The sequence below is a fragment of the Nocardia sp. NBC_01730 genome (assembly GCF_035920445.1).
In the GTDB taxonomy this organism is placed as follows: domain Bacteria; phylum Actinomycetota; class Actinomycetes; order Mycobacteriales; family Mycobacteriaceae; genus Nocardia.
In genome coordinates this window covers 2,651,625-2,766,967 of sequence record NZ_CP109162.1, presented here as the reverse complement: position 1 = coordinate 2,766,967, position 115,343 = coordinate 2,651,625, and the positions used below count along the sequence as shown (strand labels likewise).

Genomic DNA, 115,343 nt, shown 5'->3' with positions numbered 1-115,343 from the left:
GCGCGACATCGCTGCCTTGACTTCTTCGGAGCCCGACCGCATCTTCTCGCCGATGATGTAGTGGTGATCGCCCGAGCGCAGGTAGCGGCGGTTTTCCGCGGAGGAGAAGCCGCGGTCGGTGACCCACACGATCTTGGCCAGTGTCCAGTCCCGCATGTCGTCTTTGACCTGCCGGATCAGCGCCTGATCCGACGCGTTGCCCGGCCAGCACCAGGCGCGCACCGGGATCCCGTCACGGGTCACGGCCATGCCGATCACGATCTGCGGCAGGTCGTCACGGGAGTCCTTGCTCTTGCCGTAGGTACGGAACCCGCCCTCGGCCGCATCGGTGGTCTCGCTGCCGGGGATCGGGGTGCCGCGCTCATCACGGGCGATCGGGTCGTCGGCGTCGGCGAGCTCGAAATATGTTGAGGTGGTATCGAAAAACAGCAGGTCTACCTCCAGGTTGAGCAGGGTCGCGACCCGGTCGAACACCTGCTTCTCCAACTCCTCGCGCACCGAGTGCAGCCAGTCCATCGCCCGATAACAGGCATCGTCGCTGGTCTGTGCCAGTCTGTCGATGTGCACGTCGTGGTTGATCCAGTCCGCGGCAGCCAGTTTCGACGACGGCGCCAGCGCCCGGTTGGCGACCAGCCCGAACAAAACCCTCTCGGTCGCGCTCACGTCCCGGGGCCGGCCGCGGCGCGGCTGCCCGAGCCGGGACACGATGGTATCTATGCCCAGCCGCCGCCATAGATGATCGAGCACATACGCCCCGCCGAACGCCCTGGAGGACACGAACTCCAACCCCGCACCCTCCGCTGTGGCGGCCAGGCCCTCGCCCGGCTCGAGCAGCCGCGACAACGACCCGACCAGCCGTTTCACCGCGTCACGGTCAAGTTCGTCCTCACGGCCGAAGGTAAACAGCACCTTCGGAGTCGCCCGCCCCTTCACCGGATCCCACACGTTGTGGGCCAGATGCAGATACCTGACCGTGCCGGACTTGTTGTCCCGCTTGGTCGTCTTCACGTACATGACTCCAGACGCTACGACAAAACAGCAGAACAATCCACTGAAACAACAAGAATCGCGTCTCTAGGCAGAATCAGGGAATCCTCTCCACTCCGACCCGCCGACCAGCTGATACGCCAAGCCACTACCTCCACAACCCCCGAATTACGCGGAACGCGGGTGTCCAGGTCGAGACGTAGGTGAAATCGGCCACCCATACCTGGTTCGGCGCGGTAGCGGTGAAGTCGCGGTTGAGCCTGTCACGGGCGCGTATCCCGTCTTTGGCGGGGATCGTGGTCCGATGTCGCCGGCCTCTGACAACACCGTTGAGCCCCAGTTCGCGCATGATTCGGTCCACGGTGCAGAACGCCACGTCATGGCCCTGACGACGCAGCCAGCGCGTCATCTTCCGGCGTCCGTAGAGCTGCTCGGGTGCGCCGTCGAGCCCACGTAACGTGTTCTCGACGGCGGCGTCGGCGATGTCACGCGCCGACGCGGGTCGGCGGCGGGCCTTACGGTAGGTCCTGGGCGCGATCTGAACTCCGTGCACCGACAGTGCATGGCAGATCGACTCGACGCCGTAGACCTGGCGATATTCGTCGATGAATCCGACGATCAGCGGTGTCGCGGGTCGAGCTCCCGCGCGAAAAAAGCCGACGCCAGCTTCAGGATCTCGTTGGTCTGCTTGAGATCTCGGACCCCGACGACCGGAGTTGATTCTGTCAAGATAATGGTGCCCTTTCCGCTGCGACGGATCGCGACACCCGGGCAGGGCAGGCAGACAAGACATTAACGAGGAACTGCCAGGCTCCTGATTAAGCCATGCCAGCCCTGTCCAGGGCGATGCTGCAAACGCGCGCCCCGCCACCAGCCGGACAGAGCAGGTCGAAGACAACCCAGCAGGGCGTCAGTCAGGGGCACAGTCACGACCAGCGACGGGACGCAAGATCATCATCAATGTCGGGGGTTTGGGTTCGGGCACTCCCGCACGGGCCGGACCCATGGTCCCGTCTTACCCCCACACCCGCCCCTTTTCGCGGGCCCGGCCCGACCAGGCGAAACCAACACACCGCGTCAATCAGCACTGCCCTACAAACACGTCGGCCGGATTCTTGACGACTAGATGACAATTGGCCACAGAACACACGGTACTGTCGGCCCCGTGACCGGCGGATATGCTTTTAGGGGGCACATTGGTAACTCACCGGGAACGCCCAAAACCCGAGCGGCACCCAACGCAGGACCTGAACGCGAATCCGGCGGCTCCTACTTGTACGGTCTGAAGATCCGGAGAGGCGGGGGAGTTCAGTGCTTGCGCCGGACCGAGGCCTCGACGAGATCCAGCACGGCGGTGAGGTTCTCGTTGGTGTGGCCGGAGGCAATCCGGGCGATCAGGCCGTCCAGGACGAGATCGAGGTAGCCGAGCAGGACGTCGGTGGGGACGTCGTCGCGCAGTGCCCCCGCGGCCTTGCGGCGCTCCAAACGGGCCAGCGTAGCGGTGGTGAGTTCGGCGGAGCGCTGGGTCCAGCCCGCGCGGAACTCCGCATCGGTGCGCAGCCGCCGTGCGATCTCCAAACGTGTTCCGAGCCAGTTGAACTGCTCGGGATGGGCGAGCATATCGCGCATCACCTGCACGATGCCCTGGTTGGCTGCGACATCGGCCATGCGTTCGGCGTCCTCTTGGGCGAGGGCGAGGAACAACGCGTCCTTGTCGCGGAAATGGTGGAAGATGGCGCCCCGCGATAGCCCGATCTCCTCCTCCAGACGGCGCACGGTGGCGCCCTCGTAGCCGTATTCGGCGAAGCATCGGCGTGCTCCGTCCAGAATCTGGCTGCGCCGGGCGGCGAGGTGATCGTCACTGACCTTGGGCATGAGGGCTCCTCCGAACGAAGCGGGGCGGCGCGAAGCGGAATGTGGAGAGGTCCGCGCACCACGGAAGCGGTGCGCGGACCCTCTACGGCGGCTTCTGCCGTCCGCCCTCGGCGCGAACCGACGGCGGACGGTCAGCGAAACAGCTCAGCCGCGGATCATATTGCGCAGTACGTACTGCAGAATGCCGCCGTTGCGGTAGTAATCGGCCTCACCAGGGGTGTCGATCCGGACCACCGCGTCGAAGATGATCTTGTCACCGTTCTCCTTGGTAGCGGTGACCTTCATGGTCTTCGGGGTGACGCCCTCGTTCAGCCGGGTGATGCCCTCGATGTCGAAGGTCTCGGTACCGTCGAGCTTCAGCGACGCGGCCGACTCGCCCGCGGGGAATTGCAGCGGGACGACGCCCATGCCGATGAGGTTGGAGCGGTGGATGCGCTCGAAGGACTCCGTGATGACGGCCTTCACACCGAGCAAGCGTGTGCCTTTGGCGGCCCAGTCACGCGAGGATCCCGAGCCGTACTCCTTGCCGCCGAGCACGACCAGCGGGATGCCCGCGGCCTGGTAGTTCTGCGCGGCGTCGTAGATGAACGCCTGCGGGCCGCCCTCCTGGGTGAAGTCACGGGTGTAGCCACCCGAGACGTCGTCGAGCAACTGGTTGCGCAGCCGAATGTTGGCGAAGGTGCCGCGGATCATCACCTCATGGTTACCGCGCCGGGAACCGTAGGAGTTGTAGTCCTTGCGGTCGACGCCGTTGGCCTCCAGGTACTGCGCGGCCGGGGTGCCCGGCTTGATGTTGCCCGCGGGGGAGATGTGGTCGGTGGTGACCGAGTCCCCCAGCAGCGCGAGCACGCGGGCACCCTTGATGTCGGTAACCTGCTCCGGGGTCTGCGGCATGCCCTCGAAGTACGGGGGCTTACGCACGTAGGTGGACTCCTCGGCCCACTCGAAGGTCTTACCTTCCGGGGTGGGCAGGCTGCGCCAGCGCTCGTCGCCCTTGAAGACGTCCTTGTAGTCCTCGAGGAACATGTCGCGGCTGATGACCCGGTCGATGGTGTCCTGGATCTCCTGCGGTGACGGCCAGAGGTCCTTCAGGAAGACGTCGTTGCCGTCCTTGTCTTGGCCGAGGGCATCGTGGTCGAAGTCGAAGTCCATGGTGCCCGCGAGCGCGTAGGCGATCACCAGCGGTGGGGAGGCCAGGTAGTTCATCTTCACATCGGGGGAGATGCGGCCTTCGAAATTGCGGTTGCCGGACAGCACCGCGGTAACCGTGAGGTCGTTGTCGTTGACCGCCTTGGAGATCTCCTCCGGCAGCGGGCCGGTGTTGCCGATGCAGGTGGCGCAGCCGAAGGCGACCAGGTTGAAGCCGAGCTTGTCCAGGTAGGGCCAGAGGCCCGCCTTCTCGTAGTAGCCGTTGACGACCTGCGAACCCGGCGCCATGGAGGTCTTGACCCACGGCTTACGGGTGAGGCCCTTGTCCACCGCGTTGCGGGCGAGCAGGGCGGCGCCGAGCATGACCGACGGGTTGGAGGTGTTGGTGCAGGAGGTGATCGAGGCGACCACGACCGCGCCGTGGTCGAGCACGAAGTCGCCGTACTCCTCGGTCTGCACCTTGACGGGCTTGGACGGACGGCCCTCGGCGCCGTTCGCGGCCGACGCCAGCACGGCGTCGTCGTCGGCGAAGGACAGCACTGCCGGATCGCTGGCCGGGAAAGACTCCTCGATGGCCTCGTCCAGGTGCGTGTGCGGTGTGGCGGCGGCCGGGCCGGTGACCGCGTCGTCGGTGTAGTTGTGGATGTCCTTGCGGAAGGCGGTCTTGGATTCCGACAACAGGATTCGGTCCTGCGGGCGCTTCGGACCCGCGATGGACGGCACCACGGTGCTCAGGTCCAGCTCCAGGTACTCGGAGTAGGCGGGCTCCTTGTCGGCGTCGTGCCAGAGGCCCTGCTCCTTGGCGTAGGCCTCGACCAGCGCGACCTGCTCGTCGGAGCGACCGGTCAGGCGCAGGTACTCGACGGTGACCTCATCGATCGGGAAGATCGCCGCGGTGGAACCGAACTCGGGACTCATATTGCCCAGAGTGGCGCGGTTGGCCAGCGGCACCTCGGCGACGCCCTTGCCGTAGAACTCGACGAACTTGCCGACCACGCCGTGCTTGCGCAGCATGTCCGTGACGGTGAGCACGACGTCGGTCGCGGTCACGCCCGGGTTGATCTCACCGGTCAGCTTGAAGCCGACCACGCGCGGGATCAGCATCGAGACGGGCTGGCCGAGCATGGCCGCCTCGGCCTCGATGCCGCCGACACCCCAACCCAGGACGCCGAGGCCGTTGACCATCGTGGTGTGCGAGTCGGTGCCGACGCAGGTGTCGGGGTAGGCCTGGCGGATGACATTGCCACCCGAGCGGGGGCCCTGCGTGGTTACACCCGCGGCCGCCTTCTCCGGGCGGTCGCGGACCATGACGACACGGGCCAGGTGCTCGATGTTGACCTGGTGCACGATGCCGGTGCTCGGCGGAACGACCTTGAAGTCGTCGAACGCGGTCTGGCCCCAGCGCAGGAACTGGTAGCGCTCACCGTTGCGCTGGTATTCGATGTCGACGTTGCGCTCGAAGGCGTCGGCGCGACCGAATACGTCGATGATGACCGAGTGGTCGATGACCATCTCGGCGGGGGCGAGCGGGTTCACCTTGTCCGGGTCGCCGCCGAGGGTGGCGACGGCCTCGCGCATGGTCGCCAGGTCGACGATGCACGGCACGCCGGTGAAGTCCTGCATGATGACGCGTGCGGGGGTGAACTGGATCTCGGTGTTCGGCTCGGCCGACGGATCCCACTGCGCGATGGCGCGAATGTGATCGGCGGTGATGTTGGCGCCGTCCTCGGTGCGGAGCAGGTTTTCCGCGAGGACCTTCAGTGCGTAGGGGAGTTTCTCGGTGCCGGGCACGGCGGAGAGGCGGAAGATCTCGTAGGAGTTGCTTCCGACCTCGAGGGTGCCCTTGGCGCCGAAAGTATCGATACTTGTCGTCACGTCAGCTCCACTCGTCTGTGCGGGTGGCCGCCGGCGGGGCTGTGCCGGCGACCGAGTCTTCGGAGGTGTTCCCGCGCCGGAGGCGCCGGGTTCCTCGCGCTACGACCTTAACAGTACGCTTGTCCTGTGAAGCACCTGGGGGCCGCTGGGCGTGCCGCACGTGGGTGCTGCGACACTCCGTCGCGTACTGTGCTTTCGAGCCAGCAAGGGGGACCTCGCTCGACCCTGCAGTGTTGGATGCCCGTCGCTTCGGATGCCGATGCGGCTCGACAAACCGGATGGAAGATGACCGCCCCGCACACCTCGGTTTTCACCCCTGTGGCCGCCGAACTGCCGCCGAATATCAGCGCCGATACCGTGAGCTCGCTCAACGTCGATCTGGCTGACGACCACGTCGCGACCCTCACCGGCAAGGACAAGTCGGAGTTGGCGGCCATCGCCGCGGATGCGCGATCTCACGGAATCCCGCTGAGCATCGTGGTAGTTCCCGGCAATCCAGGCCACGACTCGAGCCTACGTGACCTGGCCACCGAGGTGGGCAAGACACAGCACGGCACCGTCGTCGTTTTGAGCGACGACTGGGTCGGCACGTACAGCGACTCGGTGAGTCGTGTGCGGCTGGAATGGGCCGAGGACGCCTCGAAGGAGACGCACGGTAAGAGTTCGGAGGCTGCCACTATCTTCGTCGGCCGTCTGGAGGCCCCGGAATCCGTGTCGTGGACCGCCATCACCTCCGTGCTGCTGGTCGGGACACTGGCCGCCATCGGCGCGCTGTACGGGATCAAGGCCAGGCGGGCGCGGCGGAGCGAGGGCACGCTCGTGCGGAGTTCCAGCGACCTGCGGCTGCGGGAGGACGCGGCGCCCGACATTCAGGCGATCTAGCGCGGAGGCCGTTCGTGTGTCGGTGTTCAGCCGACTGATTACCGTCGCCGGACGACGACCGTCGACGGGTCCGGTTCTGTAGCCGATCCGACCTTTGTCGTGCGGTATGTCCCCGATCGGTAGCGGTCCTGCGCGTCCGGCTGAATGGCCGTCCGCGAGCGCCCGCCCTCATCGGTTGCACCGGAATCGCACAGGTACCGCCGATCGCTTCGGCGGGCCGGCTCCGGCAGCGCCGGATCGTGCGATGGCAGCCGGGTGCCCCCTATCGATCCTGCCGGTGCGACTCGGCGCCTACCCAGACGCTGGTTTCCTGTCAGTTAATTTTCTGAACGTCTGGTTTGTCCTACCTCGAGAAGCCTAAGCGCCATGTGGCAAATTCTTGGCAAAGATAAAATTACGCGTATGTAGTTCTGTTGCGGGAGTTTTCTCAGTGACTCGAGTGTCGTACGGTTCGAATGGTTACTGCTGGGGAATAAGTGTTTCCAGAGGCCATCTGTCGGCCACCGTGCGTCATGGTTCCGCTGATGCTCATGAGGCATTGCTGGAATCCGGTCCTTGGGAGGTGCGATGCACAATAACGGCGAGTTCGCCCAACGGCGCCCGTTGTGGGTCGCCATTGGATTGCTGGCCGCGGTTTCCGTGCTGGTCGCCACAGGGCCGGCCGCCGCAGTGCCGCCACCGCCGCCGAATCCAAGCGACAGCCAGATCGCCGAGGCCGGAGCGCGGGTCGACGCGGGGATCACCGAGGTGAGCACTTTGATCAACCAGGTCGCCGCAGTCGACCAGGAGCTGCGGCAACTCGACGACGCGGTCGCGCGAAAGCGCGAAGATGTCAACAAGGCACTGGTCGACTTGCAGACCGCGCGCACCGCGGCCGACGCGGCCGCCGTTGTGGTCGCCGACACCCAGCGCGAATTGGCTACCGCAGGAACGCGAGTCGGTCAGGCGCGGCGCAACTTCGACCAGTTCGCCGCCCAGGCGTACACCCGGCCGGCCTCCGAGTCGATGGTCACCTACCTCGCGGCCGCCACCCCGGCACGCGCGCTCGATCAAGCCGAGCTGCTGAACTTGGTCTCGAAGAACCAGCGGCAGGTGCTCGACAGCCTGCGCCGCGCGCAGATCGATCAGGGCAACAAGAACTCCGGCGCGCGCCAGGCGAAGTCCGCCGCCGACGCGGCCGCGGCTACCGCCGAGGCGAGGAAGACCGACGCGCAGAACGCGGTCGCCGCCGCCAAGGCGGAGCTCGACCAACAGGCCGCGCAGCGCGACGACCTGCTCCGCCGGCGCCAGGACGCGCAGGGACGGCTCGGTCTGGCGCGGCAGAACGTGGCGGGTCTGCGGGACCAGCGCGACGCGTTCCTGGCCTGGGACGCGCAGCGCACGGCGGAGGAATCCGCGGTGCGTGCGGCCGCCGCCGCTGCCGCCGCTCGCGCCGCTGCCGACCAGGCCGCCCGCGACCGCGCCGCCCAGCTCGGTGCAGGCAAGCGTCCGCACACCCAGATCGAGGACACGCCGCCGCGGCGGAGTTCCCCGCGGGCGACCATGCCCTCGGTCGGCGGTTCCGCGGCGATCGAGATCGTGGTCGATCGGGCCATGTCGCAGCTGGGCGTCACCTACGCCTGGGGCGGCGGCGACGAGGACGGACCGACACTGGGTATCCGCGACGGCGGCGTCGCCGACAATCACGGCGACTACAACAAGGTGGGCTTCGACTGCTCGGGGCTGATGGTCTACGCCTTCGCGGGCATCGGGGTCTCGTTGCCGCACTACAGCGGCTATCAGTACAACGCGGGCACGCGGGTGCCGGTGGGGCAGCGCGAACGTGGGGACATGCTGTTCTGGGGGCCGAACGGCAGCCAGCACGTGGCTCTATATCTCGGTAACGGGAAAATGGTCGAGGCGCCGCAGTCCGGCGACGTGGTCAAGGTGTCCGCGGTCCGCGAAGGCGGCATCATGCCGTACGCGGTCCGTGTCGCCTCCTGACATATCAGACATTCCGGGTGTCGAGCGGGCTGGCGGAAATCGTCGAATTCCGTTCATGTCGGGTCCGGGTGCGGCACAGGCGGCCATTACCTGGAATAGTTGTGGCAGCACGCACAGGACCAAGGCGAAAGCGGGGATGTTGGTGACTTCGACGGACGGTGTGAGTGGGGCGAATTTGGCGAAAGACGCGCCTGCCTCCGCGCCCAGCACCCTCGAGCGTGACGTCCAGACCCTGGAGAAGGCGATCTACGAGGTCAAGCGGGTGATCGTGGGCCAGGATCGTCTGGTCGAGCGGTTGCTCGTCGGCGTGCTCGCGCGTGGCCACGTCCTGCTCGAGGGCGTGCCGGGTATCGCGAAGACGCTTGCGGTGGAAACGTTCGCGAAGGTGGTCGGCGGTTCGTTCGCCCGCGTGCAGTTCACGCCCGACCTGGTGCCCACCGACCTCATCGGTACCCGTATCTACCGGCAGGGCCGCGAGGAATTCGATACCGAGCTCGGCCCGGTCGTCGCGAACTTCGTACTCGCCGACGAGATCAACCGCGCACCCGCCAAGGTGCAGTCGGCGCTGCTCGAGGTGATGGCAGAACGGCACTTGTCGATCGGCGGCAAGACCTACCCGATGCCTGATCCGTTCCTGGTGATGGCGACCCAGAACCCGATCGAGAGCGAGGGCGTGTATCCGCTGCCGGAGGCGCAGCGCGACCGCTTCCTGTTCAAGGTCGTCGTCGACTACCCCTCCGTGGAGGAGGAGCGCGAGATCATCTACCGGATGGGCGTCACCCCACCGGAGGCAGGCCGGATCCTGCAGCCGGAGGACCTGATCCGCCTGCAGAAGGTCGCGGCCAACACCTTCGTGCACCACGCGCTGGTCGACTACGTGGTCCGGGTGATCGCGGCGACCCGCAAGCCCGCCGACTTCGGCATGCAGGACGTGGCCAACTGGATCTCCTACGGCGCCTCACCGCGCGCCAGCCTCGGCATCATCGCCGCGGCCCGCGCCGTCGCGCTGATCCGCGGCCGCGATTACGTCGTGCCGCAAGATGTCGTCGAAGTGATCCCGGACGTGCTGCGCCACCGGCTTGTGCTGTCCTACGACGCGCTCGCCGACGAGATCAGCCCGGAGGACGTCATCAAGCGTGTGCTGCAGACCGTCGGCCTGCCGCAGGTCGCGCCGCAGGCCGTCGCTCCGGGTGCGCCGGCCGCGCCGCTGGCTCCGGCCGCTCCGTCGCAGCAGCCTCCGCAGCAGCAGATCCCACCGTCGCCCTCGCCGCAGCAGCAGGCCGTGCCGCACCCGCCGAACGGGCAGCAGTCCCAGCCCGCCGGCAACTTCCCGTCGAAGTGACGTCGGCATCGGATCCGGTTGCCCCAGTGCCGATGTCGTCGCACGCACCGCCATCGTTTCGATCGGGGGAGCTGACCGATCCGCGGCTGTCGGTCGCGCTGAAGACCCTTGAGCTCACCGTGCGCCGCAGACTCGACGGCGTGCTGCACGGCGACCACCTCGGTCTCATCCCGGGGCCCGGCTCCGAGCCGGGAGAGGCGCGTACCTACCAGCCGGGTGACGATGTGCGCCAGATGGATTGGTCGGTCACCGCCCGCACCACCCATCCGCACGTGCGGCAGATGATCGCCGACCGGGAGCTGGAAACCTGGATGGTGGTCGACCTGTCGGCCAGCCTCGACTTCGGTACCGCCGCCTGCCAGAAGCGTGATCTCGCGATCGCCGCCGCGGCCGCCATCACCTATCTGACCAGCGGCGGCGGCAACCGGATCGGTGCGGTCGTCGCGACGGGCGAGCAGTTGGTCCGCATTCCCGCGCGCAGCGGGCGGGTCCATGCCCAGTCGATGCTGCGCAGCATCGCGACCACGCGGCACGCGCGTGACGGCGTGCGCGGTGACCTGCGCGGCGGCATCGAGTCGCTGCGCCGCCCGCAGCGCAAACGCGGGCTCGCGGTGATCGTCAGCGACTTTCTCGGTGACATCGACTGGCAGCGCTCGCTGCGCGCCATCTCCGCCAGGCACGATCTGCTCGCGGTCGAGGTGCTCGACCCGCGCGACCTGTCACTGCCCGATATGGGCGATGTCGTGCTGCACGATCCGGAGACCGGGCGCACCCGCGAGTTCAGCGTGACCCCCACGCTGCGCGCCGATTTCGCGGCTGCCGCCCAGCGCCACCGCCAGCAGGTCGAACAGGCCCTGCGCGGCTGTGGCGCCCCGGTGCTCACCCTGCAAACCGATCGGGACTGGATCGCCGACGTGGTCCGGTTCGTGTCCACCCGGCGCCACAGCTTCGGCGCCCCGACCGGGCGGGTGCCACGCCAGTGAGTATTTCGCATTTCACCGCACAGCTCTGGCTCGGATTCCTGGCAGTCGTCGCACTGATCGCGCTCGGCTACATCCTGGTGCAGCGAAGCAGGCACAAGCACATGTTGAAGTTCACCAACATGGAGCTGCTGGAGAAGGTCGCGCCCTCGCGGCCGAGCCCATTTCGGCACGTGGCTGTCGCGCTCATGCTGGTCGGCCTGGTGTTCCTCACCGTCGCCGCGGCCGGGCCTACGGCGGTGAAGAAGGTGCCGCGCAACCGCGCGACCGTCATGTTGGTGATGGACGTCTCGCTGTCCATGGAGGCCACCGACGTGCCGCCGAGCAGGCTGCAGGTGGCGCAGAAGGCGGGCAAGGAGTTCGTCGACGGCCTGACCCCCGGTATCAACCTCGGCTTCGTCACCTTCGCGGGCACCGCGTCGGTGATGGTGCCGCCGACCGTGAACCGGGAATCGGTCAAGGCGGCCATCGACAACATCAAGCTCGCCGAGCGCACCGCCACCGGTGAGGGCATTCTCACCGCTCTGCAGTCGATCGAGACACTGGCCACCGTGCTCGGCGGCGCGGAGACGCCGCCGCCGGCGCGGATCGTGCTGATGTCCGACGGCAAGCAGACTGTGCCCGACGACAAAGACGTCGACAACCCCCGCCACGGTTTCACCGCCGCGCGGCTGGCCAAGAGCAAAGGCGTTCCGGTGTCGACCATTTCGTTCGGCACCGAGTGGGGATCGGTGGAGATCCCCGACCAGGACGGCAAGGGGACGCAGCGGGTGAAGGTGCCCGTCGACAATGATTCGCTGCGTGAGATCGCCAAGCTCTCCGGCGGCGACTTCTACACCGCCTCCAGCCTCGCCGAGCTGACCGCCGTGTACGACACCCTCGAACAGCAGATCGGCTATGAGATGACCAGGGGCGACGCCAGCAGGCCCTGGCTGCTGCTCGGCATGTTGCTCGTCTCCGCCGGTGTTGTGACCGGCTTGCTCTATCGTCAACGCCTGCCGTAGCGCGGACGCGACTGTGGCAGCACACGAAGGTGTGGAGCCCGGGCGCGGCGCACGAACCCGAACAGATAGGTTGGTCTTCATGTCGAACATCACGTCCCGGTCGGTCCTGGTGACCGGTGGTAACCGCGGCATCGGTCTCGCGGTCGCGCAGCGTCTGCTTGCCGACGGTCACAAGGTGGCCGTCACGCATCGTGGTTCGGGGGTGCCGGACGGGCTGTTCGGTGTGAAATGCGATGTGACCGACAGTGAGTCGGTGGATCGTGCGTTCACCGAGGTGGAGCAGCACCAAGGCCCGGTCGAGGTGCTGGTGGCCAACGCGGGCATCACCGACGACACCCTGCTCATGCGGATGACCGAGGAGCAGTTCACCCGGGTTATCGACGCCAATCTGACCGGTGCGTTCCGGGTAGCCAAGCGGGCCAACCGAGCGATGTTGCGGGCGCGCTGGGGCCGTCTGATCTTCCTGGGCTCGGTGGTCGGTATGGGTGGCGGGCCAGGCCAGATCAACTACGCCGCCTCCAAGGCGGGCGTGATCGGTATGGCGCGCTCGATCACCCGTGAACTCGGCTCGCGGTCGATCACCGCCAACGTCGTCGCGCCGGGGTTCATCGAGACGGACATGACTGCGGAACTGGACGAGAAGTACCGCGATATGGCGAAGCAGTTCATTCCCCTGCAGCGGCTCGGTCAGCCGGAAGACGTTGCGGCCGTGGTGAGCTTCCTGGCCTCCGAGGACTCGGCCTATGTCTCCGGCGCCGTGATTCCGGTCGACGGCGGTATGGGCATGGGCCACTGAGCTGACCGAAGGCCACGCGGTGCCGACATCTTCGGGCCGCAAGTAACTCAGACATTCGACTTCAGGAGAACCGAGAACTCATGGGCGGACTGCTCGAAGGCAAGACCATTCTGGTCACCGGCATCATCACCGATTCGTCGATCGCGTTCCACGCGGCGGCGGTGGCGCAGGAGCAGGGCGCGAAGGTGATCATCACCGGTATCCCGGAGCGGCTGCGGCTGATCGACCGGATTGCCAAGCGACTGCCGCAGGAGGTTCCGCCTGCGATCGGGCTCGACGTCACCAGCGAGGAGGACCTCGCCGCGCTCGCCGACAAGGTGCGTGAGCTGGCGCCGGAAGGGCTCGACGGGCTGCTGCACTCGATCGCGTTCGCGCCGCGAACCCTGATGGGGCCGGAGGCGCGTCCGTTCCTCGATGGCCCCGGCCCGGACGCCGCCAAGGCGTTCGAGATCTCGGCATGGAGCTACGCGTCGCTGTCGCGCGCGGTGCTCCCGGTGATGAACGAGGGCGGCTCGATCGTCGGCATGGACTTCGATCCGCGCACCGCGATGCCGTTCTACAACTGGATGGGCGTGGCGAAGGCGGCGCTGGAGTCGGTGAACCGGTACGTGGCACGGGAAGTGGGCACGGCCAAGAAGATCCGCTCGAACCTGATCGCCGCGGGCCCGATCAAGACACTGGCCGCCAAGGCGATCGCGGGCACCGCGACCGACGACGCCGCCAAGCTGAACCAGCTCAACACCTACTGGGACGGCGCGTCGCCGATCGGCTGGGACGTCGACGACCCGACGGTGGTGGCGAAGTCGATCGTCGCGCTGCTGTCGGACTGGCTGCCCGGCACCACGGGCTCGATCATCTACGTCGACGGCGGCGCCAGCCACAACACCTGGTTCCCGGAGAACATGTCGATCAACTGAGCCGGATTCGGGAGGAGGCGCTGTGGTTCGTGCTGCCGACGCGCTGCTGCTGCTGTCCTTCGGCGGCCCGGAGCGCCCCGAGGACGTGATGCCGTTCCTGGAGAACGTCACCCGGGGTAGGGGAGTGCCGCGCGAACGCCTCGAAGAGGTCGCCGAACACTACCGGCATTTCGGCGGCGTCTCGCCGATCAACGCGCTCAACCGCGACATCATCGCTGCGGTCGAGACCGAATTATCCACGGCGGGTATCGATCTGCCGGTCTACTTCGGTAACCGGAACTGGGATCCCATGGTGGAGGACACCGTCGCGCGGATGGCCGCCGACGGTGTCGGCTCGGCGCTGGTGTTCCCGACCTCGGCGTGGGGCGGTTACTCCGGCTGCCTGCAGTACCACGAGGACATCGCAAGGGCACGTACGGCTTTCGGCGCGGGCGCGCCGGAACTGGTGAAACTGCGCCAGTATTTCGACCATCCACTGCTGATCGAGGCATTCGCCGACGCGATTCGCGCGGCGTGCGATCGCCTTCCGGTCGAGCGCCGTGCGGGCGCGCGACTGGTGTTCACCGCGCACTCCATTCCGGTGTCGGCCGACGCCACCGCGGGCCCGCCCGCCGACGGTGGCCGCCTGTACAGCCGTCAGGTCGCCGACGCCGCGCGATTGTGCGCCGCCGCAACCGGTTTCACCGACTACGACCTAGTGTGGCAGTCCAGGTCCGGCCCACCGCAGGTGCCGTGGCTGGAGCCTGACATCGTCGACCACCTCGACGACCTTGCGGCCAAGGATGTCGAGGCGGTCGTCGTCTGCCCGGTCGGCTTCGTCTCCGACCACCTCGAGGTCATCTGGGATCTCGACAACGAGGCCGCGCAGAAGGCAGCCGAACTCGGCATGGCGTTCGCCCGCGCCGCCACGCCGGGCACCGATCGCCGTTTCGCGAAGCTGGTCGTCGAACTGATCTCCGAGTACCTGGGCGAGGCCGAACCCCGAGGGCTAGGCGAGGTCCCGGGTTACGGCTGCACCTCCGACGGCACCCCGTGCGCCATCGGTTGCTGCACCCCACCGCGCCGTCCCACAACTGGGAAGTGACGTGAATCAGGCGAGATAGCATCGACTGCGCCTGAGACCGATCGCTGAATCCACTTCCTAGGGGGTAACTCTCGATGACCTATGCCGACGTGCTGACCAATGCCGCGGTGCTCGATCCACATGCCTGGTCCGACACGAGTGTGTGGACCGTGGCACTGGATTCGACCGAGGCCAGGCGGCGCGGTCGCAGCAGCGGCAGCGGCGGTTCGATCTGGGTCGGCGTCCTCTGCATCGGAGTCGTGGTCGTCGGCATCGGGCTCGCGATCTGGTTGAGCAAGAGGAACAACTCGAATCGGCCGCAGCCATATGCGCCACAGCAGTACCCGCAATCGCAGCCGCCGCAGTATCAGCAGCCGTATCCACCTCAGCAGGATCAGCAGGCCCAGCAGGGTTTCGGGGCGCCACCGCAGTATCAGCAGCCCTACCCGCCGCAGCCGCAGCAGTACCAACCGCAGCAGCAGCAGTACCAGCACCAGCAGCAGCAGCAGTACCAACCGCCCTACCCGCCGCAGCAGTAGCTCATCCTGTGTGCGGCGCCGCTCGGTCAGAAGCCCGCGCTAGGTAGCCGGATGTAGACGCCGGGAAAGTCGGGGCGGGCGGTGCCCTTGCCTCAGGATGTGAGGGCCGCGAGGCGGCCATCGACGGGAAGAGGCCCACCACTGTCGTATCGAGCGGTGTCGGCGTCGGGGGAGCCCGCGCAGAGCATCGTCCGTGGGTCGAAGGCCGATGGCGGCAAGCCGCGGGTAATCCACCGTCGCCGCCTCGGTGCCGCCCACGATCGCGGAGGCCGGGGCGAACGGGCCGAGACCGATCAGTACGGCGATGAGGGCCGCAGCGCGCCACGACGGGAAATGCGCATGTCACACCGCCCGCTGGGAAGATCGCCGTTCGGCCTGTTCAACCAGATCGGCGCGGGTTCAGTGGTTGCTGCGTGCCGACGCGTGCACCGCGACCAGCCGCGCCGCGCGGATCGCGTCCCAGAGCGGGCGCAGTAGCGATTCTTGCGCGCCGATCGCGCTGGCGGAGGTGGGTGAGGCGGCCGGCTCCCGCTGCGCCACCGTGAGGATGGCCGCGACATGGTCGGCGGTATCCAGAATCCGCCTGGCGCGCAAGGGGATCGAGCCCGGGTAGTCGTGTCGGGAGTAGTCGGCGAGTTCGGCCTCGATGAGCTCGCGCGGATCGGAGTCGGCCGCGCCGACGGAGGTGGTGTGGAGTTTCATCAGCGCGTCGGCGGCGTCGCGGACCGCTTCGCGCATCGCGTATTCGGCCTCGCCGAGCGACATGTCGGAGCCCGGTGTCGAGGGGATGGGCGTGCTGTAGACGGTCCACTGCAGGGTGTCGTCGTCGGCCCACTGTGGGATGAGGCCGGTGCCGTCGGCGCCGGGGACGCCGATCAGCATGCCCTCCTCCGCGTCGATCGCATCGGCGGCGAACGCTGTACCCCCGGGCAGGCCGCGTACGTCGCCGGGGACCGGAAGCACCAGCCGCACCTGTGCGCCGGGCCGCGCCATGGTCTCGCGAATCACTTTGAGCAGCGCCATGACCCCGCTCCCCGGCAGATTGCCGTGTGAAGACCAAGGCAGGTCGGTGCGGCCGCCGGTGACCGGGTCACCCGCCGCGATGGTGTGCCTCGGCGCCCATGCATGCAGGGCAGCCAAGACGTCGTCGGGCGCACTGCAGCCGGCCAGCCAAGAGCCGGCCCACACCGTCAGCGTCGCACTTGGAGAGCACATAATTATCGAGCATAAAGGTTCGCGCTACTCCCGGGCATCCGTGCGGCGAGCATTCGTGAGCTGCGCGCGGTGACGGGCGGACCATCCGCGGCCGCCGCGTCGTCCGCACCGGCATCTCCTGGCGTGGCTGCCGCACCTGCCTTCTGGGATTCGGCCTAATCCGGTGCGGTGACGAAGTCGATCAGGCGTTCCACCGCGCCGAGCAAGGGCGCTTCCAGATCGCGGAAGGACGTTACGGCGTCGTACACCCGCCGCCAGCCGTCCTGCGGGGTGCCCCAGCCGAGGCGCGTGCAGATGCCGGTCTTCCAATCCTCGCCGCGGGGCACCTGCGGCCATTGCGCGATTCCGACGGCCGCGGGCAGCACCGCCTGCCACACATCGATGAACGGATGTCCGGTCACCAGCACGTGCGGCCCGAGGCCGGTGGTCAGCTGTGTCTCCTTGGACCCGGTGACCAGGTGGTCGACCAGTACACCGACCCGGCGTCCCGGACCTGGTTCGAACTCCGTCAGCCGCTCGGCCAGGTTGTCCAAGCCCTCCAGATGCTCGACCACCACACCCTCGACTCGCAGATCGTGGCCCCACACCCGCTCCACCAGCGCGGCGTCGTGCACGCCCTCCACCCAGATCCGGCTACCGCGGGCCACCCTGGCCCGCAGGCCGTCCACCCTGGTCGAACCGGAGGCGGATCGGGTCGGCTTGCTCGACGGCGCGGCGGAGGGCCGGACCAGCGTCACGGGCTCGCCATCGATGAGGAACGCGGCCGTACGCAGCGCGAACAGGCGAACCACGCCGCGGGCGTCCTCCAGCTTCACGAACTCGCCGTCGTAGCTGCGGTCGAAACCGACCACGGCGCCGCAGAATCCGGTGGCGGCGTCCTCGACGACCAAGTCGCGTTCCGCAGTCACCGTCGGCACCGCCCGCTTTTTCGATCGAGGATGTCCGGAGAAGATGTCGCCATATCCGTCGCGCGCGCTCACCCGCCTCAAGCTAGCACCGCCGCTGTAAGTTTCGGTGTCACGGCCCGCGCGTCCCCGCGGCGAATTGATGCCGCGCGCTCGGGTCCTTCCTCACCCGAGATCATGATCGGCGCACTACAGTGGGTGGTGTGGCCGCAATCTTTTGGCTGGTCGCGGGCATCCTGCTCGCGGCGGCGGAAATGCTCACCGGGGACTTCACGCTGCTGATGCTCGGCGTCGCTGCGCTCGGCACCGCGGGCGTCAGCGCGGCGGCGGACACCTCGCTGGTGGTGGATGCCATTGTGTTCGCCGTGATCTCGGCGGTGCTGTTCCTCGGTGTCCGCCCGTACATCCGTCGGCGCTTCGGTACTCCGCCGCCGATTCCGACGAATGTGGACGCCTTGCCTGGTAAGACGGCGCTTGTGCTCGAACAGGTCGCGGCGCATTCCGGTCAGGTGAAGCTGGGCGGCGAGGTGTGGACCGCCCGGCCGATGGACACGAACGAGGTCTACGAGCCGGGTACGACCGTGTATGTCATGAAGATCGACGGCGCGACCGCCGTCGTCTGGAAGGGGCCGTAATGGCTGTACTGATCGTTGCCGCCGTTCTCATCCTTTTGGTCGTGGTGGTGGTCTTCAAGTCGATCGCGCTGGTGCCGCAGGCCGAAGCCGCGGTCATCGAGCGTCTCGGCCGTTATTCGCGCACCGTATCCGGCCAGCTCACGTTCCTCGTTCCGTTCGCCGATCGGATCCGGGCCAAGGTGGACCTGCGCGAGCGGGTGGTGTCCTTTCCGCCGCAGCCGGTGATCACCGAGGACAACCTGACCCTGCACATCGACACCGTGGTCTATTTCCAGGTGACCAGCCCCCAGGCGGCGGTGTACGAGATCAGCAACTACATCGCCGCGGTCGAGCAGCTGACCGTCACCACGCTGCGCAACGTGGTCGGCGGTATGACGCTCGAGCAGACGCTGACCTCCCGCGACTCGATCAACGGCCAGCTGCGCGGCGTGCTCGACGAGGCGACCGGCCGCTGGGGCCTGCGCGTCGCGCGGGTTGAGCTCAAGAGCATAGATCCGCCGCCGTCGATCCAGGAGTCGATGGAGAAGCAGATGAAGGCCGACCGCGAGAAGCGCGCCATGATCCTCACCGCGGAGGGCACGCGCGAATCGCAGATCAAGACGGCGGAGGGTTCCAAGCAAGCGCAGATCCTGTCCGCGGAAGGCGCCAAGCAGTCGGCGATCCTGGCCGCCGAAGGTGAACGGCAGAGCCGGATCCTGCGCGCGCAGGGTGAGCGAGCCGCCTCCTACCTGCAGGCGCAGGGCCAGGCCAAGGCCATCGAAAAGGTCTTCGCCGCCATCAAATCCGGCAAGCCCACGCCGGAACTGCTTGCCTACCAATACATGCAGACGCTGCCGATGGTCGCCCGCGGTGACGCCAACAAGGTGTGGCTGGTGCCCAGCGACTTCGGTAAGGCGCTCGAAGGGTTCGCCAAGAGTTTCGGCACCCAGGGTGAGGACGGTGTCTTCCGCTATGAACCGCGCGCGACCGACGGCTCGGAAGTCAAGCCCGAGGACGACTCCGACGTCGCGGACTGGTTCGACACCGCGCCCGACCCGACCATCGAGCGCGCCGTCCGTGCCGCCGAGGCCACGGCACGTACTCCGGTCGAGGGCATGACGCCGACACCACCGACGCCGGGTTACCAGCCCTCCCCGCATCAGCCGGTCATCCCCCCGCAGGAAGCCTTCCCGCCACAACAGCCGTCGCAACAGCAGCCTCCTGCTCATCGCCCCGACGATCCGCACGGCCGCCCCTGGCAGCCCCCGGAGAACTTGTCGAAGTAGTGCACCCACATCGCCCCGGATTCCGCTGGAGTCCGGGGCGATGTCGTCGGCTGTCGCGAAATTCGCTAGCCGAGTTTTCCGGAGGCGCGGACCGCCGCAACGATCACGTCGGCGACGCCGCGCATGCCCTGTGGGGTGGGGTGATAGGGAAGGAGGGTTTCGGTGGCGAGGACGGGGTCGAACCAGCGGACGCCGACGGGGGCGCACATGTCGTGGCCCTCCGAGGCGGTGCGGGTGTCGACGTAGGTGGCGCCGTTGGCGGCGGCGCCGCGGGCCACCACAGTGTTGAGGCGGTCGAATGCGGCCTGCACATGGACGGCGTCGGACGGGCGCAAGCCGACCACCTCGGGGCAACCGCCGTCACGGATGTAGAGCGGCCAGCCGTCGACGAAGACCTTCGCATTCGGGGCGAGGGTCGAGATCTGCCGCAATGCAGTCGAATACGACGCCGCGATACCGTCGATGTCGGCGTCCCAGCTGGGACCGGCACACGCACGGCCGAGGACTCCGGTCGCGTGGCAGGCGATGATGTGCTCCGCCATCAGGGCGTCGTTCGCCCCGATGTGCACCGTCACCAGTCGCGTGTTCGGGCCGAGGGCGTCGAACTGGGGCGCGATGCCCGGCCCCTGCGAGGTGGTGAGGTCCGGGATGCGGGCAGAGCTACAGGTGCGGTCGTCCAGCCGCAGGCCCAGATCCTGGGCGACCAGCTTCGGCGTGTCGGCAGTCGAGCGGATGCACCGCAGCGGGGCCGATGCGTCGAAATTGCGTACGCCGGTGGTGGCCGCGCCGGAATCGCCGAGCGCGACGTACTCGGCCCCTTCGGTGGGCACCGCACTGGTCGGGGCGGCGACGGCGACGGCGACCAAGGCGAGCAGGCTGGCGGTGATGGTTGTGACGCGCCGAAGATTCGCCATCTCGTGTTCCTGTCCGTTCGTCGGCTCGATGGTGCGACACGTACGTCCTGTGATCGGCAGGTTACCCGGGAAGCTGATCCCCGGCGGGCGGAATCGAGTGGCAGACTTCCAGGTATGACGACACCCGGATGGGCCGACGTGGACCGCTACATCGTGGACACACTGGTGGTGGATGAGGACTCCGAAGCGGCGTTGGGGGCGAACAAGGCGGCGGGGCTGCCTCCGATCGACGTGTCACCGGCGCAGGGGAAGTTCCTGCATCTGCTCGCCAGGACGGTCCGGGCGCGGCAGGTGCTGGAAATCGGCACGCTCGGTGGATACAGCACGATCTGGTTCGCCCGAGCGGTCGGCCCGAAAGGGCGGGTGGTCACCCTCGAGTTCGCGGCCCAGCACGCCGAGGTCGCTCGCGCGAACCTCGATCGGGCCGGTGTCGGCGACCGGGTGGAGATTCGCGTCGGCGCAGCGCTCGACAACCTGCCGGTGCTCGCGGAGGAGGACCCGGAGCCGTTCGACCTGGTGTTCATCGATGCGGACAAGGTGAACAACTCGAACTATGTGCTGTGGGCGCTGCGCCTGACCCGGCCCGGTTCGGTGATCGTCGTCGACAACGTGGTGCGCGGCGGCGCGCTCGCCGAGGAGCAGTCCGATGACCCGAACGCCCAGGCCGGCCGTGACCTGCTCGACCTGCTCGCCGCCGAACCGAGCCTGGACGCGACCGTGGTTCAGACCGTCGGCAGCAAGGGCTGGGATGGTTTCGCCTACGCCGTCGTGAACGGCGAGATCGGCGACTGAGCAGAACCTGCGGCGGAGATCCGGCCACTTCGCGGGCCCTGTCGGGCCGGTTGCCGGTGCCGTGCAGGTCGTCGGCCGGCTCGACAAGTCGACGCGGGCGGATTCGGCTATGGGATCAGGACCACCTTGCCGGTTGTCGCGCGCGTCTCCAGCGCGTGGTGGGCGGCGGCGGCCTTGTCGAGCGGAAAGCGGTGCACCGCTGGGCGCAGGCGACCGGCAGCCGCCTCGGCCATCGCGCGCTCCTCCAGTACGCGCAGATCCCCGCCGGCGCGCGCGAGCATCGGCGGGCCGATCACCACGTCGGAGGTGATGCCTCGCGCGGCCAGTTCGTCGGCCGAGAGCGACTGCGGCACTTGTTCATTCGATGTCCGGCCGGACCAGCCGTAGATCAGGTGCTGCCCGCCCTTGCCGAGCAGATCGACGGCGGCGCGGGCGATCTCGCCGCCCACCGAGTCGAACAGCACGCTCGCGCCGCGGTCGCCGATGCGCTCCCGAACCCGCTCCGGCCAGTCCGGTCGCAGGTAGTCCACGGCGAGATCGGCGCCGTTGCGCCGGACCTGATCGACTTTCGCTGGCCCACCGGCGAGCCCGATCACCGTCGCACCGGCATTCTTGCCGTACTGCACCAGCAGCGTGCCGATTCCGCCCGCGGCCGCGGTCACCACCGCGACGCTGTCGGGGCCCAGTTCGGTGAACTGGAGGATGCCCGCGGTGGTACGGCCGGTGCCGATCATCGCCACCGCCTCGGCCGGATCGAGGTTCCCCGGAATCTCGTGTAGCCGAGCGACTTCTGTCACGGCGAGCTCCGCGTAACCACCGGGCACCGCGCCGAGATGAGCAACTACCTGTGCACCGAGGTAACCCGGGTCGACATCGGCGCCGACATGGTCGACGGTGCCCGCGACCTCGCGGCCGGGGATGGTCGGCAGCTCCGGCAGGGGGAACGGTCCGGACTGGCCCTTCCGCAGCGTGGTGTCGACCAGGTGGACTCCAGCGGCGGCCACCGCGATGCGTACCTGCCCAGGGCCGGGCGCGGGGTCAGGGAGGGTTTCGTACCGGAGGTTCTCCGCTGGGCCGAAGGTATGGAGGCGAATGGCGTACACGGTGGCTCCTGTTCGTGATGCAGTTGCCGACCACCCTTCAACATCAAGTCAGGTTGGGGTCAAGGGCTTTCGGCGCGCCGCTCGTGCGGCGAACCCGTCGCAGAGTGCGTCGAGCCCGACGTAGAGCAGTTCCTCCTGGGTCAGATCGCTGGCGCCGCTGCCCTCGAGATCTACCAGCGCGGGCGGGACCGGCATCTGTGCTGCCCCTTTCAGCAGCGTCCGCAGCCCGTTGTCGCCCTCGGGATTCATGCCCTTGCGCGCCATCAGCGCGGCGCTGATCTCCGGCAGGGTGGCGCCGGAGATGTAGTTCCACACGGTGAAGGCCATGGTCGTCGCCTCGCGGGTGGAGACATCGAGTTCCAGAAACCCTTCGACCAGCCAGGCCAGGCAGGCCAGACTCTGCGGCCCGAAGCTGTAGCGTGGGGTGGCGAAGGTGAGCAGCACCCACGGATGTTGCCGATAGAGCGCCCAATCGATCTCGGCGGCGATACGTACCCGGTCACGCCAGGTCCACTGCCGACCCTCCGGCGAAGGGTACGGGTTACGCCGGGCTACCTCGTCGGTCATCGACGCCAGCAGCTCGTCCTTGTTGGCCACGTGGCGGTAGAGCGACATGGCGCCCACGCCCATCCGCTCGGCTATGCGCCGCATGGACAACGCGTCCAGGCCCTCGGTGTCGGCGAGCGCGATCGCGGTGTCGACGATGGCGGCGCGATTCAGCTTGGGTTCGGTCATCCCACGACTCGCTTTCGGTTCCGTGGCGGGTTGCGTACACTGTACCCGGACTCATGCGTACGGCGTACGCGGCACGGGAGAGGAAGTTCGGAATGACGGACCTCGAGGCGGTGCGGACCGCACCGGGCACGGTGGCCTCGCGGCGCGCCTGGCTGGGCCTTGCGGTATTGCTGCTGCCGGTGCTGCTGGTGTCGATGGACATCTCGGTGCTGTTCCTCGCGCTGCCGACCCTCACCGTCGACCTGGACCCGTCGGCGGACCAGCAACTGTGGATTCTCGATATCTATGGGTTCCTGATCGCGGGCCTGCTGATCACCATGGGCAACCTCGGTGACCGAATCGGCCGGCGCAACATCCTGCTGGCGGGCGCTACCGTCTTCGGGATAGCGTCGGTGATCGCGGCGTTCGCGCCGAGCGCGGGTGTACTCATCGCGGCGCGGGCACTGATGGGCGTCGGCGGCGCGACCCTTCTGCCGTCCAGCCTGGCGCTGATCTCCAGCCTTTTTTCCGACGCCCGCGAGCGGGCCGCCGCGATCGGCGTCTGGACGGCGTTCTTCGCGGGCGGCTCGGCCGTCGGGCCGATCATCGGTGGCGTGCTGCTGCACCAGTTCTGGTGGGGTTCGGTGTTTCTCATCAACATTCCGGTGCTGCTGATCCTGCTCGCGTTCGGTCCGTTCGTGTTGCCGGAACATCGGGCAGGCGTGCTCGGTCCGCTGGACCTGCCGAGCGTCATGCTGTCCATCGGCGGCATTCTGCCGATGGTGTACGGCATCAAGCACGCGGCGACCGAGGGGATCGATGCGCAGGCGACCGTCATCGCGCTGATCGGTGCGGTGATCCTGGCCGTGTTCGTCCGCAGGCAGCGCCATCTCGACGAACCGCTGCTGGACCTGGGGCTGTTCGGCAGGGCCCAGTTCTCGGTGGCCATCGGTTCCAGCCTCGCCGGCATGATGTCGCTGGCGGGCATGAGCTACCTCACCAGCATCTACCTGCAATCGGTGACCGGACGCGAGCCGCTGGCCGCGGCGTTGCTCGGCATTCCGATGGCGATCGCGGTGTTCGTCTGTTCGATGAGCGGCGCGCGGGTCGGCCACCGGCTCGGCGTGCGCACCACGTTCGTGTTCGCGCTGCTCGCCTCGGCGGTCGGCAACCTGATGCTGCTCGGCGTCGGCGTGCACGGCGGTCTCTGGTGGTATCTGACCGGGTCCACCGTGGCCGGAATCGGTTACGGCCTCGCCTTCACGCTGGTGTCGGACGTCGCGGTGTCGTCGGTGCCGCCAGAACGGGCCGGGTCGGCCGTCGGTATTTCCGAGACCAGCTTCGAGCTGGGCAACGCGCTGGGGCTCGCGCTGCTCGGTTCGCTTGCGGCGCTGATCTTCCGGTCCGGGGGCGACTACGCGGCCACACTCGGCGAGACCATCCAGAATGCCGACGGCAATGCGGCTTTGATCGAGTCGGCGCGCGAATCATTTGTCAGCGGAATGCATATCGCGGTGGCGGTCGGCGCGACGGTGCTCGTGGCGATGGCGCTGATCGCATGGTTCGCCTCGCCCGCGAAGCGGTGAGCGGGCCCACCGGAACACCGCGGTCACGAAAACACCGCGGTCACGAACACTGTCGGTGCCTGCCTGATGTGCGGCGGTTGACCGGATCACCTCTCTCGTCCGATCGGGAGAAATGATCAAGGTTGTTCGACGAGGTGGACCGGGACATCCGGGCGATCCGATTGCCGAAGTGGGGCACGTCGTGGAAGCCGAGGAACCTGTTCCTTGGCTGGTTGTCGACGAAGACGCACGCTGGCACTGCGTAACCGGTGGCGCGGCTTGCTCGCGGTGTCGGGTTCGGTCGTGGTCGGGGCGGCGAACGGGTTTCGCTGCTCGCCGAGAAGGCGGGGCTGCTCTTCGGCGACCTGGCTGTCCTACGGCAGACACTGATTGCGGCGCTCGATACCCTGCCGCCACGCGAACGTGAGATAGTCGTCGTGCGCGCTCTCAACAGGTGAGCCCTTTGGCCGACAACGGCATTCGCCGACCGCCACTACCCGCGGATCGGCTGCACATGTCGCAGCTCGTGCGCGATACCGTGGGCATGCGGTGAGCATGTCTGCACCTTGGTGCGGCTGCAGGCGCGAAGCGGCCTGACACGCGCGCCCGCAGTGATCGGACCCACCTTCCGCCGCTGACCCGCTGGAACGTCCACGAAACTCCCGCGACATCCGCACGACACGTCGGGACATAGGATCGACGAGTGCGGGAATCCGGAGCGACAAGTCTGGCGACATTGCTCGCGCTCGCCGACTCGAGGCTGCCGATCGGCGGGCACGTGCACTCCGGCGGCGTCGAGGAGGCCGTAGCGTCCGGTCTGGTCCGCGATGTTGCGTCGGTCGAGCTGTATCTGCGCCGCAGGATCCGGACCTCCGGGTTGGTCGCCGCGTCGCTGGCCGCGGCGGTGTGCGCGGGCGAACTCGATCCGGTGCGCGCCGAAACCGAAGCCGACGCGCGGACACCCGCGCCGGGCGCGCGGACCGCGTCCCGCGCGCAAGGCCGCGGCCTGCTGCGCCTCGCGAAACAGCTGTGGTCCCGACAGGATTGGTCGGCGCTGGGCGCCACACCACACCTGTCCACCGTCTTCGGCGTGGTCGGCGCGACCTGTGCGGTGACGCCGCGGGAAACGGCGGGCGTCGTCGTCTACACCACGCTCACCGGAGCGGCGACCGCCGCTCAGCGACTGCTTGCCTTGGATCCCGCCGCGGTCGCCGCATGCACGATTCGTCTCGCCGACCTGTGCGACCGCACCGCCGCGGAGGCGGTGACCGGTCTCGCCGCGGTATCCGATCCGCTGCAGGACGCGCTCGCCCAGCGCCACCTGCAACGCAGCATGCCGTTGTTCGCCAGCTGAAGCCCCGAGAGAAGGAGATCGCGCAATGCCCCCGCACCTGATCGACGGTGAGCCGCACGACCACATCCACGATCGGCCCAAGCGGGCACGCACACCCGGCGAGGCGCTGCGCATCGGCATCGGTGGCCCGGTCGGGTCGGGCAAGACCGCGCTGGTGGCCGCGCTGTGCAGGCAGCTGCGCGACGAGCTGTCGCTGGCGGTGCTGACCAATGACATCTACACCACCGAGGACGCCGACTTCCTTCGCCGCCACGCGGTGCTGCCGGACGAACGCATCACCGCCGTGCAGACCGGCGGCTGCCCGCACACCGCCATTCGCGACGACATCACCGCGAACCTGGACGCCATCGACGACCTGGTCGCGGCCAACCCCCCGTTGGATCTGATCCTGGTCGAATCCGGCGGCGACAACCTCACCGCGACCTTCTCCTCCGGCCTGATCGACGTGCAGATCTTCGTCGTCGACGTGGCGGGCGGTGACAAGGTCCCGCGCAAAGGCGGTCCCGGCGTGACATTCTCGGATCTGCTGGTGGTCAACAAGACCGACCTGGCCCCGCTCGTCGGCGCGGATCTCGACGTGATGGAGCGGGACGCGGCGCGGGTGCGCGATGGCCGCCCGACCGAGCTGATCTCGCTCACCGAAGACCCGGCCGCCACCCCGGTGCTTTCCTGGGTGCGCGAGCAGTTGCGCACGGCAGCCGAGCAGGACCGCGCGGCAGGCGCCGAATCCTCAGTTGCGCACTGAATTACGGATAGTCGCGGCCGCAGCGACTCTCCCGGAGATCCATGCGAGCGGCGGACTGTCGGCTCGCCGTACCGGCCCGCACACGGTGCATCTGATCGGCACCGCCGCCACGCCGCTGGGTGGTGACGAGCTCGATATCGTCATTGTGGTCGGCCCGGGCGCCGAGCTGGTGGTGCGTTCGGTCGCGGCGACCATCGCGCTGCCGGGCGTGGCGACTCCGCTGTCGATCGGTCGCTGGCACCTCGAGATCGGCAGCGGGGGAACGCTGGATTTCGATCCCGAGCCGATGATCGTCGCGGGCGGTGCGCGGCACCACATCATCACCATGATCCGGCTGGCCTCCGATGCCCGGTTGCGGATGCGCGAACGAATCCAGATCGGCCGCACTGGTGAGGACGATGGTTGGTGGCAGGGAGAGCTGATCGCCGACGTCGACGCCACGCCGCTGCTGCGCCATCGTCTGGAACTTGGTGCTGGTACGCCGGCCGACGATGCGCTGGCGGCGCCGCGCGCACTGGAGAGCGAACTCGTCTACCCCGACGAGCGTCCGGTGGCGACAACAGGATTGGCGCAGACTCGGCTGCCGCTCGCGGCCGGTGGCAGCCTGTTCACTCGCACCGGGTCACGGCTCACCGCCTCCGGATGATGGGGAGGGTCGGCGTGGAGCCGCCGTTGGCGCCGTGTTCCGACGGCGTGGCGATGAGCACGCCTGATGCACTGAATTCCGGCGGAACACCCAGCAGCAGAACCACCCGATCGCCGGTCTGCGCACGCGCCCCTCTTCGACATTCCGGAGTCGGCCTCGGGAGTCGTCGTCAGCGGCCGGGTGCTTCGTGCCGAATTCGTCCAGTTCAGGTGTAATCCGGCCGAGGACGGGAAAGAAAGGGTGGGAACCCGACAGCGTCGTCTGGTTCCCACCCTTCCCATTCGTCCCTCGAACGGACCGTCCGATTATTCGCTGACGGCCCGCGGGGGCGCGCTGAGAGAGTGCACCGCGCCGACGGCCGCGCCGACGGCCGCGCCGATAGCCGCAATGGGGACGGCGATGATGGCCGCGCCGTAAGCGATACTCAGGGGAATTGCGGCGAGGCCGATCGGCGCGAACGGCAGGCCGATGGCTGTGCCGATGATGCCGCCGACGGTGGCCGAGGTCAGCGCGAAGGGGCTCGCTATCGCCGCGCCCGTCGCCGCACCTACCGCCGCAGCGCCGATGGTCTCGCTTGCGATACGGTCAGACCTGCTGCGTTCCATTCCGATCGAGTCCAGGAATGTCGCCATATTGGCCTCGGCCATCGCTGCGCCATCGTTGATCTGGATGGCTTGCTCGCGGTAGAGCTGCGAGTCCGGCGCGTCGACCACCACATCACCGAAGCGGAACTTGCCGGGCGGCGGCGCGATCGGCGGAACCGGGGCGACCGGAACGGGCCCGTGCAGGGGGCCGAGCGGCGCCAGGTACTTTCTGTCCGGCAACGGCCGCGCCCACTGCAGTGAACTCAGCGTGCCGTCCGGGATCCGCAGCCCCTTGTACGGATGCACATTGGGCTCGTCGGCCCCGGGCCACCGCGCCGACTCGTCGGTCTGCGGGTCGGTCTGGTTCGGCTGCTGGTTGGTTTGTGGGTCGGTCTGGTTGGTTTGTGGGTCGGTCTGGTTGGTTTGTGGGTCGGTCTGGTTGGTTTGTGGGTCGGTCTGGTTGGTTTGTGGGTCGGTCTGGTTGGTTTGTGGGTCGGTCTGGTTGGTTTGTGGGTCGGTCTGGTTGGTTTGTGGGTCGGTCTGGTTGGTTTGTGGGTCGGTCTGGTCGGTCTGTGGGTCGGTCTGGTCGGTCTGTGGGTCGGTCTGGTCGGTCTGTGGGTCGGTCTGGTCGGGCTGGGTCACCGGCGGGGTGGACCGAGCGGGCTCGGCGATCGCGGTGCCGGTTCCCACCAGCAGCGCCAGCGGAACCGCTACCGCCATGACCATCAAGCCCATTTTCTGCCGTTGCGGCTCGGGAGCTCTGTGCTTGCCTGTGCCCATCGATCACCTTTCATACGGAAAGAGACTTTCGACGTCGACATTCGTATCTGCTGGCCACACGGATTGGTTGCATCTCGGTGACATACAGCGCGAGCATAGCTGAAGAGTTGCTAATCGTTGGCTGCTTGGGCAGGCCTCCGCGTCGACGGCGAGCTGGCCGTCCGGATCGGCCCGCTCGACGGGCCGGAATGCGACCCGTGGCGCGGAGGCCGGAAAGGGAGTGTCATCGGCGCGCTGCTCGCCGGGCGGCGGTGTCACCGGATCGGCGGTCGCAGAACGGCGTCGACCGGTACGATCCGACCGCCGCCAAAAGGCGGCCGATGCTCCCACTCGGTGAGAGTTGCGCGTGACCTAGGGCCGACCAGACCATGAAGGTCTGCCGAATTGGTGCAAACGGGCGTCAGCCTGCCTTCGCATCCCTGATGGCTTTGTCCACCGCCACCCGGCTGTTGCTGGCGGCACCGAGCGTGGCGGCGAGTTTTTCGGCATCCTCGTCGTCGCCGGTGCTGATGGCTTCCAAGGCGAGCCGCGCGAATACCCACTGCTCGGTGGAGGCCATCTGCCCGCGAGTGCGCCCGAGGAAGGTGACGAACCACTGGATGACGGTGATGATCCGGCTGCGGTAGCCGACCAGGTAGTACAGGTGCAGCCCCAGCCAGGCCAGCCACGCGAGGAACCCGCCGAACTCCAGCTTGCCCACCTGGCACACGGCGCTGAACCGCGAGACGGTGGCCATGCTGCCCTTGTTGAAGTACTTGAACGGCTTACGCTCCGCCTTGCCGTTCAGCCCCGCTTTGATCTGCTTGGCGGCGTAGGTCGCGCCCTGAATGGCGCCCTGCGCCTGGCCCGGCACGTTCGGCACCGACATCAGGTCGCCGACCACAAAGACGTTCGGGTGGCCCTTGACGGTCAGATCCGGCTCGACCACGACCCGGCCCGCCCGGTCGACCTCGGTGCCATTGGACTGTTCCGCGATCATCTTGCCCAGCGGGCTGGCCTGCACGCCGGCCGACCACACCTTGCACGCCGACTCGATGCGGCGCACCGTGCCGTCGGAGTCCTTGACCGTGACGCCGAACGCGTCGACATCGATCACCATGGCGTTGAGCTGGATCTCGACGCCCATCTTCGCCAGCCGCCGTTCGGCCTTGCCGCCGAGCTTGGGCCCCATCGGTCCGAGTACGGCGCCCGCGCCCTCGAGCAGCACGACGCGCGCATCGCGCGGATCGATATTGTGGAAAGTGCCCTCCAGCGTGCGGTCGGCGAGTTCGGCGATCTGCCCGGCCAGCTCGACGCCCGTGGGGCCGGCCCCGACGATGACGAAGGTCAGCAGCCGGTCGCGCTGCTCCTGGGTGGTGGCCAGCTCGGCCTGTTCGAACGCGCCGAGAATGCGTCCGCGTAGCTCGAGCGCGTCGTCGATGGTCTTCATGCCGGGGGCGTAGGTGGCGAACCGGTCGTTGCCGAAGTAGGACTGTTGCGCGCCGGTCGCCACGATCAGGCTGTCGAACGGGGTGACGGTGTCCTGGTCCAGCAGGCGCGAGGTAACGGTCTTGTTCTGCAGATCGAGGCGGGTGACCTCGCCGAGCAGCACCTGCGCGTTCTTCTGCTTGCGCAGGACGAGCCGGGTGGCGGGCGCGATCTCGCCGGTCGAAAGGATGCCGGTGGCGACCTGGTAGAGCAGCGGCTGGAACAGGTGGGTGGAGGTCTTGGAGATCAGGGTGACATCGACGTCGGCGCGCTCGAGGTGCTTGGTGCCGAACAGGCCGCCGAAGCCCGAACCGATCACCACCACCCGGTGACGGTTCTCGACAGTCTGAGTGCTCATCGTCCTGCTCCTCGATGGACCGGGGGGTTCGTCCCCGGCGACGGTTCCTGACACGCCCAACCGTAGTCGGCGCGCCCGCCACCGTCACGACGAGATCCCGGTCCTGGCATGTCGCAGTGCGACATCTCACCGCCGCCTGGCGATTGCGGGGAGGCTCGTTGCGCGAACCGACCGAGCGAATGCGCGAAGAAGAATACGATGGGAACTGTCGCTCAGGAGGTTTGCCATGGTCGCCGGGGACCGTGTGGTCGGCCGAAAGCCCAGCGTGCGGGCCGAATCCGAGAATCAAGCGCTGATCGAGGTCCCGCATGGGCATCTGATCGACCGCGCCCTAGGGTTGCTCCCGGAGCGGCATCAGGTGCTGGCCACTCCGCCGCAGGGCAGCGCGACCGCCCCGGTGCAGGGCGACGCCGGGTTGCCGTATCTCGGCCGGGCGTTGCACTACATGCGCTGGGGTCCGGCCGAGATGATGGAGCGCTATCGCCGATACGGTCCGGTCTCGTTGAACACCTCGCTCGGTGTCGACCGGGTGCTGGTCGCCGGTCCGGACGCGATCGACGAGGTGCTCGGCCGCAGGCGCCGCGATTTCGGGCAGGGCTGGGACTACTTCATCGGCCCGTTCTTCCGCCGCGGATTGCTGTTGCTGGAATTCGACGAACACAAATTCCACCGCAGGATCATGCAGCAGGCCTTCACCAGAGATCGGCTGGAGGCGCATCTCGCGGCGCTGACCCCGGTGGTGCGCGCGAGCATCGGACAGTGGGTTCCACCGGGGCGCAACGCCGAACGCACCGTGGGTCTGTATCCCATGATCAAGGAGCTGGCCCTCGATATTGCGGGAGAGAGCTTCATGGGCGTCGACGTCGGTGCACGGCGTAAACAGCTCATCGGTGCTTTCGTCGACTGCACCCACGCCGGGCTTGCCATCATCCGGCACTCGGTGCCGGGCGGCAACTGGCGGGCCGGGCTGCGCGGTCGAAAGATACTCGAGGAGTACTTCACCGCGATGCTGCCGGAGAAGCGCCGCACCGTATCGCCGGACTTCTTCTCCGGGCTGTGTCACGCGCGTAGCGAGGACGGCGGTGTCTTCGGTGACGCCGACGTGGTGAACCACATGATCTTCCTGATCATGGCCGCGCATGACACCACGACGACGACTGCCACCGCGGTCGCCTACTACCTGGGCAAACATCCGGAATGGCAGGAACGGGTGCGCGCCGAGGTGCGCGCCCTGGACGACCGGGTCGGCAACGCGCCGCCTACCATCGCGGACCTGGAGGGGCTGCGCGATCTGGATCTGGTGGTCAAGGAGAGCCTGCGGCTGATGCCGCCGGTTCCCGGGTTCTCGCGCCGCGCCGTGCGCGACACCGAGATCGCGGGCCACTACATTCCGGCGGGTGCCCCGGTCGATGTGGCCTACCAGGTCAATCACCTGCTACCTGAGCTGTGGACGCAGCCGGAGGTGTTCGACCCAGAACGGTTCGGCGAGCAGCGGCGTGAGGACACGTCACACCGTCTGGCCTGGCTACCGTTCGGCGCGGGCGCGCACAAGTGCATCGGCATGCACTTCGGCACATTCGAGGTGAAGACGGTGACCGCCGCACTGGTGCGAGAGTATGAGTGGTACATCCCGGAGAAATATCGAATGCCATGGGGATTCACCACGATCCCGTTCCCGAGGGACGGTGCGCCGATGACGCTGCGGAGGTGCTCGGCCGCCTGACGGGGGAGCGCGCCCCCGCCGGGCACCGCGCGTCAGCGTTCGGAGAAGAGCAGCTGGGCGACCTTGGTGTCGGTGTCGGCACCCTCTGCGTAGCCGCCCCCGTCACCCAGCGAACTCATGATGGCCAGGGTATAGCGCTCGCCCGGCCCTGCGAAGCCGACCGAGTTCACGACCCAGCCACCCTGTTCGGCGGACCAGCCGTTCTTCAGGCCGGGACGCATCTTCTCGCCGGCGCCCCACACGCCCCAGTGCTGATTGGAGTCCACCGCACGCATCCGGTCGACCAGGTAGTTCCGGTCGTCGGGGTGCATCTGGTTGAGGATGTGGTCCATCAGCCGATCCAGGTCGGCGGCGGTGCACTTCTGGAACGACCAGTCCGGGAACAGCGCGGTGTCGGTCGGCTGCGGCTCCAGTGTGGACATCCCGTTGGCGCGGAACGCGTTGTTGAACGCCATACGGTCGATGCCCGCGTACTTGACCCACAGCCGGTCCGCGGCGCCGTCGTTGGAGGTGGCCAGCATCGATTCCATCAGCCCGCGATCGTCCGGCGACAGGGTGATCGCTCCGACGCGTGCGCGGTTCAGCAGATCCGCGGCGATCGCGAGTTTGATCGTGGACGCGGTCCAGACCACATTCTCCGCATTGCCGTTGGCATAGACCCCGCCGGAGACCCGGTCGCGCACGACGTAGCCGGTGATGCCGGGACGGCTGTTCAGGTAGGCGTCGACACTGGCGATGCGGCTGCTCATATCGCAGTCGAAACCAGGCAGGCACGCCTGCGTATGCGCGAGCGGCGCCGCGTCCGCGGTCGGGAGCATGGCGGGCACGCTCGGAACAAGGATCGCGGCGGCGGCGAGGACATAGGCTGAGGCGGCCACGCGGGGAATGGCCCCGGTGGCGGGCGACGGGTAACGCACGAGGGACCACGATCGCACATCCCGGCCCTGGACGCACGTCTTGAGCTCGGCCGCGGGTTGTGCTAGCGCTGGTTGCATAGTTGCGCCGCAGCGAGATTCGGCCATAGACGTGGTCAGCGGAAAGCGGCGCGCAGCTCTTCGACGGTGCGTCCGTTGAGGCGGTAGCAGTGCTCGAACGCCTCGGTGTGCCGGTCGCGGGGCCAGGAATGTAGGACGACGGTGCGACCATAGTGGCGCGAGTTGACGAGCTCCCAGCGGTCACCGACCCGGCGGACCGTGAACCCGCCTCTCGGAACCAGGGGAATCACCATCGCATCCATGAACGCGAACCAGCCTTTCGGTGCAGCTCTCTCGTTCCTCCCCGGTCCAGCACTGTCGCACATCAGGCGCGCGGATCCTGCGTGACACGGCGAAGGAATCCGTTCTCGTGTGGTTTATTTCACTTCTGTCCGGCCGGGGGCGGTGCAGTTGCGCATAGGTCGCTGGGCGTATAAACGTGCACGAAGCCCGAGGCGCCGTGCCCATCCCCGAGCAACCAGGGAGCCGCGAACTTCCAGCCCAGTCCGACACATCGACCGAGAGGGCGCAGATGCCGCTGCACATCCACCGTGCCGAGCGCGCCGACGTTCTTGCCGAGGCGCTCGCCGGTGCGTTGGCGACACGGCAGGCGGACCCGTTCGCGGCCGAGGTGGTGGCAGTGCCCGCCAAAGGCGTGGAGCGATGGCTGACGCAGACGCTGTCGGCGGTACTCGGGGCGGGCCGCGCGGCGGACGGTATCTGTGCGAATATCGCCTTCCCGTCCCCGGCCGCGCTGGTCGCGGAAGTGCTTGCCGCTGCGAGCGGGGTGCGCCCCGCGGATGATCCGTGGGTGCAGGAGCGGGTGGTGTGGAGCCTGCTGCGGGTGATCGATGCTTCGCTGTCCGAACCGTGGTGCGCGGTGCTGGCCAGGCATCTCGGCGCGCAGGATGCCTCGGCTCGCGAGCACCGCGTCGGCAGGCGGTACGCCACCGCGGCACACCTTGCCGCGCTGTTCGACAGCTACGGGTCGCAGCGTCCAGAGCTGCTCACCGCATGGGCGGCGGGCCTGGATGGCGATGGTGCGGGCGGTCAGGTGCCCGATGACCTGCGCTGGCAGCCGATGCTGTGGCGCGGGCTGCGCGCCGAGGTCGGGGCGCCTAGTCCGGCCGAGCGGCTGGATGCCGCTTGCGCGCGGCTGCGCGCGGAACCGGATCTGGTGACGCTGCCGCCACGGCTGTCGCTGTTCGGCGTGACCCGGCTTCCCAGCGACCAGCTCGCGGTGCTGTCGGCGCTGGCCGCTGGCCGCGAGATCCACCTGTGGCTGTCCCATCCGAGCCCGGCCATGTGGTCGCTCCTGGACCGGGCGCCCGCGGTGCGGAGGCGCGCCGACGATCGCACCACGACAGCGGTGGCGCATCCGCTGCTCGCAGGACTGGCCCGCGACGTCCGGGAACTCCAGCAGCGGTTGGCCGAACCCGCCGCAACGGGCAGCGACACTTACCATCCCTCGAAGGGAGCCACTTTTTTCCCTGCGGAAGTCGGTGCGCTGGAAGGGGATTCGCAGAACATGACACTGCTGCGCGCGTTGCAGGCAGGGATCCGAAACGATCGCTGGCCGCCGAGGACCGGCGAGGTCGGCGCCGACGGCACCGTGCGGGTGCACGCTTGTCACGGTCCCGCGCGGCAGGTCGAGGTGTTGCGGGACTGCCTGCTCGGGCTGTTCGCGGCCGACGAGACTCTGGAGGCGCGGGATGTGCTCGTCATGTGTCCCGAGGTGGAGGCGTACGCGCCACTGGTGCGGGCCGCGTTCGGTCAGCGCATGCCGGGATCGCCTGAGCCGCAGGGCGATTCGGAGCATCCGGCGCATCGCCTGCGGGTGCGCCTCGCCGATCGGGGACGCGGCGTGACCAACCCGCTGCTCGCGGTGATCGGCGTCCTGCTCGAGCTGGCCGACGGCCGGGTGACCGTCACCCAGGTGCTCGACCTCGCCGCAGCCGAAACGGTCCGGCGCCGTTGCGGATTCGATGACGAGGACATCGAGCGGCTGCGCGAGTGGGCGGCCGAATCGGGCGCGCGGTGGGGGATCGGGCAGCGCCAGCGGCAGGCGTTCGGTCTGGCCGACTTCGCTCAGAACACGCTCAACAGCGCGGTGGACCGGATCCTGCTCGGCGTCACAGCGGGCGAAACCTCCGACGACTGGCTGGATCTCGCGCTCCCGCTGGACGACGTGGACAGCAACGACGTCGACCTGGCCGGACGCTTCGCCGAGTTCATCGATCGGCTCGCCGTGTGCCTGCGCGACCTGCGTGGTCCCCGCCCGGCGCACGAGTGGGCCGCGGTGCTCGGCCGCGCGCTCGACCTGCTGACGGACGTGGCGGACGCCCAGGCATGGATGCGTATCGAGGCCAGGCAGGAGATCGCCGCCGCCACCGACCACGCGGGCGAGGTGCCGTTGCGGCTGGCCGATGTCGCGGTGCTGCTGCGCTCGCGGCTGGCGGCGCGGCCGACCCGGGCCAACTTCCGCACCGGCGAGCTGACCGTGTGCACGATGGTGCCGATGCGGTCGGTGCCGCACCGGGTGGTGGTGCTGCTCGGACTGGACGACGACGTGTTCCCGCGCGCGGGTGGTGTCGACGGCGACGACGTGCTCGCCAGGGAACCGCTGCTCGGGGAACGGGATCCGCGCAGCGAGGACCGGCAACTGCTGCTCGACGCGGTGCTCGCGGCGCGTGACACGCTGCTGGTGCTCCACACCGGCGCGGACCCGGTCAGCGGTGCGCACCGCCCGCCCGCGATCCCGGTCGCCGAGCTGCTGGACGCGCTGCGGGCCCATGTCGGCGCCGCCGCGATGGACGTGGTGGTCACCCGGCATCCGTTGCAGCCCTTCGACCTTCGCAATTTCCGTGCCGAGCGGCCGTTCAGCTTCGACACCGTGGCGTTGGCCGGTGCGCACGCGGCCGGCCGGCCCGCGCAAGCGCGCCCTCCGTTCCTCGCGGCGCCGCTGCCCGCGCCGGAGGCCGCGGATGTGGCACTGGCCGATCTGATCTCGTTCGTCGAGCATCCGGTGCGCGCGTTCCTCTGGCAGCGGCTCGGCCTGCGGGTCCCCGAGCACGAGGAGGACATCGCCGACCGGCTGCCCATCGAACTCGACGGCTTGGCGAAGTGGGAGCTCGGCGAGCGTCTCCTGGCGGCCCGCCTGACCGGCGCCGACCCGGCGGGGTTGCGCGCGGCCGAGTGGCGGCGCGGTACGCTGCCGCCCTTCGGTTTCGGCGCCGCCGTGCTCGACGAGGTCGAGCACACCGTGGACCGGCTGGTCCGCGCCTCGCAGGCCGACTACGCGGGTACTCCGCGGGCCGTGGACGTGGTGGTGGATCTGGGCAACGGCCGCAGGCTGACCGGCACTGTGCCCGAGGTTCGCGGTGACACCCTGGTTCGCACCACCTTCTCCCGGCTGGCCCCGAAACATCGCATCGGTGCGTGGGTTTCGCTTCTCGCCCTCACCGTCACCGAGGATCGGTCGTGGCGTGCGGTGAGCACCGGCCGCGGCCGATTCGGCCGCCCCGCGTGGCGTTGCGAGCTCACCGCACCCGATGCGCCCGTGGCCAGGGAGATCCTGCGGGAGCTCGTCGCCGTGCGCGATCTGGGACTGACCGAGCCGCTGCCCATCGCGCCGACCGCGACCGCGGTCTACGCGGAACGCCGTTTCCGCGGCGCGAGCATCGACGACGCCGTCGCCGCGGCCGAACGCGAATTCGACGGCGGCCCCAACGGTCCCGGCCCGTTCGGCGATCACACCGACCGCCACCTGCGCTACGTGTGGGGTCCGGCGCCGCGCCTCGACGACCTGATGTCCGCGCCCGCTCCCGCGGGCGAGCGCGGCGAGGCCACCCGATTCGGCGCGCTGGCGCGACGGATGTGGGCTCCGCTGCTCGGCGCGGAAAGCCAGGGTCAGCCGTGAGCGGCCACGGCGCGGTCCGTGACCATCCGTTCGGCACGGCCCGGCGCGCGGAGCCCGGCCCACCCACGTCGCGTGGCGGTCGCCAGGTCGTCGTCGCCCACCCGGCAGAATGGCAGCTCGGGCGTCCGCGTCCGGCCCGAACGCGGGGGATCGTCCCCACGGCCCGCGGCGCCGGCCGGCCGAAAACCTTCGTGGCGCCCGCGGAGCGTGCGATATCGGGCGCAGGAGGGAGGCACGCGTGACTGTGCAGGAGACCTCGTTCGCCGCGCCCGGATTCGATGCCACCGACCCGTTCCAGCTGTATGGTCCGCTGCCGACGGGGACGACCGTGCTGGAGGCCAGCGCCGGCACCGGCAAGACGCACGCGATCGTCGGTCTCGCCGTACGGTACGTCGCCGAAGCCGGCATCGAGGTGTCGCAGCTGCTGCTCGTGACGTTCAGCCGGGCGGCGACACAGGAGCTGCGGGAACGCACGCGCGACCGGTTCGTCGCCGTCGCGGCGGGGCTGGTGGATCCGGACTCGGCGCGGGCGCACGCCGACGACCTGGTCCGATATCTGGCGCGGGCCGACGACGATGAGGTGCGGCTGCGGCGGCGCCGATTGCTGACAGCGCTGTCGGATTTCGACGCGGGCACCATCGCCACCACCCACAGCTTCTGCCAGCGCATGCTCGACGAACTCGGTCTCGCGGGAGAACACGATCCCGGCACCCGGCTGGTGGAGACCGTGGACGATCTCGTGGGCACTGTCGCCGACGATTTGTACCTCGACCGCTACGCCCGCGCCGAACCGCGGTTCTCTCTGAAGGAGGCGCGCACCCTGGCCCTGGCCGCGGTGCGGGACCGGCACGCGGTGCTCGTTCCGGACGACGAGTCCGCGGCAGGTGAGCGGGTGGCGTTCGCGCGCGCGGCGCGCGCGGAGACCGAGCGCCGCAAACGGCTTGCCGGGCTGCGCGACTTCGACGACCTGCTGGTCTTGTTGCACGATGTGCTCGCCGATCCCGAGCACGGCCCGCGCGCTTGCCGCCGCATTCGCGCGCGGTACCGCGTCGCCCTCGTCGACGAGTTCCAAGACACCGACCCGCTGCAGTGGGACATCCTGCGCAGGTCATTCCACGGGCACGCCACCTTGGTGCTGGTCGGCGACCCGAAGCAGGCGATCTACGCCTTCCGCGGCGCCGAGGTGCTCAGCTACCTGGACGCGGTCGCACACGCCGACACGCGCACGGAACTCACCACCAACTGGCGCAGTGACGCGGGGCTGCTCGCCGCGCTGGACCACCTGCAAGGCGGTGCGGCGTTGGGGCACCCGGAGATCAGCGTGCATCCGGTCGCCGCGACCAGGCCGTGGTCGCGTCTGTCCGGCCCCGGTGAGCTGACCACCCCGATGCGGATGCGGTGCCTGCCGCGGACCGGCGCGGGTCCGCTGAACAAGTCCGGCTTCCCGACAGTCGGCCGGATGCGCGCCGAGGTCGCCGCTGATCTGGCCGCCGATGTCGTCCGCCTGCTCGAATCCGGCGTCCTGCTCGACGCGAAGGTCGAACCTGTTGTCGCCGCCGATGTCGGCGGGCTCCCGACGCCCGGCGGTGCGGTGCGCACGTCGGTAGGGCCCGGCGATATCGCGGTCCTGGTGCGGACCCGGTCGCAGATCGACGTGGTGCGCGCCGCGCTGGACCGCGTCGGTGTCGCCTCCGTGCTCGCCGGCGGCACCAGCGTCTTCGCGACGAGCAGCGCGACGGACTGGCTGTGGCTGCTGCGGGCGCTGGAACAGCCGCACCGCGGCGACCGGGTGCGACTTGCCGCGTGCACGTCGCTGCTCGGCGTCACGGCGGCCGAGATCGACAGCGGCGGCGCCGACCTGGTCGGTCGGATCAGCGCGCAACTGCGCGACGCGGCGCGGTTGTTCGCCCGTGCGGGTTTCGCTGCCGTCTTCGAGAAGATCTCCGCCGAAGCGCGTCTCGCGCAGCGGCTGCTCGCTATCGAGAACGGCGAACGTCAGCTCACCGACCTGCGCCACCTCGCGCAGCTGCTCGATCAGGTCGCGCTCACCGAGGGACTCGGGCTGACCGCGCTCGCCAGGTGGCTGGCCGACCGGGTGCGTGATCCCACCTCCGGCGCCATGGCCGATCGCGCTCGCAGGCTCGATCGCGACGCCGCCGCCGTGCAGATCGCGACAGTGCACGCCAGTAAGGGGCTCGAATTCCCCATCGTCTATGTGCCTTTCGCGTGGGATAGCGCGAAGAATCCGTATCCGGCAACGCTGCTTTTCCACGCCGACGATGGTGCGCGCGTACTCGACGTGGGTGGTCCGGACGCCCCGGGATACGCCGAACGCAAGGGGCGCTGCGAAACCGAGGAGGCGGGGGAGGAGCTTCGGCTGCTGTATGTCGCGCTGACCAGGGCCATGTGCCAGATCGTCGCTTGGTGGGCACCCGCGATCAGCACGGCGGCCTCTCCGCTGCACCGGATGGTGTTCGGGCGGCCGGAGGGTGGTGCCGCGGTGCCTGCCCGCGCCGCGGTTCCGGCGGATACCGTTGCGGTGTCAGCTCTTTCGGCATGGGCGGCGGGCGCACCGGAGGCGATCGCGGTGACGGCGGTGGCCGGTGCCGACGATATCGCGATCCGGCGAGTGCGCACCGAACCCGCGACCGGCGAGCTGGTGGCCGCGCGGTTCGACCGAGCCTTGGACCAGCAGTGGCGGCGCACCTCGTATTCGGCACTGACCGCCTCCGCGCACGGACCGGCCGCGCCGGAGGTCGACAGCGAGCCCGAGGACGCCATGGGCGTCGCCGACGAGCCCACCAGCACCCCGCTGGTCGCCGAATCGAAGCCGGAGCAGGCGGGCGTCGCCTCGCTGATGAACGCGCTGCCCTATGGCGCGGAGTTCGGCACCCTCGTGCACGGCGTGCTGGAGCGGATCGACACCGACACCGCGGATCTCGACGCCGAGGTGCGCGACCGATGCCGCGAGGCCGTGACCGAACTGATGGCCGAGGCGGACCCGGAGCTGCTCGCCACCGCGCTGCTCGCCGTGCTGCGCACTCCGTTCGATCGCGGCTGCCTTGCTGACATCGCCTGCCGCGACCGGCTCAACGAGCTGGAATTCGAACTGCCGCTCGCCGGCGGCGACCGGCCCGGCGCAGCGGCGGCGACGCTGCGGCGGATCGCCGGCCTGCTGCGCGCCCACCTGCCGCAGGACGACGACCTGTTCGAGTACGCGGACCATCTTGCGGCACTGGAGGACATTCCGCTGCGCGGGTACCTGACCGGCAGCATCGACGCTGTCCTGCGCGTCAGCGACGGAGCGGACCCGCGCTTCGTCATCGTCGACTACAAGACCAATCGGCTCGGCACCGGCGACCTCACCGTCGCGCACTACACCCGCGATCGCATGGCCGGCGAGATGCTGCGTTCCCACTATCCGTTGCAGGCGCTGCTGTATTCCGTCGCGCTGCATCGATATCTGCGCTGGCGACTGCCAGGCTACGACCCGGCCCGCCACCTCGGCGGCGCGCGATACCTGTTCGTGCGCGGCATGATCGGACCGCGAACGCCCGCGGGCTGCGGTGTCTTCGACTGGAACCCGCCGGTCGACCTGATCGTCGCGCTGTCGGCACTGCTGGCCGGGGAGGACGGGCGATGACCTCGATCCAGCTGGCGCAGCGGGGAACCGGGCTGTTGCGCACGTTCAACGAGGCGGGCGTGTTGTCTGCCGCCGACGTGCACGTGGCGCTCAGGCTGGGCAGGCTGGGCCGGGAGCCGTCCGAGCAGGTGCTGTTGGTCGCGGCGCTGGCCGTGCGCGCGGTGCGGTCCGGGTCGGTGTGCCTGGAGCTGCACCGGATGCGGGAGATCGGCGTCGACGCCGACGAAACCTGGGACGCGGGAATCGATCCGGCGACGCTGCCGTGGCCGGACATCGCCGCGGTGGTGGCCGCGCTGCGGGTCAGCCCACTGGTGCGCGGCGGACCGGCTGGGCCGCTGCGGCCATTGCGACTGGTCGAATCGCAGAGCTCGGACGATTCCGGGCCACTGCTCTACCTGGACCGGTATTACCGGCAGGAGCAAACCATCCGTCGGGTACTCACCGAACGGTCCGGCAATCACCCGGTGGTCGATCCGGAGATCGTGTGCCGCGAACTGGACCGGTTGTTCGAGACGCAGACCAGTGCGACGCCCGACCGCCAGCGTCTCGCGGCCGCGCTCGCCGCGACGCATTGGACCACCGTGGTCGCGGGCGGACCCGGCACCGGCAAGACCCACACCATCGCGCGGATCATCGCGTTGCTGGACGCACATCGCAAGTCCACCCCGAAGCTGCCCGCCCTGCGCATCGCGCTGGCCGCCCCGACCGGCAAGGCGGCAGCTCGCCTGCAGGAAGCCGTGCGCGAGCAGGCCGAGTCGCTCGGGCTGCCCGAGCTCACCGCCGCCACCCTGCACCGGCTGCTCGGCTGGCAGCGCGGTCGAACCACCCGGTTCAAGCACCACGAGTTCAACCGGCTGCCCTACGACGTGATCGTCGTGGACGAGACGTCGATGGTCTCGCTGACCATGATGAGCAGGCTGCTGGCCGCGCTGCGCCCGGACACCCGCCTGGTCCTGGTCGGCGACCCGGACCAGCTCGCGTCGGTCGACGCGGGCGCGGTGCTCGCCGACCTGGTCGCCGGACCTGTCGCGGGCGCCCCGAACCCGGTGCTCGAGGAGATCCTGGGCCCGGAATCACCTGCGCCCGAAGCTCATCCGGAGGCACTGACCACGCTGGAGCGGACTCGTCTGCGTGGCGGCATCATCCGGTTGACTCGCGGACGCAGGTTCGGCGGCCGGATCGCGGACCTCGCCGTCGCTGTTCGGGCCGGCGACGCCGACACCGCGCTCGAATTGTTGCGTGCGAGCGGTTCCGAACTGTCGCTGAGCGCGCCCGACGACATGGCCGCGGTGCGCGCCGACGTCGCGCTGGCCGCTCACGCGGTCACGGCCGCGGCGCTCGACGGGGACGCGGCCTGCGCGCTCACCGCCCTCGAATCGCACCGGCTGCTGTGTGCGCACCGTCAGGGCCCCTTCGGCGTCGAACGCTGGGACGGCATGGCCGCCGAGTGGGCCGCTGCCGCGGGAGCGGGGCCCGACTCGCACCAGGCGCCGTGGTATCCCGGCCAACCGTTGCTGGTCACCGCGAACGATCACGAGGCCCGCATCTACAACGGCGACACCGGCGTCGTCGTGCGTATGCCCGACGGCTCGCTGCGTGCGGCACTGCAACGCGGCAGCGAGCCGTACCTGGTTCACCCCACGCAGTTCCCCGCGGTGGTGACGGTGTTCGCGATGACCATCCACCGCAGCCAGGGCAGCCAGTACGACACCGTCTCGGTTGTGCTGCCCGAGCCCGAATCGACCCTGCTCACCAGGGAACTGCTCTACACCGCGATCACCCGTGCCCGCCGCCACGTGCGGATTATCGGGACCGACGAATCGGTCCGTGCCGGCATCGCGCGTCGGGTGCTGCGAGCCAGTGGACTGTCGCGCAGGGAAGGGGAACCGGGCGCTCGATGACGGAATCTCACATTCGCGACGCCGTCGGCGTCTACCTGATCTGAGTGTGCCTCCGTTCGAGGAAATAGCTGTCATTTTCCGGGTGGTTCAACGCGCGAGCAGCCGACAGGGGCGCAACCAGAGGTCCGGGGTGCGGAAGGACGAATGCCTGCTCGCTGGTTTACTGCCGCGCCGAGGCGAGGGCAGACGGCTGCACCGATTCGGCAATGCTCCATGCTGCGAGGTACATTCGTCTCGTCAACCATTGAGCGATCGGTCGGTAGGCGCGAATACCCCCGAACGAGCCCCGAACTGACGCAGACCGGTCCGGGGCTCGATTGGTATGCGCTACGTCGTCCGGGCGGGCCACTTCCCCGTTGCCGAGCGGACGCCGCCTCGTCCCAGGCGCAGCAATCGTACGCAAGGGCGAGGGCCTGCGGCGGCGGCGACGCGAGAACGAGATCAGCGAGCACCTCGAGCGAGACCTGCGACTCGCGAAACGGTCCGGTGGCGAACCGAACGCACGCCGACCCTGCCCGTCGTCTTCATCGATAGCAGCCCGTGTGGTTGCTGATCTGGTGCGCAGGACCACTGGCCGAGCCAGGTCGGCGGATTCAGGGTCAGCTCGCCTCGTCGAGCCGCACCTTCACCGTGACTCGGCCGCGTTCGTCGCGCCGCGCCACGGCATGCCCGCGCCTATCGGCACCATTCAAATGCAGCGTGATCGGACCGCCCTCATCGAGGAAGTTCCGCCACCAGCTCTTCTTGTCCGGCAGGGCGACTCCGATGAGGAGCTCGTTGCCCGTTCGTCGGTAGTTCACGGGCGTGCTGAATGTCCGCCCGGACCGCCGCCCCACATACGTGATCACCACGAACCCCTTGCCCATCAGAGGCCCGAGCACCGGAATCTCGAGGAGGGCGACCACCCCGGTATTGAATCCTCGCGCGACGCGACTCAGCCCCGTTTTCAGCGCCACAGTGTTCTCCCGGTGAGCAGGTGGAAATATCCGAACACCGTCACCTTAACTCGGCGCAGCGGTAGCCTGCCTCGGGCTCGTTATCAGCTGCGGTCAGCTGAATCGGACAATCGAGAGCAGCCCGGCGACCAGGCAGTAGACCGCGAACGGCAGCAGTGTGCGGGTGTGGAAGTACCGCTCGAGAAACCGCACTGCCAGCCACGACGACATCCCGGACACGATGGCACCGACCAGAATCGGTCCGCGGATGCCGTCGGTTTTCGACCCGACAAGTTCCGGTATTTCCAGTACCCCCGCGCCCAGGATCGCCGGAGTGGCAAGCAGGAAGGCGAATTTGGCGGCGTGCTCGTGTTCGAGACCACGCCACAAACCGCCGACCATGGTCAGACCTGCCCGGCTGAACCCGGTCAGTAGCGCGCCGACTTGGGCGAAGCCGATGCCGACGGCATCCCCGACCCCGAGAGCGGCCAGTGGCCGGTCGGATTGGCGGCATGTTTCCGCTTCGGCGGTGAGAACGCCTCTGCGTGCCTCCCGTCGGGCGAACCGTCGCCCGTATTCCGCCAGTGACGGCTCGTTGCGTCGGCGCAGTCCCTCACCGACGATCAGCACGACACCGTTCAGGGTCAGGAAAATGCCGGCGTAGGTCGGCGCCGCGAACAGAGCGTGCAGCGGATGCTCCAGCAACGGCCCGAGGACACCGACCGGGATGGTGGCGATCACGATCAGCCACGCGAGCCGCTGGGGAACGGTGTCGAGGCGCCTGGTCTGCAGCGTGGTGATGAAGCCGGCGCCGATGGCACACCAGTCGCGCCAGTAGTAGGCAAGTAGCGCCACCGCCGTCGCGACGTGCAGCGCGACAACGAACGCCAGATACGGTGTGCCCGTGACGGACTCGCTCTGGCTGGCCAACTTCTTCCAATCGCCTCCGAGCCATGCGGCAACCAACACGGAGTGCCCGAGGCTCGAGATCGGGAACAGTTCGGTGACACCCTGCACCGCGCCGATGACAGTCGCTTGAAAGTAGGTGAGCATCGTGACGAGTCTCGCATGCGCGCAACGGAAACGCCGGAGAGCCCCTTCAGCGGGATTCTTGCCCGAACATCTTTTCTCTCAGTGACTTTCGTCTCATTTGTGCCTTTCGTTTGCCGATTCAGACCCCCATTGCCTCCGCCTGGGCGCGAGTCGGGCCTGGGGCGAAACGGTGAACGGTTCCCCGGGTCAGGCCGAGCTGGGTGGCTTTTCGACATCATCGATGATTTGGGTGCAAGGTGGCGAGGTAGGTTGCGGCGGTATCGGTCTCGGGTGCTGCGAGGTGCCGATAGATGGTGACCGCTTCGCGCAGTTCGTTCACGGCGGTGTCCACGTCGCCGAGGCCGACCCGGCATCGGGCGGCTCCTTCCAGGGCACGGGCCTGTTCGAGTCGGCTGGGAATTCGGCGTGCCAGTGCGAGTGCGTCAGTGAACGTTTCCAACGCTGCGCGGGGTTCGCCGGCGTCGAGCAACAGTCTGCCTATCTGATTGAGTACTTCGGCTTCGCCGAGCTGGTTGCCGATTTCGCGGTGGAGCGTCAGTGCTTGCTGTTGTAGACAGGCCGCGTCGCTGTAATCCCCGGTTCTTTCGCGTACATGGCCGAGGTTGCCGAGGGCGTTGGCTTCGCCGAGCCGGTAGCCGATCTGGCGGTACAGGGCGAGCGCTTGCTGTTGTAGGTCGGCCGCGTCGGCATAGTCCCCGGTCGACCGGAGCACGAGGCCGAGGTTGCTCCGGTAATTCTCGAGGTCACGGCGACACCTTGAAACTGGCCCGCGAGCAAGCGTTACGCACTCAGGTGATGTTCGATTCGGGCTGCGAGTCCGTCGAGCAGGTAGTCCAGCCCCCTGGTGAAGCTGCCGTCCCAATCGTCGTCGTACAGGTAGCCGTTGGTAGCGAGGGTCGGGTATCGGTCGCGTTCGGCGTGTAGTTTTTGCTGCCCTATCCGGCGTTCGGCGTCGGTGATCCGCAGGGCGGTTTGCGAGGCGGCGGATCCCATGACGTGGTTGTAGAGCGCCCACGTCGCCGCGGGCAGGTCGGGTCCGCGGAATCCGGCGTGTAGCAGGGTTGATTGAAGCAGTTCCATTCCGGTCAGGAAGTTGGGGCCGATGGTGGGTCGCCGTCGTGCCGGGACTGCGGCGGCCCACGGATGACGGAGCAGCGCGGTGCGCCAACCGGACAGCACCGCGACGATGTCCGTGCGCCAATCGCCGGTCCGGGTGGTGTCGGGCGGGTCGCCGAAGATCGTGTCGACGGCGAGATCGATCACGTCGTCCTTCGTATCGACGTGCCAGTACAGCGATGGGGCGCGCACGTCGAGGCGGTCGGCGAGTCGGCGCATGGTGAGTCCCTCGATCCCCTCCTCGTCGAGCAGATCGACCGCCGTGTCCACGATCCCGGCGAGAGTCAGCGCTGGATCCTGTTTCGCCGCACGGCGCGGACGCAGCCAAATGCTGTGCACTGCATCTGTTTTGTGCTGTTGGTCGCTACCGTTCATCCACCTCACCTCACACACCGATCAGGTCTACCGCTCAGGTCAGTGTAGTACCGTGTTCGATGCGACTAACAACGTTAGATGAACCGAACATAGTTAGGTTGGTGGTCGGCTCGATGCTCATCGCCGGAAAGTTGCACGGCCGCGTGGCACCTGCGGTGCTGATCGTGCCGGGCCTACTGCTGGCCGCGGCCGGGATGTTCATCCTGACTCGGCTCACCGAGGAAAGCACGGCTGTGCTGGCGCTGTATCTCATTCCCGCGTTGCTACTCACCGGGTTCGGGCTCGGCTGCGTCATGCCACCGACCGCGAGTCTGGCGACCGCCGGAATTCGATTTCAGGACACGGGAGCCGCCTCGGCGGCCTATAACGCCGCACAGCAACTCGGCGCCGCGCTCGGCACCGCACTGCTCAACACCATCGCGATCAGTGCCGCGGCAACCTATTCGGCAACCAACCGGGATGCCGCGCCTGGCGCGGCATCCGTGCATGGCTACGGAACGGCGCTGGCAGTCGGCTGCGCAATCCTCGTCGCCGCGGCTTGCCTGGCCGCGGTGCTGCTATCCCGCGCATCGGAAACAACACCGCGGCGGGCGGCCGAACCGGCGTCCGTGGTCTCGCCCCGGCCCTGATTCTCACAACTCGGAAAAGGAAGCACACCATGAAAATGGAGACAGTCACCGTCGTCGATGGATATGTACCGGTCATCGACATATCGACTCGTGCCGAAGGGATCGGACGAGCTGCCCTTGCCGACGCGATCGGTACTGCCTGCGCTGATTCGGGATTCTTTGTCATCGTCGGTCACGGTGTTCGACCAGAACTCATCGAGCGGATGTATTCGGTGACCAAGGAATTCTTCCGGCTCCCCGATGCCGAGAAGAACGACGTAGCGCACCGCCCCGGGGTGTCCGGGTTCCGCAGATTCGGGGGTACCACGGCGCAGAGTCTGGACCAGCAGACGCCACCGGACCTCTGCGAAGCCTTCGGCGTCCACGTGACCGGAGATATGAGCGAGGTGGAACGCGCCAGGCTCGGTGACTACAGCGCGACCTGGCAGTTGGCCAACGCATGGCCCAGCGTTCCCACCGCTTTCAAGGACACCTGGCACGAATACATGACCACGATGGCAGACCTGTCCGCTGACCTGATGCGCCTGTTCGCGCTCGCGCTCGAACTGGAGGAGGAGTACTTCGACGACAAGTTCGCCAACCATGTCTCCTCACTCGTCGCGAACTACTACTACCCGCAAGTCACCGAACCCCTGCCCGGCCAACTGCGCCGCGGTGCGCACACCGACTTCGGTGGCTTGACCGTGCTCTACCAGGAAGACCACCTCAGTGGACTGCAAGTCCTGCACGGCAGCGACCAATGGCGAGATGTGCGGGCCATCCCCGGCAGCTTCGTGGTGAACATCGGCGACCTCATGGCGTTGTGGACCGGTGGCCGATGGGTGTCGACCATGCATCGTGTCGTCAACCCGGAACACGGAGATATCTCCTCGCGCCTGTCCATCCCGTTCTTCTACCAACCCAACCACGACGCGATCGTCGAACCACTGCCGTCGACCGCACCGACCGACGGCTCCGCCCCCGTCATCGCGGGCAAGTGGATAGCGGAAAAGATGGCAAAGCTGTTTTCCACCTAGGTCCGACGAGCAAGCCGCACCGCAAGGCGCCCATCCGAGTCGACCGCGATCGCCCGGCGACCCTGCCGGTGTCGGCCCCGGGTGGGCACCCCTGCGGGGTCGACACCGAGGTCGTGCCCGCCGGTGATCTCATCCCGGAAACGGATCACCAGGAACAGGCCGTAGTCGATGGCCATACCCAGCCCGAGCAGCGAGGCAATGTTCACCGCATCGGGGGATGCCGTGTGTCCGGAGCCCCCCACCTGGACCGATAGGCTGAGGACATCGCGGGCGTGCACCGTAGTCACGATGTGCCCGGGGTGTTTGCCGCCGATCGGAGGAAGAGGGTTATGACCACCGCTGTCGAGCACGTCGACGTGCTCATCGTCGGTGCCGGGCTTTCCGGTATCGGCGCGGCCTGCCATCTGCGCCGGGCCTTCCCACGGCGGACCTTTCTACTCCTGGAGAGTCGTGCGACCCTGGGCGGAACGTGGGATCTGTTCCGCTACCCCGGGGTTCGCTCCGACTCCGACATGTACACCCTCGGCTATCGGTTCAAGCCGTGGCTGGGGGACAGCTCGATCGCCGACGGCGGCGCCATCCTCGACTACCTGCGCGAGACTGCCACCGAGCACGACATCGACCGGCACATCCGCTACGGGCATCAGGTCCGGCGGGCCGAATGGTCCTCGGCGGACAACCGCTGGACCGTACACGCCGAGCGCACCGACACCGGCGAAATCGTCACGCTCACCGCGGGATTCCTGTTCTCGTGCTCCGGATACTACCGCTATGGGGAGGGCTACACTCCCGAGTTCGCCGGCACCGAGCGGTTCGCCGGGCCGATCGTGCATCCCCAGTTCTGGCCGGAGGATCTCGACTGCGCAGGCAAGAAAGTGGTGCTGATCGGTAGCGGCGCCACCGCGGTGACGCTCGGCCCCGCGCTCACCGAGCAGGGCGCGCACGTGACGATGGTGCAGCGCAGTCCCAGCTACATCATCTCCGCGCCGGCGCGTGACGGACTGGCGCTCGCCGCTCGCCGTGTCCTGCCGGCTCGCGTCGCGTACGCGGTGGCCCGCGTCGAGAACGTCGCGGTGTCGACCGCGTTCTACCAGCTCAGCAGGCGGTATCCGGAAGGCATGCGCAAACGCATTCGCGGCTGGCAGGAGCGGTGGTTGCCCACCGGCTACGACATCGACACCCACTTCACGCCGCGGTACGACCCGTGGGACCAGCGGCTGTGCCTCGCTCCGAACGGCGATTTCTTCCGCGCCATCCGCGACGGCACCCTCGAGGTTGTCACCGACCGGATCGAGACCTTCACCGCGCACGGTCTGACACTCGCCTCGGGCGCCACGCTGGAGGCCGACATCGTGGTCACGGCAACGGGATTGAATCTGCTGGCGTTCGGCGGTCTCGAACTCGTGGTGGACGGTAAGCCCGTGATGCTCTCGGCGAGCATGGCCTACAAGGCGATGATGCTGTCCGACGTGCCGAACTTCGCCTACGTGATCGGCTACACCAACGCCTCGTGGACGCTGAAGGCGGATCTGGTCTCCGAGTATGTTGTTCGGCTGCTGAAACACATGGATGAGCACGGTTATGTGCGCTGCGCGCCGGTTCGCGATCCCGAGGTGGGCGCGGAATCCCTCTTTGTGAACTTCAATCCCGGCTATGTGCGGCGGGCGGCGAATCTGTTCCCGATCCAGGGTGATCGCGCGCCGTGGCGGCTGCGCATGAACTATCTGCGCGACCTGGTCACGCTCCGGTACGGCTCGCTCGCCGACCGCGCGATGCGTTTCGAGCGCGCACGGCGGTCCGAGCCGGTCGCGACAAGGGACTAGGTCTCGGTGTCCGGCGCGGAGCGCGCTGTGGCGATCCGTTCGATGACATTCGCGGCGTGCTCGTCGAAACGATTTCGCGGAACGAGTATCTCGCCGTCCAGCCACGGTGGGTAGAGGTAGGCCAGCGCGCCGAAGATGGCACTGGCGTTGAGCGCGTTGTCGAACTCGTCGGGCACCGAGTCGCTCGCGCCGATGATCAGTGCGATCGGCGCGGTGAACAATCCGATGAGTTCATGGGCGTGCGGCATCAGCACCGGCGTGGCCTGAGATTCCACGAACATGATGCGGCCGCGTCGGCGGTCCTCCAGCAGGTAGTCGGTGAAGACGCCGACCATGTGGCGGAACATCGCGTCGCGTTCGATCGGCGCATTGCGTAGCTCCTCGAGCAGCCGGTCGCGCGCACCGAGGACCACGGTGTCGAGCACGGTGGTCAGCAGCGCGTCCAGGTTGGGGAAGCTCTCGTAGAAGTAGCGCTCCGTCAGCCCGGCCTGCCTGCACACGCCACGCATCGAGGTCTCCGCGGCGCCGACGGTGGCCATCAACTCTGTGCACGCTTCGATCAGCTGTTCCCGGCGGGCGGCGACCCGATCGGCGGGAGAGCGTCCGCGCCAGTGGCGCATACCCGGAACCGAACCGTCCGCTTCGACCATGGCGCCATCCTCTCATAGCTACTTAATTGACATCATGTGATGTTGACAGCATGTGATGTCACCAATAGATTGCAAGAACGACGACTAACGATGAGGGGTGTGATATGGGCCCTGCCGCCTACGCCGACCAGGCACACGCGATCAACGCACGCGCCGTCGACTTCGATTTCACCACGGTGCCGATGCATTACATCCCCGGCGAAACGATGGCCACACACATCATCAATGTGATGCACCTGGTGCTACCGGAAGGCGAACGCGCGATGGCGCAGACGCTCGCCGAAGCGCTACCCCTGATCGAGGACGAGCGACTACGCGAGGAAGTCCGCGGCTTCATCGGCCAGGAGTCCATGCACGCGAACTCGCACGAGAAGGCGCGGCGGCAGCTGGAACGGCTCGGTCTCGAGGTCGGCCCGATGGTAGAGGGCGTCGCGTGGTTGATCGACCGCGTGCTCGGCGACCACGGGCTGACCGGCCGGGCCAAGCACGAGTGGCTGTGCGAGCGGCTGGCGTTGTTCGCAGGCATGGAGCACTACACCGCCGTCATCGGCGAATGGCTACTGACCAACGACAAACTGGATGCCAAGGGCATGCACCCGGCGATGCTGGACCTCATCCGCTGGCACGGCGCCGAAGAGGTCGAGCACCGCAACGTGGTCTACGACGCGTACATGTACGTCGACGGCGGCTACGGGCGTAAGGCGCGGCAGGCGCTCATCGCCAGTTCGGGATTGCTCGTCCTGTTCGTCATCTCGGGCGGTTACTTGTTCCACAAGGACCCGTCCAGGAACAAGGGGCGCTTCTGGCCGCTACAGCTGGCCAGCGCGTCGGTCCGGGGGGTGGTGCCCAGCCTCACTACCTTCTTCACCGAAATCCCGCGTTACCTGCGGCCGGGCTTCCACCCGTCGCAGCTGGGTCCGAAGGACAACGCGCTACGCTACCTCGCCCAATCGCCCGCAGCACGGGCGGCGGACGCATGACGGCCGTCGGTGAGCGGTTCCGCCCCGGCGCCGCGCTGCGGCTGATCGGTTCGGCGGCCGACGCGTACAAGCGAGTCTTTGTCGAAGGCGATGCCGCGCAGCTGCTTTCGCGTCCGCACCCGGTGCGGCGCACCGGCTACGACTTCGAGGTGGTCATCGAGCGGATCGAGCAGGAGGCCGACGAAGTGGTCAGCCTGACGCTGCGCGACCCGGACGGTGCGCCGCTGCCCGCGTGGACGCCCGGCGCGCATCTCGACGTCTTACTGCCGTCGGGTCGCCAGCGGCAGTACTCGCTCACCGGCGACCCGGACGACCGCCGCTCCTACCGGATCGCGGTGCGTCTGATCGTCGGCGGCGAGGGCGGCTCCGTGGAGATCCACCGGCGGCTGCGGGCGGGTGACCGACTCCGTGTGCGGGGGCCGCGCAACGCCTTCGCGTTCGTTGAGGCGCCCTGCTACCTGTTCGTCGCGGGCGGCATCGGGATCACGCCGATCCTGCCGATGGTCGCCGCAGCCGAACGTGCCGGGGTGCCCTGGCGGCTGATGTATCTGGGCCGCACCAGGTCGCGGATGCCGTTTCTGTACGAGCTCGCCGAGTGCACCGGCGGCGACGTGGTGGTGCGACCGGACGACGAGTTCGGCGCCCCGGACGCCAGAATGATCTTCGAGCAGGCGCCGACCGGTGCCGCGGTGTATGTCTGCGGGCCGCCTCCGCTGGCCGAGGCCGCGCGAGCGGTGCTCGCGCTGCACGACCCGACGGTCTCGCTGCACACCGAGCGGTTCTCGCCGCTGCCCGTGCAGGACGGCGAGCCGTTCCGTATCCGTCTGCACCGCAGTGGATTCGACGTGGAGGTGGCCGCCGACGAGTCCGCGCTCGCTGCGGTCCGCCGGGTGCTCCCCGGCGTCGCGTACTCCTGCCAACAGGGCTTCTGCGGCACCTGTAAGACCCGGGTGCGGGCAGGCTTGGTGGAGCACCGGGACCGCCTGCTGCCCGACGCCGAACGGGAGCACGCCATGCTGATCTGCGTATCCCGTTCGCGCGGTGGCGAACTCGAACTGGATTTGTGAGTTCGGCGGGTAACGGCGCCTGTGTGCGAGAGGAAGACATGACAGTGCTTGCGGACGCGCGACACGTCCCGATCGCGGTGATCGGGGCGGGTATCGCCGGTGTGGGGCTGGCGGTGTCGCTGCGCGCCGCGGGAATCGACGACTTCGTGGTGCTCGAACGCGCCGACGACCTCGGCGGGACCTGGCGGGCGAACACCTATCCCGGCTGTGCCTGCGACGTGCCGTCGCAGCTGTACTCGTACTCCTTCGCGCCCAACCCGAACTGGTCGCGCACCTACGGCACCCAACAGGAGATCCTGGCCTACATCCGGTCGGTCGCGGTTCGCCACGATGTGGTGCGCCATATGCGGTTCGGCACCGAACTGCTGGAGGCGCGCTGGGACGACGCGGCGAGCAGGTGGCGGGTGCGCACCACCCGTGGCGAACTGACCGCCGACGTGCTGGTGTCGGCGGTGGGGCCGTTCAGCGAGGCGCAGGTTCCTCGGCTGCCCGGCGCGGACACGTTCGAAGGAACGCAGTTCCACTCACTGCACTGGGATCACGAACATGATCTCACCGGCGAGCGTGTCGCGGTGATCGGCACCGGCGCCTCGGCGGTGCAGTTCATCCCCGAGATCCAGCCGAGGGTAGGCAGGCTGACCGTGTTCCAGCGCTCGGCGCCGTGGATCGTTTCGCGGCTGGACCGGCGCACGCTGCCCGCCGAACGGGCCCTGCTACGCCGTGTCCCTGCGCTCGGCAAGGCGCTGCGCGGTCTCTACTACACCGGCATAGAGGGATTCGGCCTGGTCGGCTTCGTGGACAAGCGATTCCGGCACCCGTATGAGGCGGTGGCCAAACTACAGCTGCTGCGCCAGGTCCGTGACCCCGCTCTGCGTCGCAAGCTCACCCCCGACTACGTGATCGGCTGCAAGCGCGCGATCTTCTCCGACGCCTACTACCCGGCACTGACCGAACCGAATGTCGAGGTGGTGACCGAGGGCATCGAGGAGATCCGTGCCAACTCCATCCTCAGCGCCGACGGTGTCGAGCACGAGGTGGACACGATCATCTGGGGCACTGGATTCGGCGTGCCGCCGGCGGTTTTCGACCGCGTGCACGGTACCGACGGCCGCTCGATCGGCGACCGCTACCGAGAACGTCCGAGCAGCTACCTCGGCGCGACGCTCGCGGGATTCCCCAACTTCTTCTGTACGCTCGGGCCGTTCGGTGCGGCGGGCAATCAGTCCGCGATTTATATGATCGAGGCGCAGGTTCGCTATATCGTCGATGCCGTGACCACCATGCGCGCGCGGAACATTCGCCGGATCGATGTGCGTGAGGAGGTCCAGCGGGCCTTCCTCGACGAGGTGAGCGAACGCAGCCGCGACACCGCCTGGCTCACCGGCGGCTGCCGCAGCTATTACCAGACGGCCGACGGTGGCAACGCGGGCCTATATCCGAACTGGAGCTTCGAATATCGGCGGCGCACAAGCCGGTTCGATCCGGAGTCCTACGAGGTGCGGGTCCGGTGAGCATCATGGGCCTGCTGCGTCAGGTGCTTCCGCTCCCCGTCCCGTTCGCCCCGGAAACGCTGGATGTGCGGGGTCGGGTGGTCGTGATCACCGGTGCGGGCACCGGCATCGGCCGCGCCCTCGCCGAAAAGCTCTACGCCACGGGCGCTTCGCTGGCGCTGATCGACATCGACCAGGCGGCCGCCGCGGCGGTCGGACGCTCGATGGGGGAGCGCGCGCTGGTTGTGCGTGCGGACGTGTCCGATCGAATCGGCATGCGCGAGGCCATGTCCCGGGTGCGTGCCCGATTCGGCCGGATCGATGTGGTGGTGGCCAACGCGGGGGTGGTGCCCCAGCTTGCGACGATCCGGACGATGAACCCCGGTGATTTCGATCGCGTTATCGGCATCAACGTGACCGGCGTGTTCAACACCGTGCACCCGGCGCTGGACGACATCATCACCGCCAAGGGGCATGTCGTGGTGGTCTCGTCCGCCGCGGCGTTCGCGCCGGGCATGGGCGGCTCGCCCTACATGGTGAGCAAGGCCGCGGTCGAGCAGTTCGGGCGGGCATTGCGGGTCGAGCTGGCCGCGGTCGGGGCCACCGCCGGTGTCGCGTATTTCGGCATCGTCGACACCGCGATGACGCATGGCACCCTCGACGAGGACGAGCTGGGCGCCGATCTCGGAGCACTGCTGCCCTGGCCGCTGAACCGTCGGATCACCGTGCGGGACGCGGCGGAATCCGTCGCGCAGGGCATCGCACACCGTGCGCCGCGCACTATCGCGCCGCCGCAGTGGGAGCTCTACGCCCTGTTCCGCGGCGTGATCAACGTGGTGCTCGACAACCAGCTCGCGCGCGACCCGCGCGTGCACGCTCTGATCCACCGCGTCGAACAGCGGATCGCCGAGAGCCGCCCGATCAGCCCGGTGCCGCGCTGAGCCGCGGCTCGTCGCTCACGGAGCAGTGGGAAAGATCCCCTGGAGCGCCAGCGCGTATTCCAGGGCCGTGGCCGCGGGCCCAGTCGAGGTAGGCGTCGATCAGCCGGATGCCGAGCTCGACCGGTTCGTCCGTGCCGGTCAGTGCCGTGTGGATGCCGTTGACCAGCCCCTCGTTGGAGCTGTCGAGCACCGCGTGCAGCGGTTCGATCGAGAGCTTGCTGTCAGGTGCGGCTGGTGATTCGCAGCCATCGCTGACTGTCGTGGCCGACGTCGGTCAGGTGGGGCGGGTGCCGATCACAACGGTCGCGTAATGCTCGTCGGACTCCGCGATTCGGCCTTCGAGTCCATGCCTTGCCAGCACGGCGAGCGCGACCGGCGCCTGCTGCTCGCTGGACTCGACGAGCAGGTGACCGCCCTGGGCGAGCCAGGAGGGTGCCTCGGCGACGACGCGGCGGAAGATGTCGAGTCCGTCGGCTCCGCCGTCGAGGGCGATGCGCGGTTCGTGGTCGCGGGCCTCCGGGGGCATCCGCGCGATCATCTCCGAGGGGACATACGGGGTATTGCAGAGCAGGATGTCGATGCAGCCTCGCAGTTCGTCGGGCAGCGGTTCGAAGAGGTCGCCTTGATAGACCGGGGCGCCGAGCGGGGTGAGATTGCGGCGGGCGCACTCGACCGCGACCGGATCGATGTCGGCCGCCGCCAGCGTCACCGGGCGTGCCTCGGCCGTGATGATCGTGGCGACCGCGGTGCCCAAAGCGCCCGAGCCGCAACACAGGTCGACGACCACCGGGTGGTCGGGCTTGGCGCGGATCAGGTCGGCCGCCTCGTCGACGAGGAACGCGGTCCGTTGCCGTGGCACGAAGACGCCCGGGGATACGGCGACCCGGATCCCATGAAACTCGGCCCAGCCGAGCAGATGCTCCAAGGGGGTGCCGGAGACGCGCTGCGCGACGAGCACCTCGAGTGCGGCACCGGTCTCCGCGGCGGCGGCGGTGAGCAGACGCGCCTCGTCCTCCGCGAACACACAGCCCGCCGCCCGCAGTTGAGCGACCACATCGCTACGTCCGGCTGACATCACCGATCCATCCTGCCGTGCGCCCACGTGATCCCGCCAACGGATTTTTCGGCGTACCCGGCCGGGGACCCGCACCTGCACAAACACCAGAGCGGGTGCTGATCCCCGTGCGATCAGTGTGCGATGCTCAGCTGGAAAGTACGCACGGCGTCGAGATAGATTCCGCGCTGCGACGGCCTGGCGGGCGGCGGTAGCTGGGAGACCAGCTGCTCGAGCGAGGTCATCGCTCCGACGACCCGCGTGCCCGCGACGATGAAATCGGCGACGGCCCGGCGGATGTGGTTGGGCGAGGTGACCACGATCGCGCTTGTCGCCCCCACATCCCGCAGCATCCTTGTGCTGAACAGGGCGTTCTGCACTGTCGAGCTCGCACGGGTCTCCACGTTGATACGCGCTCCCTGCACACCGTGGCCGATCAGCCAATTGCGCATGGCCTCGGCCTCGGTGATGCCGTTCTGCGGATTGCCGCCGGTGACCACAATTGGCGAACCGGGAGCGGCCAGCGACTGCACCCAGGCGGCCATCAGCCGGTTCTCCAACTCCGGACGCAGTGAGCCGTCTGGGAGCAGGCCGTAGCCGAGGACGACGATGCCGGTCTGGGGTCCGACCAGCGCAGGCAGTGGATTGGGCAGGGTGCCGACCGCGGCGCGGATGGCGCCGAGGACGTTGTCGGTGCCTCGCGCCATGTCCGGGTCGACGACGTGCAGCCGCCCGATGGCGCCGGCGAACGCGGGCAGATCGCCCGCGTAGTCGGACCAGATGGCTTGCAGGGCCAGCGCTTCGGCGTGATCGGGATCGGCCCCGATAAGGGTGCGTAGGTCGGCGCGGCCCGCGGCGTCGTTGCCGTCGGTGAAGTTGCGCTGGGCGGAGTTGTAGAGGGCGTCGGTGTCCTGAGCCGCGTGCGCGGGAACACCGGCCGGACCGGTGATGGTGAAGGCCGCGAACGCGGTCGCGACAAGAAACTTCCAATGCCTCGAGTTCTTCACTACAGTCGACACCTTTCCGCGGAGGAACCGAGCTGGTATGTGCTGACAGTTAGCGGGACAAAGCGCTGATCACAATACGGCCACCTGACCTCTATGTAGTGCAATTGCCAGGAAGATTCTTCGACCTATTCTCGGCGCGGGTGCGAACTGGGTGCGGCAGTGGACTGCGCGCAACCGCGCAGGGTATCCGGGATAGGGTGTGTCAACGTGGATACCGTTTCGCTGTCCGGCAAGGAACTCGCCGCCGCCATCAACGCCGACACCAAGGACCGCGCCGCCGCGCTCACCGACCGTGGGGCGCCGCCGCGTCTTGCCCTGATCGTGGCGAACGACGACCCCGCCAGCGCCTGGTATGTGAACTCGCTGCGCAAGGCGGCCGAGCGTCTCGGAATCGCCTGCGACACCGTCGACCTCGGCGCCGATGCGAGTGCCGACGCGATCCGTCAGGAGCTCGCCGCGCGTGGCACGGACGGCGCCACCGATGCGATCATGCTGCAGACTCCGCTCCCCAGTGGCATCACCCTGGAGGATGTGAGCTCCGCGATCGTCGCGACCAAAGATGTCGACGGCGTGAGCCCGCTATCGCTGGGCCTGCTCGCGGCGGGACTCGACGGTTTCGTCCCCGCCACATCCGAGGCGGTGGTCGAGCTGCTGAAGCATCACGACATCCCGCTCTCCGGTCGGCATGTCGTGGTCGTCGGGCGCTCGAATATCGTCGGGAAGCCGCTCGCCCAACTGTTGCTCGCGGAGGACGCCACCGTCACGGTGTGCCATTCCCGCACCGCCGACCTCGCTGCGGTCACCGTCACCGCCGATATCGTGGTCGCCGCGGCGGGCCGCATCGGCTTGGTCTCCGGAAAACACGTCCGCGATGGCGCGGTCGTAGTCGATGTCGGCACCAACGAGGCGCCCGACGGCAAGATCGTGGGCGATGTCGACGCGGAGGCGGCGCGCGGCAAAGCCGCCGGACTCAGCCCGGTGCCGGGCGGTGTCGGCCCGGTCACTACCGCCCTGCTGATGCGTCACGTGGTGGTGGCCGCGGAAAACGCGCGCATGAGCTGAGGCTGCCGCCGAGCGTCGATCCTTCCGGGGCGACACACTGCGTCCGGGCCGGGGAATCGGGGCGGTAATACGGGTGGTCGGCCCGAGTGTCTTGTGCCTCAACGTAGCTGGCTCAGGTTCGTGCGGCGGCGAAATTCACCCCCGGCTGATCGCACTGATCAGGGTGCGGCTGCCTTCTTTGGCCGTGGAGACTATCTGCGGGTTGTAGGCGATCGGGCCGTGGCCGGGGCGATACTCCGTGATCACGACGACATACTGACCCGCGAACGCGCCAGGGGTGATTGCCAGGCAGTGGGTGGTGCCCGCCGGGATGGAGTCGATGCCCTGCTGAATCGCGTCGGCGGTGGGGACCGCGGCGGTGGCGGTGGCGGTGGCGCGGGCCTGCTCGCCGGAGCGGGCCACATAGTAGGCGTGCTGGAAGGCGAAGATCGCGGCTGGTCCGGAGTCGAAACTCCCGATGCCGTTGCCCTGGATCCGGTTGCCGACTCGCTCTGCCGGGCACTGGGTGCCGGGTCGTGTCGCGGGTGCGTTCGCCTGTCTCGGCGTGGACGGTCCGGCCTGCTGGTCGGAGCCGCCGCCCGAGAACTGCATGAAGGCCGCGAAGGTCAGGGCGGCGATGGTGAGCGTGCCGAGAAGCGGTGGCGCCCACCGGCGCTTCGTGCGCCGCGGGCGGGAGCGATCGATCAGACCGGAGAATTCGTCCTCGTAGCACTCGGGTTCCGGCGGCGGGGGTGGCGGTACGGTGAGTTGCGGTGCGGTGGGTAGCTTGTCGACCCACGCGGACCAGTCGCCCTGGTACTCCTCGTCGCCTGTGGGGCGGTTGTCCGGCCCACCGGGGTCGGTGAGCTGAGGATTCCCGCGGTCGTAACCGGGTCGTGCGCTCATCTCCGGTCGATCCATCGCCCCACCTTCATCAGGTCACCGTCAGGTTGTCCGCACCGGCGCGGGCGCGCTCCGCCGCGTTCGTCCCGCCGAATCCACACGCTCCCTGGGAGAATACTGCCCGATACCTGGTTCGAGTACTTCCGCGGGCGCTCAGCAGGCGGGCGTGTCGAGTGCGGCGAGCAGGTCGCGCAGGGTTTCGCGCTGGGGGTCCGAGAGCGTCGCGAACAGTTCCTCGGCGGCCGCGCGACGCGCCTCGGTCATGCCGGTCAGCGCGTCGCTGCCCTCGTCGGTCGGCGTGACCAGGGTGGCGCGTCGATTGGCGGGGTCGGGCGAGCGCGTGACCAGTCCCGCCGCTTCGAGGGCGTCCACGACCGTCGTGGCCGAGCGCGGGACGATGTCCAGGTGTTCGGCGAGCGCGGTCATGTGCAACGGCTCGCCTGTACGTCCGATGATGCGCAGCGCTCTGGCCTGGGCGGGGGTGAGACCGAGCGGGGCCAGTCGGGATACCTGGTTGCGGCGGATGCGTTTGGCCGCGCGCAGGAACAGTTCGGGGAGATCGGTCTCGCCGGAATCCATGATCCTGAGCATAGCTCATTGTTTCGAGGAACAATTATGAGTCATACTCAGTTTTATGCCGTAGTCCCGAAAGGGGGGCGCCCGTGCAGCCTTCACCTCGACTTCGCCGGATCGTCCGGCTCTTCCGGCCCTACCGGGCCCGGCTGGCCTTCGTGGCCGCCCTCGTTTGTCTCTCCTCGGTGGTCGCGCTCGCCTCGCCATTCCTGTTGCGCGCGGTGCTCGACGACGCGGTGCCGCACGGTCGTACGGGCCTGCTGACCTTGCTCGCCGCGGGCATGGTCGTCGTCGCTGTGCTGACCAGCGTATTCGGCGTCCTGCAGACCTATATCTCGACCACGGTCGGCCAAGACGTCATGCACGACCTACGCTCCGCGGTGTACGCACAGTTGCAACGTATGCCGCTGGCGTTCTTCACCAAGACCCGCACCGGCGAGGTGCAGTCCAGGATCGCCAACGACATCGGCGGCATGCAGTCGACTGTCACCTCCACTGCCACATCGCTGGTCTCGAACTTCACCACCGTGGTCGCCGCGGTGATCGCCATGCTGGCACTGGACTGGCGTCTGACCGCCGTCTCGCTGGTGATGCTGCCGCTCTTCGTCTGGGTGAGCCGCCGGGTCGGTGACGAGCGCAGGAAGATCACCACGCGGCGCCAGCAGAAGCTGGCGGGCATGTCGGCGATCGTGGAGGAGTCGCTGTCGGTGAGCGGCATCCTGCTCGGACGCACGATGGGCCGATCGCCCGCGTTGGTCGATACTTTCGTGCGCGAGTCGCGCGGCCTCGTCGACCTGGAGGTCCGGGCGAGCATGGCGGGAAGGTGGCGGCAGTCGACCATTCAGATCATCATGTCCGCCATGCCCGCGGTCATCTACTGGGCGGCCGGGCTGACCGTCGCCGCGGGGCGCCCGCTGGTTTCGATCGGCACGCTGGTCGCGTTCACCACCTTGCAGACGAGCCTGCTGCGGCCGATGGTGCAATTGCTCTCCACCGGGGTGGAGGTGCAGAGCTCCCTGGCGCTGTTCGGCAGGATCTTCGAGTATCTCGACCTGAAGCCGGAGATCGAGGAACCGGTCACGCCGGTGACCCTCCCTGCCGTGCGGGGCGAGATCCGCTTCGAGCACATCGGATTCTCGTACGGCGCGGATACACGAGAAGTATTGAGCGATATCGATATCACCGTTCCCGCAGGCTCGAGTCTGGCCGTGGTCGGCGAAACCGGTTCCGGCAAAACCACTCTCGGCTACCTCGTCGCTCGGCTGTACGACGTGACTTCCGGCCGAGTGACAATCGATGGAATCGATGTGCGCGATTTGTCCTTCGCCGACCTCGCCGCGTCGATCGGCGTGGTCTCCGAGGAGACCTATCTGTTTCACGCCTCGGTCGCCGACAACCTGCGCTTCGCGAAACCTGATGCGACCGAACACGAATTGCACGAGGCCGCCCGCGCGGCGCGCATCCACGATCACATCATGGGCCTGCCCGATGGCTACGACACCGTGGTCGGCGAGCGCGGCTACCGCTTCTCCGGTGGGGAGAAGCAGCGTCTCGCGGTGGCGCGGGTCGTCTTGCGCCGCCCGCCGATCCTGGTGCTCGACGAGGCGACCAGCGCGCTGGACACCCGCACCGAGCAGGAGGTTCAGGAGGCCATCGACGCGCTGTCGGCGAATCGGACCACGATCACCATCGCGCATCGGCTGTCCACCGTTCGCGATGCCGACCAGATCGTCGTACTGGACCGGGGCCAGATCGTCGAACGCGGGGACCATGCCGAACTCATGGAATCCGAGGGACGCTACGCCGCGCTGGTCGTCCGAGACGATGCGCTGAGCGTTGCCGCATAAGTGAAGACCTTGCCGCGGGGCGCTTGCCCGGTTACCAGTGCGTGACTACCGGGTCGCCGACGCCGATCGCATGGTAGACCCATTCGGCGTCATCGGGTGCCAAGTTGATGCAGCCGTGGCTGACGTTCGAATTGCCCTGCTGCTCCACCGACCACGGGGCGGAATGAATGAAAACCCCGCTCCAAGTCAGGCGTTCGGCGAATTCACCCTTGATCACGTAGCCCTCCGGCGAGCTCAGCGGAATGCCGATGGTGCGCGAGTCGAACATCACCGAACGAAACTTCTCCAGCACCGGCCAGGTCCCCGACGGTGTCTCCCAGCCCGGCTTACCCATGGAGGCGGGCATCGTCCGCACGACAGTACCGCCGACGCTCAGCGTGAATGTGTGCGTTGACATGTCCGCGTCGCCGAAGACGCCCGCGTTGGTTCGGAAGTCCGTGTGCGCGTTACCGACTGCGACAGAGATACGGGCGTTGGCGGGCAGGAACCCGGTCGGCGTCCACACCGCCTCGCGGTCGTCGGTCCACGCGAATGTGCCTGTGATCGGTTGGGTAGTTCTGATATCTATGGATTCTTCCGCGCGTGCGCGATCCGGGACGGGAGCGGCGAAATGAATGGTCACGGGATGAGCAACGCCCACCACCTGGCCGTTCGAAGGTCCGATCGCCGCCACCGCCTGCGCGGAGGGACTTCCGATCAGGGTCGCTGTCGCCGCACCCGAACCGAACGCGGCCAGTGCCACGATCACGGTCGCGAGGAACAAGTACCGAATTGCGCTCCTCATGGCTTCCACCCCTTCGAAATGGTGGTAGGCAAAGCAATATTCTAGGCCCGCATGATCAACTCGGCCACCGATGGCCTGGTCCGTGGTCCAGTTGTGACCTGGTGGACCTGCCGACACTGATCGCCTACCCAGTCCGGATGCGAAGAAACCAGCGCTGAGGCAGGCACGGTTCCAGCGGAACGCGAGACCGAAGTGGCCCGGTCAGCGGGCGGGGCCGGATGTGAGCGGCTCCGGCTCGGTCATCGCCCGCGCGTCGAATTCCGCTCGCGCGGCGAGGATTCGGTCCTGGTGCTGCACTGCCCAGACCCCCATGGCGTGGCTGAGTTCGCCGATGCTCGCGCCGAGCTCGGTGAGAGAGTACTCCACCCGCGGCGGCACCGTGGGATAGACCGCACGGCGGACCAGGCCCTCACGCTCCAGGTTACGCAGGGTGCGGGTGAGCATCTTCTGAGTGATGCCGTCGAGGCGGCGACGCAGATCGTTGAAGCGGACCGGTCCGTCGCTGCCGCGCAGCACACTCAGCACCAGAATGACCCACTTGTCGGCGAGGACGGCTAGCACCTCGCGCGCTGGGCAGTGGTGCAAGTAACTCTCGACCAGGCTCGGAGAATCGGACCGGCCACACACAGTATCCATTGGGAACCTCGGTATCAAGAAGGTGCCTTCTTTCCAGAAGGTACCAGGCCGTCGCAGAATCGTCGCATGCTCGCAATAACGCAGAAAGTGTTTGGTGGTCCGGAAGTACTCGACATCGAGGAGGTCGATCGACCGCGTCCCGGAGCGGGGGAGGTGCTGGTTCGGGTAGCCGCGACCAGCGTCAACCCGGCCGACTGGAAGGTGCGCGCCGGGCTCGTCGACAGGATCGGTGAGCCACCGCTCACGCTCGGCTTCGACGTCTCCGGCATCATCGAGGAGCTCGGCCCCGGGGCGGACCGGTTCGGGGTGGGAGATGCGGTGTACGGCATGGTATTCGGCGGTGCGAACGCCGAATATGTTGTGGTGCAGGCACATGCGTTGGCACCGAAGCCGCACCGCATCGACCATGTGCACGCGGCGGCATTGCCGACGGCCGCGCTGACCGCGTGGCAGGCGCTGGCCGCGATCGGCGCCGGCCAGCGCATCCTCGTGCACGCGGCCGCCGGCGGGGTGGGGCATCTCGCGGTGCAGATGGCGAAGCATCGCGGCGCGTACGTGATCGGCACCGCGCGTGCCGCTAACCACGAGTACCTGCGCGGGTTGGGCGCCGACGAGCTGATCGATTACACCGCAACAGATTTCGGCACCGCGGTGCGAGACCTGGATATCGTGCTGGACCTGGTCGGCGGCGAATACGGTTCCCGTTCGGCGCGGGTGCTGCGGCCCGATGGCAGGTTGATCGACACGCAGGGCTCGGACGCGGAGGACGACCCGCGCTACGAGCGCTTCTATGTCGAACCGTCCTGGGTCTCGCTGCGCGAGATCACCACCATGGTCGAGCACGGGTATCTGGGCGTCACGATCGACCAGGTGCTGCCGCTCGCGGAGGTCGCGAAGGCCCACCAGATCAGCGAATCCGGCCGCGTGCGCGGCAAGATCGTGCTGGTTCCGTGGAATCCGCCGGCCTGAGAACGGCGGAACGCGCCGGCGCCGTGGCGATTCGGCACCGGTACCGGCGCTACCTGCGCACCGCGTGCACGACGTCGGCGTGCACGGCGTCCGCGCGAGCGGTCAGTTCGTCGATGCGAATCAGGGTGGCGGCGAAGCGATCGCCCTCCGCCGCGGGCAGCGACGCCACGTTGATCTCGATGTTGAGCTGCGAACTCGCCGCAGCGGCGCGGCAGGCGTCGGCGGCGGCGCCGATGTCGGTGACCACGTTCGGGTTCCCGATCGGCAACAGCTCCGCGGCCAGCGTCAGCACCTCGTCGGCCTCGTCGACGACCGCGGCGGGCACGCGCGCGGCTTCGACCAGCGCGGCATTGATCGCGGCGGTGCGGGCGGCGAGGTCCTCCGGGGTGTCTTTCGGCAGCTTGTAGGCGGCGCCGACGGCCGTGAACGCGGCGGCGTCGGCATCGGCCAGCGCGAGAGCCCGGTCGCGGGCGGCGTCGGCGGCCTCGATGATGCGATCGACCACCGGGCGGTTGTCGGCGTCCTTGGCGCGGGTGGTGTAGCGCGCGACCATCGCCACCAGCGCGGCCGCCTGCGCGGCATGTAACGCGGCCACCGCGCCACCGCCCGGCGCGGGAATCTTGGCGGCCAGATCGCTCAGGTACTGCGTGAGGTTTGCCCTGCCGAAGGACGACGCAGTTTCCGTGGGCGAGGTGCTGGGCTGCGACACGAGAGTGTTGCCTTTCGTTCTACGGCGAGGAGGTGGTCAGGGGTAAACGCTACTCGGTTCCGCCGCACGACCCGGCCGACACCACCGCCTGTCGCACGTTCCCCGTGGCCGGTGCGCGGGCACCGCCTACTCGCCGTTATGTTGAGTGCTATGCGGATCGGATTGGGCATCAACTACTCGGGCGGTTTCAAGGAGGCCGCGGCGGAAGTCGCGGACCTCGAACGGGCCGGTCTGGACATCGTGTTCGTCCCCGAGGCGTACTCGTTCGACGCGGTGAGCGCGCTCGGCTACCTGGCGGCCAAGACCACGCGCTTGCAGCTGGCGTCGGGCATCCTGCAGATCTACACCAGGACCCCGAGCCTGACCGCGATGACCGCGGCGGGCCTGGACTTCGTCTCCGACGGACGCTATGTGCTCGGTCTCGGCGCATCCGGCCCGCAGGTGGTCGAAGGATTCCACGGCGTGCCTTACGACGCGCCGATCGGCCGCACGAGGGAGCTGGTGGAGATCTGCCGGAAGGTCTGGCGGCGCGAACGCCTGGAATACCAGGGCAAGTACTATCAAATCCCGCTGCCCGCCGGGCAGGGCACCGGACTCGGCAAGCCCCTGAAGTTGATCAATCACCCGGTACGGGAACGTATTCCGGTCCTGCTTGCCGCGCTCGGCCCGAAGAACGTGGAGCTGGCCGCTGAGATCGCCGAGGGCTGGCAGCCGATCTTCTTCCTGCCGGAGCGGGCGAAGCAGGTGTGGGGCGATTCGCTCGCGGCGGGCTCGGCCAAGCGCGATCCCGCGCTCGGCGAACTGGATGTCTACGCAGGTCCGGCACTGGCCATCGGCGAGAACGTCGAACCCATGCTCGAGTTCGTGAAGCCGCATCTGGCGCTCTACATCGGTGGCATGGGCGCCAAGAGCAAGAACTTCTACCACGCTCTGGCCACGAAGTACGGCTACGGCGCCGAGGCCGACCGCATCCAGGAGCTGTACCTGGCGGGCAAGAAGGACGAGGCCGCGAAGGCGGTGCCGGACGACCTGGTGCGTGACATCTCCCTGGTCGGCCCTGCGGGCTACGTCAAGGAGCGGGTCGCGGCCTTCAAGGAGGCGGGCGTCACGGTCTTGAACGTTGTCCCGATGGCGGCGACGCCCGCCGAGCGGATCAAGCTGATCGAGCAGCTGCGCGAGTTGGTGTGAGAAAAGCCGCTGCCGCTGTCGGGGATGACAGCGGCAGCGGGCTCCGGTCAGCTCTGCCGGAACGCCGCGAGCGCGGCGTCCAGGGTGGAATGTAGCGCGAACACCTGATCCAGGCTGGTCATCTTCAGCTGACGGCTGGTCGCGGGGCCGTCGGCGACGACAGCGATCGCGGTGGCGGCACCCGCGCGCTGGTGGGCCGCGACGAGCGTCGCCATGCCCGCCGAGGCGAGGAAGCTGACCGCGGTGAGGTCGATGATCAAGGCCGCGGGTTTGCCGCTGAGGATGGCCTCGATCGCGTTCTCCAGCGCCGGGGCTGTCGCCAGATCGACCTCGCCGGCCACCGTCAGCACCGTCGCGCCGTCCTGCGCCGCGATCGTGGTGGTCATCGTGTCCGCCAGGGGATACGCGTCTCCGGAAGTATTGGTCACATCTCCACAACACACAAGTCGCGGCGAATCCGCAACTTTGGAGTGCTCATGGGGTCGAACATACCTCGTGGCGCGACCGGCCCGCCGATGGCAGGAGGTGTGGAACGTGGCCCTGATCGGGGTCATCGAGTACGGCGAGGGGACTGGCCGACGAGGTCGAACGCATCCTGCCTGATCCGGTCAGCTTCCCAAGGTCTGGCCATCACAATCACTTTCAACCGTTGATTGGGTGGTTCCGGAGTCCGAGTTGTTGTGGGTTTGCCGCGAAAGCTGCGGTGCCGAGGTGTGGACGTCGCGAGAAACGACAACTGGGTCGGTGGTTGTTCAGATGATTGCTGTTCAGCGCGCCAGATATAGCCGTTCATTGGGCAAGCGCGGGTAACTACCGGTGTCTCCTGAGGTGACTGTGACATGCTTCGGATACCGATGGGCGCGGCAATCTTGTATGAACAACAGAGCTGCGGTGACGCAAGCCGTGAAATGGAAGAGCACATCACCGAGTTGCACTGATAGGTGCACGTCCTCTTCCTCGGGCTGCGGAGACATCGGATTATCCATGTTCGGCTTCGGCGCGGTCAGGCGCAGCGGGAAGATCTGGGTGCCCATCAATCGCGACGAGCAAGCGGTAATTCATCAGTTCGTTCCTCGGCATGTCCCGATTACGGCCTGTCGCCGCGGGAAAAATTCCTGCCGAGTCCGCAGTGAACCGCCCAGGTGGTCGCAGTTCGGTATGCGGAACTTCCCGCGACCGGGGTAGAAGCGCGGACAGTGGTAGGGCATCCCACCTCGTCCTCGTCGACGTCGACGAGGTGCGCACCGACTGTGGTGGCGGTGCCCGTGTCCAGGGGAAGGGCCATGTGCTTGGCGATTGCGTCGCCGGGCTGCATATCGGTCATGCAATGTCCTCGGATGTCGTCACCAGAAGTACTTGGAGTCAATATCTACGCTGATAGTTATCTGGTGATGTGGGACACACACTATCTACCGATATAGTGGTTGGCAAGGACGGACTAGTCGTCGAGGAGACATGAGCCTTCGTTACGCCCTATTGGCCTTGCTGACCGGGGGTCCACTCACCGGTTACGACGCCGCGAAGCGGTTCGGCGGATCAGTGGGACACGTCTGGCACGCCCCCGATTCCCACATCTACCCGGAACTGCGCCGCATGCACAAGGAAGGCTTGGTCGAATCCGAGCAGGTCCGGTGGGGGCCGCGCAGCACCAAGACGCAGTACCGGATCACCGAGGACGGTGTCGCCGCGTTCCGTCAGTGGATGAATACTCCGCTCGACCATGCCCCCGAGCGCGATGTACACCACATGCAGGCGGCGTACTTCGAATGGGCCGAACCCGAGTATGCGCGTGAAATCCTGCGCCGCCATATCGAGTACTACACGACCCATGTCGAACTGCTCACCGACGTCCGCGACGGCATCCGAGCCGGAACCGATCCCGTGATCGTCCGCCGCCTCGGCAATTACCCCGACCATGAGCACGCACGAATCATCGCCTACAAGGCGTACACCTACGAAGGCATGATCGCGCGCAGCCGAGCCGAAATCGACTGGGCCCGAAGCGGACTCGAACTCGTCGACCGCTTGTCGCAAGGCGGCCCCGAGGACATCGATTCCCCTGATGCGAAGGTGCGGCCTCCCGTTTGACCGACAATGCCACCGCATTCTCGATGTGGTCGAGCTGGAGTGTCTTCGGGTCGAATGCGCGCCGCGTCGGTGACTCGCGGCGGCGGTGAGTAGATCGCAGTCTCTCGACCGGCCTGCCGCGAGTTGACTCACCGTCGAGACGATTCTTCCCGCGATGACGTCGCCTGTTGTGGCCTGATCGACTCCGGCAGGTGAACGAGGATCAGGCCGACGGCGGCGATCAGGAAGTTCTGCAGCGCGGCCGACGACGCGTTCACCTCCTTGTTCGCCCACATTCGGAACCATTCACCCGCGACCGTGAGGAACCCGCCCGCGAAAAGCAGCATCGCCATGGTCCAGCCCAGACTTGACAGTTTCACGGCCACGTCCACCCCGGCTCGAAGCCGGCGCGGGTGCCCCGTCAGTACGCGGCCCCACACGGCTGCGGCGGCAAGCAGCACGAAGGCGATCAAAAACTCCCAGATCACGACGAGGATGTAGGCGACAAGGGCGACGCAGCCGCTGGTGATCGCCCGCCAGTCCGTTCCGGCGTTGTGGATCGTCGATCTCATCGACAGCACGGCGGCAACCCCATGCCGGTTGGTGTCGGTGTCCATGCAGTTGGTGACCGCGACGAACAGATAGTAGAACCCGGTGATCGTTGCCAGCATCGCCACCGCCATCCGGCGGCTACCCACTACGTCGAGAATCCTTGTACCGCTGCGTCTCACATGCCCTACCTCAGGTCGACTATCACCAATGCCGGGCCATCTCGGCGCCGACGTCACGGATTATCGCAAGGCGAACGCCGATGCCGCACCGGAACTCCGGCCGATGCGGCCCAGGTGACTCGCTTGCACTCGTTGTCGGCCGCGGACATCGCGACGGGGACAATCGCGGGGGGCTTGATTCAGGTCGGTCACCGGCGGCAGGCTCTTCGTGACTCGACCCCGGCACTCCGAAAGCGAAACCACCGCAGATCTTTTCGTATCCGCTGGGCGACAGCGTGGCGACGCGCATGCCGCGGTGTCGATGCTTGGTGGTCGCGGTCGGTATGCGTCGTCGTGGTGGTCTACTGGCTCGGGGTGCACTTTGGGCATCCAAACCCTTGACTCGCCGTGCCGAGGGCTCTCAGTGCGTCGAATCGCTCGAAGACGTATATCTTTACGCCGACGGACTTATTTGAATGGCCTTTCGTCCAAGACGCTCCGATCGTGTGACTGCCTCTCGCCCACTGGCTCCTGATCGGAAGGCTCTGCGCCAGATGTCTCCTCGCGACCAGCACGCGAACCGATTCTGTGCAACACCGGTCGGTGGGTGCGTCGGTTTTCTGGTCGCTGGTCGCGAGAAGGGTGTTCCGAGTGGGTCTTAATTGTGTTCGATTATGATGCGAGGCTGTGCGGGTCAGGCCCGGGCCCTCCCCTCATAGGCCTCATTTCTCGTTGACGGCGCTCTTCGTCACTACTTTGCCCATATTGTCGAGGAAGGCTCGGTAGCGAGGAATCATCGCCAGTGACCTCAGATGCAGAAGGCAACACTGCCGAGGGGAAGGCATATCACGACTGATCCTCCGACGGGAGTGGCTGAGTTCGATGGTGACACAACAGATGGAGTCGTGTTTGCCGAAGCTATAGGAGCTGCGACGGCGCCCAGGGACAAGGTCATTGCTGTCGCGGCGAGGATTTTGATTGTTTTGGTAGACATCTTGCATCCTTCTGGTCGGGTGGATGAACGGCTTTGGTCAATCACTCACAACCTTCAGTGTTCGCCTACATGACCGCGGAAGCTAGACAAGGAAATATCAAGTTCCGGGATGTGACGTAACGGGGCGGTCACCGGTGATGTATTCGCGGGTCAGGCGGTGAGTGATCCGGTACACTCCCGTCGGGGTGCTGCATCCTCCCCACAAACTGGTCGAAGTCGACCAGCCGGGGTTTATGCGTAACCTCCGCGCCGGAGATCGAGGCCTATTTCAGCTCTTCATGGAGCAGCGCAAACCGCGAGATGGCGGCACGTCGCTGGGATTCTGACGGATGTATGTATGAAAGCCACACAGCAATTCGATTGTTCATGGCTGGTACCTGCACGCACCTCGAGCAATTCGACTGATATTCCGAGGAGTCGAGTTACAGCCGCGTGTGCGGCGATGATCTGATAAGAACCGGTGCCGAGTAATGCGCTGGCGATGTCATCGCGCCCGGTGTGACACCCCACGGAATTATTCGGGTCTTGTCGTCACCGATGCCAGTGGACAGTTGTGTTGATGAGCCGATGCTGGTGGTCGAGTCAGGACTGCGCGAGTTGGGGTGGGAATCCGCCAGTGGCGATTGGTCCCCACCGGTCGATATGGATGCGGATCAGCGACTTGTTCTGTCGGGCCATTGCTTCGCGGTACTCGCTCCAGTCGGGGTGCTCACCGGAAATGCAGCGGAAGTACTCGACGAGACCGTCCAGTGCCTGTGGCATGTCCAAAACCTCGGCGTGCCCGTCGACTTGGACGTAGGCGCCGTTCCAGTCGTCGGAGATGACGCACATCGATACCTGCGGGTCGCGACGGATGTTGCGGGTCTTGGCGCGGCCCGGATAGGTCGACACCACAATGCGCCCGTCCGGATCGACCCCGCAGGTTACGGGCGAAATCTGCGGACGTCCGTCGGCTCGAGTGGTGATCAGCACGCCCTGGTGGCGGGGGCGCAGAAACTCGAGTAGCGCGGGCCGCTCTACCTTGTCCGCGGTGGCGATGCGTGGCATATACCGATCCTAATTCGGTGACGCCAGCCCTGGGGCAGTCCGGCTGAAAGGTAAGGACCAGTGGCCGCCGCCGTCGCTACCACACGCCGCACAGCCAGTCGAGCACTACCGCGGCGGTCCACGACTGGTTCGTGCTGCCCAGCGGCTCGCCCGTGAAGGGCTCGTAATACTCGCCGAACGAGCCGTCCGACACCAGATGCACCCCCTGGGCACGGAACTCGCTTGCGTGCCGCGGCCAGTCGCGCTGCTCGAACGCCCAGCCGAACAGCCACGTAATCACCGGCCACTGCGGACCACGCCAGTAGCAGCGCGAGTCGAAATCCGGCGACGACGGCGAAATCGACGGTGGCACTGCGGCGAGCAGGTGCGGGTTGCCTGACCAGTTCGTGCCGTCCAGGGTCGACATGAGTCGTTTCTCGACGTCGCCGGGCAGGCCGCCGCACAGCAGCGGCGCGAACCCGGCGATCGACTCGGTGGTCAGCCACCGACCGTGCCTGATGTCGCGGTCGCGTGCCATACCGGTCTCGGGATCGACGCTGTCGGCGACCGCGTCCCGCGACCGCGCCGCCCACGTGCGGAGTTCGCCGATCTGCCCGGGATCGCATCCGAGGTCCGCGCCGACCGCGGCGAGCGCATCGCTGGCCAGGGCGAATACCGCCGTGGTGAACACGTCGCCCACCAGGAAGCTCGACGTGCGCACGACCTCGTCGGGCTGGTAGTTCACGCGCCTCATCTGCTCGATGAGCCACAGGTATCGGTCGTATTCGTCGCTGCCGGGACGCTCACTCGCGTCGTTCACCTGCTGCAGGTCGAGCCGCACGTACGGCGGCAGATCCGGGCCGGGAACGACGGCCGCGTAGGGCTCGTCCCAGCGTGGTGAGTTGTCCATTCCGGACTCCCACCCATGCACGATCGCCACCAATCCACTCGCATCGGGCATGCGGTGCCGCGCGATCCACCGATGCCAGCGATACAGTGCGGGCCACGCGCGTTCGGCGAACCGCTCGGCCAGCTCCGCGTCGGACTGCGAGGTCTTGCGCGCGATCTCGACGATCCGCCGCAGTGCGATCGCGTGCACCGGCGGCTGGCAAATCCCCGACGTGCGAACATCGGACGGTGCCTGCGGCGCGGAATCGGTTCGCCAGCGGTCCGGGCCCGGGAAATAGTTGCTGTCGTCGGTGAACACGATGTGCGGGATCATCCCGTCGCCCCACTGCGCGTCCAACAGTGTGCTCAGCTCCGTGACAGCGCGGCTCACGTCGAGATACGCCAGTCCGATCGAGATGAACGCGGCATCCCAGCTCCACATGTGCGGGTAGAGCTTGGGTGCGGCGGTGACCAGCGTGCCGGTGTCGTTGTCGCGCAGGACCAGCGTCGCCTTGGCGACAAGACGGGCGGGCTGGAAATGGATATCGCGGTCGCCCGCGGCGGTGATCACCCGGCCTCCTGTGTCTTGCGGGGGTTCCCGCACCCCGTCGGCGCGATGAGCGCTGCGCGATTGTGTCTCATCGAGCCTCCAGCAGCAATCCGGTTTCCGGGTCGTACCAGCGGCATGCCTCTGGTGGCATGCGCAGGCTCAGCGTGCCGCCCTCGTCGGCGCGGAAGCCCGGCGCCGCTTGAACTTTCACGGTCTGTCCGCTGACTTCGGTGGTCAGCAGGGTGGACGAGCCGAGCGGTTCGAGCACTTGGAGCTCGCCGCGTACCGCGTCGTCTACGGGCTCGCTGCCCACCACGATGGCCTCGGGGCGGATACCGAGCCGGAGCGTCCCGCCCTCGAACGACGACAGCGCCCGGGGCACGGCGAGTGACTGCCCACCCAGGTCGATGCGCGGCCCGGCATCGCCTGCCGCGACCTGGCCGGTGAGGAAGTTCATCGGCGGGCTGCCGAGGAAGCCACCGACGAACTCCGTCGCGGGGCCGTCGTAGACCTCCGTGGGCGGGCCGCATTGGGCGATCGCCCCGGCGCGCATCACGGCGACGCGGTTGCCCAGCGACAGCGCCTCGACCTGGTCGTGGGTGACGTAGATCGTGGTGGTGCCGAGCTCGGCGACGAGCTTCTTCAGGTCGGCGCGGAACGACAGCCGCAGCAGCGCGTCCAGGTTGGACAGCGGCTCGTCCATGAGCAGTACGTCGGCGTCCATCACGATCGCCCGCGCCACGGCGACACGCTGGCGTTGCCCGCCCGACAGTCGCGCAGGGTACCTGTCCAGGTACGGCGTCAGCTGCAGCAACTCCGCGGCCCAGGCGACCTTGCGGCTGATCTCGTCCGCGGGCACGCCGTGCACCCGAAGGCCGAAGCCGATGTTGTCGGCGACCTTCTTGTTGGGGAACACGGCGTAGGACTGGAACACCATCGACAGATTGCGCCGCCTCGGCTCGAGATAGGTGACGTCCTTGCCGCCGATCACGATCTGCCCGGAGTCCGGCAGCTCCAACCCGGCGATCATCCGCAGCAAGGTCGTCTTGCCGCAGCCGGACGGCCCAAGCAGCACCATGAATTCGCCGTCCGCGACCTCGAGCGATACTTCGTCGGTGGCGCGCGTCGTACCACCGGGATAGGTCTTCACCAGATCCCGGACAACCACCTCAGCCATTAGCGAACCCCTGTCATCTGAGCGTCGTCCCCCACATGTTCACCAGGTAGCGCCGCATCACGAAGATGAAGACCAGCGCCGGAATGATCAACGCGAAACCGCCGGCGAAGCGGTACGCGGTCGACGCCTCGCCGAGCGCCGTGAGCACCTGTGCCGGAAGCGTGCGGTGCCCGAGTGTGACGATCGTCGCGCCGAGAATCTCGTTCCAGGACAAGACGAACGTGAAGATCGAGGACGCGGCGAGGCCCGGCAGCGCGAGCGGAACCACGATCTTGCGCGCGGCCTGCCAGCGTGTGCAGCCGAAGACCCGCGCGGCCTCCTCGAGGTCGGCAGGCACCGAGACGAAGATGCTCGCCGTGATGAGTACGGTGGTCGGCAGCGCGAGGGTGGTGTGCACGAGTGTCACGGCGAACACCGTGTCGTAGACGTCGATCCGGAGGAACATCGTGGCGAGCGGCACCGAGAGCACCACGATCGGCAACGCGCGCACGAAAAGAATGAACACCTGGTAGGTGTCCTTGCCGCGAAACGCGTGGCGCGCCAACGCATATCCCGCGGGCGCGCCGACGACGAGTGATAAGAACACCGTGTAGATGCCGACAAGCACCGAGTTGCCCAGTGCCGGAACGGTTCCCGTGGCCCGGAAGAACGCGACCAGCGTCTCGGTGGAGAACTCGTTGGGGATCAACGACTTCGGAAACTCGTTGAGCGCGTCGCGCGAGGACACCGCGGCGAGTCCGATGAGCACGATCGGCAGCGCCATGAACAGCGTCACCGCGATACACGCCATCTGAACCCCTATCGCGCGCCAGCGGCGCCTGCGCAGCGGCGCACGATCGACGGGTGGCAGCACGGTCTGCGGCGGCGCCTCGGCCTGGTTCATCGCGACCCCTGTGTCTTGCGGGGGTTCCCGCACCCTGTCGGCTCGATGAGTGCTGCGCGATTGTGTCTCATCGCGCCTCCTGTGTCTTGCGGGGGTTCCCGCGCCCCGTCGGCTCGATGAGTGCTGCGCGATTGTGTCTCATCGCGCCTCCTCCGGCTGCCGGACCGTCCGCAGGTAGAACACTGCGGTGGCGAGTGAGATCGCCAGCACGATCAGCGAGACGGCGCTGGCTACCGCGGGGTTCTGCAGGTTCGAATACCACTCGTACGTCTCGCCGACGAGCAGCGGGAAGTCGCGCCCGGTCAGCGCCTGCGCGACCGCGAACGCCTGCAATGCGAGAATTGTCCGCAGGATCAGCGCCACCTGCAGGCTCGGCCCGAGCAGCGGCAGCGTGACGTGCCGCAGCCGCTGCCAGAAGTTCGCGCCGAACACCTGCGCGGCCTCGTCGAAATCGCGTGGAATCATCTGGACGCCCGCTACCACGATGACGAAGACGAGCGAGGTCGCGCGCCAGACCTCGGCGATCACCACCGCGAGCAGCATCGTGCCGGTGTTCTGGTAGCCGAGCCACTGCACGCCGTCGTCCGAAAGGCCGAGCGAGACCAGCAGCGAGTTCAGGTAACCGCGGTTGTCGAAAATGGACAGCCACACCAGACCCGCGGCCAGCTCGGAGATCGCCAGCGGGAGGCACCACAGGTAGAAGTGGCCGCCGGCGAATCTCGGCCGTGCCTGCATGAGCAGAGCCATGCCGATGGCGAGCACGAGCTGGATCGGTACGACGATGACGATCAGCACGAGCGTGTTCCGCAGCGCGGTGAAGATGTAGGGATCGTTGAACAATCGCTCCCAGTTGGCGAGCGTGAAGCCGTCGTCGCCACGGAATGCTTCGAGCACGCCCTGTATCAGCGGCCAGCCGAACAGCGTCAGCATCAGCACGATCGAGGGCAGCAGCAGGATCCACGGAGAGCGCAGTCGCGAAATCATGTCTATCCCACCTTGCAGATGTCGGCGGCCGGGTCGGGAGCCCAGCACGGCACCTTCAGGTCGTCGAGGATGCCCTGTAGCACCCGTGCCTGCTGGTCCAGCGTGGATCGAATGTCGGCTCGGTCGAGCACGATCGAGCGGAAGCTGTCTTTGAACACCTTGCTCACCTCACCTTCGCGCTGGCCGAGGCCCACCGGCGGCAGGGAGAGGATGGCGCCCTTCGCTTCCCGCTGTCGGCGCACCGCGTCTGCCTCGAGTTCGATGGCCGGTGGCAGGTCGTCCGGGATCGTCGTGTCGACAGACGGGAAGAAGCCGTTGGAGCGCAGCAGCTGAATCTGTGCTTCCGGACGGGTGAGCGCGCTGATCGTCTGTTGCGCGAGTTCGGGGTCGGGGCTGCCCTTGGGGACCGCGAGCCCGGCAATCACGGCCATGTAGCCGAGGCCGTGCGCGCCGCGCGGGGCGGGCAGCATGCGCCAGTTCTGCGGGTCGCGCTCGGGCGCGTGGACGAGGCGCACGACGTGGTCCCACGCCATGCGCACTTCGCCGCTCTCCAGCGGCTCCTGCATGAAGTCGTAGTTCGTGCTCGACGACGCGCAGTTGGCCCACAGCTCCCGGAAGTACTGCCACGCCGTCACTGCCTCGTTCGACCGAAATGTGGTGATCTGACCGCCGGTGAACGACGGCAGCAGGAAGCCTTGCGTGAAGCGGTGGAGCAGACCCTTCGGGCCCGCGGGCAGGCCGAGCACGGGCCGGTTTCCGTTGGCGCGGCGCGCGGCGATGGCCCAGTCGAGGAACTGGTCGTAGGTGAGCGACGTGGCGTCCGCGCCGGACGGCAGGTGTTCGAGCGCGTCGGCGTGCGCGGCGAGAACGTAGCTCGCGGTGGCCCACGGGATGTACCAGGTGTGGTCGGTGCCCGCCTTGGCGAGTCGCAGGTACTCGGTAGGCCAGCCGCGGTCGCCGAGATCGGCGAGCAGGCCGGTGAGGTCTTGGAGGTAGCCGTCAGCGAGCGGCGCGACGTCGCCGTGCAGACCGCCGAGCAGACCGATCTGTGTCGAGCCCGCGTCGACCTGACTGCGCACCTGGCTAGAGAACGGGCTTTCCTCGATGGTCACGTAGCCGACACCGGATGCGGTCCGGGCGAGCAGGCTGCGGAAGCGCTCGGCCTCGTCCGCGGGCCGGAACTGCGTGGACAGGAAGATCATGCCGCCATTACCACTGGTGGCGAAGCCGGTGCAGGCCGTGGCGGAGAGCGCGGCCGCGCCGACGCCCGCAGCGCGCAAGAAGGATCTGCGCGTCAGGCCGGATACCAGCATGTATGACTCCTGTGCTGTCACACTATGTTTCGAACTTTTGTCAGTTTGGTTAACGTAAGTGCAGTGGGGGATATTGTCAACATGCTCGTGACCACATCGACGCCCTCGAGCCCCACCTCTCCGGGACACGTGCTCGCCCTACTGCGCGCGGCGGGCCCACTGACGCGGCTCGAGCTGCAGGAACGGGTAGGGCTGTCGAGGGTGACTTTGGTTGAGCGGCTGGATGTTCTGCGCAGTCTCGGGCTCGTCCGCCAAGCCGGGCACCGGGAGTCGAGTGGCGGCAGACGCGCCGAAGTGCTCGAGGTCAACGACACCGGCCGCACCGCGCTCGTCGCCGACCTCGGGCAGAGTCACGCGACGCTCGCGGTGGTCGACCTGCGTGGGACGGTGTTCGCGCGTGAGGACCACCGGCTGCCCATGCGGCACAGCCCGCGCGAGATCGTGCCGGTGCTGCTCGACGCCGGTCGGAAACTGTTGCGGCGAACCGGGCGTGCCGACACCCTGTGTGCTATGGCGCTGTCGGTCCCAGGGCAGATCGACCATGAGCGCGGGGTCACCGTGGCACCACCGACCATGCCGGACTGGAACGGCGCACCGCTGCGCGAGCCGTTCGCCGCCGCGCTCGGCGTGCCTGTCCTGCTGGAGAACGACGCGAACGCGTTGGCACTTGGCGACTTCTGTGCGTTGGGCCGTCCCGACGCGACACTCGTCGGGGTCAAGGTGGGGACCGGAATCGGTGCGGGCGTGGTGATCTCGGGACGTGTTCACCGCGGCAAGAGCGGCTCCGCGGGCGAGATCGGGCACATGCGGATCGAGGGCAGCCAACAGCAGTGCAGCTGTGGCCGCCGCGGATGTGTCGCGGCCAGTGCCAGCGGGCAGGCGCTGACTCGCGACCTGCAACCCCTCGGGGTGCGCACGGTGGCCGATGTCGTCCGCCTGGTCGATGATGGCAGACCCGACGCGATCCGGGCGACGGAGAAGGCCGGGCGACTCGTCGGGACTGTGGTCGCGACGATGGTGTCGATCGTTGATCCGACATACGTCCGCGTGGGGGGAGCGGTGGGCGTGCTGCCACCGTTTCTCGAGGGGCTGCGGCGTACCGTCGAGGCGAACGCTCACTCGAGTGCACTGCGCAACCTCGACATCGGCCCGTCGCAGCTGGGGGAGAACGGCGCGTTCGTGGGATTGGCGGGCTTGGTGGCCGACGAGATGTTGTCCCCAGAGACGGTGGACGCGATGGTCGCCGCGCGGTAGGGCCGATGGCCGAGCGGTGGCTCGGGGACGCGAGCATGCCCGCGGCTACTCCCGGCCAGTCGAATTCCGCCGAGAACCAGGCCCCGGAGCGGGGCACCATCGTTGGTTGATCTCGTGCTGCGAATTCGTGAATGTGCGTGGCGACCAAGGCTTTCAGGGCACCACGCTCGGGTTGCGGGTTCGGATGATGACGGGGATTCGGTTCCTGCTGCGTCACCCAGAAATCCGCCGGTGCGTATCACGCAACGGATTGGCCACCGGGAACGTAATTGCGGGCAGCGTCACCGACATCCGGACCGTCGTGCCTGGTCCGGAGTGGTCGATATCGAGCTCCTCGGTCAGCGCTCGCATCATCTCGATCCCGCGGCCGCGATAGCCGGGATCGGAGGCGCGCGGCTTCCAGTTGCCCGAGTCGGTGACCATGATGACCACCGCATCGACGTCGCAGGTGGCCGACAGTTGGACCCGCCCGCCGTCGCCGTTGCGATAGGCGTGCTCGATGCTGTTGCTGCACGCCTCGTTGGCCGCCGCGACCAGATCGGAAGCCAGGTCGTGCGGCACCGCAGCGGTGGCCAGCCAGCCCTTCATGGTGCGCCGCAGCACCGCGAGTTCGTCTGCGTGCGCGGGCACGTCCAGCCGCAGCGGTGCGGGCGGCTGGCGGTAGACCACCATCGCGACGTCGTCGTCGTAGCCGGCCGCGGGCCGCAGGCGGGAGAGCACGGCGTCCGCCACCTCGCGTGGCAGCCGTCCCGAGGTGTCGGCGAGCACTGCCGCGATCTTGGCGAATCCGTCGTCGATATCGACGCCGCGCTGTTCGACCAGCCCGTCGGTGAACAGCACCAGCGTCGAGCCGGGCGTCAGCGCCGTGGTGGCCTCGGGCCGCCTCGGCGGGTCGAACGTCGCCAGCGGCACCGCGCGGCCGCCCTCGAGCAGCCTGCCGGTCGTGGCGACGTCCGCGAGGATCGGCGGCATGTGCCCGGCGCTGCTGTAGCGGACGAGCCCGCGCACCGGATCGAGCACGGCGGCGCACACCGTGGTGCACATGGCGCCGGGGATCCGTGCGGCGACGGTGTCGAGTTCGGCCAGCAGCTGCGCCGGTCCGGCGCCGCGTAACAGCAACGCCCGCGCCGCCGTCCGCAGCTGGCCCATCACGACGGCGGCGGACAGGCCACGTCCGACGCAGTCACCGACCATGACGCCGATGGTGCCGTCGCGCAACGGCACCACGTCGTACCAGTCGCCACCGATCTCCAGCGGCGGCAGCGCGGGCTCGTAGTGCACCGAGAACCGGGGCGGCAGCTCGATCGGGCCGAGCATGGCGCGCTGCAGGGTGAGTGAGGTGGCGCGCGCCTGGTCGAAGTTCCGCGCCCGCTGCACCGCGAGGCTGAGATGGCCGATCAACAGGGAGAACAGCGTCCAGTCCGCGGCGCTGATCGCTCGGGGCGCGGCGAAGCGCAACCACATCGCCGCATCGCCGGTCTCACCGAGCGGGGTGACGATACCCTCGGAGCTCTCGGCGCCCTCCGGAATGGCCAACAGACTGCGGGCGGGCCTGCGCCGCGCCCGGTCGAGCAGCGCGCGCGAGCGTTCGTCCAGCGTGACATCCCCGTGGTGCGAGGTGCTGTCGGCCCCCATGCCCGAGACGTACACCTCGGGCGCGGCGGTGCGGCTCGGCCACACCGCCACCACCGCGGTCTCCGCGCCCACCGTGCGCCGCAACTCGTCGAGCCCGACGGCGAGCACCTCGACCACGCTGGTCGCCGCGCCGACCGCGGTGGCGAGCCGGGAGGCCGCCTGGTCGCGGGCCTGCGCGTCGTGCTCGGCGGTGACGTCACGGATGGTGCCGACGACGATCCGCTCGTTGCCCTCCGGCTTGATCAGTGCGCTGGTACTCACCGCGAGCCACACGTTGCGCCCATCCCGGTGCCGGATCGGGATGACGAAACGCTGTGCCTCGGTCCCGAGATCGGGATAGCGCGGACCGTCCAGGGAAGACCACGGATGCGGGAGCGGGTAGGGGATTCCGGCGGCGCCGTAGCCGGTCAGCGCGCCGAAGGCGGTGTTGACTTCGATGATGGTGCCCTGCGCGTCGGCGACGAAGAACCCGTCCTGCAGCGATTCGACCAGCGCGGTGCGGAACGCGTCGCGTCCGGCGAGATCGTCGGCGCGCGAACGCTGTTGCTCATAGCGGCGGGTGCCGTCGAGATAGCCGCGGGTGGCGATGTCCAGCGGGACGAGGGTCTGCAACAGGAATTCCAGCGCCGTCTCGGGCAGGCGGCTGTCGGGTTCGCCGCTCTCGGACCGGATCCCGTGCCGTTGCTGTTCGGCGTCTTGGACCACCCGGAAGTGGTTCTCGGTGAGGTCGAGCAGGCTGATGCCCTCCACCAGCGCGCGCCGACCGAGCTCATAGCCCTCGGCGAGACCGGCCTGGGTAGGCGAACCCAGCTGCCGCCGTAGCGCGTCGGCGTAGGCGTTGAGGAAATCGGCCAGCAGCTCACTCATGCCCGCGCCTCGCTGACGCTCGGCTCCGGCATGACCGAGAACTCGGCTGTGTCGACGGTTCGCTCGCCGCGCTCACTCATGTCGTCGGGCCTGCTGTGCCGCGATGCCGGGCGGCAAGCACGAGTGCGTCGTCGGTGTCCTTGGCGTCCCTTGCCAGGATCTCGCTGGTGATGTCGGCGGTGGACTTGGAAAGGTCGACCCGCTCGGCGGATTCGGTGACGATACCGTCGGTGGACATCAATAGCAGATCGCCGGGGCGGACCGAAACGGACTGTGGTTGTAGGTTCGCCGGTAGCCGATAGCCGACGATGCCCGCGGTGAGCAGCACGGTGGCGTGCACGCTCAGACCGATGGGACCCGCGGTGAGCACCCGGGATTCGACGTTGCCGACACCGAGCCAGCGCACCCTGTCACCCTCCTCGAAGTGGGCGAGCGAGATCGCTGCCCCGCGGGTGTCGGCCAGTGCGCGGTGACAGAGCACCATCAGCACATCCAGGGGTTCGGCGCGGTTCTCCGCGAGCACCTGCGCCGCACGGCCCGCAGCGTCGGCAGCGGCGGCGCCGTGCCCGAGTCCGTCCAGGACGGCGAAAAGGACTGTGCCGCCGCCGGTGTCGAGGACAACCCCGCGATCACCGGAGACATCTTGACCGGGTAGTGCGCGACCGGCCACCGCCCACTCGATCCGGCCGATGAACCCGTCCTCATGCACCGTTGGGTACCCACTTCCACATCTCCACCAGCGTGCCGCGCCCCGGCGCCGAGTCGACGGTGAGCCGGTCCATCAATCGTCGGGCACCGGGGAGGCCGAGCCCCAGTCCGCGCCCGGTGGAGTAGCCGTCCTCCAGCGCGCGAGTTATGTCGAGGATGCCCGGTCCCTGATCTTCGGCCTGCACCACCAGCGCTTGTCGACCCTCGCGGTCATCGACCAGCAAACGTATTTCGCCGCTTCCCGCGTAACTGGTTATGTTGCGGGCGATTTCGGAGATCGCTGTGGAGATCATGGTCCGGTCGGTCAATGTGAATCCGAGCTCTGCTGCCAGTTCGCGTCCGGCCTGACGTGCGATCACGATGTCACCAGACGCCCTGACCGCGATCACCACGTTCTCAGCGGCCACTGTCACGACCGTCTCGCTGGCGACGGGCTGGGGTCTTGCGGTTCAGCCAGGCGAGTCCCTCTTCCAGATCGAGGGCGGTGTGCATGTCTTCGAACGTGAGCCCGAGCTGCACCATGGCGAACGCGACTTCCGGTTGCAGCCCGACGATCACCGTTTCGGCGCCGCGCAGCTGCGTCATGTGCGCGATGGTACGCAATGATCTCGCCGCGAACGAATCCATCACGTCGATCGCGGTGACATCCACGATGATGCCATGTGCCCGATATTTGCTGACCTGTTTCATCAGGTCGTCCTGCAGGCGCTCGGTATCGGCGTCGGTCAGGGCAGACTGGACCGACGCGATGAGATACGTACCCTGCTTGAGAATCGGAACCGGCATCAGGTCCGCCTGATCAGCGGCCGTCGCGTTCGGAGACCCGGGAAACCTCGTAACCCAGGAGACGTTCCGCTTCTTCGATACCACCCTGGAGGTCGCCGACCGCGTTCATCTTCGACAGATCCAGGCCGATGGTCACCAGCGTCAGCGCGATCTCCGAGGACAGGCCGGTGATGATCACGTTCGCGCCCATCAGGCCGGACGCGTCGACGGTCTGCACCAGGTGGTTGGCTACCGTGGAGTCGATCGCGGGCACACCGGTGATGTCGATGACGACAACCTTCGCCCGGTTGGCCCGGATGGCCCGCAGCAGTTGCTCGGTGAGCTGGCGGGCACGCTGGCTGTCCAGCACGCCGATGATCGGCAGGATCAGCAGCTGCTCGCGCACCTGCAGCACCGGCGTCGACAGCTCGCGGATGGCCTCCTGCTGCTGGCGGATGACGCGCTCGCGCTCTTGGACGAAGGAGACGCCCACGGTGTTGGCAATGCGGTTGGCGGCCGGTTCGTACGCGTCGAGCACGGCGTTGAGCAGCTCGAAGTCGGCCTGGTACTTCTCGAACAGGGACCGGGCCAGCACGTCGCGCAGCAGCAGCACGATGCCGAGCACCTCGTCGGTCTCGACTCCTCTCGGGATGATGCGTTCGGACAGGTCCCGTGCGTAGGCCTGCAGGGCCTCGACGCTACCGGTCTCGAGCACCTCGACGTAGTTGTCGTAAACCGAAGTCGCTTCGGAGAAGATCTCCTCGGGGGTCATTGCGGTGAGGAGTTGGGCGTCGGTGATTCGCCGGGCCCATTCCTCGCGCAGTGCGGTGCGGTTCTGGCGCAGATGCTCGACCAGCTGCGGGAGCAGGTTGTCGACCGGGCCCGCGGTCAGCGAATCCGCCGAAAGGCTCATGGACACCTCGGACATGGAAACTCCTGCCCCTTTCGACGGTTGAGTCGGGATCTTCGTACGTTTCGGCTGCGAGCCGATACCGAGCCTAGTCATACCCCACCTGGGCCGCCGCCGAAACCTGCCGCTTGTTCGCCCTCGATCCGGATGGCATGGGCCTCAGGCACCGTAGCGAATCCGCGTTCCAGCGCCGCGAGTGCCTCGTCCAAGTACACGGTGAGGTCGCTGTCGGCACGGGCGAGCCAGGCGTCGAATGCCGCGCGGGCTGCCGCGAGGGTGGTCCGCCCGACGGCGAGGGGGATCAGGCCGTCCTCCGGCTCGCCGAGTCGCCCCGCGGCGAACGCGCTCACCGTGCGCTCCCAGGCGTCGTAGTGCGCGCCCGCTGTGGCGGCCAGGGCGGGGATGGTGGCGACGAGCTGCATGCGGGTGCGTAGTTCGGGGACATCCTCGGCGCGATATCGGTTGGCGTTCACCACGACTCGGCGCACGGCGGTCATCATCGGAACGTCGTCCGGCACCGTGGCGAAGGCTCCGCGCAGTGCGGCGACTTCATCGTCGAACTGGTACCAGAGCACCTCCGCCTTGGTGGGGAAGTATCGGAAGAAGGTGCGTCCGCTGATGCCCGCCGCGGCGGCGATCTGCTCGACGGTGGTGTCGTCGAAGCCCTGCTCGGTGAAAAGCCGCATGGCGATCAGTTCGAGTTCGCGCTTGGTGGTGCCGCGTGGGCGGCCGCGCGTGATCCGGTTGTCCCGCATCGTCTGATTCTGCTCGGCGGTCATGGCCCTTGATTATGTCAGTGACTGACGATAATCTCGCGGCATGTTGGCGGATCTCACCTCGCCCGAAGCGGGCGCGTGGGCCGCCGCGGGTGCGATCCTTGCCGTGGCGGTGGGTGCCACCGAGCAGCACGGCCCGCACCTGCCGCTGTCCACCGACACGGACGTCGCCGCGGTATTATGTGCCCGGCTCGCTGCTGTTCGGCCCGATGTGCTTGTCGGACCGGCGATTCCGTACGGCGCCAGCGGTGAGCACGCGGGCTTTCCCGGCACGCTGTCGATCGGACAGGCGGCGCTGGAGCTGCTGATCGTCGAGCTGTGCCGCTCGGCGACCGAAACCTTCGACCGGATCCTGCTGGTCAACTGGCACGGCGGCAATATCGAACCGCTGCGAAGGGCGAAGGATCTGCTGCGCAGCGAGTCGCGCGACGTGCGCGTCTATCTGCCACGCTTCGACGGCGACGCGCATGCCGGGCGGTCGGAGACGGCACTTCAGTTGGCGCTCGCGCCCGATCGGGTCCGCGATGATCTGGCCGCCGCGGGCGACACCCGTCCGCTGGCGGAGTTGCTGCCGCTGCTCCGTGCCGGGGGAGTGCGCGCGGTGAGCGCCAACGGCGTGCTCGGCGACCCGGCGGGCGCGACCGCCGGCGAGGGCGCCGCTCTGCTCGAACACCTCACCGGTGACCTGATCGACCGAACCCGGCTCTGGTGGCCGGTAGCCTCCCCGGAAAGGACCGGAACATGAACCCGTGGTTCGAGACTGTCGCCGAAGCGCAGCGACGTGCGAAGAAACGGCTCCCGAAGTCGGTGTACGGCGCGCTGATCGCCGGATCCGAGCGTGGCCAGACCATCGAGGAGAACCGGAAGGCGTTCACCGAACTGGGCTTCGCGCCGCACGTCGCGGGGCCGATCGGCACCAGAGATCAGGCCACAACCATACTGGGACAACAGCTTTCGATGCCGGTGCTGATCTCGCCGACCGGCGTGCAGGCGGTGCACCCGGACGGTGAGATCGCTGTCGCCCGCGCCGCGGCCGCGCGCGGTATCGCGATGGGCCTGAGTTCGTTCGCCAGCAAACCGATCGAGGCGGTGATCGAGGCCAACCCGGCCACCTTCTTCCAGCTGTACTGGTGCGGCGGCAAGGAGGAGATCCTGCAGCGGATGCGCCGAGCGAAGGCGGCGGGCGCGGTCGGCCTGATCCTGACCTTGGACTGGTCGTTCTCGCACGGCCGCGACTGGGGCAGCCCGGTGATCCCGGAAAGGCTCGACCTGCGCACCATGCTGAAGTTCGCGCCGCAGACGCTGGCGCGCCCGCGTTGGCTGGCCGGCTATGTGCGCTCGGGCCACATTCCGGATCTGACCGCGCCGAACATGGCAGTCGGCGACGGTCCCGCCCCCGGCTTCTTCGGCGCCTACGGCGAATGGATGGGCACGCCAGCGCCGGACTGGGCGGACGTGCGGTGGATTTGCGAGCAGTGGGACGGGCCAGTGATGCTCAAGGGCGTCATGCGGGTGGACGACGCCCACCGCGCGGTCGACGCCGGTGTCGCGGCGATCTCGGTCTCCAACCACGGCGGCAACAATCTCGACGGCACTCCGGCCGCGATCCGGGCGCTGCCTGCGATCGTGGAAGCGGTGGGGTCGCAGATCGAGGTGGTGCTCGACGGCGGCATCCGCCGCGGCAGCGACGTGGTGAAGGCGGTGGCGTTGGGGGCTCGGGCCGTGATGATCGGCCGTGCCTACCTGTGGGGGCTGGCCGCGAACGGGCAGGTCGGCGTGGAGAACGTGCTGGACATCCTGCGCGGCGGCATCGATGCGGCGCTGCTCGGCCTGCGCAAGACCAGTGTCGCCGAGCTGGACCGCTCGGATCTTGTGGTGCCTGCCGGGTTCGAGCGGGCGCTCGGGGTGCCCGAATCAGCCGGTGCGGCAGACACGTCGACGGAGTGCACGGTGCAACCGTCGGCATCCACGTCCGCCTGACGGTTCAACTCTCGGCCGCCGCTCTTCGATGGTGCGTGAGCAGCGTGTCGTAGATGTCGGCGAGCGCGGCCAGCTGTTGGCGATCGAGGATGTCGATCATGTGCCTGCGCACACTCTGCACGTGCGCGGGTGCGGCGCCGGTCAGCACCTCGGCGCCGCGCTGTGTGAGCCGCGCGGCGGTGCGGCGGGCGTCGTCGGGGATCGGCTCGCGCACCACCAGGCCGCGTTTCTCCATCCGGGTGATCTGGTGCGAGAGCCTGCTCTGCGACCACTCGAGTTTGGCCGCCAGCGCGGCGAAGGTAAGCCGGTGATCGGTGGTGTCCACCAGGTAGGCGAGGACCGAGTATTCGACATAGGTGAGGTCGGACTCCCTGGTGGAGTCCCGCCCGACCGCCGCGGCGATGAGGTCGCGGGTGCGCACGAAACCTACCCAGGCGCGCATCTCGACGTCATCGAGCCAATGGGGATCGGTCACGATAGCGCTCCAAACTCTGAACATCTGGCATCGAACATTCCGCGTCGCTCGGCGCGGCGCGCGAATAGTCTGCACACGGCCGGACGAGGGGACACCCGGGCGCTTTCTCAGAGATGAGAGGTAGCACCACCTGGGTTGAACGTGCAACCTTTTAGGTCGACTGCTCGACATAGGGTTGCCTAACCATCGGTGGGGTGCGGCTCGGCCGCTAGGCTCGCTGTTCTCGTGACCAGCCCGGTGTTCGTCAGCGCTCGGGCCCACCCAAAAGGAGTGCGACTGGTGACCGCGCCGGACTTCCGCTATTCAGATCTGCTGCCGATCGGCCGGGACGACACCCCCTACCGGCTGCTCACCACCGAGGGCGTCAGCACCTTCGAGCACAACGGCCGCACATTTCTGCAGGTCGAGCCGGAGGCGCTGCGACTGCTCACCGAAACGGCCATGCACGACATCAGTCACTACCTGCGCCCCGCGCACCTGGGCCAACTGCGTAAGATCATCGACGACCCGGAGTCCAGCGGCAACGACCGCTTCGTCGCGCTGGACCTGCTGAAGAACGTCAACATCTCCGCGGGCGGCATCCTGCCGATGTGCCAGGACACCGGCACCGCGATCGTGATGGGCAAGAAGTCCGAGGGAGTGCTCACCGGCGCCGACGACGCCGAATGGATCAGCCGCGGCGTCTTCGACGCCTACACCGAACTGAACCTGCGCTACTCGCAGCTGGCGCCGATCACGATGTGGGACGAGAAGAACACCGGCTCCAACCTGCCCGCGCAGATCGAGCTGTACTCCACGGCGGGTGACTCGGCGCATCCGGCGTACAAGTTCCTGTTCATGGCCAAAGGCGGTGGCTCGGCGAACAAGTCGTTCCTGTACCAGGAGACCAAGGCCATCCTGAACCCCACGCGGATGCTGGAGTTCCTGGACGAGAAGATCCGCTCGCTCGGCACCGCGGCCTGCCCGCCATATCACCTCGCGATCGTCATCGGCGGTACCAGCGCCGAGTTCGCGTTGAAGACGGCGAAGTACGCCTCCGCGCACTATCTGGACACCCTGCCCACCGAAGGCTCGCTGGCCGCGCACGCGTTCCGCGACCTGGAGCTGGAGGAGAAGGTCTTCGAGCTGACGCAGTCCTTCGGCATCGGCGCGCAGTTCGGCGGCAAATACTTCTGCCACGATGTGCGTGTGGTGCGTCTACCGCGGCACGGCGCCAGTTGCCCGGTGGCCATCGCGGTGTCCTGCTCGGCGGATCGACAGGCGCTGGCCAAGATCACCGCGGAGGGCGTGTTCCTGGAGCAGCTCGAGCGTGAGCCCGCGCAGTACCTGCCGGAGCAGACCGACGCCATCCTCGGCGGTGAGGTCGTGCGGGTCGATTTGAACCGGCCGATGGACGAGATTCGCGCCGAGCTGTCGAAATACCCGGTGAAGACCCGGCTTTCGCTGACCGGGCCGCTCGTGGTCGCGCGCGACATCGCGCATGCCAAGATCAAGGAGCGCCTCGACGCGGGCGAGCCGATGCCGGACTACCTGCGCGACATGGCCGTCTACTACGCGGGCCCGGCCAAGACGCCCGAGGGCTACGCCTCCGGCTCCTTCGGCCCGACCACCGCGGGCCGGATGGACTCGTACGTCGACCAGTTCCAGGCCGCAGGCGGCTCGTTCGTCATGCTCGCCAAGGGCAATCGGTCCGCGCAGGTGACCAAGGCGTGCAAGGAGCACGGCGGCTTCTACCTCGGTTCCATCGGCGGCCCGGCCGCGCGGCTGGCGCTGGACTGCATCAAGTCGGTCGAGGTGCTGGAGTACCCCGAACTGGGCATGGAAGCCGTGTGGAAGATCGAGGTCGACGATTTTCCCGCGTTCATCGTCGTAGACGACAAAGGCAACGACTTTTTCGCCGAAACCCAGAAGCCGATCGCGCTGCGCGTGCGCACCCGCTCCCGAGAGCGCGTCTGAATCGTCGTTCGAACCCGCGTGGTGGCAGCGCGCGGACACGGCGATGTCCCCCCGATCACCGGGGTGGCGTCGTCATGCCCCGGGAACCCTCAGCGAAGTACGTCGTTGGTTTCGGCTGCCGACGCAAGTTGAGGAGGGCAATGAGTACATCCAGGGCTGTACCGATGTCGTTGTGTATCTCCGAGTCGGCGGTTCGGCGATTGGCCGAGCGCGCCGCCCGGGACGGAACGAGCTGCACCGCACTACTCGATCGCCTGATCCGGGAGGGTGTCGATCAGCTGGACCATCCCGGGATCGTCTTCCGTGGACCGATGAACGACCGTCGCGCCGCGCTGGCGGCAGGCCCCGAGGTCTGGGAAGTCGTTGCGCGTCTACGCGAATTGGATGGTCCCGCGGAACGCCGCATCGAAATCCTCGGTGCGAAATCGGACCTGAACGTCGGCCGGATCAGGGTCGCCGTCGCCTATGCCCGCGCGCACGGCGCCGAGATCCTCGAGCGGATCGGGCGCAATCGCGAAGCAGTGGAGGCGATTCGCCGTGCCCGCGCGCGGGTGGCCGCAACGCGGGCGCGGCCGAGTGCGCTGGACGGTCCGGCGCGCGTGTGATTCGGCCGGATTGTCCGGTGTAGTAGCTCTTCACATTCTGGGGAGCGAATGTGGAAACTCGTGTTTCTGGATCGACCGCTCGACCTGCGGACGGCTACCCGGCGTTGGCCCGGAAGCCGTCCGCCGTGCGTCCGGCCCGATTCGCAGGGGCTTGGAGAACAACGAGTTTCGCGCTCTCGGCGTCGACCGTGCGTGATGGTGCGGTCGCGAATCGCGTGCAGGTCGGAGGATTCCGACAATCCGGATCAATGGCAACCCCTTTCGTACTGTGATCCACAGCACTGGAATAGATTGTGGACAATGGGATTTCCTTGTGAGCGAAATGTTAGCCAGCTGGGGATAATTGACTCACAATCGGACATATCGTTTAGCTATGATCACACTTTGTGTGCCCTGTGTATCCGAATTGTGCTGTTTGCAGCGTGATTCGCCAGATGTTGTCCACAGGGTCGCTGCTTCGAATCTGTGCGGCCGCTCGCCGTGCTTGCGGGCACACTGAAGCAGATCGGCACGGTCGTCGCGTTGCCACCGTCCGCTTCGTGCGGGTAGTCGGCGTGCGCCACGGGCGGCTCGGTATCCGGCGCCGCGAGCGCCACGCGCACCGCGTGCGCCGAACCGGGGATACCCGGCTCGGCGCACGCAGGCGATAGCATCGCGACATGGTGCTGTGGAGTGGTGGGCGGAATCGTATGCTGAAGGGGCTGCCGGTGGCGGTGCTGTCCGCGCTGGTCGTGACCGGGGCGATGGCGGGGCAGACGCAGGCCGAGCCCGGCGTCGCGACCGATCAGCGGCAGTCGGCGGGGTCGGCGGCCGGAACCGAGGGGCTCGAGCCCCGGTTGGCTCTGGCGTACACGCTCGCCGAACGCGAGGCGCGCGCGCAGAGCGTGCCGCTGTCCATCACCTCCGGATACCGGACGCCGGACGAGCAGCAGGTGCTGTGGGACGACGGACTGGCGACCTACGGCAGCCCCGAGGCCACCCGGCGGTGGGTGCTGCCGCCCGCGGAGTCCACGCACGTGTCCGGGCGGGCGATCGACGTCGGCCCACAGCAGGGTGCGCAGTGGCTGGAGGCCAACGGCAATCGCTGGGGGCTGTGCCGGATGTTCGACAACGAGTGGTGGCATTTCGAGCTGGCTACCGTGCCGGGCGTGGACTGCCCGCCGATGCGGCCGGACGCGAGCGAGCGGTAGCCATTTCGGCGAACGGGTGGCCGGCGACCGCACCCACACCATCGTCCGCTCGGGACCGATGGCCGCACCGCGCGGCCTTCGAAGTCAGGTCACCGGCGCCAGCTCGAGTCCGCCCTCGATCGTGTTCGGGACGCGGCGGCGATTGGGCGAGCCGAGGGCGGCGGTCAGATCGGTGCCGTCGTGTTCGGCGAGCAGATCACCGCTGTCCCAGACCAGCAGCGTCGCGCTGACGGCGTTCTCGGCCGTGGCGTGCGCAAGGTCGTAGTGCGCGCAGCCGGGGACGTGCGGGTAGGTGATCCACAAGTCGTAGCCGGTCATGAACAGGTCGAGGTCGAATTGCACGCTCAGTCCGAGCAACTCGCTGCGTCCGTTGTCGTCCACGCCCGCAAACGCCTCGTCCAGCGCGAGCAGGCGCGGAGCCTGCGGGTCGGCCGAATCGAGCATGACGTGCGCGGCGGCGAACAGCGGCAGGTGCAGCGACACCGACTGCTCGCCACCCGACAGCGCGCTGTGGCGGGCCACGGTCAGCTTGTCCTCGCTGCCGTCCGCGGAGATCAGCGTGAACGAGAACACCCGCCAGGTGCGGTAATCCAGGGTCGCCGCGAGAATCTCGGGGTAGGAGCGTTCCGGGTGCGCGGCCCGCGCGGCGCGGATCTCGGCGGCGAAATGCGCCCGGATCGCTGCCAGGTCCGCCGCGGAGAGCGCAGAGGCGTCGCGGTCGAGTAGCTTGCACATGGCCCGCGCCGCGTCGGACAGGCTGTCGGCGAGCACCCAGTGCACGCCGATGGTGTTGCCTGAGGACATGCGGCGCTGCTTCATCTCCGCGCCCATTCTGGCGATGAGATGGCGGGCGTCGCTGGTGCGTTCGTGGATCTGCTGGGCGAGGCCGGTGAGCAGCGCGTCCTCCAGGATGCGCCGCTCGGCGTCGGTGAGCAGCAGCTCTTGGTCCTTGCGCGCGGCATCGATGCGGGTGGCGAAATCGGCGACCGCCGAAACGCCGTAGTCGTCGTGCACCTGGACCACGGTGAGGCCGTCGGCCGCGTCCCACTGCAGCCGATAGTCGCGGCCGGAACCGGCGAGCGCGGCGTCGAACTCCTGTAGCGCCGCGGTGACCGCGCTGCGAGTGGACTTGCGGGTGGCCTCGCTCGCGCGCACGGACGAGGTGGCGGTGGCGAGACTGTCGAACAGCTCGGAGACCTCGTCGGGCAGCACTCGCGGTTCGGCGTGCGGCCCCGCCGACGCGATCTGGTATAGCAGCTGTTCCGGTGTGGACCACGCGGCGTCACTGCTCGGCCAGCGTCCGTCGGGCGGCGCGCCGAGCAGGGTGAGCAGATCTGGTTCGGCGTACGGCGCAAGGGCTTTCACCTCTGCGAGCACTTCGGTGAGTGCGGTGCCCAAAGACTCGTGCGCGGTGCGATAGGCGGCCTCGGCGTCGCCGACCGCCTCGATGGCCTCGTTGGCGGCCTTGCGCGCCGCCTTCTGCTCCGCCTTGGTCGCTTCGATCCGCTGCCTGGCCAGGTCCAGCTCACGGTCGATATCGGCCGCGCCAGCACCCAGCGCGTCGCGCAGCGTCTCGAGTTTGCGCAATTGCTCCTGGTAACCGGACTGCGCCGCCTCCGCCTCCTCCGCGAACGCCTCGGCCAAGTCCGCCGCCTCGGTCAGACGGTCCTCGCCTTCCCGCTCGCGTTCGCGTTCGCGCTCGTATTCGGTGCGCAGGCGGAGCAGTCCGGTGCCGGTGTTCTCGAAGTGCCGGATGGCGGCGGCGAGGGCGTCCAGCTCGCGGGCCGAGCGTGGTGTCCGGTGCGTCGCCGCGGTGGCACGCAGCTTCTTCTCGACGGCGGACACCTCCGCCACCGCCTGATCGAGGTCGCGCTCGGCTTGGGCGCCGGCCTCGGAGCGGGACCGCATCATGCCCGCGGTCTCCGCTACCGCGCGCAGTGTGGCGGTGATCGCGGTCGGACGCGAAAGCGCCTTGGCCGCGGCGGAGATCCGGGCGAGTTCGGCGGTGGCGTCCTCCTCGTCCTGCTCGGCGGCACGCCGGGATTCGCTCGCCACCTCGATGGCGGCCGCCAGCTCGGCCACGCGGGCCGCGCGCCGCCTGGCTCGCGCGGTGGCACCGATGAACTCCGCGTCGGCCTTCCGGTGCCCGCCGACCTGCACCCCCTGGCGGAAGCTACCACTGATCCCGATGGCGACCACGCCGGTCGGTTCGTCCGCGTCGTCGTACAGGGCGATCGAGGCGAGCACGTCGGCCACGGTCTGCCGCGGCACCGTGAGGGTGTCCGAATCATCCTCGACGACAAGGACATCCACGAGTGTGCGTCCGGAAGGTCGCTGGTTCGCCGACAGCGGCACGAGGAACTGATCCGACTCGTAGTCCGACGGCAGCTCGTCGTCCGCGCAGACCCAACCGTCGAGCAGATCGGCGGCGTGCAACGCGGCCTCGATGCCTGCCGCGGCCTCGGGGGACACGTCGTCGGCGAAACGGACCAGGCGCCACAGCGGAGCGCCGGGACAGTCGCCCGTCCGACCGGAGCGCGCTACGAAAGCCGGGGGCGCGTCGTCGCGCTGGGCAGCGACCCGGTCGCGTTCGGTGTTCAGCTCGGTAATACGCGCGGCCGCTGTGGCCGCGCGGGCGCGGGCGTCTCGGCGGCGGGTGCGGATCTCGTCGAGCAAGGGCTCGGCCCGCTCGACCAGCACCTCTGCGACGGTCGCCTCGTCCGAACCGGCCTGGGCGACAGCGGTGTCCAGCGCCTCGAAGAGGCCGTCGCGGAGCGGGGAGTAGACCTCGCGGTGCTCGTCCCACCAAGCCCGCAGAGCGCACGCGGCCTCGGTGCGGGCCAGCGCCACGGCCGCCTCGGCATGAGCGACCTCCGCGGCGGCCGCCTCGCGCAGCTCGCGAGCGCGCTCGGCGAGCCGCTCGGCCCTGGTGCGCTCGGCGGCCGCACTGTCGAGGAACCCCAACGCCTTCCGTGCCGCGCGCACGTCGGCGTCGCGTTCCTCGGCGTGAGCGCGGACGGCGGCGGTGAGCTGCTCGGCGCGCGCCGTCTCGGGCAGCGGCGTCCACATGATCCCGGCTTCTTCCGCGGCTGTGCGCAATTCGTCCTCACCGCGGGCGAGCGCGGCGCGAGCGGTACGAACCGCCGTGCGCGTGCGCTCGGCTTCCTGGGCGCGCTGGTCCATGGTCTGGCGCGTCTTGAGCGCCTTGTCGCCGTGGACGCCCGCCGAGCTCTCCAGGCGCCGCACGGCGTCGGCCAAGTCGTCGAGCTGCTGCTTGCCCTCGTACGCGCTGGAGCGCTGCAGGTTCTCCCGGTCGGCGAGGGCCTGCTCGTAGGTGCGGTCGGCGTCCTCGGCGCGGGTCTCGGCCGTCGTGCGCTCGGCCTCCCTGCGTTTGCGCAGCGCCGTGGCGGCGAACAGTGCCGTGCTCGCATGGGTGACCGCGTCCAGCCGGGCGCGCACCAGGTCGACGTCCGTCTTCGCCTGGACGGCAAGGTATTTTCGGTACACCGCTACGAAAGCCCTGGTCGCGGTGTCGGCGTGCACCAAGCCCTCCAGGGTGCGGCCGACCTCCTCCATGTCGCTGAAGGAACGGGCGGCGTCGAGAATCAGCTGCTCGTCGAGCGGACGTAGGCCGTCGGTGAGCGCCTGGGACAGACCGCGCGGGTCGAGATTCTTCGCCAGCTGCGGGCGGCGCAACGTGAGGATCAGGTTGATCAGCTGGTCGTAGCGCTGCGTGCCGAGACCGAACATGCGCGCGTCGATGGCGTTGCGGTACTCCACCGGCCGGTCGACGATCGAGTCGGTGCCGATCTGCTCGGCGAGTTGCTTGCGAGTGAACGGGCGGTCGTCCGGGCCGATCAGCGAGAAGTCGACGCCGACCCGGCCGTCGGCGACGAAGTACCAGCGGGTCACCTTGTCCGAGGAGCGAGTGGCGCGCATGCCGATCCCGACGGTGACCACCTCCGGGTCGTCCCGGCGACCGCGAGCGAACTCCATCCAGACGTAAGAGTAGGCCGACTCCTGCTTGCGGTAGAGCAGGTTCGACTTCATCGTGCGTTCCTCGCCGGCGAACGGGTTGAGCCTGCGCGGCTCGATCCGCCCGTCCAGCACGAAGGGGAACAGCACCTCGAGTGCCTTGGTCTTGCCCGACCCGTTCGGCCCGCGCAGCACCAACCTGCCGTCGGCGAAACAGAATTCCTGGTCGCGGTAGTCCCACAGGTTGACGATCCCGGCGCGGGTCGGGGTGAACCGCACTCCGCCGTGAATGAGCGACATCAGTCAGCTCCCTTCCGTTCCGGTGCTGTCGGGCCCGTAGGTGTCGGCCGCAGTCACGAACAATTCCGCCGCCCGCTTGGTGCGGACTGTCACGACTGCGCCGCGGTAGCGGGCCAGGGCGGGCAGCACGAGCAGTTCGTCGTCGACCACCTGAACCAGCCGCAGCCGCTGCAACAGAGCCACCACCTCCGTGGCGAGGCCGGGGATGTCGGCCTGCCACTGCGCGGCGAAGGTGGCGCCATAGCGGTCGGCGAGCGCCTGCACCGTCTCACGTACCCACGTGGTGTCGATGATCGGATACGTCTCGAACCCGTCCACTGCGTGCTCAGGAAGGCAGTCCAGCTCCGGTGAATAGGGCTCTTTCCCCAGCGAATCCAGCGAGCGCAGCTCGGCGAGCGGTGCGAACACGGTGGATTCGGGGATGGCTTCGTCGAGCTGCTTCGCCAGCGCCTCGCCCGTATCCTGCGCGCAGGGCCGCAGGGGCAGTGGGTTGTCGATGTCGAGCACGCGGTCGGCGATCTCACCGGCCAGCAGCAGCGCTACCTGTGCGAGGGTTCCGGTGCCGGGAAAACGGATGTCGGACAGCCGTCCCGAGGTGTCGATCAGCGCGACGCCCTCGGCGCGGCGCTCGGCGCGCAGACCGGTGAACAGTTCCACATCTGCGACGATCCGTTCCTGCGCGAGCACCGGGCGTTCCTCGGGCGCGAGATCGTCGGCGTACACCACCGGCCGTTCGGCCAGCGCCCTGCGCACCCGACGCGCGATCTCGGCGGCGGTCGGCGGGTGCGGGGAAACGCCGGTGGCCGCGGCCTCTTCGGCGAGCAGCCCGCGCACGCTGTGCAGATGCTGCAGTGCGCGTGGCGGCCGGAACAGCGCGAAGACCACCGGCCGGTCGATGTCGTAGAGCGCCTCACCGGCCTCCGGATCGCTGGCCCAGCCGCCGACGTCGCCGTCGGCGAGGGTGATCGCGCCGCGCCGGGTCAGCCAGCCCACCGCGTCGACGAACGCGTCGCGGTCGGGGGCCCGGTCGGTGGACAGCTCGAGCCCGTCCACCCGGCCGGTGTAGGCGGCGACGTGATCGGCCAACTCCGACACTGTGATCTGGTCGCCTGCCCGGCCCAGCGCGGCGAGAGTCAGCGCGAGGTAGGCGTAGCGGCGGCGGTCGAAGACGCGCTCGCCCGGGGTGCGCGCGGGCCTGCCCGCATCGAGGCGGTCGAGCACCGGGAACACCCGCGCGGTGGTCTCGGTGACCTCCAGCCGGTAGCCGAACAGCTCGGCCAGATCCTCGCGCAGCTCGGTGGCCCATCGGCGGATCAGCGGCAGAGCGATCCGGTCCGGATAGGTCCGGGTGATCAGGTGATTGGCCAAGACGACCCGTGCGGCGCGTTGGTAGTTGTCCAGCGCGAGAACGTCGATCTTGTGTCCGCGCATCAGGGGCGCTCCCCGGTGGCCCGCGCCCTGGTCGTCTGCTCGACCTTGAGCGCGCGATTGTTCAGGTGCAGTAGCCCTCGCGCAGTACGCACTACGGTCGACCCCTCGTGCTCGGAGACGGTGAGGGTGACGCCGCTGTCGGAACCGGTCGTCCCCGCGACCCGGCCGCACACCGGAACCCACGCGGTGGACGCGGCGTCCAGCAGCCGAAGCAGCACCTCGGTTTCGCGTTCGTCGAGAACCCGCTCGTGCACGTCGCCGGAGGCCAGCGACGCGGCGGCCACCGCGCGCGCCCGCTGCGCGTCGAGCTGCGCCTCGCGCAGCCGCCGGATGCCCGCGTCATTGCGGTGGATACGCGCCGGGGCGGCGGCCGCCGGCGGCCGCCCGGTCTCGGCGAGCGTCCGCGAGATCTCCAACGGCGGTGCGTCCCACCAGGATCGGATCGCCGGAATCACGTCGGCGTCCGGGTGCTCCATCGCCAGATGTCGCGGCCTGCCCAGCCCGAAGACCGCGTCGAAGAGCGCATGGGCGCTCTCGGCCGTCGGTGCCGCGGTGAACCAGCCAGCCAGATGCCGCAGCGCCGACTCCCGGCTCACCCCGCCGCGCCGCGTCTCGGTGACCCGGCGTAGGAGGGACAGGACCGCGGCGATGGCGCTCATGGTGGCCTCGCGTAGCCGCTCGGCCTCCGTCGTACCCGCGGATTCGCCGCTGGCCGAGGCGACGAACCAGGTCCGCAGTCCATCCCATCGGGACTGCCAATCCGACTGGCGCTCGGCGAGACTCAGCAGCACCCGCTCGTCACAGTTCGCCGCGCGTGTGATCAGCTCCTCGACGCCGGTCTCCTCGATCTCCGCGATCGCGCCTGCCAGGCGCGGGGTGAACCGGGCCAGGTCGAGGCTGAACTCTCGCATGTGCGCCAGCAGCGCGTCTTTGTGCGCGAGAAACGATTCCGGGGTGATCTCGGTGGTGCGGACCAGGTCGCCGAGTCCGAGATAGAAGTGCGCGGCGCGGGCGGCCATGTCCGATAGCGCGGCGTCGAGGCGGCGCAGCGTGCGATACACGCGTTCGGCGTCGCCCGCCCGATTGGCTTCGGCCAGGGTATGCAGGTCGGCCAGCAGTTCAGGAAGCACGAGCCGCGACAGCGCGGCCTCGTCGAGGCGGGCATCGAGCACACCGGCCACCGCGCGGTAGGCCCGGAAACCGGCCTGCGAGAACTGGTACACGTAGTGCCGGTTGCGGTATTCGGCCAGCGTGGCGGCGCGGGTTCCGTCGTAGCTGCGCTCCAGCACGCCCCATCTGTGCAGTTGGTCGAGCAGCGTGCCGATCTCGGCTGCGGTCAGACGCGGAGCATGCGGCCTGTCTTCGGCATCGGCGGTTCGGGTGGGTGCACCGGCATCCGACTGGAGACCACCACCGAAATCGGACGTGCGCGGGCCGCTTCCGTCTCGCTCGATCCATTCCGCCACGTCGTTCGCGTGCAGCAACACCACGTATGCCGCCCGCGCGCTGTCGAATGCGCGGAGTACCCACAGATAGTCGGCGCGCCGCTCGGCGGTGGCGAAGGAGAACAGCCGCAGCCGGTCGTCCCAGGGGGCGGCGGAGCCGTCGACGGAGTCGGTCACCGGGAACAGGGTAGTAGCGGGCCGATCGCCGTCCACGCGATGCTCCGGTGTTCGGCGTGGCTGTGTCTGGTTCGCCGCCGTTCGCCAACGCCTTCGGTGGCAGGTCCGCTCATTCGATGGACAGCGAACGCAGCTGGTCCATATACACCCGAGTCCGTGGGTCGCCGGGGTAGCGCTCGATCATCTCGCGCGCGGCCTCGCCCGCGATCCACACCAGTGAGGGCAACGAGCGTCGCTTTCCCGCGAAGGCACGCATGCCCTCGTCCAGCGCCAGTTCCAGATCGCGGTTGCGGACCGCGACGACGGCCAGGGTCAAGTGCGCTTCGGAGACCCGCATCGGGTTGCGCACGGAGCCGTCGGCGCGGGTCGCGTTCCGGATCACCTCGCGCGCGTAGGATTCGGCGAGCCGATCATCGCCCGCTACTCGGCAGCAGTCCATCGCGTAGAAGTCGAACTTCTGCGCGTCGATCACGAAATGGTTGTCCAGATTCGCTGGATGATCGAGTCGCTCCAGGATCGCCCGGCCGTCCGCCAGTGCGGCTTCCGCCTGCCGTCGTTCGCCGAGCCTCGCCCAGGCTTTGGCGCGCTGGGCGGTGAGCTGGACACCGACCCGCAGATTTCGGCTAACTTCCAGCATTGGGTCAACCGTATCGATGACGCCACGGTAGTTGCCCTGGGTGAGCGCGGACCAGGCCGCCATTTCCGCGGCCCAGCAGGTGATCTCGGCGTGTTCGGCCTCCTGCCCCAGCGAGTACGCGGCCCGGCGTGTCGCCTCGGAGGCAGTCCGCCGACCCAGATCGAAGTCGACGCATCCGACAAGCAGCGCGACCCAGCCTGCGAGGACGAGGATTTCGCGGTGCTGGGCCAGCGTCAGGCGTCCGTCCAGCAACGAAGTGATCCTGCGCAGCCACGCGGTGCCCTCGGCGTGCAGTTCATGGGGGTCGGCACAGGAGTATTCGCAGCACAGGCGCTCGGCGGTGATCCGGATGGCCTCGAGCGTCACGGGAGACACGTCGGAAATGCGTAGTCTGCCGAGGAATTCCAGGGTGTCCATGCCGGTTGCGGAAAGCAGTTCGTCGTCCCGGCTCGGCCTGGCCTTGGGGAAGAACGCCGCGGTAACCGTGTCGAACGCGGCGGCGATGATGGGGGCGTAGAAATCGTCCGGGCGCGACTCGCCCGATTCCCATCGGCGCCAGTTCCGTAGGAGTGTACTGTCGGTCGGCAGGTTGCTCGATGACTTCGCGCGCATCACGCGGACGGCCTCGGCTTGTGACCACCCCCTCACATCGCGCTCGGAACGCATTCGAACAGCCCAGACGGGTCGATCGTCAGCAGCGGCCACCGCTGTAGTATCGCACCAGTTAACGCTCGATCGCCGCATTAGGGCAGGGCGATGTCACCGGGTTGACATCTACATTCGCACTGTGGCGTTGTGCATGCTGGAGATGGAAGCGGAGAGTTTGCCTTACACCTACTCTTGTATGAAGCGCAATAACCCCGTAAGACGGGTGGATCCACATAAGAGAACAGCGATCCCAATCCAACGGAGGTTCGGGTGGAAGCGTTGATCTATGGATACTTGCGTGACGATCTGGCCGATGGCAACAGCGAAGAGCTCGAGGACGCGATGAGCAGCCTCGCCCGCGAAGAAGGGCTATGTTTCGCCGCAACGTTCCATGAATCGACAGCGGGTGACGGTACGGCGTTCGCCGAGTTGACGGCCGAACTCAAGCGTGCCGACGCACACCACGTGGTGGTTCCATCGCTTGATCACTTTGCCGGCCAGACGATTCCGCGCGACATCTTGATCGCGAAGCTGGCCCACGAAGCGGCGGCCCGGGTCTGGACCATCGAGACCGGAGTGCAGCGACAGAACCGCCCCGCACCGCGGGGAGCCCCAGCGCCGTAGTCCAGCCACCGTCCTAGTAGCGACCACACCGGCCGTGAGGGGCGCGAGCAATGCCGCGACCTGGTGCTGCCCGAACAGTGGATACACCTGCCAGTGCAGCAGATAGGTGAACAGCGAGCTATCGGCCAGCACCGCGGCGCCGACGGCGACGAGCGCGGGGACCCGGATCGCGGGCAGCCACACCAGCAGGAGCAGGCCAGCCATGATCAGTCGCTCTCGATCGGGAACGCCGAAATATCCAGGCACCGTGGTCAGCACGACCGCACCGACCAGCAACCGCTGCCACGCCGTCGTGGCCTTCGCCGCCGCCCAGCCGAGCGCGAAGCACCATACGGCCAGGGGCGAGAACGGCACATCCCTCGCCGGGTACACACCGAAAGTCTGGTAGCGGAATATGATGCTCGCGGCGACCAGCGCCATCGCGAACCAGAACGGCGCGCGCCGCTCCAGCCGGTCCACCGACGGGATACGGATCAGCGGCGCGGCCACGATCATGAAGTAGACGACCACCTCGAGGAACCACAGGTGGCCGGCGGTGGGGCTGTCTCGTGGGCCGAGAATCTTGTTGAGCAGCAGCACATTCTGCCAGCCGTAATAGTCGCCGGCCACCAGGGTGAGCACCACCCACGCCGTGGTCGGCACCGCGATCAGCGCTACGGTGCGCAGTGTGGCACAGTCGTTCGGCGCGCGGCGCCGCCGTCACCGCGAACCGCGAACCGCGCGAAGTTGAATCCCGCCACGCCGAGCAGCACGTGTGCCGCACCCCACAGCACGAACAGGCCGACGTGCGAGCCGACGATCAGCACGATGCCGGTGGCGCGCAGCAGCGTCCCGGTGTCCAGCGAGCGCCCGAACCGCGTGCGGCCTTCGGGGATCCGCTCCAGTTCCGCGACCGTCGTGGTCGGCCAGTCGCCGGGCAGGCGGCCGAGTGCGCCCTCCAACCGCGCCGCGGTGGTCACGTAGGTGAGCGAGTTTCTACCACTTGATACAGCCCCTCGGGAGTGCGCAGGGCCAGGTCGCCGGTACGCAGTGCCTCGACGGTGCGACCCAACGCGAGCTCATGCGCGGACTGCGCGTAACCCATCATCACGTTGGGGCCACGACAGACCAGCTCGCACGGCGTGTCGGATCCGTCGCCCGCATCGTCGAGCGGCTCGAGGGTGAATTCGCCACCGGGAATCGGGATTCCGATGCACTCCGGATGCTCGGCCGCCAGATGCGCGGGAAGATAGGGATCATAAGCCAACCGCAACTCTTCGGTGATGTCGGAGGCCAGCAGCACGGCGCAACCGGCGCTGAGCGCACCCAGATACGCGACGAGAGCGGCGAGGTCGTTGCGGGCCGCGAGCGCGACGAGGCGCGGGGCCGGTCCGAGCTCGGTCGCGTAATCCTCGACGAGGGCCGCCAGTTGCGCGTAAGTGACCTGTCGCGCACTCTCCCGCACCGACTCCGCCGAGGTGCTCGCCGGGTTCGGCCGAGCGCACTGGACGGCGATCCGGTCGTCGAAGCCGCGGAGATGCGCGACGATCGGGAGAACGCTCATCGGCGGAAGTGCAGGTGGCGGACGTATCCCGGCCGGAAGGTGGCCCCCGGCGAACTTCCGGTGAATCGGCGATGCGTGCCCGCGGGAAACGAAGCCGCGCGGCAGGCTCAGAGCCCGAAGCTGCCCGGCCCCCTCCTGCGCAGGTACTTCTCGAATTCGGCTGCGATGGCGTCGCCGTCGATCTTGGCCATCGCCTCGTTCACGTCGGCCGCGGCATCGCCGCGCTCCTCCAGCGAGCGCACGTACTCGCTGATCTCGTCGTCGCCGACGGTCATCTCGTTGACGGCGGTCTCCCAGTCCTCGGCCTGCTTGGGCAGCTCGCCGAGCGGCACCTCGATGTCGAGTACATCCTCGACCCGGTGCAACAGCGCGATCGTCGCCTTCGGGTTCGGCGGCTGCGAGACGTAGTGGGGCACCGCGGCCCAGAACGACACTGCAGGCACGCCCGCCTTGACACATTGGTCCTGCAGCACGCCGGTGATGCCGGTCGGTCCCTCGTAGCGGGTCTGCTCCAGGTTGAACCGCTCGGCCGCCTCCTTGCTATAGGCGGAGCCGGTCACCGGGACCGGCCTGGTGTGCGGGGTGTCGGCCAGCAGCGCGCCGAGGATGACGACGGTCTGCACTCCGAGCTGTTCGATGAACTCCAGCAGGTCGCCGCAGAAGCTGCGCCAGCGCATGTTCGGCTCGATGCCGCGAAGCAAGACCACATCGCGGTCGCTACCAGGCGGCGAGCAGACCGACAGCATCGTCGAGGGCCACTGGATTTCCCTGGTCACACCGTCGACCTGGCGCACCGTGGGCCGGTTCACCTGGTAGTCGTAGTAGTCCTCGGAGTCGAGTTCGGCTAGCGGTTCGGCGTCCCAAATCAGTTCCAGATGCTCGACGGCGCCGCTGGCCGCGTCACCGGCGTCGTTCCAGCCCTCGAAGGCGGCGACCAGCACCGGATCCCGCAACGTCGGCAGTTCCGGATCGGGAGTTTCACTGGCGTTCACTCGGTCAGCCTACGGCGTGAGCGGAGGTGGCGTGTCGTATGGTGGCCGGATGGGTCGGCGTGTTCACCCGCCTGTCGCAGAGAGGTAGTGTGGCGCAGGACACCGAGCCCCGACGCCGTGGGCGGCATCGTCCGCCCTGCGCACTACGCTGATCACATGTCTGCGCCCATCCCCGCCGAGTTCGACACCACGCTACTCGACACGCTACGCCGTCGCGTTGTCATCGGTGACGGCGCGATGGGCACGATGCTGCAGGCCGCCGATCTGACGCTGGACGATTTCCGCGGGCTGGAGGGCTGTAACGAGATCCTCAACGAGACCCGCCCCGACGTGCTGCGCGGTATCCACCGAGCCTATTTCGAGGCGGGCGCCGACGCGGTCGAGACCAACACCTTCGGCTGCAACCTGCCCAACCTTGCCGACTACGACATCGCCGACCGGATTCGCGACCTGTCCGAGCGCGGCGCGCGACTGGCTCGTGAGGTCGCCGACGACATGGGCCCGTCCTCGGACGGTACGCCTCGGTACGTGCTCGGCTCGATGGGACCGGGTACCAAGCTGCCCACGCTGGGGCACGCTCCATACACCCCGCTGCGCGACGCCTACACCGAGGCCGCGCTCGGCATGCTCGACGGCGGCGCCGACGCCATCCTCATCGAGACCTGCCAGGACCTGCTACAGGTGAAGGCGGCGGTGACCGGCAGCCGCCGGGCGATGGCGAAGCTCGGACGCCGGATCCCGATCATCACGCACGTCACGGTGGAGACCACCGGGACCATGCTGGTCGGCAGCGAGATCGGCGCGGCGCTGACCGCGCTGGAGCCGCTCGGCATCGACATGATCGGCCTGAACTGCGCGACCGGTCCGGATGAGATGAGCGAACACCTGCGCCATCTGTCCCGGCACGCGCAGGTGCCGGTCTCGGTGATGCCGAACGCCGGTCTTCCGATGCTCGGCGCCGACGGCGCGGTGTATCCGCTCACGCCAGAAGAGTTGGCGGTCGCGCTGCGCGGTTTCGTCTCCGAGTTCGGGCTCGCCCTGGTCGGCGGCTGCTGCGGCACCACACCGGAACACATCCGCCAGGTCACCGCCGCGGTGCGTGAGATCGAGCCGAGTCTGCCGCCGATCGCCGAGCGGCGTGAGCCTGCGCACGAGCCGAGCGTGTCCAGCATGTACACGGCGGTGCCCTTCGAGCAGGACGCTTCGATCATGATGATCGGCGAGCGCACGAATGCCAACGGCTCCAAGGCTTTCCGTGACGCCATGCTGGCCGAGGATTGGCAGAAGTGCCTGGACATCGCCAAGGACCAGACCCGTGACGGCGCGCACATGCTCGACCTGTGTGTCGACTACGTCGGCCGCGACGGCACCAGGGACATGGAGGCGCTCGCCGGCAGGCTGGCCACCGCGTCGACGCTGCCGATCATGCTCGACTCCACCGAGCCTCCGGTGCTGCGGGCCGGTCTGCAGCACCTCGGCGGCCGCTGCGCGGTGAACTCGGTGAACTACGAGGACGGCGACGGTCCCGAATCTCGCTTCCAGCAGACGATGCGGCTGGTCGCCGAGCACGGCGCCGCGGTGGTCGCCCTGACCATCGACGAGGAGGGGCAGGCCCGTACCGCGGAGAAGAAAGTGTCGATCGCCGAGCGCCTGATCGCCGACATCACCGGCAACTGGGGCCTGCGGGAGAGCGACATCATCATCGACACGCTCACCTTCACCCTCGGCACCGGCCAGGAGGAGTCCCGCCGCGACGGCATCGAGACCATCGAGGCCATCCGCGAACTGAAGCGCCGCCGCCCGGACGTGCAGACCACGCTGGGCTTGTCGAATATCTCCTTCGGCCTCAACCCGGCGGCACGTCAGGTGCTCAACTCGGTATTCATGCACGAATGTGTGGAGGCCGGTTTGGATTCCGCGATCGTGCACGCCTCGAAAATCCTGCCGATGAGCCGGATCCCCGACGAACAGCGCGAAGCCGCACTGGATCTGGTATACGACCGTCGCAGCGAGGACTACGACCCGCTGCAGAAGCTGATGGCGTTGTTCGAGGGTGTATCGACCGCGTCGTCGAAGGCCTCGCGCGCCGAGGAGCTGGCCGCGCTACCGCTGTTCGACCGGCTGGAGCGGCGGATCGTCGACGGCGAGCGCAACGGCATGGAGGCCGATCTGGACGTGGCCATGACCGAGGTGCCGCCGCTGCGGATCATTAACGAAACCTTGCTGTCCGGGATGAAGACGGTCGGTGAGCTGTTCGGGTCCGGCCAGATGCAGCTGCCGTTCGTGTTGCAGTCCGCCGAGGTGATGAAGGCCGCCGTGGCGTACCTGGAGCCGCACATGGAGGCCACCGACGACAGCGGCAAGGGCCGCATCGTGCTGGCCACCGTGAAGGGCGACGTGCACGACATCGGCAAGAATCTGGTCGACATCATCCTGTCGAACAACGGCTACGAGGTGGTCAACCTCGGTATCAAGCAGCCGATCTCGACCATCCTCGACGCGGCGGTGGACAAGAAGGCCGACGTCATCGGCATGTCCGGCCTGCTGGTGAAGTCGACCGTCGTGATGAAGGAGAATCTGGCAGAGCTCAACGCCAAGGGGGTGGCCGAGCAGTTCCCCGTGCTCCTCGGCGGGGCGGCACTCACCCGCTCGTACGTGGAGAACGACCTCACCGAGGTGTACGAGGGCGATGTGCACTACGCGCGAGACGCGTTCGAGGGTCTACGGCTGATGGACGACATCATGACTCGCAAGCGCGGCGGCGGCCCCGACCCGGAGAGCCCGGAGGCCATCGCCGAGCAGGAGCGGGCCGCGGAGCGCAAGGCGCGCCACGAGCGGTCCAAGCGGATCGCGGCGGAGCGCAAGGCGGCCGAGGTGCCCGTCGTGGTGCCCGAGCGCTCCGACGTCGCGGCGGACCTGCCGGTGCCGGTGCCGCCGTTCTGGGGCACTCGCGTGGTGAAAGGTCTTGCACTGCACGAGTATTCGGGCTTGCTCGACGAGCGGGCGCTGTTCCTCGGGCAGTGGGGGCTGCGCGGACAGCGCGGCGGCGACGGGCCCGGCTACGAGGAGCTGGTGGAGTCCGAGGGCAGGCCGCGGCTGCGCGCCTGGTTGGACCGGCTGAGCACCGAGGGCGTGCTGCAGCACGCCGCAGTGGTGTACGGGTATTTCCCGGTGGTGTCCGAGGGCGACGAGGTCATCGTGCTCACCGAGCCGGATCCCGCTGCGCCGGAACGCTATCGGTTCGCGTTTCCGCGCCAGCAGCGCGACCGGTTCCTGTGCATCGCCGACTTCATCCGGTCGCGGGCCTACGCACAGGAAACCGGTCAGGTGGACGTGCTGCCGTTCCAACTGGTCACCATGGGCCAGCCGATTGCCGACTTCGCCAACGAGCTGTTCGCGGGCGACAGCTACCGCGACTATCTCGAGGTGCACGGCATCGGCGTCCAGCTCACCGAGGCGCTGGCCGAATACTGGCACCGCCGTATCCGGGAAGAGCTGGTTCTCGACGGCAACGCGGTCGCCGACTCCGATCCGGCGGACGTGCTGGAGTACTTCAAGCTCGGCTACCGGGGCGCTCGGTACTCCTTCGGTTATGGGGCATGCCCCGATCTGGAGGACCGCGCCAAGCTGGTCGACCTGCTCGAGGCCGACCGCCTCGGCGTGGTGTTGTCCGAGGAGCTCCAGCTGCATCCGGAACAGTCCACCGACGCGTTCGTCCTGCTGCACCCGGAAGCGAAGTACTTCAACGCCTGAGCCAGGCTCCGTGCGGCTGCGGTGCCGCCAGGCCGGGCCATCGGCGGAGGTGCGGCGATCCGGTGGCCGAACCGAGGCATCGGCGTGCTCGTCTCGGACTGCCGGAGATCGGATGCGCCGGCCCGGCGGCCAGGTGCCGATCGGGCAGTCGCGTCGCCGGGTCGCGAGGCCATCCGCTCGGGTCGGACCATTGTGACGGTGTTCACCGTGCGGCGTAGCGGAATTCGGTCGCTGCAAGGGCCTTGGCTACCTGGACATATGGCCTGATTTGCGAAAATCCGGGTCCCGGAGGGCGCGACACGGCGCGCGGGCGCGCGGCATTGACCTGGGGGATTGCCGGTGCCCGCGCGGGAAGGTGGATGTCTGTCGGGTCGGTGTGCCATTGTCGAAGCGTTGCAACTGCATCCGGAGCAGTCGGCGGATGCGTTCGTGTCGCTGCTTTGGGGGTGCAAAGCACCTCAGCGCGTGGGATTCGTGGAGATTCCTGGTTTGCGCGCTGAATGCTGGACAGCTAGGCGCGTAAGTAGGAGAGGCACACCACCATGACTGCGGATCGATTGATCGCGGGACGATACCGGCTCACGGATCCGATCGGCGCCGGTGCCATGGGAGTCGTCTGGCGAGCCACCGACGTCCGGCTGCGGCGCACTGTCGCGGTCAAGCAGCTGCTGCTCGGTCCCGGCCTGTCGCGTTCGGCGGCGCTGGAGGCGAAGTCGCGCGCCATGCGCGAGGGCAGAATCGCGGCGCGGCTGCACCATCCGAACGCCATCACCGTCTTCGACGTGGCGGAGGAAGACGGCCAGCCCTGGTTGGTCATGGAGTACATGGACGCGCCCAGCCTGGCGGCCAAGCTGTCCGACAAGCGCACGCTGGCCCCCGCCGAGGTCGCGAAGATCGGCGCTCAGGCGGCGTCCGCGCTGGCCGCCGCGCATGACGCGGGCATCATGCACAGGGATGTGAAGCCGGCCAACCTGCTGGTCGGTAACGACGGCACGGTGAAGATCACCGATTTCGGCATCTCTCGCGCTGTCGGCGATGTGACGGTCACCGCCACCGGCTTTCTCGCGGGGACGCCCGCTTATCTGGCGCCGGAGGTGGCGCGCGGCGAGGATCCGGAACCGGCCTCCGACGTCTTCGCCCTCGGCTCGACGCTGTACACGGCTGTGCAGGGCAGACCGCCGTTCGGTGCGGGCGACAACCCGCTCGCCGTGCTGCACGCAGTGGCCAGGGCGCAGGTCGAGGAGCCCGAGAACGCGGGCGTGCTCGGACCGGTGCTGATGCTCCTGCTGGCCCCGACCATCGATGCCCGCCCGACCATGCGCGAGGCGAAGGAGGCGTTGGAAGCCGTTGCGGCGGGCCGGGACCCGGGACTGGCGCCGCCGGTACTGACCAAGGTGATGCCCGCGCCCGGCGCGCCCGGCGCGACGGCGATTCTTCCGCAGTCGGGCGCCGCCGGGTCGACCGGGAGGCCGAGTGGCACCGCCGCCACCGCGCCCGCCGCCCTCGCGGGTCCGATCGCACCGCAACCGTTTTCCGCCCAGCCGCCCATCCCGCCTCAGGGCGGCGAGACCCTGCCCGGCGGTACGAGCAGACCCGAGCGCGGCCGGATAGCAGCGCTGGCCGCCGGCGCGGTGATCGTCGTGCTGATCGTGGCCGGAATCATCGCGACGGTGACCGCCGGAAACCGTGACGAGGGGGGCGCCGCGGCGGCATCGTCGGTCGTGCCTCCTGCCTCGCAGGCCGAGAGCTCAACGCCCCCGGCGAACGCGGTCGGGCCCGTGCCCGAGGAGACCGCGGCCCCGACCACCGCTTCCGGACCTGGCTCCGCATCGGCCACGTCGAGCAGCTCAGGCCGATCCACGACGCCGAGTCGAACGTCGACCATCATCACCACCACCCCGTCCGGCCCGGCGACGCCCGACCGGATCATCTCCTTCGTCCAGGGCTACTACGGCATGCTGCCCGGCAACGTGTCCGGCGCCTGGTCTCAGCTATCTCCCGGGTACCAGGCGCAGACCGGCCAGGACTCCTATGTGAGCTTCTGGGGCACGATTCGCTCGGTCAGCGTGGGCGCGGTCACACCGAACGGCTCGAACCGGGCGGTTGTCGCGCTGACCTATACCCTGAAGAACGGCACGACGACCTCGGAGAATCGATGGATCGAGGTCGTCGGGGACAGCGGTCGGCTACAGATCGCCGGATCGGGGACCTAGGCGGCTGCCTCGCCTTCGCTCGGCCCGGCGCGAGGCTGCGGACGGACTTCGTCCGGCTGCGCCAGTTGTGCGGCTGCCTCGCCTTCGCTCGGCCCGGCGCGAGGCTGTGGACGGACTTCGTCCGGCTGCGCCAGTTGTGCGGCTGCCTCGCCTTCGCTCGGCCCGGCGCGAGGCTGCGGACGGACTTCGTCCGGCCGCCCCATCAGCAGACGAGACAGAGGAGACGCACCGAACGTGACAGCGCGACTGGCCGGAGTGCTCTGGGATATGGACGGCACGCTGCTCGATTCGGAGAAGCTCTGGGACATCGCGGTGCGCGACCTTGCGCGCGAGCACGGACACCAGATGACCGATGCGATCCGGCACGCGCTGATCGGCGCGTCCGGTCCGAACGCGCTGCGGATCATGTTCTCCGGTCTCGGCATCGCGCCGACACTCGGCGCGCTGCGGGCGGCGGGGGAGTTCCTGGATCGGCGCGTGACCGAGCTGATGACGGGACCGATCCCGTGGCGGCCCGGTGCGAAAGACGCGCTGGCCATGGTGCGCGCGGTCGGTCTGCGCAGCGCGCTGGTCACCAACACCAAGCGGTCGCTGACGGAGTTCGGGCTCGACACCCTCGGGCGCGACTTCTTCGACGTCTCGGTCTGTGGCGACGAGGTGGCGCACGGCAAACCGGAGCCGGACGTCTACCTGCGCGCCGCCGAGTTACTCGGCCTGAGCCCGCGACGCTGTGTGGCCGTGGAGGATTCGCCTACCGGCGCCCGCGCCGCCGAGGCCGCCGGCTGCGCGGTACTGGTCGTCCCGTGCGAGATTCCGGTACCGGGCGCGCCCGGGCGCGTCCTCCGAGATTCGCTGGTCGGGCTGAGCGTCAACGACCTCGAGCGCGCGCTGCTGATACGCGGCTGAGCCTCCGGGTACGACACTCCCGACCTCGTTCTGCTGAGAGTTACTGTGCCGCAACCAGAGTGAGCGCAGCTGATAGGTGTGACGGTGATCACCGGCAATCTCGCCGAATCTCGGGCGTGTCGGCGGGTGCTACACGAAAATGACGCCATGGCAGCGTTGGGTGTACTCGACGAGATCGTAGATTCCGCGCAATATCCTCTTGCGGATCCGGAGGGGGCCGGTCTGCGCGCGGCGGTGCGCCGCGTCCGCGCGGAACTGGACGACAGCGGCTGCACCGTACTCCCCGGTTTCATTCGGCCGGAGCTGATCGACGCGCTGCGGGCGCAGGGGGAGCGGATGGCACCGCACGCGTATTACCAGGTCGAGCGAGTCAATGCCTACAACATTCCGCTGGATACCGAACTGCCACAGGATCATCCAGGTCGCATCGTGCTCGAGCGCGGCAACGCCTTCGTGCCGCGTGACCGCATCCCGGCCGATGCGCTGATCCACCAGATCTACACTGCCGAGTCGTTTCAGCGATTCATCGCGGACTGCTTCGGCCTGTCCGAATTGCACGAGTTCGCCGATCCCCTCGCGGGACTCTGCCTCAACGTCGTCGCGCCGGGAATGTCGCATCCCTGGCATTTCGATACCAACGAATTCACCGTCTCCATGGTGACCCAACCTGCGGAGACCGGTGGAATCTTCGAGTACTGCCCCAACATTCGCACACCGGAGGCGGAGAATCTCGATAATGTGCGCGCTGTCCTGACCGGCTCCGGCGAGCGTTTCGTCCAGCGGCTCCAGCTGTGCCCCGGTGACCTGCAGCTGTTTCGCGGCCGTTTCTCGCTGCACCGTGTCGCACCCGTCGATGGGGCGCGCCAGCGCCATTCGGCCATCTTTGCCTTTACCGATCGCCCAGGAATGGTCGGCACGGTGGAACGTACTCGACAGTTGTTCGGCCGTGTGCTGCCCGACCATCTAGCCGTCGCCGACGCGGTCCGGGGCGATCGACTGCTCGACTGAGCCGAGCGGTTCGACTGACCGAGCTCGACCCGAAAGGACCGACAGTGCCAGTTCCGTTACACACAACCGGGAAAGCGTCTTTCGACGACATCTACGTCCATCCCGATCCGCGCGCATACTACACGCGCATGTCCGATCTGGACTACCGCATTCCGGAACTGGCGAAACCGTTCTTTCAGCAGCAGATTCGGGAATACCGCGCCTCCGCCCGGGTCGCCGCCCCGACTGTCCTGGACATCGGCTGCTCCTACGGCGTCAACGCCGCCGTGCTGCGCTTCGACACCACGGTGCCCGAGCTGGCCGACCACTACGACGACGCCGACTGCGACCGTGCCGGGCTCATCCGGCGCGACCGAGCCCGGGTGAACGCGGGCACCGGCCTGACCGACGTCCGTTTCGTCGGCATGGACGTGGCGCGCCCCGCCCTGGACTATGCGCACGAGGCCGGGCTGCTGGACGACGTGGTGCACGCCGACCTGGAGTCCGGTGAGCCGACCGGGGAGCAGCGCGCGCTGCTGGCCACCGCCGACCTGGTCGTCTCCACCGGCTGCGTCGGCTACGTCACCGAGAAGACCCTCGCGCGCGTCGCCACCGCGCACCCGCGCAGGCGCCCCTGGATGGCACACTTCGTATTGCGCATGTTCGACTTCGCGCCGATCGCGGCGGAACTCGCCGCGCTCGGTTACCGCACCGAACAGGCGCCGGGGCGGTATCAGCAGCGCAGGTTCGCCTCCGGGGCCGAACAGGCTCAGGTGCTGAACACCCTGTCCGTCAACGGGATCGACACTACCGGCTTGGAGGATAGCGGTTGGCTCTACGCCGATCTGTATCTCTCCAGGCCGTTGCCGAAACATCACGCCGACATCGAGGATCCGCATTGACCGAACGCACCTTCGCCGCCGACGACCACCTACCCAGGGTGCCCCTGCCGACGCTGGAGGACAGCTGCGGCCGGTTCCTGCAGTGGTGCGCGCCGCTGCTGGCCGCAGACGAACTCGCCACCACCCGAGCCGCGGTCGGCGACCTGCTGCGCGCCGACGGACCGGGCCGCACGCTGCAGGCGGCACTCGCGGAGTACGACGCGACCCCCGGTGTGGGCAGCTGGCTGGATCTGTTCTGGCCGTCGCGGTATCTGGGCAGGCGGGATCGGATCGCCCTGAACGCGAACTTCTTCTTCCTGTTCCGCGACGACACCCCGCTGGCCATGTCCACCGCCGCGACACAGGTGGACCGCGCGTCCGGAATCATCTCCGCCGCCGTCGACTACAAGCTGGCCCTCGATCAAGAGGCCATCCCGCCGGTGACCCAGCGCGGGCAGAAACTGTCGATGTGGCAGAACAAGTACCTGTTCTCCGAGACCCGGATCCCGGGTGCGGAGCAGGACACCGTGCGGGTGCCCTACAGCGACGAGTGGCCGGGCCACTCCGAGGCCAGGCACATCGTGGTGTTTTTCCGGGGCAGCATGTTCCGGATGGACGTGCTGGGTCCGGACGGTGCGCCGTACTCGCCGGAGGATCTCGCCGATGGTCTGCGCGCGGTGCTGAAGGCGGGCGCGCGGCCGGCCCGCACCGACAGCGCGGTCGGGCACCTGACCACGAAGGCCCGCGCCGAATGGGCGGCCAGCAGGCAGACGCTCTCGACCGAACCGGCCAACGTCGCGGCGCTGGACGCCGTCGAGACCGCGCTGTTCGCGATCTGTCTCGAGGACTTCACCCCGCGTGACGAGCTGCACGCCTGCGATCAGCTGTTGCACGGGGACAGCGCGAACCGGTGGTTCGACAAGTCGGTGTCGTTCATCGTCTTCGGCGATGGACAGGCGGGCATCAACGTCGAACACTGCGGGCTGGACGGCACCACCATTCTGTCCTTCGTCGACACCCTGCTGGAAACCCCGGTACCGAAGCACGCCGCCCGGTCCGGAGCGCAGGCGCAGGGCCTGCCCGCGGTCGAGCCGATCGAGTTCGTGCTCGATGCGGCGCAACGAGCCGACATCGCAGGGGCGGGTGCCGCCTTCGCCCGCTACGCCGCGGAGAACGCCACGCAGACGGTGACCTTCCCGGACTTCGGCACCGCCCGAGCCAAGCAGCTCGGTATCTCCCCGGACGCGTTCGCGCAGCTGAGCTACCAGCTCGCCCACCGGCGCAGCAAGGGAATCACCGGCGCCACCTACGAGTCCATCGCGACCAGGCAGTACCGCAACGGCCGTACCGAGGCGATGCGGGTGGTCACCCCGGAGATGGTCGCCTTCGTGGACATGATGCAGGACCCGGACGCGGACCCCGAGTCGAAACTCGCGGCCGCGCGGACAGCGGCAAGCGCGCACGTGGAGCGGGCCAAACAGTGTCAGGCAGGCGACGCGCCCGAACAGCACCTGTGGGAGCTGCAGTGGATCCAGCGGCGCCGTGGTGCGGAACTGGGTGTCACGGACCCGATCCCGCTCTACGACAGCCCAGGCTGGACCATCCTGCGCGACGACTACCTGAGCACCAGCTCGGCGCCGTCGGTCAACATCCGCTACTTCGGTTTCGGCTCCACCAGCTCCCGGTGCATCGGTGTCGCCTACGTCTTGCTCCCGGACCGGTGGAACCTCTACCTGGCCACGCCGACGCCGGTCGCGGACCAGATGTACGCGTTCGCTGACCACCTCCGCGCGGCGGTCGCCGACCTGGAGGCGCTGCTGGCCGGAAGCTGACGGCACAACGCCCGGTTTTCCGCACGCAGAGTATCAGCGCGGAAAGCCGGGCGGTGCCGTCGCGTCCATCATGGGCCGGAGCAACAGGCCCGCATACGGGTCTGAAACAATGGCTCATCGTGAAGAACTTCGAAACCCTGTTCGCCGAGCTGCAGGATCGTGCGGTCAACCGCCCCGCGGGGTCCGGAACCGTTGCCGCGCTGGACGCCGGCGTGCATAGCCAGGGTAAGAAGGTGCTCGAGGAGGCCGGTGAGGTGTGGCTGGCCGCCGAACACGAGAGCGACGAGTCGCTCGCCGAGGAGATCTCCCAGCTGCTGTACTGGGTGCAGGTGCTGATGGTGGGTCGCGGGCTGAAGCTCGAAGACGTGTACCGACATCTGTGACGGCCGTCTCGATTCCGGTTCTCCTCCCGAAAGGACTCCCTCCCATGCTGCGTGTCGCAGTCCCCAACAAAGGCGCCCTGTCCGAATCCGCCGTCTCGATCCTCGCGGAGGCGGGGTACCGCAAGCGCACCGATTCGCGTGACCTGACTGTCCTGGACCCGGCCAACCAGGTCGAGTTCTTCTTCCTGCGGCCCAAGGACATCGCCATCTACGTCGGCTCGGGCGAACTCGACCTCGGCATCACCGGCCGCGATCTCGCCCTGGATTCCGGTGCACCCGTGCAGGAACGGCTCGCGCTCGGCTTCGGGCGCTCCGCCTTCCGTTACGCCGCGCCCGCCGGACCGGAGTGGAAGGTCGAGGATCTCTACGACAAGCGCATCGCGACCTCCTATCCGAACCTGGTGCTGAGTGATCTGCGGCGGCGGGGCATCGAGGCCGAGGTGATCCGCCTGGACGGCGCGGTGGAGATCTCCATCCAGCTCGGCGTCGCCGACGCCATCGCTGATGTCGTGGGCTCCGGGCGCACCCTGCGCCAGCACAACCTGGTCGCGTTCGGCGAATCGCTGTGCGACTCGGAGGGTGTGCTCATCGAGCGCAAGGACGCCGACCAGCGCGACCGGGCCCGCAATCAGCTCGTCGCCCGCGTCCAGGGTGTCGTCTTCGCCCAGCAGTACCTGATGCTGGACTACGACTGCCCCAAGGACCTCCTCGACCGAGCATTCGCGATCACCCCGGGGCTGGAGTCGCCGACTGTGGCGCCGCTGGCCGACACCGGTTGGGTCGCGGTGCGCGCCCTCGTGCCACGCAACCAGGGCAACGAGCTGATGGACCAGCTGGCTGACCTGGGCGCGAAAGCTATCCTGGCTACCGATATCCGCTCCTGCCGCGCATTCTGACCGTCCGACTCGTCCTGTCCGCGTGATTGATTCACGCGGAACGCAATCCGGTGTGCCCGCTGAGGCATATCCGCCGACGCCGATGTGGCGTGTCCGGTCGAAACTTCCCGGTTCGACGGGGACACTGTCGGTCGTGTCGGACGAGATCAACGACGAGCAGGCCGTAACACGATCAAAGGTGCGTGGCCGGATCGGGGTGGACGGCGCCGAGCTGGACCCCGCATGGCCGCGGATGCGAAACCTCTTGATCATCGCGGGCGACGGTGTCGGTGTCGCGATTCTGATCACAGTGCTCGCCATCATCGGATCTCACGGCTCCGCACTGGATTTTCATGGCCGTCGCGATCGGCCGCTAGCCGCTCACTCGGACACCGCATCCGCCAGGGTCTCCTCCGGCGACTCGTCCGTGCCACCGGCCGGCCAGCCCGGGTAGGGCGGCGGCGTGCCGCCGAATTCCGGGCAGAGCGGTTTGTAGTCGCAGTAGGAGCACAGCCAGCTCGGATTCGGCGGGAATTCGCCGGTGCGGCCGGCATCCAGGATGGCCGTCCACAGCGCTGACAATGTGCGCTCGAAGCGCAGCAACTCCTCCTCATCGGGGGCGTAGGTGAGGATCTGCTCGTCGGCCAGGTAGATCAGCCGCAGCTGGGCGGGCACGATACCGCGGGTGCGCAGCAGAACCAGCGCGTAGAACTTCAGCTGGAACAGTGTCCTGGTCTCCTGCGTGGGACCCGGCGCGCGGCCGGTCTTGTAGTCCACCACCCGCAGCGCGCCGGAGGGCGCGATATCGATTCGGTCGACGAACCCGCGTAACAGCGCGCCGTCGGCGAGCTCGACTTCCACCCGAGCCTCCCGCGATTCCGGGTCGAAGCCGGTCGGATCCTCCAGCCGGTAGTAACGCCGGATCAGCGCGCGCACATCGCCGAGAAACGTATCGAGCTGCTCGTCGGCGAGCAGCTCGGCCACCTCCGGTCGCTCGGCGCGCACCCGCGCCCAGGCCGTCGGCACCAGCGTGTCAGCGCGCTCGGGTAGGCGCTCGACCGCGGGCAGCCCGTACAGGTCTTCCAACACCGCGTGTACCACCGTGCCGCGCACCGCGTCCCGAGACGGCGGCTCCGGAATCCGGTCGATCGCCCGGAACCGGTATTTCAACGGGCACTGCTTGAAATCCATTGCCCGCGAAGGAGACAGCGCGGGCCGTGCGCGGCTCACTCTCGTGTCGGGCTCGGATGCCTGCGCGTCGTCGGCAGGGGGCGTGGACACGGGCGAGGACATACCTGGCAGGCTATCCGGCGGCACCGACACGTCGGTGCACGGCAGCACGATTCGAACCAGCGGAACGGAGATTCATGACGGCCAGACGGACCGGGCCATTCACCATCGGTGACCGGGTGCAGCTGACCGATGCCAAAGGGCGCCTGTACACGGTGGTCTTGGAGCCGGGCAAGGAGTTCCACACCCATCGCGGCGGCATCAAGCACGACAGCCTGATCGGCGCAGACGAGGGCAGTGTGGTGCAGTCGACCAACGGCACACCGTACCTCGCCTTACGTCCGCTGCTGATCGACTACGTACTGTCCATGCCGCGCGGTGCGGCGGTGATCTACCCGAAGGACGCCGCGCAGATCGTGCACGAGGGCGACATGTTCCCCGGCGCACGGGTGCTCGAGGCAGGCGCGGGGTCCGGCGCACTCACCTGCTCACTACTGCGCGCGGTCGGGCCACAGGGGCAGGTGGTGTCCTACGAAATCCGCGCCGACCACGCCGAGCATGCCGTCCGCAATGTGCAGACGTTCTTCGGCGAACGCCCGGCCAACTGGTCGCTGACCATCGGTGACGTCGCCGACTACAGCGGAGAGCCGGTGGACCGTGCGGTACTGGATATGCTCGCGCCATGGGATGCGCTGCCCGCCGTGTCGAAGGCGCTCGTCCCCGGCGGTGTCCTGATCGTCTACGTGGCGACCGTCACGCAACTGTCCAAGGTGGTGGAGGCGCTGCGCGAGCAGGAGTGCTGGACCGAACCGCGCTCCTGGGAGTCGCTGGTCCGGCCGTGGCATGTGGTCGGCCTCGCCGTGCGCCCCGAACATCGCATGCAGGGCCACACCGCATTCCTGGTCAGCGCCCGCAAGCTCGCCGAGGGCACGGTCACGCCGAAGCCGCAGCGCAGGCCGTCGAAGGGCTGAGCGTGCAGGGCGACCGCTGGTCCGGCCGACGCTCGCCTCCGATCGGGTGCGGCTCAGGCCGGGACGCAGGGCGCCTGCGCGAAGCCGAGCATCAGGCAGCCGCTCGCGTCCGACAGCTTCCAGGTGCCGCCGACGTTCTGCCAGGTCATCGGGACGGCGGGCGCGGCGCCGTGCGGGGAGTTGATGGTCACCTGCGCGTTCGCGATGGTGCCCTGGGTGGTGATGTCGGCGACCTTGAAGGTCAGTGTGTAGCCGTGCAGGCCCGCGTTCATCTGGTCGATGTTGGCAGCGCGCTTCTCGCCGTCGACGATCAGCTTCGTCTTGTCGGCGGTGGGGACGTTCGGGTCGGCCAGCTTCACCAGAATCGCCTGCAGCGTCTCGGCCGTCGGCGCGCCCGCCGCTTGGTCACCGTGGTTGTGGGTACTCGCCGTGGCGGTGCTGGTTGTC

Annotated in this window: 100 protein-coding genes, 1 pseudogene and 1 other annotated feature (2 of these 102 cut by a window edge); of the genes and pseudogenes, 48 read left to right on the top strand and 53 right to left on the bottom strand. The window is 68.1% G+C overall.

The window, feature by feature from the left end; genetic code table 11:
• The 4 genes from OHB12_RS10585 to OHB12_RS10570 form a co-directional block, all read right to left on the bottom strand.
• Window positions 1-1,014: the 5' portion of an IS1634 family transposase gene (locus tag OHB12_RS10585; RefSeq protein ID WP_327115706.1), read on the bottom strand. The gene continues 696 nt to the left of window position 1, outside the view; the window shows 1,014 of its 1,710 coding nt (coding positions 1-1,014); it begins with the start codon at window positions 1,012-1,014; the stop codon falls past the left edge of the window.
• A gap of 121 nt (window positions 1,015-1,135) precedes the next feature.
• Window positions 1,136-1,540, bottom strand: coding sequence for an IS3 family transposase (locus OHB12_RS10580; RefSeq protein WP_327118544.1), 405 nt, complete (start codon window positions 1,538-1,540; stop codon window positions 1,136-1,138).
• Window positions 1,517-1,645, bottom strand: a sequence feature (AL1L pseudoknot). Its footprint overlaps the gene before it by 24 nt.
• A 650-nt stretch (window positions 1,646-2,295) precedes the next feature.
• On the bottom strand, window positions 2,296-2,862 hold the full coding sequence (locus OHB12_RS10575; protein WP_327118542.1) for a TetR/AcrR family transcriptional regulator: 567 nt from the start codon (window positions 2,860-2,862) through the stop codon (window positions 2,296-2,298).
• Between the two features lie 144 nt (window positions 2,863-3,006).
• Window positions 3,007-5,886 (bottom strand): aconitate hydratase, encoded by a 2,880-nt coding sequence (locus OHB12_RS10570; RefSeq protein ID WP_327118540.1) that lies wholly within the window; start codon window positions 5,884-5,886, stop codon window positions 3,007-3,009.
• Window positions 5,887-6,171: 285 nt separating this feature from the next.
• Between OHB12_RS10570 and OHB12_RS10565 the strand changes: the two genes are divergently transcribed.
• The 9 genes from OHB12_RS10565 (at window position 6,172) to OHB12_RS10525 (ending at window position 15,392) form a co-directional block, all read left to right on the top strand.
• Window positions 6,172-6,768: an Rv1476 family membrane protein gene (locus OHB12_RS10565; protein ID WP_327118538.1), complete on the top strand. Its 597-nt coding sequence runs from the start codon at window positions 6,172-6,174 to the stop codon at window positions 6,766-6,768.
• A gap of 567 nt (window positions 6,769-7,335) precedes the next feature.
• Window positions 7,336-8,751, top strand: coding sequence for an NlpC/P60 family protein (locus tag OHB12_RS10560; protein ID WP_327118536.1), 1,416 nt, complete (start codon window positions 7,336-7,338; stop codon window positions 8,749-8,751).
• A 136-nt stretch (window positions 8,752-8,887) separates the two neighbouring features.
• Window positions 8,888-10,093, top strand: coding sequence for an AAA family ATPase (locus OHB12_RS10555; protein WP_327118534.1), 1,206 nt, complete (start codon window positions 8,888-8,890; stop codon window positions 10,091-10,093).
• A gap of 32 nt (window positions 10,094-10,125) precedes the next feature.
• On the top strand, window positions 10,126-11,076 hold the full coding sequence (locus OHB12_RS10550) for a DUF58 domain-containing protein (RefSeq protein WP_327120996.1): 951 nt from the start codon (window positions 10,126-10,128) through the stop codon (window positions 11,074-11,076).
• Window positions 11,073-12,077: a VWA domain-containing protein gene (locus OHB12_RS10545; RefSeq protein ID WP_327118532.1), complete on the top strand. Its 1,005-nt coding sequence runs from the start codon at window positions 11,073-11,075 to the stop codon at window positions 12,075-12,077. Before OHB12_RS10550 ends, OHB12_RS10545 begins: the two co-directional genes overlap by 4 nt.
• 79 nt (window positions 12,078-12,156) lie before the next feature.
• On the top strand, window positions 12,157-12,873 hold the full coding sequence (fabG1, locus tag OHB12_RS10540; protein ID WP_327118530.1) for a 3-oxoacyl-ACP reductase FabG1: 717 nt from the start codon (window positions 12,157-12,159) through the stop codon (window positions 12,871-12,873).
• Window positions 12,874-12,953: 80 nt separating this feature from the next.
• The gene (inhA, locus tag OHB12_RS10535; protein WP_327118527.1) at window positions 12,954-13,790 is read left to right on the top strand and encodes an NADH-dependent enoyl-ACP reductase InhA; all 837 of its coding nucleotides are present in this window, start codon (window positions 12,954-12,956) and stop codon (window positions 13,788-13,790) included.
• Between the two features lie 22 nt (window positions 13,791-13,812).
• Complete coding sequence (locus OHB12_RS10530; RefSeq protein ID WP_327118525.1) at window positions 13,813-14,874, top strand: ferrochelatase; 1,062 nt, start codon at window positions 13,813-13,815, stop codon at window positions 14,872-14,874.
• Between the two features lie 74 nt (window positions 14,875-14,948).
• Window positions 14,949-15,392 carry a hypothetical protein gene (locus OHB12_RS10525; protein ID WP_327118523.1) on the top strand — a complete coding sequence of 148 codons (444 nt, stop codon included), beginning with the start codon at window positions 14,949-14,951 and terminating at the stop codon, window positions 15,390-15,392.
• Between the two features lie 399 nt (window positions 15,393-15,791).
• Here OHB12_RS10525 and OHB12_RS10520 read toward each other — a convergent pair whose 3' ends face one another.
• Window positions 15,792-16,607 (bottom strand): hypothetical protein, encoded by an 816-nt coding sequence (locus OHB12_RS10520; protein WP_327118521.1) that lies wholly within the window; start codon window positions 16,605-16,607, stop codon window positions 15,792-15,794.
• 155 nt (window positions 16,608-16,762) lie between these two features.
• On the bottom strand, window positions 16,763-17,587 hold the full coding sequence (locus OHB12_RS10515) for a DUF3097 domain-containing protein (protein ID WP_327118519.1): 825 nt from the start codon (window positions 17,585-17,587) through the stop codon (window positions 16,763-16,765).
• A gap of 128 nt (window positions 17,588-17,715) precedes the next feature.
• Here OHB12_RS10515 and OHB12_RS10510 point away from each other — a divergent pair, with 128 nt between their 5' ends.
• The gene (locus OHB12_RS10510; protein WP_327118517.1) at window positions 17,716-18,147 is read left to right on the top strand and encodes an NfeD family protein; all 432 of its coding nucleotides are present in this window, start codon (window positions 17,716-17,718) and stop codon (window positions 18,145-18,147) included.
• Window positions 18,147-19,412 carry an SPFH domain-containing protein gene (locus tag OHB12_RS10505; RefSeq protein WP_327118515.1) on the top strand — a complete coding sequence of 422 codons (1,266 nt, stop codon included), beginning with the start codon at window positions 18,147-18,149 and terminating at the stop codon, window positions 19,410-19,412. Before OHB12_RS10510 ends, OHB12_RS10505 begins: the two co-directional genes overlap by 1 nt.
• Before the next feature lie 65 nt (window positions 19,413-19,477).
• On the opposite strand, the gene OHB12_RS10500 is transcribed toward OHB12_RS10505, so the two are convergent.
• Window positions 19,478-20,326 carry an SGNH/GDSL hydrolase family protein gene (locus tag OHB12_RS10500; RefSeq protein ID WP_327118513.1) on the bottom strand — a complete coding sequence of 283 codons (849 nt, stop codon included), beginning with the start codon at window positions 20,324-20,326 and terminating at the stop codon, window positions 19,478-19,480.
• A 114-nt stretch (window positions 20,327-20,440) separates the two neighbouring features.
• On the opposite strand from OHB12_RS10500, the gene OHB12_RS10495 reads away from it, so the two are divergent.
• Entirely contained in the window at window positions 20,441-21,118 is a 678-nt protein-coding gene (locus tag OHB12_RS10495) for an O-methyltransferase (protein ID WP_327118511.1), read from the top strand.
• Window positions 21,119-21,225: 107 nt separating this feature from the next.
• Here OHB12_RS10495 and OHB12_RS10490 read toward each other — a convergent pair whose 3' ends face one another.
• Both OHB12_RS10490 and OHB12_RS10485 read right to left on the bottom strand, forming a co-directional pair.
• On the bottom strand, window positions 21,226-22,221 hold the full coding sequence (locus OHB12_RS10490; protein ID WP_327118509.1) for a zinc-binding dehydrogenase: 996 nt from the start codon (window positions 22,219-22,221) through the stop codon (window positions 21,226-21,228).
• Window positions 22,222-22,269: 48 nt separating this feature from the next.
• Complete coding sequence (locus tag OHB12_RS10485) at window positions 22,270-22,956, bottom strand: TetR/AcrR family transcriptional regulator (RefSeq protein ID WP_327118507.1); 687 nt, start codon at window positions 22,954-22,956, stop codon at window positions 22,270-22,272.
• A gap of 92 nt (window positions 22,957-23,048) precedes the next feature.
• On the opposite strand from OHB12_RS10485, the gene OHB12_RS10480 reads away from it, so the two are divergent.
• From OHB12_RS10480 to OHB12_RS10460, 5 genes are all read left to right on the top strand, one after another.
• Window positions 23,049-24,521 (top strand): MFS transporter, encoded by a 1,473-nt coding sequence (locus tag OHB12_RS10480; RefSeq protein ID WP_327118505.1) that lies wholly within the window; start codon window positions 23,049-23,051, stop codon window positions 24,519-24,521.
• Window positions 24,522-24,769: 248 nt separating this feature from the next.
• Window positions 24,770-24,958, top strand: coding sequence for a hypothetical protein (locus OHB12_RS10475; protein ID WP_327118503.1), 189 nt, complete (start codon window positions 24,770-24,772; stop codon window positions 24,956-24,958).
• A 245-nt stretch (window positions 24,959-25,203) separates the two neighbouring features.
• Window positions 25,204-25,854 carry an urease accessory protein UreF gene (locus OHB12_RS10470; protein ID WP_327118501.1) on the top strand — a complete coding sequence of 217 codons (651 nt, stop codon included), beginning with the start codon at window positions 25,204-25,206 and terminating at the stop codon, window positions 25,852-25,854.
• 25 nt (window positions 25,855-25,879) lie between these two features.
• Complete coding sequence (gene ureG / locus OHB12_RS10465) at window positions 25,880-26,599, top strand: urease accessory protein UreG (RefSeq protein ID WP_327118499.1); 720 nt, start codon at window positions 25,880-25,882, stop codon at window positions 26,597-26,599.
• Complete coding sequence (locus OHB12_RS10460; RefSeq protein WP_327118497.1) at window positions 26,589-27,245, top strand: urease accessory protein UreD; 657 nt, start codon at window positions 26,589-26,591, stop codon at window positions 27,243-27,245. Before ureG ends, OHB12_RS10460 begins: the two co-directional genes overlap by 11 nt.
• 305 nt (window positions 27,246-27,550) lie before the next feature.
• Here OHB12_RS10460 and OHB12_RS10455 read toward each other — a convergent pair whose 3' ends face one another.
• Complete coding sequence (locus OHB12_RS10455) at window positions 27,551-28,609, bottom strand: hypothetical protein (protein WP_327118495.1); 1,059 nt, start codon at window positions 28,607-28,609, stop codon at window positions 27,551-27,553.
• Window positions 28,610-29,009: 400 nt separating this feature from the next.
• Window positions 29,010-30,434, bottom strand: coding sequence for an NAD(P)/FAD-dependent oxidoreductase (locus tag OHB12_RS10450; protein ID WP_327118493.1), 1,425 nt, complete (start codon window positions 30,432-30,434; stop codon window positions 29,010-29,012).
• Window positions 30,435-30,660: 226 nt separating this feature from the next.
• Between OHB12_RS10450 and OHB12_RS10445 the strand changes: the two genes are divergently transcribed.
• A complete protein-coding gene (locus OHB12_RS10445) occupies window positions 30,661-32,157 on the top strand; it encodes a cytochrome P450 (protein WP_327118491.1) in 1,497 nt (498 codons plus the stop codon).
• 32 nt (window positions 32,158-32,189) lie between these two features.
• Here the strand turns inward: OHB12_RS10445 and OHB12_RS10440 are convergent, their stop codons facing one another.
• Both OHB12_RS10440 and OHB12_RS10435 read right to left on the bottom strand, forming a co-directional pair.
• Window positions 32,190-33,035, bottom strand: coding sequence for a tat pathway signal sequence (locus tag OHB12_RS10440; protein ID WP_327118489.1), 846 nt, complete (start codon window positions 33,033-33,035; stop codon window positions 32,190-32,192).
• A 152-nt stretch (window positions 33,036-33,187) separates the two neighbouring features.
• Window positions 33,188-33,394, bottom strand: coding sequence for a hypothetical protein (locus OHB12_RS10435; RefSeq protein WP_327118487.1), 207 nt, complete (start codon window positions 33,392-33,394; stop codon window positions 33,188-33,190).
• Between the two features lie 269 nt (window positions 33,395-33,663).
• Here OHB12_RS10435 and recC point away from each other — a divergent pair, with 269 nt between their 5' ends.
• The 3 genes from recC to recD all read left to right on the top strand — a co-directional run bounded on the left by recC (window position 33,664) and on the right by recD (window position 42,594).
• On the top strand, window positions 33,664-37,050 hold the full coding sequence (recC, locus tag OHB12_RS10430) for an exodeoxyribonuclease V subunit gamma (protein ID WP_327118485.1): 3,387 nt from the start codon (window positions 33,664-33,666) through the stop codon (window positions 37,048-37,050).
• Window positions 37,051-37,288: 238 nt separating this feature from the next.
• Complete coding sequence (locus OHB12_RS10425; RefSeq protein WP_442800005.1) at window positions 37,289-40,693, top strand: UvrD-helicase domain-containing protein; 3,405 nt, start codon at window positions 37,289-37,291, stop codon at window positions 40,691-40,693.
• Entirely contained in the window at window positions 40,690-42,594 is a 1,905-nt protein-coding gene (gene recD, locus OHB12_RS10420) for an exodeoxyribonuclease V subunit alpha (RefSeq protein WP_327118483.1), read from the top strand. Before OHB12_RS10425 ends, recD begins: the two co-directional genes overlap by 4 nt.
• Window positions 42,595-43,193: 599 nt before the next feature.
• Here the strand turns inward: recD and OHB12_RS10415 are convergent.
• From OHB12_RS10415 to OHB12_RS10400, 4 genes are all read right to left on the bottom strand, one after another.
• A complete protein-coding gene (locus OHB12_RS10415; RefSeq protein WP_327118481.1) occupies window positions 43,194-43,550 on the bottom strand; it encodes a nitroreductase/quinone reductase family protein in 357 nt (118 codons plus the stop codon).
• Window positions 43,551-43,643: 93 nt separating this feature from the next.
• Entirely contained in the window at window positions 43,644-44,582 is a 939-nt protein-coding gene (locus tag OHB12_RS10410) for an undecaprenyl-diphosphate phosphatase (RefSeq protein ID WP_327118479.1), read from the bottom strand.
• A gap of 214 nt (window positions 44,583-44,796) precedes the next feature.
• Window positions 44,797-45,444, bottom strand: coding sequence for a tetratricopeptide repeat protein (locus OHB12_RS10405; RefSeq protein WP_327118477.1), 648 nt, complete (start codon window positions 45,442-45,444; stop codon window positions 44,797-44,799).
• Entirely contained in the window at window positions 45,363-46,073 is a 711-nt protein-coding gene (locus tag OHB12_RS10400) for a TetR/AcrR family transcriptional regulator C-terminal domain-containing protein (RefSeq protein ID WP_327118474.1), read from the bottom strand. The genes OHB12_RS10405 and OHB12_RS10400 overlap by 82 nt, the downstream gene beginning before the upstream one ends.
• A 101-nt stretch (window positions 46,074-46,174) precedes the next feature.
• Between OHB12_RS10400 and OHB12_RS10395 the strand changes: the two genes are divergently transcribed.
• Both OHB12_RS10395 and OHB12_RS10390 read left to right on the top strand, forming a co-directional pair.
• Complete coding sequence (locus tag OHB12_RS10395; RefSeq protein ID WP_327118472.1) at window positions 46,175-46,702, top strand: MFS transporter; 528 nt, start codon at window positions 46,175-46,177, stop codon at window positions 46,700-46,702.
• A 29-nt stretch (window positions 46,703-46,731) separates the two neighbouring features.
• Window positions 46,732-47,718: an isopenicillin N synthase family dioxygenase gene (locus OHB12_RS10390; RefSeq protein WP_327118470.1), complete on the top strand. Its 987-nt coding sequence runs from the start codon at window positions 46,732-46,734 to the stop codon at window positions 47,716-47,718.
• 107 nt (window positions 47,719-47,825) lie between these two features.
• On the opposite strand, the pseudogene OHB12_RS36235 reads toward OHB12_RS10390, so the two are convergent.
• Window positions 47,826-48,122, bottom strand: a pseudogene (locus tag OHB12_RS36235) (MMPL family transporter); the annotation flags it as partial.
• On the opposite strand from OHB12_RS36235, the gene OHB12_RS10380 reads away from it, so the two are divergent.
• Window positions 48,048-49,541 carry a flavin-containing monooxygenase gene (locus OHB12_RS10380; protein WP_327118466.1) on the top strand — a complete coding sequence of 498 codons (1,494 nt, stop codon included), beginning with the start codon at window positions 48,048-48,050 and terminating at the stop codon, window positions 49,539-49,541. The pseudogene OHB12_RS36235 and the gene OHB12_RS10380 sit on opposite strands and share 75 nt — an antisense overlap.
• Here the strand turns inward: OHB12_RS10380 and OHB12_RS10375 are convergent.
• Window positions 49,538-50,191, bottom strand: a complete 654-nt coding sequence (locus OHB12_RS10375) for a TetR/AcrR family transcriptional regulator (RefSeq protein ID WP_327118464.1) — start codon at window positions 50,189-50,191, stop codon at window positions 49,538-49,540. The genes OHB12_RS10380 and OHB12_RS10375 overlap by 4 nt on opposite strands.
• A 104-nt stretch (window positions 50,192-50,295) precedes the next feature.
• Between OHB12_RS10375 and OHB12_RS10370 the strand changes: the two genes are divergently transcribed.
• From OHB12_RS10370 to OHB12_RS10355, 4 genes are read left to right on the top strand one after another with little or no spacing between them, the layout of a single operon-like run.
• The gene (locus tag OHB12_RS10370; RefSeq protein WP_327118462.1) at window positions 50,296-51,171 is read left to right on the top strand and encodes a metal-dependent hydrolase; all 876 of its coding nucleotides are present in this window, start codon (window positions 50,296-50,298) and stop codon (window positions 51,169-51,171) included.
• Complete coding sequence (locus OHB12_RS10365; RefSeq protein WP_327118460.1) at window positions 51,168-52,238, top strand: PDR/VanB family oxidoreductase; 1,071 nt, start codon at window positions 51,168-51,170, stop codon at window positions 52,236-52,238. Before OHB12_RS10370 ends, OHB12_RS10365 begins: the two co-directional genes overlap by 4 nt.
• Before the next feature lie 38 nt (window positions 52,239-52,276).
• On the top strand, window positions 52,277-53,749 hold the full coding sequence (locus OHB12_RS10360; protein WP_327118458.1) for a flavin-containing monooxygenase: 1,473 nt from the start codon (window positions 52,277-52,279) through the stop codon (window positions 53,747-53,749).
• A gap of 5 nt (window positions 53,750-53,754) precedes the next feature.
• Window positions 53,755-54,669, top strand: a complete 915-nt coding sequence (locus OHB12_RS10355; RefSeq protein WP_327120992.1) for a short-chain dehydrogenase/reductase — start codon at window positions 53,755-53,757, stop codon at window positions 54,667-54,669.
• On the opposite strand, the gene OHB12_RS10350 is transcribed toward OHB12_RS10355, so the two are convergent.
• The 3 genes from OHB12_RS10350 to OHB12_RS10340 form a co-directional block, all read right to left on the bottom strand.
• Entirely contained in the window at window positions 54,650-54,859 is a 210-nt protein-coding gene (locus OHB12_RS10350) for a hypothetical protein (RefSeq protein ID WP_327118456.1), read from the bottom strand. The two genes, OHB12_RS10355 and OHB12_RS10350, sit on opposite strands and share 20 nt — an antisense overlap.
• An 84-nt stretch (window positions 54,860-54,943) precedes the next feature.
• Window positions 54,944-55,744 carry a putative protein N(5)-glutamine methyltransferase gene (locus OHB12_RS10345; RefSeq protein WP_327120990.1) on the bottom strand — a complete coding sequence of 267 codons (801 nt, stop codon included), beginning with the start codon at window positions 55,742-55,744 and terminating at the stop codon, window positions 54,944-54,946.
• Between the two features lie 113 nt (window positions 55,745-55,857).
• The gene (locus OHB12_RS10340; RefSeq protein WP_327118454.1) at window positions 55,858-56,730 is read right to left on the bottom strand and encodes a YdcF family protein; all 873 of its coding nucleotides are present in this window, start codon (window positions 56,728-56,730) and stop codon (window positions 55,858-55,860) included.
• Between the two features lie 207 nt (window positions 56,731-56,937).
• Between OHB12_RS10340 and OHB12_RS10335 the strand changes: the two genes are divergently transcribed.
• A complete protein-coding gene (locus OHB12_RS10335; RefSeq protein ID WP_327118452.1) occupies window positions 56,938-57,792 on the top strand; it encodes a bifunctional 5,10-methylenetetrahydrofolate dehydrogenase/5,10-methenyltetrahydrofolate cyclohydrolase in 855 nt (284 codons plus the stop codon).
• Between the two features lie 135 nt (window positions 57,793-57,927).
• On the opposite strand, the gene OHB12_RS10330 is transcribed toward OHB12_RS10335, so the two are convergent.
• Window positions 57,928-58,677 carry a hypothetical protein gene (locus tag OHB12_RS10330; protein WP_327118450.1) on the bottom strand — a complete coding sequence of 250 codons (750 nt, stop codon included), beginning with the start codon at window positions 58,675-58,677 and terminating at the stop codon, window positions 57,928-57,930.
• A gap of 150 nt (window positions 58,678-58,827) precedes the next feature.
• Entirely contained in the window at window positions 58,828-59,265 is a 438-nt protein-coding gene (locus OHB12_RS10325; RefSeq protein ID WP_327118448.1) for a MarR family winged helix-turn-helix transcriptional regulator, read from the bottom strand.
• Between the two features lie 71 nt (window positions 59,266-59,336).
• On the opposite strand from OHB12_RS10325, the gene OHB12_RS10320 reads away from it, so the two are divergent.
• Window positions 59,337-61,094, top strand: coding sequence for an ABC transporter ATP-binding protein (locus OHB12_RS10320; RefSeq protein ID WP_327118446.1), 1,758 nt, complete (start codon window positions 59,337-59,339; stop codon window positions 61,092-61,094).
• 31 nt (window positions 61,095-61,125) lie between these two features.
• On the opposite strand, the gene OHB12_RS10315 is transcribed toward OHB12_RS10320, so the two are convergent.
• Both OHB12_RS10315 and OHB12_RS10310 read right to left on the bottom strand, forming a co-directional pair.
• On the bottom strand, window positions 61,126-61,878 hold the full coding sequence (locus OHB12_RS10315) for a L,D-transpeptidase (RefSeq protein WP_327118444.1): 753 nt from the start codon (window positions 61,876-61,878) through the stop codon (window positions 61,126-61,128).
• Window positions 61,879-62,079: 201 nt separating this feature from the next.
• Entirely contained in the window at window positions 62,080-62,514 is a 435-nt protein-coding gene (locus tag OHB12_RS10310; RefSeq protein WP_327118442.1) for a winged helix-turn-helix transcriptional regulator, read from the bottom strand.
• Window positions 62,515-62,580: 66 nt separating this feature from the next.
• Here OHB12_RS10310 and OHB12_RS10305 point away from each other — a divergent pair, with 66 nt between their 5' ends.
• Window positions 62,581-63,483, top strand: coding sequence for an NADP-dependent oxidoreductase (locus OHB12_RS10305; protein ID WP_327118440.1), 903 nt, complete (start codon window positions 62,581-62,583; stop codon window positions 63,481-63,483).
• A 49-nt stretch (window positions 63,484-63,532) separates the two neighbouring features.
• Here OHB12_RS10305 and OHB12_RS10300 read toward each other — a convergent pair whose 3' ends face one another.
• The gene (locus OHB12_RS10300) at window positions 63,533-64,192 is read right to left on the bottom strand and encodes a cyclodeaminase/cyclohydrolase family protein (RefSeq protein ID WP_327118438.1); all 660 of its coding nucleotides are present in this window, start codon (window positions 64,190-64,192) and stop codon (window positions 63,533-63,535) included.
• Window positions 64,193-64,342: 150 nt separating this feature from the next.
• Between OHB12_RS10300 and OHB12_RS10295 the strand changes: the two genes are divergently transcribed.
• Window positions 64,343-65,380, top strand: coding sequence for an LLM class F420-dependent oxidoreductase (locus tag OHB12_RS10295; RefSeq protein WP_327118436.1), 1,038 nt, complete (start codon window positions 64,343-64,345; stop codon window positions 65,378-65,380).
• A 47-nt stretch (window positions 65,381-65,427) separates the two neighbouring features.
• On the opposite strand, the gene OHB12_RS10290 is transcribed toward OHB12_RS10295, so the two are convergent.
• Complete coding sequence (locus OHB12_RS10290; RefSeq protein ID WP_327118434.1) at window positions 65,428-65,766, bottom strand: STAS domain-containing protein; 339 nt, start codon at window positions 65,764-65,766, stop codon at window positions 65,428-65,430.
• 381 nt (window positions 65,767-66,147) lie between these two features.
• Window positions 66,148-66,414, bottom strand: coding sequence for a hypothetical protein (locus OHB12_RS10285; RefSeq protein ID WP_327118432.1), 267 nt, complete (start codon window positions 66,412-66,414; stop codon window positions 66,148-66,150).
• 421 nt (window positions 66,415-66,835) lie between these two features.
• On the opposite strand from OHB12_RS10285, the gene OHB12_RS10280 reads away from it, so the two are divergent.
• The gene (locus tag OHB12_RS10280; RefSeq protein WP_327118429.1) at window positions 66,836-67,468 is read left to right on the top strand and encodes a PadR family transcriptional regulator; all 633 of its coding nucleotides are present in this window, start codon (window positions 66,836-66,838) and stop codon (window positions 67,466-67,468) included.
• Window positions 67,469-67,596: 128 nt separating this feature from the next.
• Here the strand turns inward: OHB12_RS10280 and OHB12_RS10275 are convergent, their stop codons facing one another.
• The 7 genes from OHB12_RS10275 to OHB12_RS10245 all read right to left on the bottom strand — a co-directional run bounded on the left by OHB12_RS10275 (window position 67,597) and on the right by OHB12_RS10245 (window position 75,972).
• Entirely contained in the window at window positions 67,597-68,178 is a 582-nt protein-coding gene (locus tag OHB12_RS10275; RefSeq protein ID WP_327118427.1) for a DUF2165 domain-containing protein, read from the bottom strand.
• Between the two features lie 1,555 nt (window positions 68,179-69,733).
• Window positions 69,734-70,198 carry a PPOX class F420-dependent oxidoreductase gene (locus tag OHB12_RS10270; protein ID WP_327118425.1) on the bottom strand — a complete coding sequence of 155 codons (465 nt, stop codon included), beginning with the start codon at window positions 70,196-70,198 and terminating at the stop codon, window positions 69,734-69,736.
• A 76-nt stretch (window positions 70,199-70,274) separates the two neighbouring features.
• On the bottom strand, window positions 70,275-71,636 hold the full coding sequence (ggh, locus tag OHB12_RS10265) for a glucosylglycerate hydrolase (RefSeq protein ID WP_327118423.1): 1,362 nt from the start codon (window positions 71,634-71,636) through the stop codon (window positions 70,275-70,277).
• 67 nt (window positions 71,637-71,703) lie between these two features.
• Window positions 71,704-72,792 (bottom strand): ABC transporter ATP-binding protein, encoded by a 1,089-nt coding sequence (locus OHB12_RS10260; protein WP_327118421.1) that lies wholly within the window; start codon window positions 72,790-72,792, stop codon window positions 71,704-71,706.
• A 13-nt stretch (window positions 72,793-72,805) separates the two neighbouring features.
• On the bottom strand, window positions 72,806-73,675 hold the full coding sequence (locus OHB12_RS10255; protein ID WP_327118419.1) for a carbohydrate ABC transporter permease: 870 nt from the start codon (window positions 73,673-73,675) through the stop codon (window positions 72,806-72,808).
• Window positions 73,676-73,813: 138 nt separating this feature from the next.
• Window positions 73,814-74,659 (bottom strand): carbohydrate ABC transporter permease, encoded by an 846-nt coding sequence (locus OHB12_RS10250; RefSeq protein ID WP_327118417.1) that lies wholly within the window; start codon window positions 74,657-74,659, stop codon window positions 73,814-73,816.
• 2 nt (window positions 74,660-74,661) lie between these two features.
• Window positions 74,662-75,972, bottom strand: a complete 1,311-nt coding sequence (locus OHB12_RS10245) for an ABC transporter substrate-binding protein (RefSeq protein WP_327118415.1) — start codon at window positions 75,970-75,972, stop codon at window positions 74,662-74,664.
• 81 nt (window positions 75,973-76,053) lie between these two features.
• Here OHB12_RS10245 and OHB12_RS10240 point away from each other — a divergent pair, with 81 nt between their 5' ends.
• Complete coding sequence (locus OHB12_RS10240; RefSeq protein ID WP_327118413.1) at window positions 76,054-77,226, top strand: ROK family transcriptional regulator; 1,173 nt, start codon at window positions 76,054-76,056, stop codon at window positions 77,224-77,226.
• A gap of 213 nt (window positions 77,227-77,439) precedes the next feature.
• On the opposite strand, the gene OHB12_RS10235 is transcribed toward OHB12_RS10240, so the two are convergent.
• The 6 genes from OHB12_RS10235 to mftR all read right to left on the bottom strand — a co-directional run bounded on the left by OHB12_RS10235 (window position 77,440) and on the right by mftR (window position 82,890).
• Entirely contained in the window at window positions 77,440-79,728 is a 2,289-nt protein-coding gene (locus OHB12_RS10235) for a SpoIIE family protein phosphatase (protein ID WP_327118411.1), read from the bottom strand.
• A 76-nt stretch (window positions 79,729-79,804) separates the two neighbouring features.
• Window positions 79,805-80,437: a SpoIIE family protein phosphatase gene (locus tag OHB12_RS10230; RefSeq protein WP_327118409.1), complete on the bottom strand. Its 633-nt coding sequence runs from the start codon at window positions 80,435-80,437 to the stop codon at window positions 79,805-79,807.
• The gene (locus OHB12_RS10225) at window positions 80,430-80,843 is read right to left on the bottom strand and encodes an ATP-binding protein (RefSeq protein WP_327120988.1); all 414 of its coding nucleotides are present in this window, start codon (window positions 80,841-80,843) and stop codon (window positions 80,430-80,432) included. Before OHB12_RS10225 ends, OHB12_RS10230 begins: the two co-directional genes overlap by 8 nt.
• Window positions 80,833-81,222 carry an STAS domain-containing protein gene (locus OHB12_RS10220; protein ID WP_159930623.1) on the bottom strand — a complete coding sequence of 130 codons (390 nt, stop codon included), beginning with the start codon at window positions 81,220-81,222 and terminating at the stop codon, window positions 80,833-80,835. The genes OHB12_RS10225 and OHB12_RS10220 overlap by 11 nt, the downstream gene beginning before the upstream one ends.
• 13 nt (window positions 81,223-81,235) lie before the next feature.
• Window positions 81,236-82,129, bottom strand: a complete 894-nt coding sequence (locus OHB12_RS10215; protein WP_327118405.1) for an STAS domain-containing protein — start codon at window positions 82,127-82,129, stop codon at window positions 81,236-81,238.
• Window positions 82,130-82,203: 74 nt separating this feature from the next.
• On the bottom strand, window positions 82,204-82,890 hold the full coding sequence (gene mftR, locus OHB12_RS10210; protein ID WP_327118403.1) for a mycofactocin system transcriptional regulator: 687 nt from the start codon (window positions 82,888-82,890) through the stop codon (window positions 82,204-82,206).
• 40 nt (window positions 82,891-82,930) lie between these two features.
• On the opposite strand from mftR, the gene mftE reads away from it, so the two are divergent.
• Window positions 82,931-83,632: a mycofactocin biosynthesis peptidyl-dipeptidase MftE gene (mftE, locus tag OHB12_RS10205; protein WP_327118401.1), complete on the top strand. Its 702-nt coding sequence runs from the start codon at window positions 82,931-82,933 to the stop codon at window positions 83,630-83,632.
• Complete coding sequence (gene mftD, locus OHB12_RS10200; RefSeq protein WP_327118399.1) at window positions 83,629-84,867, top strand: pre-mycofactocin synthase MftD; 1,239 nt, start codon at window positions 83,629-83,631, stop codon at window positions 84,865-84,867. The genes mftE and mftD overlap by 4 nt, the downstream gene beginning before the upstream one ends.
• Window positions 84,868-84,871: 4 nt before the next feature.
• On the opposite strand, the gene OHB12_RS10195 is transcribed toward mftD, so the two are convergent.
• A complete protein-coding gene (locus OHB12_RS10195) occupies window positions 84,872-85,342 on the bottom strand; it encodes a MarR family winged helix-turn-helix transcriptional regulator (RefSeq protein WP_327118397.1) in 471 nt (156 codons plus the stop codon).
• A gap of 279 nt (window positions 85,343-85,621) precedes the next feature.
• On the opposite strand from OHB12_RS10195, the gene OHB12_RS10190 reads away from it, so the two are divergent.
• From OHB12_RS10190 to OHB12_RS10180, 3 genes are all read left to right on the top strand, one after another.
• Window positions 85,622-87,298 (top strand): fumarate hydratase, encoded by a 1,677-nt coding sequence (locus OHB12_RS10190; RefSeq protein ID WP_327118394.1) that lies wholly within the window; start codon window positions 85,622-85,624, stop codon window positions 87,296-87,298.
• Between the two features lie 140 nt (window positions 87,299-87,438).
• Complete coding sequence (locus OHB12_RS10185; RefSeq protein WP_327118392.1) at window positions 87,439-87,903, top strand: hypothetical protein; 465 nt, start codon at window positions 87,439-87,441, stop codon at window positions 87,901-87,903.
• Window positions 87,904-88,592: 689 nt separating this feature from the next.
• On the top strand, window positions 88,593-89,093 hold the full coding sequence (locus OHB12_RS10180; protein WP_442800004.1) for a M15 family metallopeptidase: 501 nt from the start codon (window positions 88,593-88,595) through the stop codon (window positions 89,091-89,093).
• A gap of 84 nt (window positions 89,094-89,177) precedes the next feature.
• On the opposite strand, the gene OHB12_RS10175 is transcribed toward OHB12_RS10180, so the two are convergent.
• The 8 genes from OHB12_RS10175 to OHB12_RS10140 all read right to left on the bottom strand — a co-directional run bounded on the left by OHB12_RS10175 (window position 89,178) and on the right by OHB12_RS10140 (window position 100,865).
• On the bottom strand, window positions 89,178-93,368 hold the full coding sequence (locus OHB12_RS10175; RefSeq protein WP_327118390.1) for a TIGR02680 family protein: 4,191 nt from the start codon (window positions 93,366-93,368) through the stop codon (window positions 89,178-89,180).
• 3 nt (window positions 93,369-93,371) lie between these two features.
• The gene (locus OHB12_RS10170; RefSeq protein ID WP_327118388.1) at window positions 93,372-94,799 is read right to left on the bottom strand and encodes a TIGR02678 family protein; all 1,428 of its coding nucleotides are present in this window, start codon (window positions 94,797-94,799) and stop codon (window positions 93,372-93,374) included.
• Complete coding sequence (locus tag OHB12_RS10165; protein ID WP_327120984.1) at window positions 94,799-96,376, bottom strand: TIGR02677 family protein; 1,578 nt, start codon at window positions 96,374-96,376, stop codon at window positions 94,799-94,801. The genes OHB12_RS10170 and OHB12_RS10165 overlap by 1 nt, the downstream gene beginning before the upstream one ends.
• Window positions 96,377-96,530: 154 nt before the next feature.
• Entirely contained in the window at window positions 96,531-97,724 is a 1,194-nt protein-coding gene (locus tag OHB12_RS10160) for an XRE family transcriptional regulator (protein WP_327118386.1), read from the bottom strand.
• Window positions 97,725-98,075: 351 nt separating this feature from the next.
• Window positions 98,076-98,972, bottom strand: a complete 897-nt coding sequence (locus tag OHB12_RS10155) for a hypothetical protein (protein WP_327118384.1) — start codon at window positions 98,970-98,972, stop codon at window positions 98,076-98,078.
• A gap of 11 nt (window positions 98,973-98,983) precedes the next feature.
• On the bottom strand, window positions 98,984-99,289 hold the full coding sequence (locus OHB12_RS10150; protein WP_327118382.1) for a hypothetical protein: 306 nt from the start codon (window positions 99,287-99,289) through the stop codon (window positions 98,984-98,986).
• Complete coding sequence (locus tag OHB12_RS10145; RefSeq protein ID WP_327118380.1) at window positions 99,286-99,873, bottom strand: hypothetical protein; 588 nt, start codon at window positions 99,871-99,873, stop codon at window positions 99,286-99,288. Before OHB12_RS10145 ends, OHB12_RS10150 begins: the two co-directional genes overlap by 4 nt.
• Before the next feature lie 107 nt (window positions 99,874-99,980).
• Complete coding sequence (locus OHB12_RS10140; protein ID WP_040779604.1) at window positions 99,981-100,865, bottom strand: PAC2 family protein; 885 nt, start codon at window positions 100,863-100,865, stop codon at window positions 99,981-99,983.
• A 156-nt stretch (window positions 100,866-101,021) separates the two neighbouring features.
• On the opposite strand from OHB12_RS10140, the gene metH reads away from it, so the two are divergent.
• The 8 genes from metH (at window position 101,022) to hisG (ending at window position 112,716) form a co-directional block, all read left to right on the top strand.
• The gene (metH, locus tag OHB12_RS10135) at window positions 101,022-104,618 is read left to right on the top strand and encodes a methionine synthase (protein WP_327118376.1); all 3,597 of its coding nucleotides are present in this window, start codon (window positions 101,022-101,024) and stop codon (window positions 104,616-104,618) included.
• Window positions 104,619-105,160: 542 nt separating this feature from the next.
• Window positions 105,161-106,831, top strand: coding sequence for a serine/threonine-protein kinase (locus OHB12_RS10130; protein ID WP_327118374.1), 1,671 nt, complete (start codon window positions 105,161-105,163; stop codon window positions 106,829-106,831).
• Window positions 106,832-107,065: 234 nt separating this feature from the next.
• Complete coding sequence (locus OHB12_RS10125) at window positions 107,066-107,737, top strand: HAD family hydrolase (RefSeq protein ID WP_327118372.1); 672 nt, start codon at window positions 107,066-107,068, stop codon at window positions 107,735-107,737.
• 147 nt (window positions 107,738-107,884) lie between these two features.
• Entirely contained in the window at window positions 107,885-108,745 is an 861-nt protein-coding gene (locus OHB12_RS10120) for a HalD/BesD family halogenase (RefSeq protein ID WP_327118370.1), read from the top strand.
• 44 nt (window positions 108,746-108,789) lie between these two features.
• On the top strand, window positions 108,790-109,626 hold the full coding sequence (locus tag OHB12_RS10115) for a class I SAM-dependent methyltransferase (RefSeq protein ID WP_327118368.1): 837 nt from the start codon (window positions 108,790-108,792) through the stop codon (window positions 109,624-109,626).
• Window positions 109,623-111,437: a choline/carnitine O-acyltransferase gene (locus OHB12_RS10110; RefSeq protein WP_327118366.1), complete on the top strand. Its 1,815-nt coding sequence runs from the start codon at window positions 109,623-109,625 to the stop codon at window positions 111,435-111,437. Before OHB12_RS10115 ends, OHB12_RS10110 begins: the two co-directional genes overlap by 4 nt.
• 101 nt (window positions 111,438-111,538) lie before the next feature.
• Complete coding sequence (locus OHB12_RS10105) at window positions 111,539-111,820, top strand: phosphoribosyl-ATP diphosphatase (protein WP_327120982.1); 282 nt, start codon at window positions 111,539-111,541, stop codon at window positions 111,818-111,820.
• Between the two features lie 44 nt (window positions 111,821-111,864).
• Window positions 111,865-112,716, top strand: a complete 852-nt coding sequence (gene hisG, locus OHB12_RS10100) for an ATP phosphoribosyltransferase (protein ID WP_327118364.1) — start codon at window positions 111,865-111,867, stop codon at window positions 112,714-112,716.
• Window positions 112,717-113,076: 360 nt separating this feature from the next.
• Here the strand turns inward: hisG and OHB12_RS10095 are convergent, their stop codons facing one another.
• The gene (locus tag OHB12_RS10095) at window positions 113,077-113,988 is read right to left on the bottom strand and encodes a RecB family exonuclease (protein WP_327118362.1); all 912 of its coding nucleotides are present in this window, start codon (window positions 113,986-113,988) and stop codon (window positions 113,077-113,079) included.
• Between the two features lie 74 nt (window positions 113,989-114,062).
• On the opposite strand from OHB12_RS10095, the gene OHB12_RS10090 reads away from it, so the two are divergent.
• Window positions 114,063-114,896 (top strand): tRNA (adenine-N1)-methyltransferase, encoded by an 834-nt coding sequence (locus OHB12_RS10090; protein ID WP_327118360.1) that lies wholly within the window; start codon window positions 114,063-114,065, stop codon window positions 114,894-114,896.
• Between the two features lie 53 nt (window positions 114,897-114,949).
• Here the strand turns inward: OHB12_RS10090 and OHB12_RS10085 are convergent, their stop codons facing one another.
• A protein-coding gene (locus tag OHB12_RS10085; RefSeq protein ID WP_327118358.1) for a hypothetical protein crosses the window boundary here: on the bottom strand, window positions 114,950-115,343 show its 3' portion. Its footprint extends 113 nt past the window's final position; only the last 394 of its 507 coding nucleotides appear in the window; the start codon falls outside the window, past its right edge; it ends in the stop codon at window positions 114,950-114,952.

Excerpts from the sequence above, each read along its gene's own strand:
- OHB12_RS10575 (WP_327118542.1), bottom strand. The coding sequence starts at position 2,862 with ATGCCCAAGGTCAGTGACGATCACCTCGCCGCCCGGCGCAGCCAGATT.
- fabG1 (WP_327118530.1), top strand. The coding sequence starts at position 12,157 with ATGTCGAACATCACGTCCCGGTCGGTCCTGGTGACCGGTGGTAACCGC.
- OHB12_RS10500 (WP_327118513.1), bottom strand. The coding sequence starts at position 20,326 with ATGGCGAATCTTCGGCGCGTCACAACCATCACCGCCAGCCTGCTCGCC.
- OHB12_RS10410 (WP_327118479.1), bottom strand. The coding sequence starts at position 44,582 with ATGCTCACCTACTTTCAAGCGACTGTCATCGGCGCGGTGCAGGGTGTC.
- OHB12_RS10435 (WP_327118487.1), bottom strand. The coding sequence starts at position 33,394 with ATGGATGCGATGGTGATTCCCCTGGTTCCGAGAGGCGGGTTCACGGTC.
- OHB12_RS10235 (WP_327118411.1), bottom strand. The coding sequence starts at position 79,728 with ATGAGTGAGCTGCTGGCCGATTTCCTCAACGCCTACGCCGACGCGCTA.
- OHB12_RS10310 (WP_327118442.1), bottom strand. The coding sequence starts at position 62,514 with ATGGATACTGTGTGTGGCCGGTCCGATTCTCCGAGCCTGGTCGAGAGT.
- OHB12_RS10185 (WP_327118392.1), top strand. The coding sequence starts at position 87,439 with ATGAGTACATCCAGGGCTGTACCGATGTCGTTGTGTATCTCCGAGTCG.
- OHB12_RS10280 (WP_327118429.1), top strand. The coding sequence starts at position 66,836 with ATGAGCCTTCGTTACGCCCTATTGGCCTTGCTGACCGGGGGTCCACTC.
- OHB12_RS10175 (WP_327118390.1), bottom strand. The coding sequence starts at position 93,368 with ATGTCGCTCATTCACGGCGGAGTGCGGTTCACCCCGACCCGCGCCGGG.
- inhA (WP_327118527.1), top strand. The coding sequence starts at position 12,954 with ATGGGCGGACTGCTCGAAGGCAAGACCATTCTGGTCACCGGCATCATC.
- OHB12_RS10120 (WP_327118370.1), top strand. The coding sequence starts at position 107,885 with ATGGCAGCGTTGGGTGTACTCGACGAGATCGTAGATTCCGCGCAATAT.
- OHB12_RS10505 (WP_327118515.1), top strand. The coding sequence starts at position 18,147 with ATGGCTGTACTGATCGTTGCCGCCGTTCTCATCCTTTTGGTCGTGGTG.
- OHB12_RS10360 (WP_327118458.1), top strand. The coding sequence starts at position 52,277 with ATGACAGTGCTTGCGGACGCGCGACACGTCCCGATCGCGGTGATCGGG.
- OHB12_RS10345 (WP_327120990.1), bottom strand. The coding sequence starts at position 55,744 with ATGTCAGCCGGACGTAGCGATGTGGTCGCTCAACTGCGGGCGGCGGGC.
- OHB12_RS10375 (WP_327118464.1), bottom strand. The coding sequence starts at position 50,191 with ATGGTCGAAGCGGACGGTTCGGTTCCGGGTATGCGCCACTGGCGCGGA.
- OHB12_RS10525 (WP_327118523.1), top strand. The coding sequence starts at position 14,949 with ATGACCTATGCCGACGTGCTGACCAATGCCGCGGTGCTCGATCCACAT.
- OHB12_RS10095 (WP_327118362.1), bottom strand. The coding sequence starts at position 113,988 with ATGTCCTCGCCCGTGTCCACGCCCCCTGCCGACGACGCGCAGGCATCC.
- OHB12_RS10450 (WP_327118493.1), bottom strand. The coding sequence starts at position 30,434 with ATGAGCACTCAGACTGTCGAGAACCGTCACCGGGTGGTGGTGATCGGT.
- OHB12_RS10245 (WP_327118415.1), bottom strand. The coding sequence starts at position 75,972 with ATGCTGGTATCCGGCCTGACGCGCAGATCCTTCTTGCGCGCTGCGGGC.
- OHB12_RS10560 (WP_327118536.1), top strand. The coding sequence starts at position 7,336 with ATGCACAATAACGGCGAGTTCGCCCAACGGCGCCCGTTGTGGGTCGCC.
- OHB12_RS10445 (WP_327118491.1), top strand. The coding sequence starts at position 30,661 with ATGGTCGCCGGGGACCGTGTGGTCGGCCGAAAGCCCAGCGTGCGGGCC.
- OHB12_RS10390 (WP_327118470.1), top strand. The coding sequence starts at position 46,732 with ATGAAAATGGAGACAGTCACCGTCGTCGATGGATATGTACCGGTCATC.
- mftR (WP_327118403.1), bottom strand. The coding sequence starts at position 82,890 with ATGACCGCCGAGCAGAATCAGACGATGCGGGACAACCGGATCACGCGC.
- OHB12_RS10290 (WP_327118434.1), bottom strand. The coding sequence starts at position 65,766 with ATGACCACCACGATCGCGGCGCAGGACGGCGCGACGGTGCTGACGGTG.
- OHB12_RS10455 (WP_327118495.1), bottom strand. The coding sequence starts at position 28,609 with ATGGGCACAGGCAAGCACAGAGCTCCCGAGCCGCAACGGCAGAAAATG.
- OHB12_RS10520 (WP_327118521.1), bottom strand. The coding sequence starts at position 16,607 with ATGTGCTCTCCAAGTGCGACGCTGACGGTGTGGGCCGGCTCTTGGCTG.
- OHB12_RS10250 (WP_327118417.1), bottom strand. The coding sequence starts at position 74,659 with ATGATTTCGCGACTGCGCTCTCCGTGGATCCTGCTGCTGCCCTCGATC.
- OHB12_RS10255 (WP_327118419.1), bottom strand. The coding sequence starts at position 73,675 with ATGAACCAGGCCGAGGCGCCGCCGCAGACCGTGCTGCCACCCGTCGAT.
- metH (WP_327118376.1), top strand. The coding sequence starts at position 101,022 with ATGTCTGCGCCCATCCCCGCCGAGTTCGACACCACGCTACTCGACACG.
- OHB12_RS10315 (WP_327118444.1), bottom strand. The coding sequence starts at position 61,878 with ATGAGGAGCGCAATTCGGTACTTGTTCCTCGCGACCGTGATCGTGGCA.
- OHB12_RS10260 (WP_327118421.1), bottom strand. The coding sequence starts at position 72,792 with ATGGCTGAGGTGGTTGTCCGGGATCTGGTGAAGACCTATCCCGGTGGT.
- OHB12_RS10370 (WP_327118462.1), top strand. The coding sequence starts at position 50,296 with ATGGGCCCTGCCGCCTACGCCGACCAGGCACACGCGATCAACGCACGC.
- OHB12_RS10220 (WP_159930623.1), bottom strand. The coding sequence starts at position 81,222 with ATGCCGGTTCCGATTCTCAAGCAGGGTACGTATCTCATCGCGTCGGTC.
- OHB12_RS10270 (WP_327118425.1), bottom strand. The coding sequence starts at position 70,198 with ATGCCACGCATCGCCACCGCGGACAAGGTAGAGCGGCCCGCGCTACTC.
- OHB12_RS10380 (WP_327118466.1), top strand. The coding sequence starts at position 48,048 with ATGACCACCGCTGTCGAGCACGTCGACGTGCTCATCGTCGGTGCCGGG.
- OHB12_RS10240 (WP_327118413.1), top strand. The coding sequence starts at position 76,054 with ATGCTCGTGACCACATCGACGCCCTCGAGCCCCACCTCTCCGGGACAC.
- OHB12_RS10160 (WP_327118386.1), bottom strand. The coding sequence starts at position 97,724 with ATGCGTTCCGAGCGCGATGTGAGGGGGTGGTCACAAGCCGAGGCCGTC.
- OHB12_RS10180 (WP_442800004.1), top strand. The coding sequence starts at position 88,593 with ATGCTGAAGGGGCTGCCGGTGGCGGTGCTGTCCGCGCTGGTCGTGACC.
- OHB12_RS10130 (WP_327118374.1), top strand. The coding sequence starts at position 105,161 with ATGACTGCGGATCGATTGATCGCGGGACGATACCGGCTCACGGATCCG.
- OHB12_RS10555 (WP_327118534.1), top strand. The coding sequence starts at position 8,888 with ATGTTGGTGACTTCGACGGACGGTGTGAGTGGGGCGAATTTGGCGAAA.
- ureG (WP_327118499.1), top strand. The coding sequence starts at position 25,880 with ATGCCCCCGCACCTGATCGACGGTGAGCCGCACGACCACATCCACGAT.
- OHB12_RS10295 (WP_327118436.1), top strand. The coding sequence starts at position 64,343 with ATGCGGATCGGATTGGGCATCAACTACTCGGGCGGTTTCAAGGAGGCC.
- OHB12_RS10215 (WP_327118405.1), bottom strand. The coding sequence starts at position 82,129 with ATGTCCGAGGTGTCCATGAGCCTTTCGGCGGATTCGCTGACCGCGGGC.
- hisG (WP_327118364.1), top strand. The coding sequence starts at position 111,865 with ATGCTGCGTGTCGCAGTCCCCAACAAAGGCGCCCTGTCCGAATCCGCC.
- OHB12_RS10495 (WP_327118511.1), top strand. The coding sequence starts at position 20,441 with ATGACGACACCCGGATGGGCCGACGTGGACCGCTACATCGTGGACACA.
- OHB12_RS10355 (WP_327120992.1), top strand. The coding sequence starts at position 53,755 with ATGGGCCTGCTGCGTCAGGTGCTTCCGCTCCCCGTCCCGTTCGCCCCG.
- OHB12_RS10170 (WP_327118388.1), bottom strand. The coding sequence starts at position 94,799 with ATGCGCGGACACAAGATCGACGTTCTCGCGCTGGACAACTACCAACGC.
- recC (WP_327118485.1), top strand. The coding sequence starts at position 33,664 with ATGCCGCTGCACATCCACCGTGCCGAGCGCGCCGACGTTCTTGCCGAG.
- mftE (WP_327118401.1), top strand. The coding sequence starts at position 82,931 with ATGTTGGCGGATCTCACCTCGCCCGAAGCGGGCGCGTGGGCCGCCGCG.
- OHB12_RS10550 (WP_327120996.1), top strand. The coding sequence starts at position 10,126 with ATGTCGTCGCACGCACCGCCATCGTTTCGATCGGGGGAGCTGACCGAT.
- OHB12_RS10365 (WP_327118460.1), top strand. The coding sequence starts at position 51,168 with ATGACGGCCGTCGGTGAGCGGTTCCGCCCCGGCGCCGCGCTGCGGCTG.
- OHB12_RS10145 (WP_327118380.1), bottom strand. The coding sequence starts at position 99,873 with ATGAGCGTTCTCCCGATCGTCGCGCATCTCCGCGGCTTCGACGACCGG.
- OHB12_RS10565 (WP_327118538.1), top strand. The coding sequence starts at position 6,172 with ATGACCGCCCCGCACACCTCGGTTTTCACCCCTGTGGCCGCCGAACTG.
- OHB12_RS10480 (WP_327118505.1), top strand. The coding sequence starts at position 23,049 with ATGACGGACCTCGAGGCGGTGCGGACCGCACCGGGCACGGTGGCCTCG.
- recD (WP_327118483.1), top strand. The coding sequence starts at position 40,690 with ATGACCTCGATCCAGCTGGCGCAGCGGGGAACCGGGCTGTTGCGCACG.
- OHB12_RS10285 (WP_327118432.1), bottom strand. The coding sequence starts at position 66,414 with ATGGGCACCCAGATCTTCCCGCTGCGCCTGACCGCGCCGAAGCCGAAC.
- OHB12_RS10400 (WP_327118474.1), bottom strand. The coding sequence starts at position 46,073 with ATGAACGGTAGCGACCAACAGCACAAAACAGATGCAGTGCACAGCATT.
- OHB12_RS10330 (WP_327118450.1), bottom strand. The coding sequence starts at position 58,677 with ATGAGCGCACGACCCGGTTACGACCGCGGGAATCCTCAGCTCACCGAC.
- mftD (WP_327118399.1), top strand. The coding sequence starts at position 83,629 with ATGAACCCGTGGTTCGAGACTGTCGCCGAAGCGCAGCGACGTGCGAAG.
- OHB12_RS10325 (WP_327118448.1), bottom strand. The coding sequence starts at position 59,265 with ATGCTCAGGATCATGGATTCCGGCGAGACCGATCTCCCCGAACTGTTC.
- OHB12_RS10090 (WP_327118360.1), top strand. The coding sequence starts at position 114,063 with ATGACGGCCAGACGGACCGGGCCATTCACCATCGGTGACCGGGTGCAG.
- OHB12_RS10485 (WP_327118507.1), bottom strand. The coding sequence starts at position 22,956 with ATGACCGAACCCAAGCTGAATCGCGCCGCCATCGTCGACACCGCGATC.
- OHB12_RS10305 (WP_327118440.1), top strand. The coding sequence starts at position 62,581 with ATGCTCGCAATAACGCAGAAAGTGTTTGGTGGTCCGGAAGTACTCGAC.